Genomic DNA, 115,343 nt, shown 5'->3' on the forward strand with positions numbered 1-115,343 from the left:
GCAGGATGTACGACCTGCTGGGCTGCATGCCCACCATCCCGGGCGCCATCGGGGCGTTCCGCCGGCAGGCGGTGCTGGAGGCCGGCGGGATGAGCGAGGACACGCTGGCCGAGGACACCGACATCACCATCGCGCTCCACCGGGCGGGCTGGCGTGTCGTCTACGCCGAGCACGCCCGGGCCTGGACCGAGGCACCCGCCTCGCTGGGGCAGTTGTGGCGTCAGCGCTACCGCTGGAGCTACGGCACCATGCAGGCGCTGTGGAAGCACCGCCGCTCCGTCACCGACCGGGGGCCCTCCGGGCGCTTCGGCCGGGTCGGCATGCCACTGGTCGTCCTCTTCCAGATCGTCACCCCGGTGTTCGCGCCGCTCATCGACGTCTTCACCCTCTACGCGATGATCTTCGTGGACTTCAAGGCGTCACTGCTCGCCTGGCTGGCGATCCTGGCCGTGCAGCTGCTCTGTGCGGCGTACGCCTTCCGGCTCGACCGGGAGAAGTACCGGTATCTGCTGATGATGCCTCTCCAGCAGCTCGCCTACCGGCAGTTGATGTACCTCGTGCTGATCCACTCCTGCGTCACGGCGGCGACCGGCGGCCGACTGCGCTGGCAGAAGCTGAAACGCACCGGTGAGGTGGGCACGCCCCACGTGGGTGCCTCGTAGTGGCGGGGACGCACCGCAGGACGGCGGCCGCGCCGTCCCGCGCGGCTGCGGCAGGGACCGGCCGGGACCGTTCCTTCGATGTGCTGCGGGCCGTGGCGCTGGTCCGGGTGGTGACGTACCACACCTTCGAGTGGCCGTGGCTGGGGTACGTCTTCCCTTCCATGGGCGTGATGTTCGCGCTCGCCGGGTCGCTCATGGCCCGCTCGCTGAAGCGGCCCGCGGCGGGGGTGCTCCGCGGCAGGCTGCGGCGGCTGCTGATCCCGGTGTGGCTGTTCGGCCTGGTGCTCGGGGTGGCGATGCTGCTGCACGGCTGGGTGCCGGGGCCGGACGTGCTGCTCTGGGTGCTGCCGGTCGGTGATCCGCCCGGCAACGCGTGGGGCGAGCAGGCCTGGGCGGTGCTCTGGTATCTGCGCGCGTATCTGTGGTTCGTGCTGGTCTCGCCGCTGCTGCTGCGTCTCTTCCGGCTCGCCCCGCTGCCCGTGCTCGTCCTCTCGCTGGTGCCCGTCGTGGTGCTGGAGACGGTGAACGGGGTGCCGGACGGCCGGGTGGGGAGCGCGCTGAGCGACGCCTCGGTGTTCCTGTTCTGCTGGCTGCTGGGGTTCGCGCACCGCGACGGTGTGCTCGACCGGCTGCGCGCCCCGGGCACGGTGGGGTTCGCGGTGCCGCTGATGGCCGCCGGCGCCTGGTGGGCCGCGGGGCACCCGGCGGAGGGGTCGTACGACCTGGACGACATCCCGCTCGCCCAGGCGCTGTGGTCGGCGGGGTTCGTGCTGCTCCTGCTGCGCTTCCGGCCCCGCTTCGACGGACTCGTACGTCACCGGATGGCCGACCGGGCCGTCACGGTGTTCAACGCCCGTGCGGTGACGGTCTACCTCTGGCACGAGATGGCGCTGATGGCCGCGGTGCCTCTGATCGACCTCATGTGGGAGGTTCCGGCGCTGGAGCGGCATCTGCCGCTGGACAGTCTCTGGTGGCAGTTCGGTGTCGCCTGGGTGCTGATCGCCGTGGCCGTGGTGTGCTTCGGCTGGGTCGAGGACGTCGCGGCGAGACGGAAGCCCCGGCTGCTGCCGTGAAGGCCCGGGGGTGTGCGGCGTCGACGTCCGTACACCCCCGCCGAACTGACGTTTCGTCAGTCCTCGTGGCCCAGCTGGAGGTCGCGTTCGGTGCGACCGCCTCCGGGGAGCTGGAGCACGGTGGCGACCGGCGGATAGCCGGCGGCGATCACGGTGTACTCGCCGGTCGACAGGTCCACGAACCGGAAGGCCCCGTCGGAGCCGGTGGTGAGGGTGTCGACCACGTTGCCCGCCGCGTCCAGCAGCGTGACCCTGGCGTCCTCGACGGCCCGCCCGCCGGGGGCGCGTACGACGCCGCGCAGCACGGCACCGCCCGCCAGCTCGATGTCCTGCCGGGTCTCCCGGGCGGCCTGCACGCTGACCGGGAGGGCGGCGGGGCGGAAGGCGGGGGCGCTGGCCGCGAGGGTGTATTCACCGGCGACCAGTTCGCTGATGACGTAGGCGCCTTCGCGTCCCGTGCGGGTGGTCGCGACGACCTCGCCCCGTACGTCGGTGAGCGTGACCGCCGCGTCGCGGACGGGGGCGCCGTCGGGTGTGAGGACCGCTCCGGCGAGCCGCCCCGCCCCGCCGAGGACCACGTCCAGGTCCACCGGCCGGTCGCTGACGGTGACGCTGACGGCCTGCGGCTGGTGTCCGCCCGCCGCGGCGATCAGCACATAGGCACCGGCCGCGGGGGCGCTCAGCGCGTACTGTCCGTCGTCGCCGCTCGCGCCCCGTCCGACCTGCCGTCCCTGGCCGTCGATGAGGGTGAGCGCGGCCCGCCCCACGGTCGTGCCGTCGGGGTGCTGGACACGTCCGCACACCGGGAGCCCGGGGAGCGGGCCGGGCTGCGGGGGGCCGGGGTCGGTGCGGGCGGCGGGGATCGTGGAGTGCGCCGCGGCCGGGTCGGGGGCCGTCTGCGGGGTGTGATGGGACACCAGCGGTTTCTCCTTGAGGAAGAAGGCGAGGAAGAGGCCGAGCAGAAGCACCGGCACCAGGTAGAGGAAGATCCGCGGCATCGCGTCGGCGTACGCCTGGATGTAGGCGTCGCGCAGCGCGGGCTCCATCGTGTGGACCAGCTGCGGGGTGATCGACTCGGCGTCGGGCAGGTCGGCGCCGGAGGGCAGCCGCACCCCGAGCGCGTCCGCGAGCCGTCCCGCGAAGAGGGTGCCGAAGATCGCGGCGCCGACGCTGCCGCCGATCTGCCGGAAGTAGTTGTGGGCGCTGGTGGCGGTGCCGAGGTCGGAGGGGCGTACGGAGTTCTGCACGGCCAGCACCAGGACGGACATGACGAGGCCGATGCCGATGCCGAGGACGGCCTGCCAGATGCCGTACTCCAGCGGCGAGGTGTCCGTGTCGAGGAGGGAGAGCAGCCACATGCCGACGGTCGACACGGCTCCGCCGATCAGCGGGTAGACGCGGTAGCGGCCGGTGCGGGAGACCAGCTGCCCGGAGATGACGGAGGCGATGACGATGCCGCCCATCATCGGGAGCATCAGGAGCCCCGACTCGGTGGCGGACACGCCCTCGACCATCTGGAGGTAGGTCGGCAGATAGCTGGCGGCCCCGAAGAGCGCGACGCCGACGACCGCGCCGACCAGGGAGGTGACGTTGAAGACCGAGTCGCGGAACAGCCGCAGCGGGATGACGGGTTCGGCGGCGCGGTGCTCGACGACGAGGAAGAGCAGGGTCGTTCCGGCGGCCCCGGCGGCGAGCCCCAGGATGGTCCGCGAGCCCCAGGCGTACTCGGTGCCGCCCCAGCTGGTGAGCAGCACCAGGCAGGTCGAGGCGGCGGCCAGCAGCAGGGCACCCAGCACGTCGAGTCGGGGGCGGACGGTCGGCTTGGGCAGCTTCAGTACGAGCGCGATGACGGCGAGGGTGACGAGGCCGAACGGCACGTTGATGTAGAAGCACCAGCGCCAGGAGGCGTGGTCGGTGAAGAAGCCGCCGAGGAGGGGGCCGGCCACGGAGGCGAGGCCGAAGACCGCCCCGATGAGGCCCATGTAGCGGCCCCGCTCCCTGGACGGGACGATGTCGGCGATGATCGCCTGGACGCCGATCATGAGTCCGCCGCCGCCGATGCCCTGGACGGCGCGGAAGGCGATGAGTTCGTCCATGGTGCGCGACCAGCCCGCCAGGGCGGAGCCGATCACGAAGACGACGATCGCGAACTGGAAGACGCCCTTACGGCCGAAGAGGTCGCCGAGCTTCCCGTAGATCGGCAGGCCGATCGTGGAGGCGAGGAGATAGGCGGTGACCGCCCAGGACATCTTGTCCAGGCCGTGCAGCTCGCCGACGATCTTCGGCAGTGCGGTGGCGACGATCATCTGGTCGAGCGCCGCGAGCAGCAGGGTGAGCATCAGCCCGAGGAAGACCAGCCGGATCCGGCGGGGGCTGATCTCGTCCGGAGGGGCGGGCGGCCCGGCGGCGGACGGTGGAGGGGGCGGCTCGGACTTCACCGCGACACCGGGCTCCACCCAGGTCCCGGGCACCCCGTACTCCGTGCCTCCCGGCTCGTCCTCCACCAGAGTGATCCCACCCACCACGTGACGCTCCCCTCGTCGCAGCTGCGCCGCCCATTTCTCGCATCAGGCGGCAAGGCGGGGCAAACGCGACCGGGCGCACGAAGGGCGCACTCAGAGGGCTTATGCGCCGGTGGGAGGCGTTACGGCGCACAACCGGCCACCCCGGAAAACCACTCGTTCCGGTGAGGCCGGCCGTGACGCCAACAGCTGGTGGAGCGGGGTTACTTCTCGACCTCGGTGGCGAGGTTCTGCAGCAGTTCGTCGTAGATCCGGCCGAGCCCCTTGGGCGCGAACGTCCTCTCGAAGAATCCGCCGATGCCGCCGGCGCCGTCCCACACGGTGGTGACGACGGCCTTGGACCTGCCCTCACCGGCCGGGGTGACGGTCCAGGTGGTGACCATCGAGGAGTTCCGGTCCTTCTCGATCAGCTGGCCGTCGGTGGGCTCGGTGACCTCCAGCAGGCAGTCGCGGACCCGCTTGCTCGTCGCCTGGAGCTTCCAGTGGACGAGGGTGCCTTCGCCGTCTCCGCCCTCGCGTACCTCGTACTCGCTGAAGTGCCCGGTCAGCACCTTGCCCCGGACCTCCTTGTAGTCGGCCAGCGCATCGAACACCGTCTCTGCGTCCGCCGCGATGATCCGCTCTGTCGTGGCCTCGACCTGCGCCATGCCTGCTCCTCCACCACTCGGTTGTACGGGGTGCTGTGAGCCAACCACCTCGGGTACGGCCCTTCAAAATCGGGGCCCGCGGTCCGCCGCGCACGATCAAGGGAACACATGTTCTATTCTCTGCGGAGTGCTACCAAGGAGGCGTTCATGCGCTGGGACAATCTGGCAGAGAACACCACAAAGGCGGGTAACGGTGCGCTCTTCGCCGCGGACGCGGTGACGACGCGCACCTTCGACACCCCGGAATTCCGGGGCATCACCTTCCATGAGATCCGGGCCCGCTCGATCGTGAACCGGGTGCCCGGGGCCTCCCGCATGCCGTTCGAATGGACCGTGAACCCGTACCGCGGCTGCACCCACGCCTGTGTGTACTGCTTCGCCCGCAAGACCCACAGCTATCTGGACCTGGACACCGGCCTCGGTTTCGACTCCCAGATCGTCGTGAAGGTCAACGCCGCCGAGCTGCTGGGCCGCCATCTGGCCTCGCGCCAGTGGCACGGCCAGCACATCGCGATGGGCACGAACGTCGACTGCTACCAGCGGGCGGAAGGCCGCTACCGTCTGATGCCCGGCATCATCGCGGCCCTGCGCGACCACGCGAACCCGTTCTCCATCCTCACGAAGGGCACGCTGATCCTGCGCGATCTCGACCTGCTGCGGCAGGCCGCCGAGGTCACCGAGGTCGGTGTCTCCGTCTCGGTCGGCTTCACCGACCCCGAGCTGTGGCGCACGGTCGAGCCGGGCACCCCCTCTCCCGAGCGCCGCCTCGACGTGGTCCGCGCCATGACGGACAACGGGATCGGCTGCGGTGTGCTGATGGCCCCGGTCATCCCCTTCCTCGGCGACCACCCCGACCAGCTGCGCGCCACGGTCCGCGCCATCGCCGCCGCCGGGGCGACCTCGGTGACCCCGCTCGTCCTGCACCTGAGGCCCGGCGCCCGCGAGTGGTTCATGCAGTGGGTCGCGCAGCACCATCCGCACCTGGTGCGCCGGTACGAGCGGATGTACGCGGACGGGGCGTACGCACCGACCTGGTACCAGCGCTCCATCACCCGCCGGGTCCACGAGCTGGCGGCCGAGTTCGGCATCGGCCCGGCCGACCGGGGCGGCGCCCGCCGCATCGACCGCGGGACCGAGCCGGCCCCGGCGGACGGCCACGCGCCCGGCCCCACCCAGCTGACCCTGCTCTGACCGCACCGGTCTCCCTGCCCGAACGGGTCAACTCTCGGCGCCGGGTGTCCTGCCCTGCCCCGATCCGGGAAGCATGCGGCGGGGCTGTGCCACCCACAGCCGCGTTCCCCGACCCGGGAGGCCCTATGACGAAACGTGCAGGAATTCTGGTCGCCGTCGGCGCCACGGTCGCCGGACTGGTGACCGCCGCGCCGTCCACCGCGTCCACCCCGTCCGCCCCGTCCGCCGGGGCGGGTCCGGCCGCCCAGGCCGCCGCAGCGCCGCTCAAGTGGACCGGCTGCGGGACGAAGTCGTATCCGGCCCTGCAGTGCTCGACCGTCCGCGCGCCGCTCGACCATGACAACCCGTCGGGTCAGCAGGTCACCCTCGCCCTGTCCCGGATCCCGCACACGGCGAAGACCTCGCAGGGCCCCCTGCTGGTCAACCCCGGCGGCCCCGGCGGCAGCGGGCTCTCCATGGCGGGCTTCGTGGCCGCCTCGCTGCCCGCGAAACTCGCCGCGCAGTACGACGTGATCGGCTTCGACCCGCGCGGGGTCGGGAAGAGCACCCCTGCCCTGGACTGCGTACCGAAGTACTTCGAGCCCGTACGCCCCGACACCGTGCCGGACTCCTACGAGGCGGATAGGACCGCGCGGAACCGGGCCGCCTCCTTCGCCACCGCCTGCGGCGAGAAGCACGGTGACCTGCTGCCGTACATGGACACCGTCAGCGCCGCGAAGGACCTCGACGTCATCCGCCGGGCCCTCGCCGCCCCGCAGATCAACTACTTCGGTTACTCCTACGGCACCTACCTGGGCGCGGTCTACGCCAAGCTGTTCCCCGAGCGCGTGCGCCGCCTGGTGCTGGACTCGGTCGTCGACCCGGACGGCGTCTGGTACGAGGACAACCTCGGCCAGGACCACGCGTTCGACGCCCGCCACAAGGCCTTCGCCGCGTGGGTCGCGAAGAACGACGCCACGTACAAGCTGGGCAAGGACCCGGCCGGCGTCGAGGCCGCGTGGTACCGGATGCGCGACGCGGTGAAGGAGCACCCCGCGGCGGGCAAGGTCGGTCCGGCCGAGCTGGAGGACACCTTCCTGCCGGGCGGTTACTACGACGGCTACTGGCCGCGTCTGGCCGAGACGTTCGCGGCGTACGTGAACGACGGCGACCAGGAGGCCCTCGCGACCGCGTACGAGGACTTCGCCGCCGTCGACAGCAGCGGCGACAACGGGTATTCCGTCTACGCCGCCGTGCAGTGCCGCGACGCGGGCTGGCCGCGGACCTGGAGCACCTGGCGCAACGACACCTGGCAGGCGCACCGCAAGTCGCCCTTCATGGCGTGGAACAACACCTGGTACAACGCCCCGTGCGCCACCTGGCCGGTGGAGCCGCTGGAGCCCGTGCGGGTCGACAACGACGCCATCCCGCCCGCGCTGATCTTCCAGGCCACCGACGACGCGGCCACGCCCTACGAGGGCGGTGTGACCATGAGCCGCGGGCTCAAGGGCTCGGGCCTCGTGGTCGAGCAGGGCGGCGGCAACCACGGCATCACCCTGAGCGGCAACGACTGCCTGGACGCCCACCTGGTGGACTACCTCACCGACGGCACCCTCCCGAAGCGCGGCGGCAGCGGCGCGGACGCGGTCTGCGACGCCCTGCCGGAACCGAAACCCGCACCCGCCACGAAGGCGGGCGCGAACATGAAGGGCAGGACACTGCACGGCCTGCTCGGCTTCCGCGGCTGATCTCCGGCCCATCTCCGGCTGAGAAATGCCGGGCCCGCACGCCGGGGGCGTACGCCAGGATGGACCGCGTGACCCCACGCCCCACCCCCGCGTACGCCCCCGGCGTGCGCATACGCGCGATGACCCTCGACGACTGCGCCGCCGTCGGGGAGATCCGGGTGCGCGGCTGGCAGCGCGCGTACGCCGGGATGATCCCACAGGCGTATCTGGACGCGATGGACACCGGCCGTGACGCCGAGCGCCGGCGCGCGTACCTCACGGCGGAGGGCGGCCCGGTGAACCTGGTGGCCGAGACCCCGGACACCACGCTGACCGGCTGGGCCTGTTACGGCCCCTGCCGCGACGGAAGCGCCCGGCCGGGGAGCGCGGAGCTGTACGCGCTCTACGCGCACCCCGACCACCTCGGCACGGGCACCGGACGCGCACTGCTGACCGAGGTGACCGCGCGGGCGCGGGCTGACGGATTCGCCGGGATGGCGCTCTGGGTGCTGAAGGAGAACACGCGGGCCCGGCGCTTCTACGAGCGGGCCGGCTTCCGGCCGGACGGGCCGGAGGAGACCTTCGAGGCCGGCGGCGCCATGATCCCCGAACTCCGGTACGTACGCCCGCTCACCCCGCCGGCGATGTCGCCTGACATCCAGCCGTGACGCACCGTTGACAGTCCGTCGCCCACAGCGAACCATGCGTAGCGGGGGATCACCGCAGCTGACTCGACCCGTGGGGGGCACATGTCAGAGGGGCTGTACGGATGGCTTGTTACCGCTGTCGCCGAATTCGGCAGGGCGTCCAAGATCAAACTGTTCGGTGGGGGCGGCCCGGAAGCATCGATACGCGGCCCGCTCGAGGCCCTGCTCAAGGCTGTCGGTGAGCGGCATCAGCAGCACGAAGTCAGCTGGCACGACGAGTACTCGCTCCCGGACCTCGGCGTCCGGCCCGACTACGCCGTACGGGCGGGCGGTGAGCTGACGGGCTATATCGAGCTCAAGCGGGCCGGTCTGTCCGTGGATCCCAATACGTTCAACAAGGCGAACAAAGAGCAGTGGGAGAAGCTGCGGAACCTCCCCAACGTGCTCTACTCCAACGGCACCGAGTGGCGGCTGTTCCGCGACGGACAACAGCTCGGCGAGACGGTCTGGTTCAACGGTGCGCTGAAGAGTGCGGGCAAGGCACTCTCCCCAGCCGACCCGGCCGCCTTCGACGCACTGCTCAAGGTCTTCCTCAACTGGAAGCCTCCCGCAATCTCCAACGTATCGCGGCTCGTTCAGCACATCGCCCCTCTGTGCAGGCTGCTGCGGTCGGCCGTACTGGAACAGTTGGCAGCCGAGCGCAGGTCCTCCGCCGCCGACGACGACCTCCGCTCCAGGCCGTTCACCGGCCTCAAGAACGAGTGGCGCAGACGGTTGTTCCCCTCCGCCGACGACGCCACGTTTGCGGACGGCTACGCACAGGCCGTGACCTTCGCACTCCTGCTCGCGCGCTCCGAGGGCCTCCTGGTGGAGGATGCAGGTCTCCATGACATCGGTCGGCGCCTCGACGCCGATCACGCCCTGATGGGCAGGGCATTACAACTGCTCACGGACAACGTCAACGACCGCTTCCGGGTGACGCTCGAACTGCTCCAGCGCACGATCACGGGCGTGGACTGGCCTGCCATCCGGGCCGGCAACCGGGATGCCTACCTCCACCTGTACGAGCACTTCCTCACGGTCTACGACCCCGCCCTGCGCCAGAAGAGCGGCTCCTACTACACCCCCCACCAGGTCGTGGAGGAGATGGTCCGGCTCACCGAGGACGTACTGCGCACCCGCCTGGGTCGGCCGACCGGCTTCGGTGAGGACGACGTACGCATCGTGGACCCTGCCATGGGGACGGGCACGTATCTCCACACGATCATCGAGCGGGTGGCGGAGCAGGCCGCCGACCGCTACGGCCCCGCGATGGCCCCCGACGCCATCGCCCGCCTCGCCACGCGTCTCTACGGTTTCGAGCTGCAGATGGGCCCCTACGCCGTGGCCGAGCTCCGCGCTTCGGACCTGCTGAAGCGTCACCGCGCGCCGGTGCCGGAAGACGGGCTCAACCTCTATGTCACCGACACCCTCGACAACCCTTTCGTCGATGAGGAATACCTGTACTCACACGACGCGTTGTCCGCGTCCCGGCGGCGGGCCAATCGCATCAAGGCGAACACCCCGGTGACCGTCGTGATCGGAAATCCGCCGTACGACGACAAGGCAGAGAGCCGTGGCGGCTGGGTCGAGAAGCGAAGCGGCAGCCAGGAGCCGCCGCTTCTCGATGATTTCCGGCTGCCCGGGAACGGCCGGTATGAGCACGTACTCAAAAACATGTACGTCTATTTCTGGCGCTGGGCCGCCTGGAAGGTGTTCGACGCCCATGACGCCGACCGGCACGGAGTCGTCTGCTTCATCAGCCCGTCCGGCTGGACGACTGGCCCCGGCGGACGCGGGATGCGGGAATACCTGCGCCGGACGTGCGACGAGGGCTGGGTCATCAACCTCTCTCCGGAGGGACAGCGCGCGGATGTCGCCACACGAGTGTTTCCAGGTGTGGCGCAGCCGCTGGCCATCTGCATCTTCGTCCGCAAGGCGACGGTTGAAGGTGGCGAGCGCCGCACGGCACGCGTGCATTACCGCTCAGTGGCGGGCAGACGCGACGGGAAATTCCGGCAGTTACGCACCATCGAGCTGGATGACAAGGGCTGGAGGGACACGCATGCCGATGGGGTGCGGCCCTTCACCCCCTCGACCCAGTCGGGATGGGAGGAGTTCCCGGCACTGGACAGCGTGTTTCAGTGGGGCAGCCCTGGCGTCAAATCGAACCGGTCCTGGGTCAGCAGCCCATCGCCGGAAACCCTGCGGCGGCGGTGGGTACGCCTCGTACGCGAGACGGACTCACAGAGCAAGGCAGAACTCTTCAAGTCCACCCGCGACCGCACGTTGAACGACAAGAAGGAGCCACTCCCAGGCCAGACGCACCAGTCACGCGCAATCGAGCACGAAACCAAGCTGCAACCGCAGTTGGTCCGCACGGCGCTGCGCAGCTTCGACAGACAGTGGCTCATCTCGGACAACCGCGTTCTTGACTACCCGCGCCCCGACCTCTGGGCCGCGCTTCAACCCGACCAGCTCTTCCTCAACCAGCAGTCGTCGCACGAGATCGATTCGGGCCCGGCCATCGTGGCCACCCATCTCCTGCCTGACACGCACCACTTCAACGGCCGTGGCGGCCGCGTTCTGCCTGTCCTCCACCCCGACGGCTCCCCCAACGTCACAGACGGCCTCCTCACCTACATGACCCACGCGATGGGTGGGAAGCCGGTGACAGTGATGGACCTCGCCGCGTACACCGTCGCTGTGACCGGCCACAGCGCATTCACCGAACGCTTCGCCGAAGACCTGCTCACCCCCGGAGTACGTCTACCGCTGACCCGTGATCCGGAATTGTGGCGCAGAGCCACGGCGGTCGGCAGAGAGCTTCTCTGGGCCTCGACCTACGGGGAGCGCTGTGCCGCCCCCGATGCGGGCCGGCCCTCCGGAGCGATCGAGTTCCCCTCCGGGGATGAACGGCAGGTTCGCTACCTCACCCATATCGGCAGCAGCGTTCCGGAGCGCATGAGCTACGAGGCCGAGGCGCAGACCCTGCGCGTGGGCGACGGCACCTTCGCGCCTGTGCCTGAAGCGGTCTGGGCCTATCACGTCGGCGGCATGAGGGTCGTGAACAAGTGGTTCGGCTACCGCAAGGCGAAGCCCACCAGCAAGCGGACGAGTCCACTGGACGACATCCACGTCGAGAGCTGGCCGCCGGAGTGGACCAAGGAACTGATCGAACTGCTCTCCGTGCTCCGCCGCCTCACCGATCTCGGCCCCGCACAGTCCGAACTCCTGACGGACATCCTCGCCGGCCCCGTGGCCACTCACGCCGAGCTGACGGCGGCCGGAGTTCTGCTCGCCTCGGAGACCGGCCGAAAGCCGCGCTACCGTCCGGTGGACGGACTGTTCGCGGCAGACGTTCTCACATGACGGCGAGGGGTCAGGCCGGGCGCTGTACGGCGCCGCTCAGGGCCTCGTCGAAGGTAACGGACCCCTGGGCGAGCAGTCGGACGGCCAGTGCGAGGTGCGGTGCCGTCGTCTCGTGTGCCTCGGCAAGCCGGACCACCTCGCTGAGTCGCCGTTCCGACGACTCGCACAGGCGCCGGTAGTGAACGGCAGCCCCGAGAGCGGTGGCGGCTAGCCGGCCGTCTCGTCGCTCGATCAACTTCAGCCAGTTCAGCAGCGGCTCATCACGCTGGACCTGCCCGGCATCGATCCCTCGCGCGACGGCAGCTTCCGCATCGGCCGTGCCGCTGCCCGGATCGCGTTGGGGAGTGGTGACCAGCTCCGCGAGCAGCCCCCACTGCGCATCGGTGAGGTCTACATGGGGTAGAGGGGCGGAAATTTGCATGCCCACATGCCTAGCACATGGTCTAGATGCCTCGCTCTGTGCCGGGTTTTCACAGAGGATTGTCCGCGGCACGGGCGTAAAGTGGCCCAGTTCACACATAGCGCCGTAGCCCGAGAATCCGGCTGTCGGACCAGCCCTGCGAATCAGGCCCACCCGTCCCCGCCGATCGATTACCGTATCCATGCGGACATACGGACAATCCGCCTGATCAGGCCGCTACGGCGCTCCACGGATCGGCCGACTGCAAGGACCAAGGACCAGGGACCGACGTGCACACGACTCCCCTCAGCCCCGAGGACCCCGCGGAGCTCGGCGGCTTCGAGCTGCTCGGTCGGATCGGTCACGGAGGTATGGGGCAGGTCTTCCTCGGCGAATCGCAGGGCGGCGAGCCGGCGGCCGTGAAAGTGATCAAGCCGACCGTGGTGGACTCCGAGTCGCGGCAGCGTTTCGCGCAGGAGATCGAGATCCTCAAGACGGTCTGGGGTCCGCGCATCGCAGCCTTCCTCGGCGCGGATCCCGAGGCGGAGCAGCCCTGGCTGGCGACCGAGTACGTGGACGGTCCGGATCTCGGCAAGCACGTCACGACGCACGGCCCCCTGCCGTCCCTCCTCGTCGCCTCACTCGGTGCGACGCTCGCCGAGGCGCTGGCCTCCGTGCACACCCAGGGGCTGCTGCACCGCGACCTCAAGCCGGCGAACATCCTGCTCGGCCCCAACGGCCCCAAGGTCATCGACTTCGGACTCGCCGTCTTCGCCGAGTCGAACGTGTCGCTCACCGCGCCCAACCAGGTGGTCGGCACCCCTGTCTGCATGGCCCCGGAGCAGGCGGCCGGTGTCAAGCCGCTCACCGGCGCGGTCGACGTGTACGCACTCGGTGCCCTGCTCCTGTACGCGGCGACCGAGCACTACCCGTACCAGGGGGCGACCCCGTTCATGGTCTTCCACAAGACGACCGACCCGAACACCCTCCCCGACCTCACCGGTCTCCCCGCCGAGCTCACCCCGCTGCTCACGGCGATGCTCGCCCAGGACCCCACGGAGCGACCGGCACTTGCCGAGGTGGTCAGCCGCTGCCGGGCGGTCATCGAGGCGCAGGGCATGAAGGTCGCGCAGGCCCGCCGCAAGTTGACCGCGTACACGGCGAGCACCGCACCCCAGAACATCGTCCCCGAGCCCCTGCCCACGCCCACCGTGCCGCCGACGGTGCCTTTCGCGGACCTGCACACGATCACGGCTGCCGAGCCCGCACCGCAGCCGCCGGAGCCCACGGTGGAATCGCCCACTGCCACCGTGCAGGAACCCCAGCCACAGCCGGTGGCCCCGGCCCCGAGCACACGCCGCCGCGCGCCCGCTCCCCGCACTCTGCGCCACTCCGCTCAGGCCCGCCGGACCGCCGAGCAGCTTCGCAAGGCCTATGCCGCGAAGACCCCGTTCTGACCGACGGACGCGGGGAGCACCGCACCCTGGCACCACAGCCACACCACCATCACCATCCAGGAGGCCGCGGGTGACCGCCGACCAGAGCACCACCACCACGTCGAGCGACAAGGACGCCCAGTACCCGCCGGGCGCCCAGATCCTCGTACGCGACGAGGTGTGGCTCGTGCGGACCACCACTCGCACCGAGCATGACGGCGCCCGGATCGAGGCCGTGGGCGCCTCGGAGTTCGTACGCGACCGGGAGGCGGTCTTCTTCACCGAGCTGGACCGTGTCGAGCTGATCGACCCGCGTGAGACCGAGCTCGTCCGCGACGACTCTCCGAACTTCCGCCGCTCGCGCCTCTTCCTGGAAGCGGTACTCCGCAAGACGGCGCTGCCCCAGTCGGAGCGCGGTCTGGCGTTGGCTGACCAGTTCCTGATGGACGCGCTCCCCTATCAGCAGCGCCCGGCCGAGCTTGCCCTCTCCGGCCGCAACCTGCGTCCCCGCCTCCTGATCGCGGATGTCGTCGGTCTCGGAAAGACGCTGGAAATCGGGCTGACCCTCGCGGAGTTGATCCGCCGGGGCCGCGGTGAGCGCATTCTCGTCGTAACCCCGCAGCACGTCCTCGAACAGTTCCAGCACGAGCTGTGGACCCGGTTCGCGATTCCGCTGATCCGCCTTGACTCGGTGGGCATCGAGCGCATCCAGCGTGAGATCCCGGCCGGCCGGAACCCGTTCACGTATTTCAAGCGCGTGATCGTCTCCGTCGACACCCTGAAGAACACCGACCAGTACAAGCACCACCTGGAGCGGATCAACTGGGACGCGGTCGTCATCGACGAATCGCACAACCTCATCAACAAGGGCTCCCTGCGCAACCAGCTCGCCCAGATCCTCGCCCCGCGCACCGACGCCCTGATCCTGGCCTCCGCGACCCCGCACAACGGCAACGCCCGCTCGTTCGCGGAGCTGATCTCCCTCCTCGACCCGGCAGCGATCCGGGACCCGGAGAACTACCGCGCCGACGACATCAAGCACCTGTTCATCCGGCGTACGAAGGTCAGCCCCGAGGTCCGCGACCAGATGAAGGGCCAGTGGGCGGACCGCGGCCCTTCACAGTCCGTCCGCTGCTCCGCCACCCCGGCGGAGGAGAAGATCTTCGAGGAGCTGGCCGAGGCCTGGCTCCCGGCGGACGGCCGCCCGTCGGTGAGCGATGTTCCCCTCTTCCCCTACACGCTCCTCAAGTCGTTTCTCTCCTCGCACGCGGCGTTGAAGGCGACCGTCGCCGCGCGCATCAAGACGTTGGAGAAGAAGAACGCCCCCCAAGGCACGGCGGCCGAGATGGCGGCGCTGTATCGACTCCAAGAACTCGCGGCCGGGATGACGGAGGCCGACTCGGCGAAGTTCGCCGCACTCGTCGATCAGTTGAAGGCTGTCGGGGTCGGCCCGAAGTCGGACGCGCGCGTCGTCGTCTTCTCCGAGCGTGTGCAGACCCTGGAGTGGCTGCGCACCGTCGTACCGGCAGCGCTCGGCTTCCGTACCGGCAAGACCGCCGAAGCAGCCGCCCGCGTCATGCACGGCGGGCTCTCCGACGAGCAGCAGATGCAGTGCGTGGAGGACTTCGGTCTCGCCGACACCCCCGTACGCATGCTGTTCACCGGTGACGTGGCCTCCGAGGGTGTCAACCTGCACCGCCAGTGCCACCAGCTCATCCACTACGACGTGCCGTGGTCGCTGATCCGTATCGAGCAGCGCAACGGCCGTATCGACCGCTACGGGCAGGCACACCAGCCACAGTTCCGCGCACTGATCCTCACCAGTGAGGTGGAGGGCGCGAAGGACGACACCCTCGTCGCCGAGCGCCTGCTGGACCGTGAGGACGAGGCCCATCGGGCCCTGGGCACGGCCGAGGCGGTGTCCGGGCTCTACCGGGCGGAGGCCGAGGAGAAGTCCCTCATCCAGGACCTGCTGCGCGGCCGCACGGTCGACGAGTCGCTGGCCGCCCACAACGCCTCCTCGGCCGACGACGACGCGGGCATGGACGACTTCCTGGCGGACTTCTTCGGTTCGGTGGGGGACGCGGCTCACGCGGAGTCGGACGGTTCGGATCCCGCGCAGGCCGGGCACGGCGGCGGAAGCGTGCCGCAGGCGCGCGTCCCCCGGCTGTTCACCTCCACCCGCGAGTTCTTCGACGAGGCGCTGCGCGAGGTGTTCCCCGACGCACAGGACCGACTGGATCTGTCCATGGACCAGGAGTCGGGCCTGATCTCGTTCCGGCCGCCCGCCGACCTCGTCCACCGCATGAAGGCGCTCCCGCTGGACTACGTGCGCGAGCAGCGTCTGCGCGAACGCCTCCTGGTGACGCTCAACCGCCGCCTGGCCGAGCACTCCCTCCAGCGGGCCCGGGAGTCCTCGACGTCGAGCTGGCCGGAGATCTCGCTGCTCACGGAGCTGCACCCGGTGGTGGAGTGGCTGACCGACAAGGTCCTGGTACGCCTCAACCGCCAGGAGGCGCCGGTCGTCACGGCGGCGGTCGACCGGGCGACGTACCTCGTCCAGGGCATCTACTCCAACGCGCTCGGCCGACCGACCGTCGTCAAGTGGATGGCGGTCACCGGTGACGGCGCGGTCGACGACGACATGGTGGCCGTCCTGCAGCGCGCCGGAGTGGGCCCGTCGATGGCCAACCCGATGCAGGCGCACGACACCGCACGTTTGCGCGAGGCGGTCCCGGACGTCCTGCACGCCGCGGAGGCGTTCCTGGAGGAGCACCGCGAAGCCTGGGACGAGCCGCTGCGCAAGCCCATCGAGGAGTACAAACTGCGGCTGGGTGAGTGGAAGCAGCCGACCCTCGCGGAGGGCGGCGCGTCACTCGCGGGCGACCACGCGAAGGAGCGACTCGCCTCGCTGGCCGACTCGCTCCTCACCACCGGCCGCCCGATGCTGCGAGTCCTGGCCGTCCTGGCACCGACGGCGTCATGAACCCCGCCGCCGCACCGGCCTCCGCACGCCGGTCATCGCCCCTTCTTCCCTCCGCCTCCCGTTCCCGCGAAGGTTCTGACTCATGACGTACGACTCCTTGATGAACCGCGGTGAGTACTTCTCCGCGCACTATCTGGCCGAAGTACTGCCCAAGGACCTCAAGTCCGGGCTGCTCGCGGAGTGGAAGCAGCGCGAGGACGAGGCGGCGGACGCGCTGAAGGCCGCCGCAGAGGAGTCCGGCGCCGAGGCGGAGCCGGCCCCCGATGCGCTGCCGGTCACTCCCCGAGCGGGGTTGCGCGCCCTGCGCCGCCCGTACTTCCGGGCCCGTTCGTACTTCGCCCTCGGCGGGGAGCACGCGACCACGGAGTCTTCGGCGGTCCCCTCGGTGAGTGACGACGACACCGTCACGTACGCGTCCCCGGAGTGGCGGGAGCGCGTACGCGCGCTGAACGCGGACGTCCTGCGCGCGCTCGGTTTCGACGCCAAGCCGCGCACGATCACCGTGGAGCGGGCGGAGCAGTCGTACGAGGTGCGGGTCGCCCACTACGAGAAGGACCTCGTCGCCCTGGACTGCGGCTGGGCCGCAGAACCGGACGCCGCCCTCGACCCGAACGGTCCCGGCCGTCTGCTGGAACAGCTGGCCCTGGACGGCCAGCACCGGGTGACGACCGGCTCCAAGCTCGCCTCGTTCCTCTTCGCCTGCGAGGACGCCCCTCGCTATGTCCTGCTGCTGGTCGGCGGTGTCGTCGTCCTCGCGGACCGTGCCGCTTGGGGCGAGGGCCGGTACCTGGCGCTGTCCCTGGACGCCGCCCTGGAGCGCAACGACACCAAGGCCGGTGGCGAGCTCGACACCGTGGCGGCCCTGTTCGGCGCCGACTCGCTCCGTACGCCGGAGGAGGGCGGCGAGAACCCGCTCGCCGGACTCGTCGACAAGTCGACGAAACATGCGGTCGGCGTGTCCAGCGAACTCCGCGACGGCCTGCGGATCAGCGTCGAGCTCATCGCCAACGAGGTCCTGGAGCGCCTGCGCGAGCAGGGCGTCCGCCCGGAGGACGTCAAGGAACTCCCGGAGCTGGGCCGCCAGCTGACCCGCGAGTCGTTGCGCTTCCTCTACCGCATCCTGTTCCTGCTGTACGCGGAGGCCCGCCCCGAGCTCGGCATCCTGCCCTCCGACTACCCCGAGTACCAGCAGGGCTACGGCCTGGCCCGCCTCGGCGACCTGGTAGCGGAACAGGACCTGGTGGACGAGAAGTCCCGCCGCGGCTTCTATCTGTACGAGTCCCTTGACCTGCTCTTCCGCAAGGTCCAGGAGGGCTACCGCCCGCGCCGCACCCACGGGGCACCTTCGTCCCCTGCGGCGAAGGCGTCCGAGGACCTCGGTCTGCGCTTCGAGCCCCTGCACTCCAAGCTGTTCGAGCAGGAGTCCATCAAGCTGATCGGCGCACGCGCCGTCCCCGACCCCCGCCACGACGCGGACGAGCCCGGCTCGGAACGCTTCCTGGACACCCGCCTGCGCAACGCCACCCTGTACCGCGTGCTGCGCCTGCTGATGCTCACGCGCGGAAAGCGCAAGGAACGCGGCGGCTTCATCTCGTACGCCCAGCTCGGCATCAACCAACTCGGCGCGGTCTACGAGGGCCTGATGTCGTACAGCGGCTTCGTCGCCGGCGAGGAACTGTACGAGGTCGCGAAGAACGGCGACCCGAAGGACGGCTCCTGGCTGGTCCCGTCCTCGCGGGCCGACGAGTACGCCGACTCGGTGTACGTACGGGAGCGCGACGAGTACACCGGCGAGGAGCGGCGGATCCGCCACGCCCCGGGCTCGTTCGTCTACCGCCTCTCCGGCCGCGACCGCCAGACCTCGGCCTCGTACTACACCCCGGAGTCCCTGACCAAGGTCACCGTCCAGCTGGCGCTCCAGCACCGCCTGGACCAGGACGACACGGTGACTGAAGCCCGGGAGATGCTGGACTGGAAGATCTGTGAGCCGGCGCTGGGCTCGGGGGCGTTCCTCAACGAGGCGATCAACCAGGTGGCGGCGGAGTATCTGCGGCGCCGTCAGGACGAGTTGGGCGTCGCGATCGATACGGAGAAGTACGCCCAGGAGCTCCAGAAGGCGAAGGCGTACATCGCCCTGCACAACTCCTACGGCGTCGACCTCAACGAGACGGCCGTGGAGCTGGCCGAGGTGTCGCTGTGGCTGAACACGATGCACCCCGGCATGGAGGCCCCGTGGTTCGGCCTGCACCTGCGGCGCGGCAACTCGCTGATCGGCGGACGGCGTGAGGTGTACGGCCCGGAACGCCTGAAGAAGGGCGGCTGGCTGGGCACCACCCCGGAACGCTTCCCACTGGCGGACGCGGTGACCGGTGCGGAGCTCCCGGAGGGGGCGGTGCACCACTTCCTGCTCCCGGCGAAGGAGTGGGGCGCGGTCGCGGCCGAGAAGGAGGCCAAAGCGCTGGCGCCCGAGGCGGCGAAGACGCTGGGCGCGTGGCGGAAGGCGATCACGAAGTCCCCGAGCGCGAAGCAGACGGCACGGTTGCAGGGGCTGGCGCGGCGGGCGGAGTACCTGTGGGGCCTGGTGGTGCGCCGCCTGGAGATCTCGGAGCGGGACATCTCGCGCCGGATCGACGTGTGGGGTGCGGAGGAGGGCTGGCTGCGGTCGCCCGAGGTCGCGGTGCAGAGAGAAAAGGTGCTGGCGGACCTGGAGGCGGTCGACACCCCGTACTGGCGGCTGAAGACGCTGATGGACACGTGGTGCGCGCTGTGGTTCTGGCCGGTGCAGGAGGCTGCGCTGCTGGACGGCTCGGCCGAGCAGTACGCACGGCCGGCCGAGGTCGCGGGCGTGACGGCGGACCACGAGTCCGGTGTGCTCATGTCCTGGGAGACGGACGACCTGTTCGGCGAAACGACGGACTCGCGTGAGCTGACGCGAGAGTCGGTGGAGCGCCGACGAGGTACGGGCCGCCGGAAGGAGCAGATCCGGGAGCAGCGGCGACCGGTGATCCCCCTGGCGGCGCTGGAGGACTGGCTGGACTTCGCGGAGTCGCTGCTGGGCACGCAGGAGGTTCCGTCGGACTCGCTGGTGGCATCGTTCGCGACGCTGGACGAGCTGGAACCGTACGAGGACGCACTGCCCGAGCTGATGGGAATGGATCGGGCGCACTGGCTGGAGAACCGATTCCTGTGGGTGGCGGTTGCGGCGGATGTTGCGGCGCGGCAGGGGTTCTTCCACTGGGAGCTGGAGTACGCGCAGGTGTTTGCGCGGGGTGGGTACGACTTGCAGGTGGGGAATCCGCCTTGGGTTAGGCCGCGGTGGCAGGAGGATCTGGTTCTGGCGGAGCTGGAACCGTGGTTCGCGCTGACCGAAAAGCCTAGCGTGACGGATTGGAGATCACGAAAGGGAGATACGCTCAAGGAAACAACGAGGGCACGCCACTATTTCCTGGAAGAGCTGTCTTCCAACATTGGAACCCTATCGGTTCTGAGCAATTCCACGATGTATCCCTTGCTCACTGGAACCCAACCAGACCTGTACCGAGCCTTCATGTGTCAAGCGTGGTCGAACCTACACTCCACAGGGATGGCTGGACTCATTCACCCGGACTCACATTTCGCAGGGATCAAGGAGAAAACTCTCCGAGGGGCGACCTACAGACACCTACGCCTTCATGCACATTTCATCAATGCAAAACTGCTATTCGATATTCACGATCGCATTGAATATGGAATCCACGTGTACGGCGCAGGGCGAGCACCAAACTTCATACACGCAAGCTGGCTCTTCACAGCCGAGACTCTCAGCGGGTCCCTCTCACACAATAGCTCCGGCCCGACCCCTGGCATGAAATATAACCAGAATTGGGACATTCGCTCGCACGGGGCGCGGCTGATCCATGTAGACGAACAGCAGTTGGCGCAGTGGAATAAGCTTTCAGGCGAAGACGGCGTCCCCGACTTGGAGGCCGCGCTCCTGTACCCCGTTACTACCGACGAGCAAGGAGCCATTGCGGCACTGTCTGCCGTGGCGGAACGTGTCATACGCCATAAACCGGCCATCAGTCCCGGCTATCACGAAAAGAAGGCCAAGGAAGATGGCCTGATCAGATGGGACACAAACCAGCCGACCACCCTGGATCAGGTAATTCTACAGGGCCCTCATTTCGCAGTCGCAACTCCATTCAACAAGCAACCCAATATCCCATGCCGCCACAACCAGGACTATTCACCCTGGGACCATCGGACCATCGCTGCCGACGTCGTACCCCACACGAATTACGTACGCGCAAGCGACCTCGTTCGATACCAGGACGCGCAAGACATGTGGAATGGCCGTCGACACACAGAGTATTATCGATTGGCTTGGCGAATCATGATTCCGCTCGCCAACGAACGAAGCTTGTTCGCTGCACTTATCCCTCCGGGGCCATCACATATTCACGGCGTGCACTCAATGGTGCTCCCGAGTAATCTCCTCACGGTCCTAAATTCTGGGTTTTGGGCGGCCCTCCCGCTGGATTACCTACTTCGCATCACGGGCCGCGCCAATCTGATGACTGGCGAGGCGCTCAAGATGCCTGCGCCTACCTCCAACCACCCGCTCGCCGCCCCCCTGCTCCTCCGCACTCTCCGCCTCAACTGCCTCACCGATGCATACACCCCCCTCTGGGAAGAGCTGTACCACCCCACCTGGCCCGGCTACGAAGACTGGGCCAACCCGGTGTGGCCCAACCTCGCCCCCCTGGCGACTCCCCTCACGTCTACCTGGCAGTACGACACCCCCCTCCGCACCGAATACGAACGCCGCGCCGCCCTCGTAGAGCTCGACGCGCTCGTCTCCGTCTGGCTCGGCATCACCGCCGATCAGCTAGTCGCGATCTATAAGTCCCGCTACCCCGTCCTCTCCGACTACGAGTCCGAGATGTACTTCGACGCCCGCGGCCGCAAAATCGCCCGCAACCACAACACCCACGGTCACGGCCAGACCAAGCAGGACTACCTCGACCTCCTCGACCACCTGGCCTCCCCCGCCACCACCCCACCCCCCGCCGGCTACACCGCCCCCTTCTACAAGGCCGACCGTGAAACCGAAATGCGCGCCGCTCACGCGCACTTCCAGGCCCGCCTGGATGCCGAGATCGCCGCAGGCCGCTGGTCCCCGCCCGAGCCGGCCCTCACCCCGGAAAGCGCGCCCGTGCCGGAATGACAGGACCGCTGCCCCACTCACCCGATAGGTTCGCGACCATGCCCGGCCGTCTGCTCGAACTCCACGTGGAGAACTTCCGCAGTCTCCGTGACGTGACCGTCCCCCTCGGCCCCCTCACCGTCCTGGTGGGGCCGAACGGGGTCGGCAAGTCCAACCTGCTGAAGGTCTTCGACCTGCTCTCGGACATCATCCGCACCGACCTCCAGCCCGCCCTGGACGCACGCGGCGGCTTCGACGAGGTCGCGTTCTGGGGTGGTCCCAAGCCACCCACGTCCATGACAATTCGGCTCAAGGCAACCTGGACGACGCACGCGAGCGTCAACGCACCCGACGAGTACGAGCTCACCGTCCGCCGCCGCAAGCTCCGCAGCAGCGAAGACGCCTACAGCCTGTCCCGCATCGAGAGCTTCCAGTTCAAGCGCACCCAGGGTCGCGGCCGACGCATCACCGTCTCCGGCGAGGAGGCCAAGGTCGTCGACAAGCGGGCCGGGAAGGAGTCCGACAGCGGGAGCTTCGGCATCCAGCGGCTGAGCAGTGGGCTGTCCACCCTGCCGCGCCTGGCCAGTTCGGACGGCGGCGAAGAGGTCTCCAAGGTCGCCCAGCAGCTCTCCACGTTCCGGGTGTTCGACGTCGACGTACCGGCCGCGCGGCTCCCTGCCCGCCTCCGCCGCAGCCGCTTCTTTGATCTCTCACCCGACGCCGACAACCTCGCGGAGTTCCTCTACTACCTCAGCTCCACCGAGGAGACCTGGCAGGACCTGGTAGCCGACGCCCGGACCGTGCTGCCCCAGCTCGACGACATCGAGTTCGCCAGGCTCGGCGGCTCGGCCGACCAGGTGACCGTCATCCTCCGCGAACGGGGCTTGCGCCGGCCCACCCCGCTCGCCGACGCCTCGTACGGAACCGTCCGCCTGCTCGGGCTCCTCGCCATGCTCTACGACCCGGACCCGCCGGCCCTCACCTGCGTCGAGGAGATCGACCACGGCCTGCACCCCCAGGCCCTGGAACTGATCGTGGAACGACTCCGCGAGGCCTCCACCCGCAGCCAGTTCCTCGTCGCCACCCACTCTCCCGCCCTGGTGGACCGGCTGGAGCCAGAGGAGTTCATCGTCTGTGACCGCGACGAGGACGGGGCCTCGATCATCCCGGCCCTCACCACGGACGAGGTGCACGACATCGTCGAGGAGTCCGGTGACCAACCACTCGGCGAGCTGTGGTTCTCCGGGGTGCTCGGAGGCGACCTCACCGGCGGTGAACTGTGAGCCGTGGAGCACCGTTCATCCCCCGCCAGGGCCGAGGCGTCATCGTGCTCGCGGGCGAGGATGCCAACGACTGCGACATCCTGGCGTCGATCATCCGCCAGCACCACCCGAACCTGGGCACGGCGAAGCTCGTGCGCATCAACGACCAGGTGCGCCTGAAGAAGAAGACCGGGCGCGAACTCGCCACCGCAGTGAGCACACTGGTCGGGAAAGCCAAGGGCAAGGCGCTCCAGCAGCGCGGCCCGCTGGTCGGTCTGGCCGTCCACGAAGACTTGGACGGCTACACGGACAACCGCTACCGCACCGTACGCAAGACACTGTCCGAGGAGCTCTCGCGCCAGAGCCCTTGCGATGCGGCACTCGCCTTGGCGGCCTGGGAGTCGGAGGCGTGGTTACTCCTCTTCCCTGGAGCGTTTCCGCACGTCCGCCCGCGCTGGAAGGTGCCGGCCCAGCTATGTGGAAACGACACGGGGATGCTCAAGGACCCGAAGGAGGCCTTGAAGACCAAGCTCGGCGCGCCCACCTTCCGCGAGAGCGACGGGGCGTTGATCGCAAAGGCCGCTTATGAGCGGGGGTTGCTCGCCAGGCCTCAGGGCAAGAACCGCTCGTACGACGACTTCGTGGCCGAACTGACCGCGTGGGGCTGAGGGGCCGGGCGGGCCGAGGCGCCGCCCGGCCGTCTCACACCTCGCGGGCGAACTTGATGAACGCGGTCCAGGCCTTCGGAGCGAGGGCAAGGCCGGGGCGCGCGACGTTCTTCGAGTCGCGGACATGCACAGCGTTCGGGCAGTCTGCTACCTCAACGCACTCGCCGCCCTCCTCGCTGCTGTAGCTCGACTTGTGCCAGGCCATGGCGACCTCGATGCATTCGCCACCCCCACCGCTGCTGTAACTGCTCTTGAACCAGACCAGTTCAGAGTTGAGGCTCATGTCTCTCCCAGCAACTTCTCGACGAAGGACAGCGACTCACGGGGAGTGAGCGCCTGAGACCGAAGGATCGCGTAACGCGCTTCAAGCTCTCGAACCTTCGGGTTCCCCGTGTACAAGCGACTGTCGTCCTGCACCTCGGTATAGGCAATCCTCCGCTCTTCAGCTGTGTCGATCAAGTTGAACGGCCCGCCCATTGCACCGTGATCCTCACGATCCACTGGCATCACTTGAACCTCCACGTTGCGCTTCCTACCAACAAGCAGGATCTGCTCCAACTGACCTCGCAGCACTGACTGGCCGCCAGACGGCCTGCGGAGTACAGGCTCCTCGATGATGAAGCTGAGTAGTGGAACTGGACGCCGGGAGAAGATCTCGTGGCGTGCCAAACGCGCACCGACGCGCTGCTCAATCACCTCATCGTCGAGCAACGGACGCTGCATCCGGAAGATCGCCCGCGCGTACTCCTCAGTCTGCAACAGCCCTGGTACTACCTGGTTCGCGTACACGTGCAGCTCCACAGCCCCTGCCTCCAGCCGCGCCGCATCGCGAAAGAACGACGGATACCGCGCCCGAGCCACCTCCGCCTTCATCGCAACCAGCAGCCCGCCCGCCCCCAGCACCTCGTCCGCCCGGTCGATCATCTCCGGCTTCGGGATGCGCCGCCCCAGCTCCACCGAGGCGATCTGGGCCTCGCCGTACCCCAGCAGCGACCCCAACTCGGCCCGTGTGAGGCCCTTCCGCTCTCGCAGCAGCCTCAGCTGCGCCCCGAAGCACCGCAGGAATCCCACGGCTCCGTCGTCCCGTTCCGTCTCCGCCATCGCTCACCCCGCCACGTACACCGCGCACATTCTGTCGACCCCAAAACTACGCACAGCAACCACAACCCGTACCCGAATCCGTCCCGCTCCCCCGAACGAGCGCTCTGCATCACCCACCCACCCGGCGACCGACCTGTCAGCCGTGTACGCAAGCCCCAGCGGCCCGTACAACCGGCCCCCGTACAAGCGTTGCTGCTGGTGAACGGGGTGTCGCTCGCGCCAACCTCACTCCCATGACTTCCTCCCCCACCGCCTCGCACAAGACCGCGCCACCGCACACCGGCCACGCATTCGTCATGCGCTTCACGTCCACCCCGCGCGGTGCCCGCCTCGCGCGGCTCCTCGTAGGTGAACGGCTGGACGTGTGGGGCATCCCCTACCGTTCCCCCGCCCACGAGGCGCTCTCGCTCATCACCGGTGAGCTCTGCGCCAACGCCGTGCAGCACGGCCACGTCCCCGGACGCGACTTCCGCGTACGCCTCACCCTGACAGCGGAGGTAATCCGCATCGAGGTGACCGACACCCGCACCGAACGCCAACCCGCCGACACCCGTCGGCCCACCACCCCACCCCCGGACTCCGAGACCGGCCGCGGACTCCTCCTCGTCGAGCATCTGGCCGCCCGATGGGGTGTCACGCCACGCTTCGGCGCACCCGGCAAGACCATCTGGGCCGAGCTGTGAAGGAGCCACCTGGAGCTCGATCGGGCGTTCGTGCGACCGCTGGCTCGCCCTGCCCATATCTCCGTACCAGGTTCCGAGTCCGCCCGCTTTGTACGCAGGGCGTTCGCACGTGCGCGGATCACGTAGGTTAACTGCGTTCAGGGGGAGTTGGGTCGGTGGGCCTCGGGGCAGGCAAGAGGCCAGTGATCATCAGCGTGTCCGTGCCGGTTGATCACATGAGGGTTCTTGCCGTTCCTGTCGGGCGTCAGCCGTCTGCGGCTGTGGACGTACAAGGGGGAGACGATGATTGACTACCGCAAGGCACCAGCCGTTCCGGTGTGGACACTCGCGACGGGTGACGTCCGGGTGCCCGCAGTGGCTGGAGACGGGCCGATGACGGCTGAGCGCCTGGGCGAACTGCGGAGTGTGCTGGCCGCCCTGGCCGACGAGCCGATCGCCACGCTTGAGGTGCATCCGCTGCCCGCCGACCTCGACCGCAGCCGAGGCATCCCGCTCGATGCCGTGAGTCCCCTGGCACAGCACCTGTCGCAACTCGTCACGCAGACAGCGCGGAACTCCTCCGCTGCGGCCACGGCCACCGCCGCCGGCGAGAACCTGTACACCATGGTGGTTCCGGCGAAGGTCGCCGCCCAGCTCGGTCAGGGCACACTTCGCCCGATGATGTCGAAGGCGGTGGCCGGTGGCATCCGCGGCCCGCTCGTGGACCCCATGGGCCGCATCGCCTCCGGCGTGACGTTCGTGCCGGTCGGCAAGGCGGCAGCGGCGGGCGCGGCCGGTGGGGCCGGCGCGACGGCCGGTGTCGCGGCCGCCGGCAGCGCGGCGCTCACCGTGGCCGCGCCGCTCGTGCTCATGGCCGTGGCGGTGGGGGTGAGCGCGCATGCCGACCGGCAGCGCAAGCAGGCCATCGAGCACATCACAGAGCTGCTGGAGCAACTGCACGAAGAGAAGCTCGATGACGAGCACAGCGAACTCGACGGCTGCCGCGATGCCATCGACAAAGCAACCGCCATCCTGCTCGACCAGGGCAAGCTCGGCGTCTCGCTGGGACTGGACTCGGCGGTGCATGCCATCAACACGGCGCTGGGCAGGGCTGATCGCCGCCTTGCCCGGTGGCGGAGCACACTCGACAAGCTGCCCGACGGTGAGGCCGTCGAGATAGCCGCGCTGACCAAGTCGTTCCCCGGCATCGATGACCAGGGAGGCACCTTCCGCGCCCACCTCGAACTCGCCGCTCTCGCCCTCGCGCTGAAGCGGCGGGTCATCGTCCTGCAAGCCGTCGAGCATGCCCAGAACGACCCCGCCAACCTGTTCGAGAGCTTCACCCGCGCACTCAGGCGCGACCAGCAGCGCCTCGACGAGCTTGAGTCCGGCATCGCCGGTGTCCTGGTGAGTCTGTCGGCGCTGGAGCTGGCCCGCCCGAATGGTCTGCGGCCCGTCTTCACGCCTGGTGAAGTCGATCGACTGATGCGCGCGACACACCGGATTCACCAGCTCGGCGATGGCATCACGGTCAACAGCCGCGCGACAGACGTGGCGATCGAGATCGCCCGCGACAAGGACGGCTCGGTGGTCGTGTTCCCCGCGCTGCCCGTGGGTGCCTAGCGTGCCTTCGGCATCAGGGCTCCGGGGTCGGGGGTGTCAAGGTCGTGCCGGTGGAGGGGACAGGCCGTGCTGATCGCGTCTGTCAGGTACCCGGCACAGTGTTCGGGTTGCGGCTCGGAGCTGGAGTGCGTCGGTGTTCAGGCGTTGGTCGGGCAGAGCCTTGAATGGGACATCAGCCACCACTGCTCCGGCTGCGGTGACGCTTTGTACGAGTGCGGGCCAGGAGAAAGCTCCGTGCCGGACGACCTGCGCCGGCGGCTTCTGGCCGAGCACGGCGAGGCACGACTCATGCTCAGTGATCCTCTCGCCAGTTCGGTCGCTGTGATGAAGGTTCTTCGCGCCGAACTCGGCGAAGATCTGGCACGGACGAAGAGGACGCTCCAGCAGATCCGGGCCGGCATGTTCGCAGGGACGATGCCCGAGATGGCTCTCTTCGCCCACCGGCTGCGTGCCGCTGGTGTCGAGGCTGAGGTCGAGTGTCCGCAGCAGCCTGACGATGCCCCAGCCGGTGATCCTGCGGCTGGGCTCGAGGTCCGAACGGCCCGTCGCCCTTGACGGCTCGGGCTGGTGGCTGACGTACGCGCAGGCGGTCTTCGTCTGAGCATGTGTTCAGGCATGTCACCACGCCGCTGCGACGACGGCTGACGTCCGACGTAGGGTCGCCCGCATGTGGGCGGAAGTGGATCTGATCGACTGGGCAGCACTGAGGCACAACTATGGGTCCGCAGAGGACGTGCCCGGGCTGTTGCGCCGGTGCGCGGGGCCGAATCCGGAAGATGCGGAGCGCGCTGCGGACGACCTCCTCAATCACCTCCTCCACCAGGGTGGCTGGATATGCTCCGCAGCCCCGGCCGCGCTGCCGTTTCTGCTGCGCCTGGCCGCGACGCCGGACGTGCCGAGCCGTCGCGCGCTGCTTGAGCTTGTGTCAAGGCTGGCGTTCGAGGCCGCGCGGGTCGCCGAGAAGTGGGTGGATCCCGGCTGGCCATCGGCATGGGAGCGCGCCTTGCCTGAGGTTCTCGTCCTGCTCGACGCCCCCGATCCGGAGATACGGCGAGCCGCAGCCGATGTGATCGGCTCCGGCCGGAGTCCCGGTGAGCTCACTCTGCCTGCGTTGCTACGGCGCTGGCGGGCGGAGGACGATCCGGCGACGCACCTTGACCTGGTCCTCGCACTCGGCCATGCGGTGCTCCAGGAGCCGACCGGCGAGCATGGCCCCGGGGTCCGTACCTTGCTCCGCGGGCTGCTCGATGCCCCGGAGGCGCAGATACGCCTGGCAGCGGTGCACGCCATCGCCCCGGCCGACCCGGCCCTTCCGGTGCAACAACTGGGCCTGTTGCTCGAAGCGGTACGGGATCCGAGCGTCGAATTGTGGCAGCACACCAGCGCGGTGGAGACCGGTGTGCAGGGTGTCCACCACTGGACGGCTGCGCTGCTCACCGGTCCGTCTCCCTCGTTCGTACTCGGCCTGCTGGATGACCACCCCGATGTCGAGCAGCGGATCGGCGCCCTGGCGCGTGCGGGCGGGCTGCTGGCCCAGTGGCGCTCACCTGCCACCGCGGTCCTTCCACGCCTCGTAGCACGGCTGGACGACCCCGCAGCCGAGGTCCGTTTCCGGGCAGCCGAGTTGCTGGCCTGCCTGGGTCCGGCGGCCTCGGCTCACGCAGATGAGGTTGCCGCGCTGATCGGCGACACCGAAGCCCGAACCACCCGTAAACGGGAGACCGTCGCCGAGGCGGCCCTGTGGGCGCTCGCCCGGATGAACGACGCCCGCTGCTTGCCGGGCCTGATCGATGCGGCGGCTCACACGCGATCCGGTTTCGCTTCGAATTCTGCTCACTACCCGTCCGCCGACTGGCATCACGCAGTCCTCCCCGCGCTCCATGAGGTCGTCGGCCACCTTCCCGACCATGCCGGACTGCTCCTTCCTATGATCTGCGACCGGCTCGTTCCGGCTACGGACGACCACGTACTCAGCTCGTACTGCCAGGTGCTCGCTGACTGGGGCCCCGCTGCAGAGGGAGCGGTTCCGCACCTGCTCGGCCTGCTGGAGAACGACAAGGACCAGATCTGGACATCGGCAGCGAAAGCGCTGGCCGGGATCGGCAGTGCCGGCAACGAGGCGCTTGAACCTCTCTTGGCCCGGTCGGCCGCCGGCGGGGCACACGCGGAACTCGCGGCCTGGGCCTACTGGAAGGTCGGTGGCGAGCCCGGCCCTGCCCTGGACGCACTCGGACGGCCCGTCGCTGAGAGCGGCTTCCCACGCCCTTCCCTGCAGATGCTCGCCGCCCTGGGCACACACGCCGCCCACCACGAGGACCGGCTCCGGACCATGACCTCCGATCCCGAACCCTGGACCCGTGTCGAAGCAGCACACGCGCTGTGGGCGGTGACCGGTGACACCGAAAGCTCCGTACCGGCTCTGATGACTGCCATACGAGGGTTGGCCGAGGGCACATGGCTACCGGTCATGCTCCCCGCAGTGCGCTACCTGGCCCGAATCGGCCGCGCCGCCCGGCCCGCCGCCGAGCTCCTGCGTGGTGTGCCGACCCTTGATCAGCGGCTGCGCAGCAGCGGCGGGTGGCGGGGCTTCGTCCAGGACGAATCCATGAGGAGCGCCCTCCGCGAGCTGCTCGCCGCGTGCGACTGACACGCCAGAGATCGGGTTCAGGACGCGACTGACGCCACGACAGAACGTGACCTTCGCGGACGGGCTCTACCCATGAGGGTGAGTAAGGAATGCGTCGGGGGCATCTCAGTGTGCAACGCGAAGAGCATGAACGGCTGTTACGCGCACCATGTCTGACCCGCTGCGCACCCTCCCGATCAAGCCCGCCGGTGCTGGCGTGCGCTGCCTGCCCTGCATGAGGTGGGCCTCGCACCGCATCAGCAGCGATAGCCGTTCGGAACGTGGAGAAGGGCCACGAAGATCCAGACCATGACCGCAGCCCCGGCCGTGCCACCAAGGAGGGCAACCGCGAGGTTCCAACGGCCTACGCAGCCGATGAGCGCACCCCACCATGCCGCCGCAACGATCGCGAGCAGAGCCCCGTAGAAGATCAACGCAAGGCCGTTGGCCGCGCCGTTCACTCCGACGTCGCATGCCCGCCAGGCAGCCGAGAGAAGCACAGCCCCGATCACGCCCGTGGCCAGGCCGCCTACGGGGGCGGCCACACAGCCCCACTGCCCGCACGTCACTTCCGGGTCCTGACCTGCGGAACGTTTTCGCCGTTGCGCTGCGCTTGCTCCATCTGATCCATCGCGTCGTTGATTCCTTGCCGGAGCTGTTCCTCAGTCAGGTCGTCACCGTACTTCTCGTAGAGGTCGATCCCCACCCGCATCGTGATCTGATCGCCTTGGTCGTCGTCTCCCGTGAGCACCGTTTCTCCGAGGGAGGCGCCCTGGATCAGGGTGTCCGTGTCGAAGCCGGCGGCCCGGCCGACGTACCCGTAGTGAATGTTGGAGTAGATGTCGTAGAAGACTTCGCGGTTCGTTCCAGGCTGCTTGAAGTAGTAGTCGTCGATCGTCTGGAGGTCGTACCGCTGCTGGAGCTGGGGTTTGTGGTCCCAGTCCTGGCCCGGGGCCACCTTCGCACCCCACATCACCATCGCCGCATTGATGTCGGATCCGTAATTCCGCCCGAACTCATACCATTCCGGCTCATCAAGCAGGGTTTTTATGTTGCCGACGGTGTCCGACTTCGCGTTTCGCTTCATCTCCTCGAAGATCCACTTCTCCACGTCGGTGAACTTCTGCTCGCTGCGCTCCTGCCCTGTCGCGGGAATGACGGGCGTGGCGTTGGCGTTGAAGCCCCCGACCGTGCCATCAAGCAGGTTCCCGTCCACAACCACGGCTTCGAGCGCTTGTTTGACGGCCTTGTCGAATTCGTCCACGGCGCGTACCGCTGCAACGATGTGTGAGGTCCAGGACTCCTCCACTCCCTTCAGGTCCGGGTCGTGACGCAGGGCATGTTCCTGCGTCGGATCCTGAAGGCGTGTGAAGTCGAAGGCGGCGCGTCCTGCTGCCGAGACCGCCATGCCGGCGGCCACCGCGTCGTCCCGGGCCGATACGACCTTCTTTTTCAGGTCCACGAAACCGGAGTGCGCGTCTCTGAGGATCTTGGCGACCGACTTTGCCTCGGTTTGCGCCGACTTGTACTCGCGTCGGGTCGTCGCGAACTTCGTGTGCGCCGCTTCCACGCTGAGCCCATGCCAGTTCTGTCCCAGCGTGATCTTCTGGACAGTCTCTCCATAACGCTTCTCGACCTTCGCAAGGTCGGCTGCCATGGTTTCCCATTTCTCGGCTGCCGTCGTCAGAACAGTGAGATCGGCCGTCATGACTTCCTGATACGTCAGCACGGACTGATCCCCCCTACAGCTCGTCAAGACTGGATCTGACACCCCGGAGTTCGCTGCCCGTGCCGAGATCGTTCTGGAAGAACAGGCCCGAGGTGTTGCGTAGAGAAGCCTTTTCCGCGGAGAGTCGCCCCATCAGCACTCTGACCTGCTGGTCCCAGGTCCCCACGACCTTCTTCAGGCCGGAGGCAGTCTCCCAGCCGTCAAGTGTCCTGGCCGCGGTGTTGGTGCTCTCCTTCGCGCCATCTGAGACTTTCTTGGTGTCCGGCTCCAACTCGGTCTCGATGTCGTTCGCCGCCGCATTCTTCTCCGCGGGTGACGAGCCGAACAGACCCCCACCACTCGGAGCCAACGGGCCGGCCGGCGTACCGCCCTCGCCGCTCTCATCCCACGCCACGATCAGCCCCCTCCCTGAACCCCGCTCGGATCATATGCAGAACGACCGATGCCCCGCGGTCCACTTGGCTGAACTCTCCGGCCCGGCATTTGGGTCCCTGTCGATCATGATCGGCCGAGCCGTGGCGGGTGGACAGGTGGCGGCTTCGACGGATTCCAGCGCTGCGCAGCCAACTGTCGGCAGCCGGGGATACGGTTGTCAGTGATCGTCGGCTGTCGCCGACCGCCCGTCCCTCGCCGGGCATGTACACGAAAGGCGCCGTCGTGAAACCCACCCTGGCCGCCGCACAGTTGCGCGGCAGTCTGACCCAGTACCTCACGACGACGTACGCGCTGGCCGACGAGGACACCAGGCTGGCGCTGGAGCGGTTTCTCGGCGACCCGGAGTCCGGGATCTTCCGCGGGCCCTACCTGCGTATCCGTACGCCGTTCCACACAGCGGACGACGGGTGGCAGTCGGCGCTCGAGTGGGACCCGGGGTTTCCGCCGTACCGGCATCAGGCCAAGGCCTGGGGGCGGCTGAGCACACTGCGCGGGGCGGCCGAGCCCACCCTCGTGACGACGGGGACGGGGTCGGGCAAGACCGAGTCGTTCCTGGTGCCCGTGCTGGATCACTGCCGGCGGCAGAAAGCGTCGGGGCGCCAGGGTGTGAAGGCGGTCCTGCTGTATCCGATGAACGCCCTGGCGACCGACCAGGCGGGGCGTATCGGTGAGTATCTGGCGCAGCCGGAGCTGGCCCAAGTAACGGCCGGGCTGTACATCGGGGACAGGCCGGACACCGATTTCCGGCGGGTGATGACACGGCGCGAGGAGATGCGCAGGACGCCGCCGGATGTGCTGGTCACCAACTACAAGATGCTGGATCTGCTGCTGCAGCGGGCCGAGGACAGGGCGCTATGGGAGGGCGCGGACCTGACGTACGTGGTCCTGGACGAGTTCCATACGTACGACGGGGCGCAGGGCACGGACGTGGCGATGCTGCTGCGCCGGCTCGGGGCGACGGTCGGGGCCTCGCGGGCGGGTCGTCCGCTGGGCGACATCTGTCCGGTGGCGACGTCGGCGACGCTCGGTGAGGGCACCGGTGGGCTCGGCGGGATTCTCGAGGTGGCCGAGCAGGTCTTCGGCGTGCCCTTCGGGACGGATTCGATCATTGGTGAGGAGCGTCTGACAGCCGACCAGTTCGTCGGTGACGTGAATTACGAACTGCCGGATCCGCCGACGCCGAAGGAGGTGATCGAGGCGTCCGGCGGCCCGGGGATCGAGTCCCGGCCGGACCGTCTCGATCTCGACGAGTTGGCGTATCTGCTGCTGAACAGGCGCGCACTCGATCCCTTCAAGCTCGGGCGCATGCTCAAGCAGCACGATTTCACGCATGCGGTGCTCGCCCTGTTGAACGGGGAGCCGCTGGACGAGTGGGGCCTGCGCGACCGTATGGCTCGCTTCGGTTACTCCTGGGCGCGTACGGCCCGGGAGAATCCCCGCCTGGCCCTGGAGGCGTTGTCCCGGTTCGTGGCGCTGCTGTCCGCGGCGCGGGACCCCGCGTCGGACGAACGGCGGCCCCGCCCGTTGCTGCACATCGAGGCGCACCTGTGGGTGCGGCCGGTGAGCCGGGTGCTGCGCGGGGTCGGTGCCGCGCCCGAGTTCCGGTGGTACGAGGACGAGCGGACGGCTGCCAGAAAGGCGGCGCTGGGCGCCGCGCCGCAGGAGGAGGCGGAAGGCCGGGACAGCGCGGAGTGGCCCGCCGGCGACTCCCGCCGGGCCACTCCGCTGCCCGGCTCTGACACAGTGCGCCGCCCGGCACAGACCCAGCTCCCCGCCGTCTACTGCCGGCACTGCGGGCGGTCGGGGTGGGCGGCCATCTCTCCGGAGTCCGACCCGCAGCAGCTCGTCACCGCCGCGGACAAGATCTGGCGGGCCGGTGTCGGCCGGGACAAACGGCGTATCCGGTACTTCATCGCGGCCACAGCGGCCGAGGCGACGGAGGCGCTCGACGCCCTGGCGGGGTCGGCCCCCGCGTCGGGTGGCACGGATCCTCTGTCCGTCGTCGTGCTCGACGGCGCCGGAGGCACGTACCGGATGCCGGTCCCGGGCGATGCGGAGGAGTTGCAGGACGCCTGGTTCACCCTCGCCGTCCTGGACAAGAAGACGGCGGACGGTGCGGCGAAGGACGACCGCTGTCCGGCCTGTGCGATGGACAACGGCATCCGCTTCCTGGGTACGGCGCTGGCAGCGCTCGCCTCTGCGACGGTGACGCAGTTGTTCACAGGTGGTGACATCGCCCTGCTGCCGGAGGAGCGCAAGACGCTGCTCTTCAACGACTCGACGCAGGACGCCGCACACCGTGCGGGGTACGTGGCCAATGCCTCGTACAAGTTCTCTCTGCGCTCGCTGCTCGCGCACAATCTGGACGAGTCCGGGGCGCCGCTCGCACTGAACGACCTGATCGGCAATGTGCTGGACTCGGTCGACGATCCCGGGGCCCTGGCCGCTGTCGTGCCGCCGGACCTGCACGACGAGGCCGGTGTGGACCGCCTGCTGTCCGGCCGGGGCACCGGCGACGCGCGGACGTGGAAGCTGATCGGGGAGCGTCTGGCGTTCGCGACCGTGATGGAGTTCGGACTGCGGTCCCGGATGGGCCGGACGATGGAGCTGACGCGGACAGCGGCCGCCGAGGTCACGATGCCCGACCCCGCCCGGGTGGCGGCGCTGGCCCGCGATCTGCATCTGACTCTGCCCGGCCAGCTGGTGATGAGTCAGGGGTTGCCTACGACGGACAGGTATCTCGCCTTTGTCCGAGGCCTGTTGGAGCGGATCCGGACGCGCGGCGGGATTCGGCACCGCTGGCTCGACACGTGGATCAGGGAAGCCGGCGTCAATCAGTATCTGATCTCCGGGCAGCGTGCGGAGGGCATGCCCGCGTTCCCCGAGGGGTATGTGGCCCCGCCGCGTTTCCTGCTGGACAGCACGAAGGAACGCAGCAAGTTCGACACCGTTACCGGCCGGGGCGCCTGGTACCAGGACTGGACACGGCGCTGTCTGTCGCTGGACGCGGCCGGGGCGAGCGAGTACCTGCGTCGGCTGCTCCCGCTCCTGGCGGAGGAGGGGCTGCTGTCGGTGAAGGTGGCGGCCGACCGTGTCACCCGGGTGTACGGGCTGCAGCCGGGGCACATCGAAGTGCGGCTGCTCGACGACTCCGTGGTCAACAAGGCGTTCGTCGGCTGCGACGCGTGCGGCTGGCAGCAGGTCGTACCGCCCGAGCGGCGCACCCGCTGGTACGGGCACCCGTGCCCGCGCTACCGGTGCAAGGGCTTTCTGACTCCCCCGCAGTACGGCATGTCGTCCACAGGCTCCGGCTCCGGCGGTTTCGGCGGAAAGCTGGAACGCGACTACCAGGGTGACTACTACCGGCGCCTGTATCTCACCGGCGGCACCTACCGGGTCGTGACCGCCGAACACACCGGCATGCTGACCCGCCCCGAACGTGAGCGGGTCGAGCGGACGTTCCGCGAGGGTACGCATTACACCGATCCGAATGTGCTGTCCTGCACGCCGACGCTGGAGCTCGGCATCGACATCGGCGACCTCTCCGCCGTGCTGCTCGGCTCGCTGCCGGGCGGCCCGGCGAACTACGTACAGCGAGCCGGACGGGCCGGGCGCAGGACCGGCAACGCCCTGGTGGTTGCCTTCGGCGGACGTCGGGCCCGTGACCTGTACTACCTCGACGATCCGCGCGAGATGATCGCGGGAGACATCGTGCCTCCCGGGTGCTATCTGTCGGCCGTCGAGATCCTGCGCCGCCAGTACACGGCGCACCTCCTGGACCTCGCGGCCCGTGGCGCCCTGGTGACGGCGGACGGCGAGCAGCTGCAGCCGGTGCCCCGGCTCGCCTCGGCCCTGTTCGGGGCGACGGGGTGGTGTCAGGACCTTCAGGACGCGGCCCTCACCGAGGGGCCGCGCCGGGTGGAGGAGTTCCTGGACCTCTTCCCGACGGGCGAGAACGAGGACAGCGGGGTGTCGGAACACGCGGCCGGGGAGCTGCGTGCCTACGCGACCGGCGGCATCGTCCGTGCGCTGCAGGAAGCCGAGGCGGACTGGACCGGCAGGCGCGAGGAACTGCGGCGGCGTATCGCGGCGATCGACGTGGCCGTGGACGGGCTCCTCGCCGACGACCGCGAGCAGGGTCCTGAGCGGAGGGAGTTGCTCGCAGAGCGCCGGTCGACCGGCGATCTGCTGCGCAACCTCAGCCGGACGAGCGCGCACGGTGTGCTGGTGGAGCTGGGGCTACTGCCCAACTACAGCCTGGCCGACACGGTGACGACCCTGGAAGGCACGCTCTACTGGAAGGAGACCGCCGATCCCGTGGAGGGGGGTGCCGATGCCGCTCCGATCAGCACCTATCGCAGTGAGGTCCGTGACTACGAGCGCTCGCGCAAGCTCGCCCTGACCGAGCTCGCCCCGGGCAACAGCTTCTACGTCAACGGCTACAAGCACGTGGTGCGTGCCCTGGACATCGGCAGCCCGGAGCGGCGCGCCTGGGTGGTATGGCGGTTGTGCCCCGCCTGTGGCTACACACGGACCAAGGACGCCCAGACGGACACGTCCGCCTGTCCACGCTGCGCTTCGCGCGAGATCGCGGACGCGGGGTGCGTGAGCTACGTACTGGAGCCGAAGCGGGTCATGGCACGCGACAAGCGTGACGACGCCCGGGTACGCGACGACCGGGACGAGCGGGAGCGCAGGCGGTACTCGGTGCTGAAGACCGTCGACATCGACCCGGCCCACCTCGCCCCCGGATCCTGGCGCCATGACACCGCTGTGTTCGGCGCGGACTTCACGCGGCGTGCGGTGGTCCGGACGCTGAATCTGGGCCTGGACCGTCAGGACGGCAGCTCGACGGTGTCGATGGCAGGGGAGGACGTGCGGCTCAACCCGTTCTACGTGTGCACGAGTTGTGGTGGTGCCACGTCCGAGGGCCAGCCGGTCGTCGACCAGGCTCAGCACGCGCTGAGCGAGTCTCTGAGCCGGTCCACCCGGGCCAGTGCCCATCACCAGCTCTGGTGCCCGCGCCGTCGACAGCGTGGTGCCGCCGAGGAGCAGGGCACGGGCGAGGATGTACCGCTGCTGCTCGCCCATGAGCTGATCACGGAGGCCGTACGCATTCTGCTGCCGGTCTCCGTGGCGCGCGCGAAGGAGCGGCTCGCGTCGTTCACTGCAGCACTGTTCGCGGGCATCGCAGCCCGTTACGGGGGCGATCCCGACCACATCGACATCGCTGCGGCCTCGATGCCGGACAGCGGGGACGGGCTGGGCGCCGAGTACCCGAGGCGCTTCCTCGTCATCCACGACCGCTTGCCCGGGGGCACGGGCTACCTGCACCGTCTTGCGTCCGCGGACGGGTTCCGGGAGGTGCTGCTCAAGGCGCGCGAGGTGATCGAGAACTGCGGCTGCCGCGAGAAGGGCCTCGACGGCTGCCACCGCTGCCTGCTGCGGCGCGTTCCGCCGGGCGACTACGACAAGGTGAGCCGCCAGGAAGTACGGCAGATGCTCGACGAGTTGCTGGGAGCCGACGGCGAGGGTTGGAGCACTTCGCCCGTCGTGACGACACAGCACATTCCGATGGAGCAGCAGGCCGAGAGCGACCTGGAGGTCGTCTTCATAGACACGCTGCGCACGTGGGCGTCGCTGCCCTGCAGCCGTGCGAGTGGTGACGCGTACACCACTCCAGCGGGTACGCACGCCCTCGACCTTCGGCTGACAGGGGCCGATGGCAAGACGTTCAGCTGGCGGGTCTCCCAGCAGCGGGTGCTGGACGGCACCCGCCCGGACGTCCTGTTCGAGCGGCTCGACGCGCCGGGCCCCCGGGTCGCGCTCTACCTCGACGGTTACGCGTTCCATGCCGGCCGGAAGTACAACCGGATGGCGGACGACGCCGCGAAGCGGACCCGGCTGCGAGCGGACGGCATACGGGTCTTCCAGCTGACGTACGCGGACGTGAAGGAGTGGCAGCGCCGGGTCCTGGACACCGGATATGCGGGAGCCGGTCCCGCTTCCCCGGTCTGGCGTCCGTACGGTGACTCGGGGCAGGCGAAGGCCCGTGGCTACTACGCGAGTGTGCGCAAGGGGCTGCCCGGCGAGCTCTCCGAGACCGTATGGGTGAATCCTTCGGACATGCTCCTCGCGTACCTGCGCGACCCTTCGGCCGATCGGTGGTCGTGGCGGGCGGAGGCGGCGGTCGCTGGGCTGCTGGGAGCCGGGGCACGGGGCGGGCCGGTGGACTCGGTCGGAGACGAGATCGTCCGGACGTTGAAGGGTGCGGATCCGGTGACCGGGCCCGGTGGGCGGGTCCAGGTGTACGCGGCCGTGGACGCCTCGCAGTGCAGGCTGGTGTTCGCAGTGGACAGTCGCAACCGCCCACCCTCGTGGACGGCCCTGACCGTCATCGATGACGCGGACGGCGTCTTCGCCGACGAGGAGTCACACAAACGGCGTTGGCGTGGCTGGCTGTACTGGAGCAATCTGCTGCAGTTCCTGGAGCACGGAGGAGGCGACAGCCTTCAGCTGACGGCCGGGCAGTTGGGCGACTTCGCGCCCGAGGCACTGGCGGTCACGGGCGGGGCAGGGCTCCTCTCGACGATGCTCTCCTTGGAGGCGATGGTCGTTCCGGCTCCGCCGACCGCGCCGGCCGAGACCGTCATCGTTCCTGCCATGCCTGCCGCCCCTGCTGCACCCGGCCGGGACCCGGGCTGGCATCAGGTCATCGAGCATCTCGACCCGGACGAGGCGGGGCTCCAGGACCTCGTCCTACGCCTCGCTGCGGTATCCGGCATCCCCGTGCCGGCCGACGGACACGAGCTGGACGACCGTGGCTGGATGGCCGAGTTGGCCTGGGTGGATGCGCGCATCGGTGTCGTCCTCTCTCCGCATCCCGCCGCCGGAGACGATCGCGACCCCGAGAGCGAGGACCGGGACCGGGCCTTCACCGACGCCGGCTGGGAGGTGCGTCCGGCGACTGCCTGGACGGCCGACGAGATCGCACAGCGGCTCGGCGTACAACCATCAGACGGTGACACATGTCGTGACCAGCAGAACGACCGCTTCATGAAGGACGGGGAAGACCAGTCGTGACCAATCAGAGTGTGACCCTGCGCCTGCTCGACAAGGCGGACAGGGAGATCCTCAAGCTTCCCCGCTCGGTCAAGGGCGCGATCTACGACTTCCAGCACAAGTTCAAGAACAACCCGGGCTCCACCGGCCTGCAGCTCAAGCAGCTCAAGGGTCACGAGAAGCTGTGGTCGGCGCGCGTCAACGACGAGTACAGGGCGTTGCTGCTGCGCCTGGCCGATGAGGACTGGCTGATCGTCTCGGTCAAGCACCGTAGGGACGTCTACGAGCACCTCGACCGGCTCGCGTACTCGGTCAACCGCATCACCGGTGGTATCGAATACGTCGACCTTCAGGTCGTGGAGGAGAGCCTGCTGGCGGCGCAGGCCGCGAGCACTCCCCAGGCAGCAGCCACCACCCCCGAGCCGGCCCCCCGTGCGGAACCCTCACCCGGGCAAGCGGCCTCCCCGGCGCACGTGCCGTTGTTCGTTGCCTGGACCGAGCAGCAGCTCTCGGACCTCGGTGTAGCCGGGCCTCTGATCCCGGTCATTCAGGCGCTCACCACCGAGGACCAGCTGCTGGGGCTCGTCGACTACGCGCCGCAGCTGACCGGTGAGGTCCTGCTCGCGCTCTACGACAAGAAATCGTTCGACGAAGTCCTCGAACAGGTCACCGCGCCTGTCGCCACGCCCGAGGCGGTCGACACCGATGACTTCCAGGCCGCCGTCGAGCGCCCCGCGACCATCGTCACGACAACCGACGAGGCGCTCCGCGAGGCTCTGGAGGGCGAGGACTTCGGTCGTTGGAAGGTCTTCCTCCACCCCACCCAGGCCAAGCTCGTGAACCGCGACTACAACGGTCCCGCACGCGTCGGAGGCGGCCCCGGCACCGGCAAGACCATCGTGGCTCTGCACCGGGTGAAGCACCTGGTCGAACAACTCCCGCCGGGCCGGGACAAGCCCATTCTGCTCACGACGTTCAACAAGAATCTGGCTGCCGACCTCCGGTCCCGTCTTCTGGCGCTCGGCGGGGAAGCGCTCCTCGGCCGCGTCGAGATCAGCCATGTCGACCAGCTGGCCCTGCGGATCGTGCGCGAGGCCGAGCCCGGCAGCCGCAAGCAGACCATCGACGACAACCAGGCCGTACGCGAATGGCGTTCGCTGCTCGAAGAACTGGACGAGTCCGGCTGGGACGCGGAGTTCCTGCAGGACGAGTGGTCACAGGTCATCCTCGGGCAGGCCGTCGCCTCCCGTACGGAATACTTCCGTGCCCGCAGGGCCGGGCGTGGCCGCACGCTCACCCGGGCCGAGCGTGCTGACGTCTGGCAACTCGCCGAGCGCTTCACACAGCGCCTCGACCGCCTGGGCCGGCAGACCTGGGACCAGGTGTCCGAGCGCGCGGCACGGCTGGAGATGCAACGCGAGCAGCGCATTCTGGCGATCGACCAGCAGCGGGAGGAGGCCGGCGGACTCGACAACATTCACCTGCAGGCAGGCTCCGGCGGATGGCTCCGCTACCGCTACCGGCACATCGTGGTCGACGAGGCTCAGGACCTGCGGCCCGCGCACTGGAAGATGCTGCGTGCGATGACCGCACACAGCCGCAACGACCTCTTCCTGGTCGGCGACACCCATCAGCGCATCTACAAGAACCAGGTGACGCTCGGCAGTCTGGGCATCAACATCCGTGGACGTGCCTCGAAGCTGAGCCTGAGCTACCGCACGACCCGGCAGATCCTGCGCTCGGCGCTCGACGTGCTCAGCCAGGAGAAGTACGACGACCTCGACGGCAACGAGGAGACCCTGGCCGGATACAGGTCGGTCCTCAGTGGCGGGGAGCCGGACCTGCACGGCTGCACCGACTGGGAGGCCGAGCGGGAGGCCATCGCCATGCTGATCGACGGCTGGGACGACATCCCACACGAGCAGATCGCGATCTGCGTGCCCACGAACCAGATGGCGAGCGAAACCGCGACCACTCTGGCGGAGCATGGAATCCGAGCCCTGGAGATCGGTCCCGACGGTCCACGCGGCGACGACGGCGTGCATATCGGCACGATGTTCCGCTTCAAGGGTCTCGAGTACCAGCGCATGATCGTGGCCGGCGTCAGTGACGGGCTGATCCCAAGGGACGACGTGAACCGGAGGCGTACCACCGATCCGGTGCGCCACCGGCGCGAGGTCCAGCAGGCACGCTCGCTGCTGTTCGTCGCCACCACGCGGGCCCGCGACAGCCTGGACATCTTCTGGCACGGCACACCGAGCCCCTTCCTCGCGCCGCTGGTGACGGCCGGACGGTGATCCGGTTGCCGGTCGGCTGCGCTCTCCTCGGACGCCGCGTCACCCCGCCCCCAGCCGGCTGAGCGCCTCCGCCGCCGCGCCGCCGAGCCGGGGGTGCGGCAGGGCGGCCTCCAGGACCGGGCGGGCGGTGGTGTCGCCCAGGGTCCCCAGGCCCTCGACGCAGGCGAGGGCGACGCGCCAGTGCGGCTCCTCGGGGGTCAGCAGCCGGTGCAGGGTGCTGACCAGGGCCGGTACCGATTCGGGGGCCCGCAGTGCGGTCAGCAGGCGGACCGGGTGCAGGGCGTAGGCCGTGCGCAGGGTGTTGGTGGCCAGCGCTGCGGCGGCCCGGGGGGTCCGGGGGTCGCCGAGGAGCAGCAGGGCGTGCGCGGCGGAGACGCAGCGCTCGGGGTCACGGTGGTTCAGGAGCAGCACCAGCGCCTCGAAGGCGCGGCGGTCTCCGCGGCAGCCGAGCCGGAACGCCGCGATCTCCCGGGCCCAGAGCGGGCGTTCGCGTTCGACGAGGACGACGGCCAGCTCCTCGTCGTCCTCGGTGGCGAGCAGCCGTTGGAAGACGTCCGGGTCAGCGGCCTCGTGCGCGAGCCGGTCGGTCAGCGAGCGGAACTCCTCATCCATGACGGTGAGTTTATCGATGCACACGTATAGTGTTCGGCGAACTGTGTGCCAGCGCACAAGCTTCCAGGGCTGGCGCGCTCGTTACTCGCCGGTTAAGCTCAGGTGAGCGGGACACACTCCCCGCCGGCTCCGGTGGCCTGGTGACGCAGCCACCCGGAGTGCTTGTCGGTTCGGCAGTTCGTGAGACGTGGCTCCGGGACAGAGCCCCGTCACCTTTCCCCCCGGTGTGCCCCGAGCGGCCGGGACCGTGCACCACGACACGCGTTTGCTCCGCACGCCGAGCGCCGGCCGATTCCGGCCCCCCGCGCCGCCGTGCTCCTCACAGTCGTCACTCACCCTGGAGTCCCGTGATGGACACCCCGCTCACCACCATTGCCGTCGTCGGCCTCGGCACCATGGGCACCGGCATCGCCGAGGTCCTGGCCCGTGCGGGCCGTGAGGTCGTCGGTATCGACATCAGTGAGGCCGCCGCCCGGCAGGCCGTCGCCTCCCTGGAGGCCTCCACCGCCCGCTCCGTGGCCCGTGAGCGCATCACGGAGCAGGAGCGGCGTGACATCCTCGCCCGGTTCCGTACGTTCTCCGACCTCCAGGCCGCCGCGGACGCCGAGCTGGTGATCGAGGTCGTGCCGGAGACGTACGAGATCAAGCAGCAGGTCTTCCGCGAGCTGGACGCGGTGGTCTCCCCCACCGCGATCCTCGCGACGGGCACGAACGCCCTGTCCGTGACCCGGCTGGCCGCCGAGTCGCAGCGGCCCGAGCGCGTCCTGGGCCTGCACTTCTTCAACCCGGCGCCCGCCATGAAGCTCGTCGAGGTGGTCTCCTCCGTGCTGACCGCCCCGCCCGCCGTGGAGAGTGTCACCCGGCTCGCCCGTGAGCTGGGCAAGGAGCCGGTCGCGGTCGGCGACCGTCCCGGCTTCGTCGCGGACGGCCTGCTCTTCGGCTATCTCAACCAGGCCGCGGCGATGTACGAGGCGAACTACGCCTCCCGCGAGGACATCGACGCCGCCATGAAGCTGGGCTGCGGCCTGCCGATGGGCCCCCTGGCGCTGCTCGACCTGATCGGCATCGACACGGCCCGCACGGTCCTGGAGGCCATGTACACGGCGTCCCACGACCGGCTGCACGCACCGGCGCCGGTGCTCGGCCAGCTCAGCGAGGCCGGTCTGACCGGCCGCAAGGCGGGCCGCGGCTTCTACACGTACGACGCCCCCGGCGGCCAGACGGTGGTCCCGGACGCCCTGACACCGGCGGAGAGCGCGGGCGCGGTGACCGGGCGCACGGTCTCGTCGGTGGGCGTGGCCGGGTCGGGGACCATGGCCTCGGGCATCGCGGAGGTCTTCGCGAAGGCCGGGTACGCCGTGGTGCTCGCCGCGCGCAGCCAGGAGAAGGCGGACACGGCCAAGGCGCGGATCGCCAAGTCCTTGGGCCGTTCGGTCGCCAAGAGGCGGCTCACCGAGGAGGCGCGGGACGAGACCCTCGCCCGTATCACCCCGGCGGGCTCGCTGGACTCCTTCGCCGACGTGGATCTCGCCGTGGAGGCGGTCGCCGAGGACCTGGAGGTCAAGCGGCAGCTCTTCCAGACGCTGGACAAGGTCTGCAAGCCGGGCGCGGTGCTCGCCACCACGACCTCGTCGCTGCCGGTCGTGGCGGTCGCCCGGGTGACCTCGCGCCCCGAGGACGTCATCGGGATGCACTTCTTCAACCCGGCGCCCGCGATGAAGCTCGTCGAGGTGGTCCGCACGGTGCTGACGGCCGACGACGTCCACGCCACGGTCCGCGAGGTCTGCGTGAAGGTGCGCAAGCACCCGGTCGACTGCGGTGACCGGGCCGGGTTCATCGTGAACGCGCTGCTGTTCCCCTACCTCAACAACGCGATCAAGATGGTCGAGGAGCACTACGCGACGCTCGACGACATCGACGCGGCGATGAAGCTGGGCGGCGGCTACCCCATGGGGCCCTTCGAGCTCCTGGACGTCGTCGGCCTGGACGTCTCGCTCGCCATCGAGAAGGTTCTGCACAGCGAGTTCCGCGACCCGGGCCTGGCCCCGGCGCCGCTGCTGGAGCATCTGGTGGCCGCGGGCTGCCTCGGCCGCAAGACGGGTCGTGGCTTCCGCGAATATGCCCGCCGCTGAGCCGGGAGCCGGGTGGGGCAGGTGGGGCGGGCTGCTGGGACCCTCCGGCGACCCGCCCCCACAGGCGCACCCGTCCGCGCCGATGGGTTACGTTCACCTCATGTCCCAACCCGCCAAGTCCCCTCGTTCCTCCGCCTCGACGGACGCCCCGGAGAGTGCCGCCGGCACCCGCGCCGCCGCCCAACGGCTCAAGATGCGCCGCGAACTGGCCGCCGCGGCCATGGAACTGTTCGCCACGAAGGGGTACGAGGCGACGACGGTCGACGAGATCGCGGGGGCTGCCGGGGTCGCCCGGCGCACCTTCTTCCGCCACTTCCGCTCCAAGGAAGAGGCCATCTTCCCGGACCACGACGACACCCTCGTCAGGGCCGAGGCCGTCCTCAATGCCGCACCGGCGCACGAGCACCCGCTCGACACCGTGTGCCGTGGCATCAAGGAGGTCATGAAGATGTACGCGGCGAAGCCGGCGGTCTCCGTGGCGCGCTACCAGCTGACCCGTGAGGTGCCCACCCTGCGCGAGGCCGAGATCGCCTCGGTGGCCCGCTACGAGCGGCTTTTCACGCGCTATCTGCTGGGCCACTTCGACGAGCGCGACCACCAGGTGGGCAATGACGACCCGCTGCTCGCCGAGGTCGCGGCGTCCGCCGTGGTGACCGCGCACAACCATGTGCTGCGGCGCTGGCTGCGCGCGGACGGGCAGGGCGACGTGGAGTCGCAGCTCGACCACGCGTTCGCGATCGTGCGGGAGACCTTCGGCACCGGGATCGGTGCGGGACGGACCGCCGGGGGCGAGGCCGGGAAGGCCCCCGCGGCCTCGGTCTCCAGGGAGGGCGAGGTGCTGGTCACCGTGGCCCGCACCGACGCGCCGCTCGACGAGATCATGCGGACGATCCAGCAGGCGCTGAAGGAGCACTGAGCCCGGCCCCTGAGCCCCGGCGGGGCTCTCAGCCCTCGGCGGGCTGCACGGGGGCTCCCGCGTACCAGGGCGGGGCCGCGGCGCCCTCGCTCCACGCGGTGAGCTCGTCCGGGCCGACACACACGATGCCGCACTGCTCGGCGTACTCGAGAGCCGGTTCGGTGAATTCGCCGGTGCTGACGACGAGGGCCACCTCGGCCTCGTGCACCGCGTAGCAGGTGCCGCCGAAGCGCTGGAGATCCTGCGAGCCGACCTTGTTGTCGCACGTGTACCGCTTGCACTGCACAACCAGCCGGCGGCCGTCCGGGGTGGTGGCCAGCACGTCCGCGCCCAGGTCACCGGCGCCTCCGACGACTTCGGCGTCGAGGCAGCCGTCCCGCCGGCAGAGGGCGGCCACGGCCTCCTCGAAGGCGTACGGGTCCATCGCCGCGTAGTCGACGGGCGGCGATAGAGGAGCGGGGAGCGGGGCGGTTTCGGCCTCCGGGAGCTCCTCCAGGGCGGCGTCCACCACCTCGTACGCGGTCTCGACGGCCGCAGCGGCCGCCCTGGCCGCCGCCCTGCGGCTGCGGCGCATGCGCAGGAGTGCCCAGACCCCGGCCACCAGCAGGACGACCGAGGCCACGGCGGCCACCGGGTGCTGTTCCGCGCTCTTCAGCGCCGTACGCAGCGCGAGTCCGCCGCCTCCGATCAGGAGCGCGAGGAACGCGAAGCCGAACGCCGTCCGCCGCAGGTCGAATCCGGGCCTGCGGCCCTTCCTGACACCTCTGCGCGTCTGTATCCCCATCGCGTGCCCCACCCCTTGTCCACTGCCGCCACATCAAGATCACTTCCATCTGCCCCGCGCCCGCCGGTTGACGCACGGGCCGGAAAAACCCGGTGGTCAGGCCGGGCGGAAGGTGCTCGTATGCGCGGATGGAACCTGACGAGATGCTGGCCCTCTTCGATCACGAGATGCGTGAACACGCCCGCCCCGACGGCCCCGGGGTACGGGTCGAGCGCGAGCCCGACGTCGTCCGCCAGGTCGGCTCGGCGGACGACTGGAACGGTGTCGTCTGGACGGCCCCGGACCTCGACGCCGTACGGGCGGAGGCGGCGATCGCGGCGCAGGTGGAGCACTACACCGGCCTCGGGCACGCCGAGTTCGAGTGGAAGGTGTACTCCCACGACCGGCCCGCCGACCTGGGCGGAAGGCTCCTGGCTGCGGGCTTCGCGGCGGAACCGCCGGAGACACTGTTCGTCGCCCCGGCCGCCGGCCTGACGGCCGGGGCGGAGCTCCCCGAGGGCGTACGGCTGCGGAACGTGACCGACGCGGCGGGGGTGGAGCTGATGGTCAGGGCCCATGAGCTGGCCTTCGGCGCCGACGGCTCACGACTGCGCCACCAGGCCCTGGCGCGCCTCGCGGACGCCCCGGAGACGTTCGTCGCGGTGGTCGCTCTGGCGGACGGCGAGCCGGTCAGCGGGGCCCGGATGGAGCTCCACCCCGGCACCGGCTTCGCGGGCCTCTGGGGCGGCGGCACGGCGGCCGGATGGCGCGGCAGGGGTGTCTACCGCGCCCTGATCGCCCACCGGGCCCGTATCGCCGCCGAGCGGGGCTACCGCTTCCTCCAGGTCGACGCGACGGATCAGTCGGCCCCGATCCTGCGGCGGCTCGGCTTCACGGCCCTGGGCACGACGACGCCGTACGTGTACCGCACCGCGCCGTAGCACGCACAAAAGAGGGAGCAACGGGTCATACCACCCATGATGTTGCTCATGCGTGCCTACGAGATGACAACTGAGAGAAATTGTTGGCACTGGGTGCCTTGCCAGCTGTCACGCAGTGCCATACGTTGAAGGCGTCCGGGCGGCCGGCGTGCAGAGATCACTCGTACGCCGGCTGTCCCCGCAGACCACGTGTCCGCGCGCCCGGGCGCCTGCGTCACAGGCAACCCCTTCTGCTCCACCGAGCAGGCCAAGAGCACCACCCGCCGAACCGACGGCACACCTCCACACCGCACCGCTCCCCTGACCACAGGGGTCCTCCGAGCGTTTCCCTCGACGCCGGAGACCCGATCTGCCGGAGGCATCACCGTGAAGGAAATCCTGGACGCGATCCAATCGCAGGACAGCACGGCCGCGGACTTCGCTGCCCTGTCCATCCCCGAGTCGTACCGCGCGGTGACCGTGCACAAGGACGAGGCCGAGATGTTCGCCGGTCTCGACACGCGCGACAAGGACCCCCGCAAGTCACTGCACCTGGACGAGGTGCCCGTTCCCGAACTCGGGCCCGGCGAGGCGCTCGTGGCCGTCATGGCCAGCTCGGTGAACTACAACTCCGTCTGGACCTCCATCTTCGAGCCGGTGTCGACCTTCGGCTTCCTGGAGCGCTACGGCCGGCTCAGCGAGCTCACCAAGCGCCACGACCTGCCGTACCACGTCATCGGATCCGACCTGGCGGGCGTCGTGCTGCGCACCGGTCCCGGCGTGAACGCCTGGAACCCGGGCGACGAGGTCGTCGCGCACTGCCTCTCGGTCGAGCTGGAGTCCTCCGACGGCCACAACGACACGATGCTCGACCCCGAGCAGCGCATCTGGGGCTTCGAGACCAACTTCGGCGGCCTGGCGGAGATCGCACTCGTCAAGTCCAACCAGCTGATGCCGAAGCCCAAGCACCTCAGCTGGGAGGAGGCGGCGGCCCCGGGCCTGGTCAACTCCACCGCGTACCGCCAGCTCGTCTCGCGCAACGGCGCCGGCATGAAGCAGGGCGACAACGTGCTGATCTGGGGCGCGAGCGGCGGACTCGGCTCCTACGCCACCCAGTTCGCGCTGGCCGGCGGCGCCAACCCGATCTGTGTCGTCTCCAGCCCGGAGAAGGCCGAGATCTGCCGGTCCATGGGCGCGAACGCGGTCATCGACCGTAACGCCGAGGGCTACAAGTTCTGGAAGGACGAGCGCACCCAGGACCCCAAGGAGTGGAAGCGCTTCGGCAAGCGGATCCGCGAGTTCACCGGCGGCGAGGACATCGACATCGTCTTCGAGCACCCCGGCCGCGAGACCTTCGGCGCCTCGGTCTACGTCACCCGCAAGGGCGGCACGATCACCACCTGCGCCTCCACCTCGGGCTACATGCACGAGTACGACAACCGCTACCTGTGGATGTCGCTCAAGCGGATCATCGGCTCCCACTTCGCCAACTACCGCGAGGCGTGGGAGGCCAACCGCCTGATCGCCAAGGGCAAGATCCACCCGACGCTCTCCAAGGTCTACTCCCTGGAGGACACCGGCCAGGCCGCGCACGACGTGCACCGCAACCTGCACCAGGGCAAGGTCGGCATCCTCGCGCTGGCACCCCGCGAGGGCCTGGGCGTGCGCGACACCGAGCTCCGCGAGCAGCACATCGACGCCATCAACCGCTTCCGCAACGTCTGAGGTCCACCATGACCGAACGTCAGAAGGACCGGCCGTGGCTCATGCGGACGTACGCCGGTCACTCGACCGCCGAGGCGTCCAACGAGCTGTACCGGCGCAACCTCGCCAAGGGCCAGACGGGCCTCTCGGTCGCCTTCGATCTGCCGACGCAGACCGGCTACGACCCGGACCACGTCCTGGCCCGCGGCGAGGTGGGCAGGGTCGGCGTGCCCGTCTCGCACCTCGGTGACATGCGGCGGCTGTTCCAGGACATCCCCCTGGAGCAGATGAACACCTCCATGACGATCAACGCGACCGCCATGTGGCTGCTGGCGCTCTACCAGGTGGTCGCGGAGGAGCAGGGCGCGGACCCCGACAAGCTCCAGGGCACGACGCAGAACGACATCGTCAAGGAGTACCTGTCACGGGGGACGCACGTCTTCCCGCCGGTCCCGTCGCTGCGGCTGACGACGGACATGATCACGTACACGGTCAACCGGATCCCGAAGTGGAACCCGATCAACATCTGCAGCTACCACCTGCAGGAGGCGGGGGCCACTCCGGTCCAGGAGATCGCGTACGCCATGTCGACGGCCATCGCGGTGCTCGACGCCGTGCGCGACTCGGGCCAGGTGCCCGAGGAGAAGTTCGGCGATGTCGTCGCCCGCATCTCGTTCTTCGTGAACGCGGGGGTCCGCTTCATCGAGGAGATGTGCAAGATGCGCGCCTTCGGCCGCATCTGGGACCGGGTGACGCGCGAGCGGTACGGCATCGAGAACCCCAAGCAGCGCCGCTTCCGCTACGGCGTGCAGGTCAACTCGCTGGGGCTCACCGAGGCGCAGCCGGAGAACAACGTCCAGCGCATCGTGCTGGAGATGCTGGCGGTCACCCTCTCCAAGGACGCCCGCGCCCGCGCCGTGCAGCTGCCGGCCTGGAACGAGGCCCTGGGGCTGCCCCGCCCGTGGGACCAGCAGTGGTCGCTGCGCATCCAGCAGGTGCTCGCGCACGAGAGCGACCTGCTGGAGTACGAGGACATCTTCGCCGGTTCGCATGTCATCGAGGCCAAGGTCGACGAACTGGTCACGGAGTCGCTGGCCGAGATCGACCGGATCCAGCAGATGGGCGGCGCGATGGCCGCCGTGGAGTCCGGCTACCTCAAGTCGGAGCTCGTCTCCTCGCACGCCGCACGGCGGGCGCGGATCGAGGGCGGTGAGGAGAAGATCGTCGGCGTCAACATCTACGAGACGACCGAGCCCAACCCGCTGACCGCCGACCTCGACGCCGCGATCATGACGGTGGACCCCGAGAACGAGGCGCGGGTCGTCGCCGCGCTGCACGAGTGGCGCGACAACCGCGACGAGGCCCGCGCCACCGAGTCCCTGACGGCCCTGAAGAAGGCCGCGGCGGGCACCGCGAACATGATGGAGGCGACCGTCGAGTGCGCACGGGCGGGCGTCACCACCGGTGAGTGGGCGTGGGCCCTGCGCGATGTGTTCGGCGAGTTCCGGGCGCCGACGGGCGTCTCGTCCGCACCGGTGGCCGTCGCCGCCGAGGCGGGGACCCCGCTCGCGCTGGTCCGCGAGAAGGTCTCCCGCACCGCCGCGGACCTGGGCATCGGACGGCTGCGCCTGCTGGTCGGCAAGCCCGGTCTCGACGGGCATTCCAACGGGGCCGAGCAGATCGCCGTACGGGCCAGGGACGCCGGCTTCGAGGTGGTCTACCAGGGCATCAGGCTGACGCCCGAGCAGATCACCGACGCGGCGCTGGCCGAGGACGTGCACTGCGTCGGTCTGTCCATCCTGTCCGGCTCGCACGCCGAGCTGGTGCCGGACGTGCTGCACCGGCTGCGGGAGGCCGGTGCGCCGGACATCCCCGTGATCGCCGGCGGCATCATCCCCCCGGCCGACGCGCACGCCCTCATCGAGGCCGGCGTCGCCGCCGTCTTCACCCCGAAGGACTTCGGCATCACCGAGATCATCGGCCGTATCGTCGACGAGATCCGGAAAGCGAACAAGCTCGACCCTCTGGAGGTCCCCGCATGACCACGCCCTCGTCCCCTGTGAACCGGCTGCGCCCGCGACGCTCCTGTCTGGCAGTGCCCGGCTCGAACCCGCGGTTCCTGGAGAAGGCCCAGGGCCTCCCGGCCGACCAGGTCTTCCTGGACCTGGAGGACGCCTGCGCGCCGCTCGCCAAGGAAGGCGCCCGGCACCACATCGTCGACGCGCTCAACAACGGCGACTGGACGGGCAAGACCCGGGTGGTGCGGGTCAACGACTGGACGACCCACTGGACGTACCGCGACGTCATCACGGTCGTCGAGGGCGCGGGCCCGAACCTCGACTGCATCATGCTGCCGAAGGTCCAGGACGCCCAGCAGGTCGTCGCGCTGGACCTGCTGCTGACCCAGATCGAGAAGACGATGGGCTTCGAGGTCGGCCGGATCGGCATCGAGGCGCAGATCGAGAACGCCAAGGGTCTGGTGAACATCGACGACATCGCCGCCGCCTCGCCGCGCCTGGAGACGCTGATCTTCGGCCCGGCCGACTTCATGGCCTCGATCAACATGAAGACGCTGGTCGTCGGCCAGCAGCCGCCCGGCTACCCGGCGGACGCGTACCACTACATCCTCATGCGCATCCTGATGGCGGCCCGTACGCACGACCTCCAGGCCATCGACGGCCCGTTCCTCCAGATCCGTGACGTGGACGCGTACCGCGAGGTCGCGGGCCGTGCGGCGGCGCTGGGCTTCGACGGCAAGTGGGTGCTGCACCCCGGTCAGGTCGACGCGGCGAACGAGGTGTTCTCGCCCTCGCAGGAGGACTACGACCACGCCGAGCTCATCCTCGACGCCTACGACTGGTGCACCTCCGAGGAGGGCGGCAAGAAGGGCTCGGCGATGCTCGGCGACGAGATGATCGACGAGGCCAGCCGCAAGATGGCTCTGGTCATCGCGGGCAAGGGCCGCGCCGCCGGCATGCAGCGCACCTCCAAGTTCGAAGCTCCGGAGGCCTGATATGCAGTTCGGACGCACCTATGAGGAGTTCGAGGTCGGTGCTGTCTACAAGCACTGGCCCGGGAAGACGGTCACGGAATACGACGACCACCTCTTCTGCCTGCTGACCATGAATCATCACCCGCTGCACATGGACAGCAATTACGCCGAGAAGACGACCGATTTCGGGAAGAACGTCGTCGTCGGCAACTACATCTACTCGCTGCTGCTCGGCATGTCGGTGCCGGACGTCTCCGGAAAGGCCATCGCCAATCTGGAGGTGGAATCGCTGAAGCACGTGGCACCGACCTTCCACGGCGACACGGTCTACGGCGAGACGACCGTGCTCGACAAGACGCCGTCGAGGTCCAAGAACGACCGCGGCATCGTGTACGTGGAGACGAAGGGCTACAAGCAGGACGGAACGCTGGTCTGCGTGTTCCGCCGCAAGGTGATGGTCCCCACCGCGACGTACATCAAGGAGCGCGGCGGGGAGCAGCCCGGCCGCCCGGAGATCGATCAGCCGACGAGCAAGAACGTGGAGAAGTAGCCATGAGCCGACTCGCACAGACCGCCGGTCTGACGGATGTCCAGCAGGAAATTCTCTCCACGGTGCGGGATTTCGTGGACAAGGAGATCATTCCTGTCGCGACCCAGCTGGAGCACCGCGACGAATATCCGACGGACATCGTCGAAGGGCTCAAGGAACTCGGCCTGTTCGGGCTGATGATCCCGGAGGAGTACGGCGGTCTGGGCGAGTCGCTCCTGACGTACGCGCTGTGCGTGGAGGAGATCGCCCGCGGCTGGATGAGTGTGTCGGGCATCATCAACACGCACTTCATCGTGGCCTACATGCTCAAGCAGCACGGCACGCAGGAGCAGAAGGACACCTTCCTGCCGCGGATGGCGCTGGGTGAGGTCCGGGGCGCGTTCTCGATGTCCGAGCCGGCACTGGGCTCCGATGTCTCCGCCATCTCGTCCAAGGGCGTCAAGGACGGCGAGGAGTACGTCCTGGACGGCCAGAAGATGTGGCTGACGAACGGCGGGACCTCCACGCTGGTCGCCGTGCTGTGCCGGAGTGACGAAGGCCACCCCGAGGGGACCGCCCCGCACAAGTCGATGACCACGTTCCTGGTCGAGAAGGAGCCCGGCTTCGGCGAGGTCCGTCCCGGTCTCACCATCCCCGGGAAGATCGACAAGATGGGCTACAAGGGCGTCGACACGACCGAGCTCATCATGGACGGACTACGCATTCCGGCCAATCGTGTGCTCGGCGGCACGACAGGCCGAGGTTTTTACCAAATGATGGACGGCGTCGAGGTCGGCCGGGTCAATGTCGCCGCGCGTGGCTGTGGCGTCGCACAACGTGCGTTCGAACTGGGCGTTTCGTACGCCCAGCAGCGCGAGACCTTCGGAAAGCCGATCGCCCAGCACCAGGCGATCCAGTTCAAACTGGCCGAAATGGCCACCAAGGTCGAAGCCGCTCATGCGATGATGGTGAATGCGGCACGCAAAAAGGACTCCGGGGAGCGGAACGACCTGGAGGCAGGGATGGCGAAGTACCTCGCCTCCGAGTACTGCAAGGAAGTCGTCGAGGACGCCTTCCGTATCCACGGCGGTTACGGCTTCTCCAAGGAGTACGAGATCGAGCGCCTCTACCGTGAGGCCCCGATGCTGCTGATCGGTGAAGGTACCGCCGAGATCCAGAAAATGATCATCGGTCGCCGGCTGCTCGAGGAGTACCGGTTCCAGGGCTGATATGTCCCTTACGAGGTGATTTGGTGGCGAAGAACATCACACCCGGTCAACCCCGTCGGGAGCCTTTCAGCTGTCCGACTCGGCTGCTGGCTTGCCCAGTTGCCGCTCGCACCCGATAGCATCGCCGGAAAGCCGCCGTCCCCCCGTTGCCAGCGCGGCATCATCCGCTACGAAGGTCATCCATGCCCGACAGCCAAATCTCTGCATCCCGCGGCGGGGTCCGCCTTGCGCGCGGAGCATCGCCGTGGCTCCTCCCGACCGTCGCCACCGCGGCCCTCAGCCTCGCCCGGTCCCGCAAGTCCGGGCGCTGGGCGGCCGTGGCCGTGCCCACCACCGCGCTCGCGGCGGGCATGCTGTGGTTCTTCCGCGACCCCGAGCGCGAGATCACCCAGGGCCGCGTCATCTCGCCGGCCGACGGCGTGGTGCAGAGCATCATGCCGTGGAAGGACGGGCGCACCCGCGTCGCGATCTTCATGAGCCCGCTGAACGTTCACGTCAACCGGGCTCCGCTGGCCGGCACCGTGACCTCCGTGGAGCACATCCCGGGTGGGTTCGTCCCGGCGTTCAACAAGGAGAGCGAGAACAACGAGCGCGTTGTCTGGCACTTCGACACCGAGCTCGGCGACATCGAGATGGTGCAGATCGCGGGAGCGGTCGCCCGTCGCATCGTCCCCTACATCCCGCAGGGCACGAAGGTGGAGCAGGGCGAACGCATCGGTCTGATCCGCTTCGGCTCGCGCGTGGACATCTACCTTCCGGAAGGTGTCGACGTCGCGGTCGAGGTCGGCCAGGCCACGACCGCGGGGGTGACTCGAATTGACCGTGATTGATCCTGATACCCAGGCGAGCTGGGTGCCCGAGGCGGAGGAGCAGGACGACGCCGAGGACATGCCGCTCTCGATGCGGCTGTCGATAGCGGACACGCTCACGCTCGGTAACGCCACGTGCGGTTTCATGGCGGTGTACTTCACCACCACGGGGATCCTCATCCCGCACCTCACGGGCAGCGACGAGTCGGGCATGGCCAGGCACTCCGCGGCGACCGCGGTGATCCTCATGCTCATGGCGGCCGTCTTCGACCTGTTCGACGGGCTCGTGGCGCGCAAGCTGCGCTCCTCCCCGATGGGCGCGGAGCTGGACAACCTCTCCGACCTGATCAGCTTCGGCCTCGCCCCGGCCTACTTCGTACTGGTGTACGGAATGGTCGCGGACGACGCACACCAGCGGGTGTCGGCGCTCGCGGCGATCGTGGTGCTGCTGGCGGTGGTGCTCAGGCTTGCGCGGTTCTCGTGCGTGACCTTGAAGGACGGCATGTTCCAGGGCATGCCGAGCCCCTTCGGAGCGCTCACGGTCGTCTCGATCGTGCTGCTGGAGCTGCCCTTCGTGCCGACGCTGCTCGCGATCATCGGAGTGGCGTGGCTGATGGTCAGCCGGGTCGAGTACCCGAAGCCGCGGGGTGTCCTCGCGGTGGCGATGCTCAGCTGGATCGTGGCCGCGATGGGTCTCCTCGCCGCCTGGGCGTTCGACGCCCCCGGCGGCCAGCTGCTCCTCCAGACCGGCTGCGCGCTCCAGGTCGTCCTGGGGGCGGTGATCCCGCTCTTCGCCACGGCACGGCGGGTGAACGCCTTCCGCGACAACCGGCGCGAGGCACGGGCGGCGCAGCTCCCGTAAGCACGCGGAACACCGTACGACGAGGGCTCGGATGCTCCCCGGCATCCGGGCCCTCTCGCATGCGGTGGCCGGGCCGCCCGCGGCGGGCGACGAGTCCGTGCGCTCCGGATCCGGCAGCGGGTGCGCGGCCGCGTCTCACAGGGGACGCTGGAGAGCATGCAGGACCACGCAGCCTCTGTCGCCGCCACGGGTTCGGGCACGGAGCTGCTCGGCAGTGCCCTGACGCACGTCGTGCAGGAGACCGGCGCGTCGGTGGCAATGCTGTACCTGCTCCCCCGGGACGACACCACCCTGCACCTGGCGGTGCTCTCCGGGGTTCCCGGCCAGCTGGCCGCGCCGTGGACCCGGGTGCCGCTGTCCGCCCCGATCCCGGTGGCCGACGCCGTACGCCTGCGGTGCCTGATCTGGCTCGGCAGCCAGGAGGAGCTGGCCCGCCGGTACCCGCGCCCCGCGCTCGTCCTGCCGTACCAGTTCGCCCTGGGGGCCGCGCCCATCCGTACGGGGGCCACCGACCGGGGCGGGCTCGTGCTGCTGTGGCCGGGCTCCCACTCCCCTGAGCTGACGCCTGAGGAGCGGGAGGCCGTCGTCAGGGGCTGCCACGGCATCGGCATGCTCCTCCAGCAGGCCGAGAGCAGCGGCTACCCGATCCTGTCCGGCGCCCAGCCGCACGTGCTGCCCCCTCCGGAGCCGCCCACCCCGGGCCCCGCCGAGGCCAGGGTCATCGCGGAGTTCGTACGGCGGCTGCCCGGCGGGAGCTGCGCGCTGTCGATCGAGGGGAGGGTCGTCTTCCTCGACGACGCCGCCGCGGACCTCCTGGGGACACGGGCCGAGGACATCCGGGGCACCCTGCCCTGGGAGTCGCTGCCCTGGCTGGACAACCCGGCTGTCGAGGACCACTACCGGGCCGCCGTCATCGGCCGTCAGCGGACGTCCTTCACCGTGCTGCGGCCGCCGGACCGGTGGCTGTCCTTCCACCTGTTCCCGAGCTCCACCGGCATCAGTGTCCGGATCGTGCCCACCGCGCGGCCCGGCCCCCAGGACGTCCCTGCGCCCTCGCTGCCCAACGACTCCGTGGCACCCAGCCGGGCCACCGCGCTGTACCACCTGATGCACCTGGCGGCGATGCTCACCGAGGCCGTCGGGACCCAGGACGTGATCGCCCTGGCGGGCGACCAGCTGATGCCGGCCTTCCGTATCCAGACCCTCGTCCTGATGACCTCCGTGGAGGGACGGCTGCGCATCGACGGCCGCCGCGGGACCCATCCCGCGCTCATGGACCGCTTCGACGGCGCCCCCCTGACCTCGCCCACACCCGCCGCGCACGTGCTGATGACGGGCATCCCCGACTTCTACTCCACCTTCTCCGAGCTGGAGCGCGCCTACCCCGCGGCGGGCCTGCGCAACGCGGTGGAAGCCTGCGCCTTCCTCCCGCTGATCGTGTCGGGGCGTCCGGTGGGCTCGCTGGTCCTCGCCTACGACCGGCCGCACCCCTTCGAGCCCGAGGAACGCGCCCTGCTGACCTCGATCGCGGGGCTGCTCGCCCAGGCCCTGGACCGCGCCCGCCTCTACGACAGCAAGGACCGGCTGGCGCACAGCCTGCAGGCCCACCTGCTGCCCCACAGCCTGCCCAGGATCCCCGGCCTGGACGTGGCGGCCCGCTACCTCCCCTCCACCCGGGGCATGGGCATCGGCGGGGACTTCTACGACCTGATCCGGCTCGACGACACGACGGCCGCCGCGGCCATCGGCGACGTACAGGGCCACAACGAGAACGCCGCCGCCCTGATGGGGCAGGTCCGCACCGCCGTGCATGCCTCGGCGGGCGCGCCGCCCGACGAGGTCCTGGCGCGTACCAACCGCCTGCTCACCGATCTCGACCCGGGCCTCTTCACCAGCTGCCTCTACATCCATCTCGACCTCGCCCGGCACACCGCCTGCCTCGCCACCGCCGGGCATCCGGCACCGCTGATGCGGCAGCCGGACGGGCAGACCGACGTCCTCAAACTGCCGCCCGGCCTCCTCCTCGGCATCGACCCCGCGTCCCGCTACCCGACGGCCGAGGTGCCGCTGCCGCCGGGTGCGGCGCTCGCCCTGTACACCGACGGGCTGGTGGAGGCCCCGGGCGTGGACTTCGACGACGCGGCCGCCGAGCTGGCCGCGCACTTCGCGCTCGCGCTGGACCAGGACATGGAGTCCGTCGCCGGTGCGCTGGTGCGGTACGCGAAGCGGGCCACGCCCGGCACCGACGACATCGCGCTGCTGCTGATCAACGCGCTGCTGACGGACGGCTGACGACGCGGGCCGGGGAGCGTGGAGAGCCCTGGGGTGCCGAGGCGGTGGGGTGTCATCGGCACCCCAGGGCGGTCAGGGGGCGGTCCTCGGACGGCCAGGGGTGGCCCGGGGCGGGTTCAGCCGCCGTAGAGGTCGTTCAGGCTGATGCCGGTGGTGCTGCCCGCGCCGCCGAGCCGGACCTCGTGGTCGAGACCGACGAACTTCCCGCCGGACTGCCAGAGAGCGGGCTTGAGCACGGCGTACTTGGCCTCGTCCCAGGTCGCCCAGTCGTAGCCCAGCAGGCCGCCGGTGTCACCGGAGTTGGGGTTCAGGCACCAGAAGGTGTGGTGGATGCCGTTCTCCACCATCAGATCGCGCAGGGCGGTCATCCACTTCTCGTTGGGGCCGCCGTCGAGGTGGCCGCCCCATTCCCCGACGAAGAGCGGCGCGGTGCCGTCCTTGTGCAGGTAGAGCCAGTTGGGGTCCCAGACGTCGCGCTCCAGCGTGGTGCGGTCCCACTCCCCCTCGAACCAGGGCTGCTGGTACACCAGCGGTCCGTAGTCGTGCGGGGAGTAGACGAGCTGGTCCTGCTGCGCGCCGAGGTCGACCGGGTGGTCCTTCGCCCCGCGCAGGTTCCCGCCCCACCACATGCCGTGGTAGTCGGCCGCCGAGGTGGAGGACCAGTCCGTCCCGTCCTTGGGGTAGATCTCGACGCCCTCGCACATGACCAGGACGTGCGGGTTGACGGCGAGGATGCGCTTCCCCGCGGTCTCACAGGTGTACTTGAAGTTGTCCTGGTCGGTGGAGCCGTCCCACTTGGCCCGGGGGCTGTCGGACTGCTTGCCGTGGGGCTCGTTCTTGACGTCCATCGCCACCAGGGTGTCGTTCGCCCGGTAGCGGGCGGTCACCCACTCCCAGGCGGAGTAGAACTGCTCGGTGGTGATCGTGCCCTTCCACCACACGGGGTGGATGTGGCCGGAGTTGTCGGCCTCCGCGCTGTGGACGTCGAGCATCACCTTGATGCCGTACTTCTCGGCCACCCCCAGGAAGGCGTCGAAGACCCCCAGGGTCGTCAGGCCCTCCAGCTCCGGGTTGGCCCAGGTGTTGACCGCGCTGGAGGGCGCCGCCTGGCCGTTCTTCCACTCCAGAAGCAGCTGGGTGGAGATCGGCACCCGGACGATGTTGATGCCGCGCTCCGCCATCTGCCGGGTGACCGTGTCCAGGTTGGCGGACCACAGGCCGTGGAAGACCCGCTCGGTCGCGTTGAAGCCGAACCAGTTGGCGCCGGTGAGCCAGACCCGCTCGCCCTGCTCGTCGACGATCCGGTTGCCCTCGGTGTGCAGCCAGTCCGTGCTGGCGCCGGCGGCGGGTGCCACCGCGTCCCGCGCTCCCACGGCCTGTGCGGAGCCCGTGCCGGACAGCGTCATCAGGAGGGCGGTCGCGGTGACGGCGGCGGCCGTCGCCCTGGCCAGCCGTTTTCTCATCCGTGGCTTCATCCGTTGTCGCCTTTCATGGGGGTGAGGCGGGCAGCGAAGGTGGGAGCGCTCCCATACCGTTGGTCACATGAAGCCAGCGCGGCGGATCGCCTGTCAATGGGCATGACAAGCTTCACTTCTTGAAGGCGTATGCCCCGTGGAGGCGCTCAGCATTCCCGCAGCTGAGTCATTAATTTGAGCGATGAAGACGAAATCTTGCGCAGCACCGTGGACTTCTTTACGGCAGTGCTCCTAGCCTGTGGGACGTCCGAAGAGCCCCTCGAGCCGCAAGGACGACCCACACGTGACCCCACCACTCGCTGGACCACGTCTGCTCAGACGCTCCCTGTCCGCCTCCCTCTCCCTCGCACTCGTCGCCGCGGGCACCGCGGCGGCGGTGGTGCTGGCCGGTGCTCCGCCCGCGCAGGCCGCGGCGGTCCCCGCGCCGTCGCCGGTCGGGATATCCGGCCGGGGCGCCACCGTCCCGTTCAAGGAACAGGAAGCCGAGTACGCCGCCACCAACGGCACCCTGATCGGCCCCGACCGCCTGTACGGCGCGCTGCCCTCCGAGGCGTCGGGCCGGCAGGCGGTGACCCTCGACGCCGTCGGTGAGTACGTCGAGTTCACGCTCACCGCCCCGGCGAACGCCATGACCTTCCGCTACTCGCTGCCGGACAACGCGGCCGGGACGGGCCGGGACGCCTCTCTCGACCTGCGGGTCGGCGGCACCTCGCTCAAGAGCGTGCCGGTGACCTCGAAGTACGGCTGGTACTACGGGGGTTACCCCTTCAACAACAACCCGGGCGACACCGACCCGCACCACTTCTACGACGAGACCCGCACCCTGTTCGGGTCGACCCTGGCGGCCGGTACGAAGGTCAGGCTCCAGGTCACCTCCACCGCCGGCTCACCGTCGTTCACCATCGACCTGGCCGACTTCGAGCAGGTCGGCGCCCCGGTCGGCAAGCCGTCCGGCGCGCTGGACGTGGTGGGTGACTTCGGTGCCGACCCGACCGGCGCCGCCGACTCCACCGCGAAGATCCAGGCCGCGGTCGACGCCGGCCGCACCCAGGGCAAGGAGGTGTACATCCCGCAGGGCACGTTCAAGGTGCAGGACCACATCGTCGTCGACAAGGTGACCCTGCGCGGCGCCGGGCCCTGGTACAGCGTGCTGACCGGGCGCCACCCCACGGACCGCAGCAAGGCGGTCGGCGTGTACGGGAAGTACGCGGCGCAGGGCGGCAGCAGCAACGTCACGCTCAAGGACTTCGCCATCATCGGCGACATCCGTGAGCGGGTGGACAACGACCAGGTCAACGCCATCGGCGGGGCCATGTCCCACTCGGTCGTCGACAACGTCTGGATGCAGCACACCAAGTGCGGTGCCTGGATGGACGGCCCGATGGACGACTTCACCATCAGGAACAGCCGCATCCTGGACCAGACGGCCGACGGGGTGAACTTCCACTACGGCGTCACCAACTCCACGGTGACCAACACCTTCGTCCGTAACACCGGCGACGACGGTCTGGCCATGTGGGCGGAGAACGTCCCGAACGTCAAGAACGCGTTCACCTTCAACACGGTGATCCTGCCGATCCTCGCCAACAACATCGTCACCTACGGCGGCAAGGACATCACGATCTCCGACAACGTCATGTCGGACACCGTCACCAACGGCGGCGGGCTGCACATCGCCAACCGCTATCCGGGCGTCAACTCCGGTCAGGGCACGGCTGTCTCCGGAACGCACACCGCAGCCCGCAACACCCTGATCCGTACCGGGAACAACGACTTCAACTGGCGCTTCGGCGTCGGCGCGATCTGGTTCAGCGGGCTCAACGAACCGATCAGCGGCGCCACCATCAACATCACCGACAGCGAGATCCTGGACAGCTCCTACGCCGCGATCCATCTGATCGAGGGCGCGACCAACGGGCTGCACTTCGAGAACATCAAGATCGACGGCGCCGGTACGTACGCGCTGCAGATCCAGGCCCCGGGCACGGCCTCGTTCGAGAAGGTCGTCGCCACCCACATCGCCCAGTCCAACCCGATCCACAACTGCGTGGGCAGCGGCTTCCAGATCACCCGGGGCGCGGGCAACTCCGGCTGGTACGCGGACCCGCCCGCCTGCACGGGGGTCTGGCCCGACCCGGTGTGGACCAACGGCGGGGTCCCCGGAGGCGGCGGGCCCACCGGACCGACCGACCCGACCGATCCCACGGACCCGACGGACCCGACGGACCCGCCCGAGGAGACGGGCAACCTCGCCCGGGGCAGGACCGTCACCGAGACGAGCCACGCCGACGTGTACGGCGCCGGCAACGTGGTGGACGGCAACGCGAGCAGCTACTGGGAGAGCCGTAACAACGCCTTCCCGCAGTCCGTCACCGTGGACCTGGGTGCCGCGAAGGCGGTGAAGCGGCTGGTGCTGAAGCTCCCTCCGGCCGCCGCCTGGGCGACCCGGACGCAGACGGTCGGCGTGACGGGCAGTACCGACAACTCCGCGTACAGCACGCTGAAGGCGCCGGCGGGCTACACCTTCAACCCGTCGAGCGGCAACACGGCGACGGTGACGCTGACGGGGACACCGGTCCGCTACCTGCGGCTGACGTTCACCGCGAACACCGGCTGGCCCGCGGGCCAGTTGTCCGAGCTGGAGGCCTACACCAGCTGACCGCGCGCATGACGACGGGCCCGGCCCCCACGGCCGGGCCCGTCGCTGTGCGGGGAGGGTCAGGGCTTGAGCGTGAAGGACTCGGCGGCCGGGGCCACTTCGGCCGGGCGGACCACCTTGAGGCCGCCCGGGGTCTTGGCGTCCGGCTTCATGACGACGGTCTGCCGGGTGGACGGCGCGGCCGGGTCGGTGAAGTCGTGCGCGATCCCGAAGTCGGCGCCGAAGTCCTTGATGGTGAGCAGGGCCTTGTCGACACCCTCACGGGTGAGGTCCTTGGACGCGCAGGCCTTCTTCAGCGCCTCGCCGAACACGGACGCCGCGTTGTACCCGGCGATGACGCCGTTGTCGAGGCCGTCCTTGGGGTACTGCGCCGCGTACGCCTCGGCGAGCTTCGCCGGGCCTTCCGCCGCGTCACCGATAGGCAGGGTGGAGGCGCCGATGTAATAGTCCTTCTGCAGGGCCGCGCCCGCCTGGGTCGCCAGGAGCTGCGGGGCGTACGCCGAGTTGTTGCCGACGACCGGGACCTTGAAGCCGGTGGCCGCGGCGACGCCGACCAGGGAGGCCGCCTGGCGCGGTCCCGCGCTGATGACGACCGCCTTCACGCCGGCCTGCTTGAGCGCGGAGACCTGGGCGGTCATGTCGTTGTCGGTCGGCTTGATCTTCTGCTCGACGACGGTGAGGCCCGCCTCCTTCGCCGCGTGCTTGGAGCCGGCCAGGGCGTTCTCGCCGTAGTCGCCCTCGAAGTAGACGTGACCGATCTTGTCGCCCTTGGCGATGCGCTTCCCGTCGAGCAGGAAGTCGATCAGGTTGATCGTCTCGACGTCGTACGTGGCCCCGATGACGCGTACGTACTTGGATCCGACCAGGTTCGCCGACCATGCCTGGGGCAGGACGATGCCCTTGTCCTGGCCGTCGATGCGCGACTCGACGGCGGAGACGAACGGGGAGCCGATGAACTGGGTGAAGCCGAGCACGTCCGGTTCGAGCTCGGTGTAGGCGCCGATCGCCTTCTGCGGGTCGTATCCGTGGTCGCGGACGGCCAGTTCGATCTGCCGGTCGCAGATGCCGCCGGCCTTGTTGGTCTCCTTCACCCAGAGCTGCTGGGCCTGGGTGACGCTCTTGCCGAGCGAGGCGTACACCCCGGTCATGTCGGTCAGCGCGCCGAGGGTGATCTTCGAGTCGGTGACGCCCTCCCCGGTCTTCACGCCGTTCTTGTCCGCGGCGCCGTCGTCCGACGACTTCGCCTTCTCGCTGCATCCCGCGAGGGTGAGGGTGAGAGCCGCGACGACGGCTCCGACAACACGTAGCTTCATTTCTTCTTCTCCCCTGGATTCTTCAGACGTGCAAGGCCGCCGGGCAGGAACAGGACGACCGCGACGACCGCGGCGCCGTACAGATAGCGGGACGCCTCGCCCGGTGCGATGCCGCCCGTGCCGGGGGCGGACACCAGGGGGAGGGAGTCGCTGTAGTGGGTGAGCACCTGCGGGAGCAGCGAGACGAACGCGGCGCCGATGACGGCTCCCGCGACGCTGCCGAGCCCGCCGATGACGATCATGGCGAGGTATTCGAGGGACAGGATCATGCCGAAGTACTCGGGCACGGTCCGCTGGAAGACCAGTGCGAGCAGGACGCCCGCGAGGCCCGCGTACATCGAGGACAGGACGAAGACACCGGCCCGGTACCTGGCGACCGGCACGCCCATCACACCGGCTGCGATCCGGTGGTCCCGGATGGCGTTGAGTGCCCGGCCGGGCCTGCCGCGCAGCACCCCGCGGGCGAAGAGCCCGCCGGCCAGCAGGGCCGCCAGCCCCAGGTACCAGAGCTTCTCGGACGACTGGAAGGGCACGGCGGCGACGACCACTTCGGCGTCGTCGAAGGTGAGGCCGAAGAGGGAGAGGGGCGGCACCGGGCGGCCGTTGAAGCCGCCGGTGAGCGAGTCCGCGTTGAACAGCACGTGCTGGCCGATGAAGATCAGCGCGAGCGTGGCGATGCCGAGGTAGGCGCCGCTCAGCCGCCCCGCGATGGGGCTGAAGAGTCCGCCGGCCGCGCCCGCCAGGAGGACGGCGAGGACGGCCGCGAGCCAGGTGGGCAGGCCGAGGCCGGTGAGGGCGTGGCCGTTCTCCGTACCGCTCTCCCCCGCCAGGATGCAGTAGCCGTACGCGCCGACCGCGAGGAAGAAGGCGTGGCCCATGGAGAGCTGGCCGGTGGAGCCGGTGAGGAGGTTGAGCCCGATGGCCCCGATCGCGGCGGCCATGGCGAAGAGTCCGGCCTGGAGCCAGAACCGGTCCAGGTAGAACGGGAAGAGGAGGAGCAGCACCGAGCCGGTGAGCCAGAGGTAGGGGGCGGGCCGGCGCAGCCGGTCGGTGAACGGCGTTGCGGTGGCGGGTGCGGCCGCCGGGGCGTCCTTGACGGCTTCAGACACGGGACAGCTCCTTCGTACCGAAGAGGCCCGCCGGCCGGACGAGCAGGACGACCACCATCACCAGGTACGGGGCGAGGTCGCCGATGCCGCGTCCGAGGAAGGAGAGGTCGCTCTGGTAGCCGGTGGCGAGTGACTCGGTGACTCCGACGACGAGTCCCCCGACGAGTGCCCCGGTCGTCGAGTCGAGGCCGCCGAGGATCGCGGCGGGGAACGCCTTGAGCGCGGCGAGCGAGGTGGCGCGTTCCAGGCCGGGGGTCGGGAACACGGTGAGGAAGAGCGCGGCGACGGCGGCGAGGGCTCCGGCGACCGCCCAGGCGGAGAGGGAGACCCGGCCGAGCCGGATGCCCATGAGCGCGGCGGTCTGCGGGTTCTCGGCGGCGGCCCGCATGGAGACGCCCCACGAGGTGAAGCGGAAGGCGAGCAGGAACACCGTGATGAGCAGTCCCGCGACGAGGAACGCCGCGATGCGGGTCTCGGCGAGGGTGACGCCCCCGATGGTGACGACGTCGTCGCCCCAGGGGTCGCCGAGCGAGAGCACGTCCGTGCCCATGCGGCGGGTGAGTTCGGTGGTGAGGAGGATGTCGACGCCGATGGTGACGATGGCCAGGACGCTCTGGTCGCTGCCCCGGTAGCGGCGCATCACGAAGAACTCGACCGCCGAGCCGACGACGGCGGCGCCCGCGATCCCGACGGCGAGCGCGGGCCAGAACCCGATGTCGTCGTGGAGCACGGCGGTGACGTAACCGCCGGCCAGGAGCAGCGAGGCGTGGGCGAAGTTGACGACCTCGGTCGCCTTGAAGATGACGACGAAGCCCAGGGCGATCAGTGCGTAGACCGAGCCGATGGACAGGCCGCCGAGGAGGAGTTCGATGAAGGTGGTCATTCCTGTGCCCCCAGGTAGGCCTGCACGACGGCCGGGTCGTTCTGCACCTCGGCGGGCGTGCCACCCGCGATCCTGCGTCCGAAGTCGAGTACGGTCACGGCGTCCGCGAGCCGCATCACCACCCCCATGTCGTGTTCGACCATGACGATCGAGATGCCGAGGCTGTCGCGCACTCCGGCGACGACGGCGGCGGTGCGCCGGCGCTCCTCGGCGGTCATCCCGGCGATGGGTTCGTCCAGGAGGAGGACCTCGGGTTCCATGCAGAGGGCGCGGCCGAGCTCGACGAGCTTCTGCTTCCCGTACGGGAGGGCGCCTGCGGGGAAGTCGAGTTCCTTGTCCAGTCCGATGAACTCGGCTATCTCCCTGACGCGTTCGAGGTGCCGCCGTGCCTCGCGGGTCGCGGAGGGCAGCCTGAGGCCGGAGGCGACGAATCCGGCGCGGGTGAGCCGGTGCCGTCCGAGCATGAGGCTCTCGGCGACGGTGGCGTGCGGGGGCAGGGCCAGGTTCTGGAAGGTGCGGGCGACGCCGAGGCCGGCGATGGTGTGCGGGGCGAGGCCGGTGAGTTCGGTGGCTCCCAGGTGCACGCTGCCCGAGGTGGCGCGGTAGACACCGGAGAGCACGTTGAACGTGGTGGACTTCCCCGCGCCGTTGGGCCCGATGACGGCGTGCACGCTGCCCGGCTCGACGGTGAAGGAGACCGCGTCGAGGGCGGTGAGTCCGGCGAAGCGCACGGTCACGTCGCGCACGGTGAGCGGGGCCGGGGCGGCCGTCACGCGGACCACCTGCTCAGGGTACGGGTGACGCCTTCGGCCCGGGCCGCGTCCTCGGCGGCCGTCTCGTCGACGACCCCGAGGTAGCGGCGGCGTACCTCGTCGGATGCGGCGAGTTCACCGGCCGGGCCGTCCAGGGCGACCTCGCCGACGTCCAGGACGTACGCCGTGGAGGCGAGCCGCAGCGCGATGGCCGCGTTCTGCTCGACGAGCATGACGGAGGTGCCGCCCGCGTTGATCTCCTGGACGGTCTCGGCGATCCTGGCCGCCATCAGCGGGGCGAGTCCGAGGGACGGCTCGTCGAGCAGCAGCAGGCGGGGCGCGGCCATCAGGGCCCGGCCCATCGCCAGCATCTGCTGCTCACCGCCGGACAGCAGTCCGGCGCGCTGGTGCGCGCGGTCGGCGAGCACGGGGAACAGTTCGTGTACGCGCCGGAGGGCCGCGGCCGCTGCCTTGCGCCCGCCGCGTGCCCCGAGTGCGCCCGCCCGCAGATTGTCCGCCACGGTCATCCGGGCGAACACCTGCCGCCCTTCCGGCACCTGGATCACTCCCGCCGCCACCACCTGGGCGGGACGGAGCCCCTCCAGGGGGCGGCCGTCGAAGCGGATGGTGCCCGTGCCCGTGCCGCGGTGGAAGCCGAGGGTCCGCGACACGGCCCGCAGCAGCGTGGTCTTGCCGGCGCCGTTGCCGCCGAGTACCGCGGTGATCGCGCCGGCCGGCACGTCGACGGAGACGTCGCGCAGTGCCCGTACCGGGCCGTAGCCCACGGACAGTTCGCGGATCTCGAGCGTTGCCATGCGTCCTCCTCCTTCCGACTGGTCGTCGTGGTGCCACAGACCAGCAGCGGGCACGGCGTGCGTCCACGGCCCCGGGCGCAATCGCTGCGGGTGACCAGTCTTCGAACGGCCCGGTTGTGCAGGTGCACAGAGGCGGGTGATCCGAGGTCGCCGCCCGTACGGCCGGTGGCATCCTCACCGGCCATGAGCGGGTCGGCTGCGGAACACGGCGAGGACATGCGGCGGCACGGTGACGGAGGGGGCCGGGCGCTGCTCGACGCCCTGCTGGAGGGCCGGTCGGACCCGGGGCTCGCGGCGCGCGCGGCGGGCGCTCTCGGTCTGCCGGAGCGGGGACGTTACGTGGTGGCGGCGCTGGCGGCGGGCGGATGCGGGCCCGCGGCCGGGGCGCTGGAGGCGGACGGTCTGCGGTTCCTGCGACGGGGCCGGGGGGACCGGGAGGTCCTCGTCGTCGCTCTGGGTGACCGGGATCCGGCGGTGCTCGCGGCGCTGCTGGCGCGGTGGTGCCGGGGCCCGGGCGGGATCGGACCGGTGGCCGACGGCCTGGCGGGGCTGGGGACCGCCCGCCGGCTGGCCGAGGTGGCGCAGCTGACCTGTCCGCCCGGCACCTCGGAGGTCGTACGACTGGAGGAGCGGCTGCCCGCGGCGCTGGTGGTGAGCCAGCCCCAGCTGTCGGCGCGGCTGGTCGAGGACGTCCTGGGACCGCTGCTGGCGGCGGCCCCGGCGGACCGGGCGTTGCTGCTGCGGACGTTCGAGGCGTGGCTGGAGTGCGGGGGGTCGGCGGGCCGGGCGGCGGGGCGGCTGTACTGCCACCGCAACACCGTGCTCAACCGGTTGCGGCGGCTGGAGCGGCTGACCTCGCGGTCGCTGACGCGGCCGCGCGAACTGATCGAGATGATGCTGGCACTGGACGCGTTCCGGCTGACGGCGCAGCGGCCTTGAGACGGTGCGCGTTCCGGCTGACGGTGCAGCGGCCTTGAGGGCGGTGCACGTTCCGGCTGACGCTTCGGCCGTGAGGACGGTGCGCGTTCCGGCTGACGGTGCAGCCGTGCGGGGTGCACGTTCAGACTGACGCCGCAGCCGTGAGGGGGCGCCGGGCGCGCCGGCGCCCCCTCATGACGGTGCGTCAGGACAGGAAGTCGCGGGCGATCGCCTCGGCCGCGCGTTCCAGCAGGGGTCCGGCCTGCGCCATGCAGACCGCGGGGTCCGGCTCCAGGTCCGTCAGGGCGTAGGCCCGGCTGATGCCCGAACCGGCCAGTGCCTCCGGCGGCAGGGCGAGACGCCCGCACACGGCGACGGTCCTCACCCCGGCGGCGCGTGCCGCGGCGGCGACACCCGCAGGGGCCTTGCCGTGCAGGGTCTGCTCGTCGAGCGAGCCCTCACCGGTGACGACGAGGGTGGCCCGGGCCAGGGCGGGCGCGAAGCCGAGGACGTCCAGCATGACGTCGATGCCGGGGCGGAAGCGCGCGCCCAGCGCGACCAGCGCGCCGTACCCGATGCCGCCGGCGGCGCCCGCCCCGGGCAGCTCGGCGGTCTCGGGTCCCAGTACGGACGCGTAGTGGGCGAGTGCCGCGTCGAGGACCGCGATGTCGTCCTCGGTGGCGCCCTTCTGCCGCCCATAGACCTCGGGGGCGCCCTTCGGGCCGGTCAGCGGGTTGTCCACGTCGCTGGCCAGGATCAGGTCGACGTCCGCGAGCCGGGGGTCGAGGCCCGACAGGTCGGCCTCGGCCAGCCCCGCGAGCGCGGCGCCTCCGGGGCCGAGGGGCTTGCCGTCACCGTCCAGGAAGCGCGCGCCGAGCGCGGCGAGCATGCCCGCGCCGCCGTCGTTCGTGGCACTGCCGCCGACGCCGAACACGATCGTCCGGGCGCCCGCGTCGAGCGCCGCCGCGAGCAGTTCCCCGGAGCCGTACGTGGTCGCCGTGAGCGGGGCGAACTCCCCTGCGGGCAGGTGCTGGAGGCCCGAGGCCTCGGCCATCTCGACCACGGCGGTGGTGTCCCGCACCGCGTACGCCGCCGTGACCGGGTCGCCCAGCGGTCCGGTCACCCGCGCCTCGCGGCGCTCGAATCCGGCGGCCACCGCCGCCGCGACCGTGCCGTCGCCGCCGTCCGCGACGGGCAGGGTCTCGACCCGTACCCCGGGGACGACGCGCCGCAGCCCGGCCGTCACCCGCTCCGCGACCTGTACGGCCGTGAGCGAGCCCTTGAACTTGTCCGCCGCCACGAGCACGTGGGCGGTCTCCATCGCTGCTCCGTCCGTCACCTTGCATCCCTTTGCTTTCGAACAGGCAGTCGCGCCGCCCCGACCCTATCCGGACCACCCCTGATCTGCCCATGGCTGTCCGAAACCGCGTGACCGGGCCCTACGCTGCCTCCGTGACCACCTCTGACTACGCCACCTACATCGCCGGCCTCCCCCGTGTCCTCGCCGGGGCCGCCACCCTCTTCCGGGACGGGCGGGGACGGGTCCTGCTCGTCGAGCCGAACTACCGGGAGGGCTGGGCGCTGCCCGGCGGCACCGTCGAGTCGGACGAGGGGGAGACTCCGCGCCAGGGCGCGCGCCGGGAGACGGCGGAGGAGATCGGCCTCGACCTCGCTCCCGGCCGGCTCCTCGCGGTCGACTGGGTGCGCGGCGTGGGCCGGCCGCCGATCGTCGCCTATCTCTACGACGGCGGGGTGCTGGCGCAGGAGCAGTTCGACGCGATCCGGATCCAGGACGACGAGCTCCTCTCCTGGCGGCTGGTGGACCGCGCCGACCTCGCCGCGTATCTGCCGGACCGGCTCGCACAGCGGGTCGGGGCGGCGCTGGAGGTGCTGGACTCCGGCGCGGGCGCCGCCGAGCTGGAGGACGGTGCTCCGGTCACGGGGTGACCGGGTGCGCGGGTGACAGGGGTGGACAGGTGACACCGATGCGCGGGGTGAGACGGGTGCGCAGGTGCGCGGGCCTGCCGTAATGCCGTCGCGGACCCGGGGGTGCCGTCCGTAGGCTCGGGGCCATGACTCTCGTCGCGATCCTCAGCGGCGCCGGCGTCTCCACGGACTCCGGCATCCCCGACTACCGCGGTCCGCAGGGCCTCTGGCGCACGGACCCGGAGGCGGAGAAGCTCGTCACGTACGACTTCTACATGGCGGATCCGGAGATCCGTCGCCGCTCCTGGCAGATGCGCCGCGAGAGTGCCGCGTGGAACGCCGAGCCGAACGCCGCCCATCGGGCGGTGGCCGCGCTGGAGCAATCCGGCACCCCGGTCCGGGTGATCACACAGAACGTCGACGGACTGCACCAGCTGGCGGGGCTGTCCGCCCGCAAGGTCCTCGAACTCCACGGCACGGCGCGCGAGGTGGTCTGCACCCGGTGCCACGCCCGGTCGGCCATGGCGGACGCGCTGGCCCGGGTCGACGCGGGCGAGCCCGACCCGCCGTGCACGGTCTGCGGCGGGATCCTGAAGTCGGCGACGGTGATGTTCGGCGAGCGCCTGGATCCGCAGGTGCTGGCCGACGCGATGGCGATCACCAAGGCCTGCCAGGTGTTCGTCGCGGTGGGCACGACGCTCCAGGTGCAGCCCGCGGCCTCGCTGGCGGGGATCGCGGTGGAGCACGGGGCCTCACTGATCGTGGTGAACGCCGAGCCGACCCCGTACGACGAGCTGGCCGAGGAGACGATCCGCGAGCCCATCGGGACGGCGCTGCCCGCGCTGCTGGAACGGCTGTCCGCGGACCGGGGGTGAGGTGCGCTCCGGCGGACCGTCAGGCGTGGCCGGTGCCGTAGAAGCGCACATGGTCGACCGTCATCGACGCGGGGGACGGGGTCGAGGCGTCGGGAGGACCCGGCCAGTCGCCCCCGACGGCGACGTTCAGCAACAGATGCATGTCCTGTTCGAAGACCCAGTCACGCGGGGAGGGCAGCTCCGCCGGGGTCAGCACGAAGTACGGCTCCCCGTCGACGGACCAGGTGATACGGCGCGGTTGTTTGTCGACGGCGTAGGTGTGGAAGCCCTCCGAGGCGTCGGCCGCGAGGGTGGTGGAGGCGCCGATGCCGTTCTCGTTGAAGTACGTCGGCCCGTGCGCGGTGCCGTACACCGTGCGCGGTTCCCCGCCGACCACCTCGCAGATGTCGATCTCTCCCTGTCCGGGCCACTCGACCCCGTTGTCGCCCAGCATCCAGATCGCCGGCAGCAGTCCGGTGCCGACGGGCAGCTTCGCGCGGACCTCCACGCGTCCGTGCGTGAGCGCCACCTTGCCCCCGGTGGTCAGCCGGGCCGACGTCCAGGTGCAGAACTCCTGCGTGTAACAGGGCAGGTCGGACCCCGCGGGGGCGGGCCTCGCCGAGATCACGAGGTGGCCGGCGCCGTCGAGGGCGGAGTTGGCCGCGTCGTCCGTGTAGTACTGCAGCTCGTTGTTGCCCCAGCCCTCGGCGTCCCGGTTCCCGGTCTCGGTCGTCCAGGCCCCTTCCGGGGGCCGGGTGCCCGCGGCCCCGTCGAATTCGGCCTGCCAGAACGGCTCGTCCCCGGCCGTGGGAGGACCGGCGGGCCCGGGCGCGGATCCGCATCCGCCCAGCAGTCCGCCGAGCGCCAGCACGAGTGCCACACGGGTCCACCGGTGCGCCGCCCGGCCCCCGCCGCGTGCCCGGTCCTTCACGCCCCCGCACCGTCCAGCCCGGCGCGGATCCGGCGGGAGGGGCTGAAGGTGTAGAGGTCCAGGATCTCCGGCGGGTCCGCGAGGCCCGGGCCGCCCTCCCCCGCCCAGGTGGCGATGTCGGCGACGGCGTGCGGATCGTTGACCAGGCCGAGCCAGACCGGGCGGCCCCCGGCGCGGCGGCCCTCGGCCGACGGCTGTACGACGATGACGTTGCCCTGCTCGCAGGCGTCCAGGCACTCCACCGCGCGCACGGTGGCGGACCCGTCGAGGGACCGGCGCAGCTCGGCGAGCTGGCCCGCGTGGTCGACGCCCGGGATCTTCGGGGTGCCGCAGCAGCAGCCACGGCAGACGCTCACCGTGGGCCGGGACGGCCCCGTCCCGGCAGCGGCCTTGCGCGGTCGGTGGCTCATGCGGGGGCACTCCTGGGGGCGTCGTCGCTGATCACCGTAGGACTGTACCGAGCCGCTCGCCCGCCGATCGGGTGAGGTAGTGTGGATGGCTGCGAAGGGGAGTAGCCCCGCAAACCGGTCGTCGACACACTGGAACCTCCGGGTTCCCGGTGGCCGGGCCCGTAGATCCTTACGGGCGGGCGAGACCTTCGGTCAGGTATGACACGCCCGCGTCCTGCGGGTGCTGCGGTCATGCCGGGCCGAGTGGTCCTCCGAAAAAGCCCGAGCGGCACTTCGCGGAAGACCCGGGGCCCGGCTCTCACAGAAAGCCACCCGGAATGCATCTCGACCCCCTGGCGATCATCACCGCCTTCGGGCTGATCTTCCTCGCGGAGCTCCCCGACAAGACGATGTTCGCCTCGCTGGCCATGGGCACCCGCATGCGCCCGCTCTACGTCTGGTTCGGTACGTCCTCCGCGTTCATCGTGCACGTCGCCATCGCGGTCGGGGCGGGCGGGCTGCTCGGTCTGCTGCCCGACTGGATCGTCAAGGTGGTCTCGGCCTCCCTCTTCGCCTTCGGCGCGTTCATGCTGCTGCGCGGCGGCGGCGGGGACGACGACGAGGACGAGGAGATCAAGACCGTCACCGGCTTCTGGCCGGTCTACACGACCGCCTTCATGGCGGTGTTCATCAGCGAGTGGGGTGACCTGACCCAGATCACCACCGCGAACCTCGCCGCGAGCAACGGAGCCTGGTCCACGGCCATCGGGTCGGCCATCGCCCTGATGTCGGTGTCCGCGCTGGCGCTGCTGGCGGGGCGGTTCATCGCCAAGCGGGTGCCGCTGAAGACGGTGCAGCGCATCGGCGGTCTGTGCATGCTCGGTCTCGCGATCTGGACGGTGACCGAGATCTTCGTCTGATCCCCCCGCTTCTCCCCCGTCACGCCGTACCGGCTCTCAGAACAACGCCGGTACGGCGTCGTGCGTCCCCCGCTCGAAGGAGAGCAGCCGCTGCTTGCGCTCCAGCCCGCCGCCGTAGCCGGTGAGACCGCCGGAGGCCCCGATGACGCGGTGGCAGGGGACGATGATGCCGATCGGGTTCTTGCCGTTGGCGAGGCCCACCGCGCGGGAGGCGCCGGGCTTGCCCAGGAGCTCGGCCAGTTCGCCGTAGGAGCGGGTCTCGCCGTACGGGATGCGCCGGAGCTCGGCCCAGACGCTGCGTTGGAAGGGCGTGCCGTGCAGATGCAGCGGCAGGTCGAACTCCGTGAGCTCGCCGGCGAAGTAGGCGTCCAGCTGGCGGAGTGCCTCCGTGAAGGGCCCGGGGTCCGGGGTGCCGAAGGTCTCCTCCGGCGGGCGGTGCCGCTGCGCGGTCATGTAGAGGCCGGCCAGGACGCCGTCGGTGGCGACCAGGGTGAGGGGCCCGTACGGGCTGTCGGCGACCGTGTGCAGCCGGGCGGGGGCGGGTGAGGCGGTCATGGTGCGTCCTTCGGGGTGCGTCGGGTCGGACGGAGGTGGTCTCGGGCGGGCAGGTGGTCTCGGACCAGGCAGGTGGTCTCGGACCAGGCAGGTGGTTTCGGACCGGCAGGTGGTCTCAGACCGGCAGGTGGTTGATGGGGTGGTCGTCGACCGTCCAGAGGTACTGCACGGCGTACGCGCGCCAGGGGCGCCACCGTGCGGCGCGGGTGGTGAGCGCCGCGGGGGTCGCGGGCAGGCCGAGGTGCCCGGCCGCTCTGCGGATCCCGAGATCGGTGGGGAGGAAGGCGTCCGGGTCGCCGAGGGCGCGCATGGCGATGACCTCGACGGTCCAGGGGCCGAAGCCCGGCAGTGCGGCCAGTTCCGCGCGGGCCCTCTCCCAGTCGGCGCCCTCGTCCAGGCTCAGGGACCCGTCGGCGAGCGCGGCCACCAGGGTGGTGAGCGTGGTGCGGCGGCTGCGCGGCAGGGCGAGGGTCGCGGGGTCGAGCCCGGCCAGTGCCTCGGGGCCCGGGAAGAGATGGGTCAGGCCGCCTTCGGGGTCCTCGACCGGAGTCCCGTGGGCGGCGGCCAGGCGGGCCGCGTGGGTGCGGGCGGCGGCCGTGGAGACCTGCTGGCCGAGGACCGCGCGTACGGCGAATTCCGCGGCGTCGACCGTACGCGGCACCCGGCGCCCCGGGGCGGCGTCGACCAGCGGGGCGAGCAGCGGGTCCGCGCGCAGCTGGTCGTCGACGGCGACCGGGTCGGCGTCCAGGTCGAGGAGTCTGCGGCAGCGGCTGATGGCCTGGGTGAGGTCGCGCGGGTCGGTGAGGGAGAGCCGGCAGTCGATGTGGCCCGCCCGCGGGGACAGCGCCACGATGCCGTGGCCGTGCGGGAGGGCGAGCGTGCGGCGGTAGGCGCCGTCGCGCCACTCCTCGACTCCGGGGACGGCGGTCGCGGCGAGGTGCCCGAAGAGATTGCTCGGGTTGAGCGGGGCGCGGTACGGGAGCCGGAGCGCGATGACGCCCGGGGGTGCCGGTGTGCGGGCCCCGCGTTCCGCCCGGGCGCGCAGCTCGCCCGGGGTGAGCGCGTAGACCTCGCGGACGGTGTCGTTGAACGTACGGATCGATGAGAACCCGGCCGCGAACGCGACCTCGGCCATGGGAAGTGCGGTCGTCTCGATGAGCACCCGGGCGGTCCGGGCGCGCTGGGACCTGGCCAGCGCCAGCGGTCCGGCGCCGAGCTCGGCGAGGAGCTGGCGCTCGACCTGCCGCGCGGAGTATCCGAGCCGGGCGGCGAGCCCCGGTACGCCTTCCCGGTCGACGACGCCGTCCTGGATGAGGCGCATGGCCCGGGCGACGGAGTCCGCGCGGGCGTTCCACTCCGGGGAGCCGGGGCTGGTGTCGGGCCGGCACCGTTTGCAGGCCCGGAAACCGGCCTGCTGACAGGCGGCGGCGCTCGGGTAGAAGGTCATGTTCCGGACCTTCGGCGGCACGACCGGGCAGCTGGGGCGGCAGTAGATCCGGGTGGTCAGGACCGCGGTGAAGAACCAGCCGTCGAAGCGGGCGTCCTTCGACTGTACGGCCCGTACGCAGCGCTCGGTGTCGGTGTGCATGCCCCCAGCATCGGGCACGCGGGGGCCGGAAGGCTGGCGGAAATCCGACATCGACCTCGTGCGGAGAACCCGGTGCCACCATCCGTTCGCCGTTCATGTGAATGAACACGAATCACGTACACATGTATTGACGCGGTCACGACAGGTGCCTACGGTCGCAGAAAGCGCTTGCTCCCCCCTCATCATGGTGTCCGCCGCACGGCTCGTTCATACATCCGAACTCCCGGGCAGGACGGACATCGCACCGATCTGGAGAGAACGATGCAGAAGAAGAAGCCCTTACTCGCGTGCGTCGCCCTGCTCACCGGCTCGCTCCTCACCCTGTCCGGCACCATGGCCCAGGCCACCTCCGCCCCCGAGACCGCCGGCACCCGCGCCGTCGGTCTCCTGGCCGCCGACGCGCTGTACGTGGCGCCGGACGGCGGCGACGACGCGGCCGGCACGGAGTCGGACCCGACGACGCTCGCCTCGGCGATCGGCCGCGTCACCCCGGGCGGGACGATCTACCTGCGCGGCGGGACGTACGCGTACTCCGAGACGGTCACCATCCCGCCGGGCAACGACGGCACGTCGGGCGCGCGCACGACGCTCGCCGCCTACCCGGACGAGACCCCGGTCCTGAACTTCTCGGCCATGAGCGAGGACCCGGCGAACCGCGGGCTCGCCGTGAACGGCGCGTACTGGCACATCGACGGCATCGTCGTCGAGCACGCCGGGGACAACGGGATCTTCGTCGGCGGCAGCCACAACGTCATCGAGCACGTCATCACGCGCTTCAACCACGACTCGGGGCTCCAGATCTCGCGGATCGCCTCCGACACCCCCGACGACGAGTGGCCCGCCGACAACCTCATCCTGAGCTCGGAGTCCCACGACAACGCCGACTCCGACGGCGAGGACGCCGACGGCTTCGCCTCGAAGCTCACCTCGGGCCCCGGGAACGTCTTCCGCTACACCGTGTCCCACAACAACATCGACGACGGCTGGGACCTCTACACCAAGTCGGAGACGGGTCCCATCGGCCCGGTGACCATCGAGGACTCCCTCTCCTACGACAACGGGACCCTGTCCGACGGGACCGTGAACTCCGACGGCGACCGCAACGGCTACAAGCTGGGCGGCGACGACATCGAGGTCGACCACGTCGTACGGCGCAACATCGCCTACAACAACGGGCACCACGGGTTCACGTACAACAGCAACCCGGGCTCCATGAGCGTGTCGGGCAACGTCAGCATCGACAACGCCGAGCGCAACTTCTCCTTCGACAAGGGCACTTCGGTGTTCCGCGACAACGTGTCCTGCCGCAGCGGTGACGGTTCCAACGACAAGACGGTGGGCGACGCGGACAGCTCCAACCAGTTCTGGACCGGCTCGAACGGTTCGTCCTGCTCCGCCTACACCGGCGCGATGGACTGGTCGTTCGCCGCGGACGGCTCCCTCGTCGTGACCTTCGGCGGCGAGAAGGTGACGCCGTAGCACCGCGCTTCGTACTCACCGTGGAGGGGCACACCGGCACGGGCCCGGTGTGCCCCTCCACGGTGAGGTTTCGGTCACCTTGACGCAATGAAACATCCCGGAAACGCGACGGCGCCCTCCGCGAAACGCGCGACCGGGACCCTCTCCGGGCCGGACCCCGCGCCGCCCCGAGGAGGGACCCCTCTTGACCCCCGTGACCCTGGCCTCGGCAGGCCTCGACACCGGAGACACAGCCTGGCTGCTCGCCTCCACCGCTCTCGTCCTGCTGATGACGCCGGGCCTTGCCCTGTTCTACGGCGGCATGGTCCGTACGAAGAGCGTCCTCAACATGCTGATGATGAGCTTCGTGTCGATCGCCCTGGTCACGGTCGTGTGGCTGATGGCCGGCTACTCACTGGCCTTCGGCGACGACACGTTCGCCGGGCTCATCGGCGGCCTCGGCCACGTGGGCATGGTCGGCATCGGCCCCGACGACCTCACCGGCAGCGTGCCCACCCTCCTGTTCACCACGTTCCAGCTGACCTTCGCGATCCTCACCGCGGCACTGGTCAGCGGGGCGATCGCCGACCGGATGAAATTCGCGGCGTGGCTGGCCTTCGTACCGCTGTGGACCCTGCTCGTATACGTTCCCGTCGCGCACTGGGTATGGGGGCCCGGCGGGTGGATCGCGGACTCCCTCGGTGCCCTGGACTTCGCCGGCGGCCTGGTCGTGGAGATCACCTGCGGGGCGTCGGGTCTCGCCCTGGCCCTGGTCATCGGGCCGCGTATCGGCTTCAAGAAGGACGCGATGCGGCCGCACAACCTGCCGATGGTGATGCTCGGCGCCGGCCTGCTCTGGTTCGGCTGGCTCGGCTTCAACGGCGGCTCGGCGCTGGGCGCCGACGGGCTGGCGGCCGCCTCGGTCCTCAACACCCTGGTCGCCGGATGCACCGGCCTGCTGGGCTGGCTCTTCGTGGAGCAGCGGCGCGACGGTCACCCGACCACCTTCGGCGCGGCCTCGGGTGTGGTCGCGGGCCTGGTCGCGATCACACCCGCGTGCGGAACGGTCGGCGTGCCGGGGGCCACCGTCGTCGGACTCGCGGCGGGTGTCGTCTGCTCGTACGCCGTCGCGTGGAAGTTCCGCTTCGACTACGACGACTCCCTCGACGTCGTCGGTGTGCACTTCGTGGGAGGCGTCGTCGGGACGCTGCTCATCGGGCTGTTCGCGACGGCCACGATGACGGGCGGTGCGGAGGGTCTGCTGTACGGCGGCGGGGTCGGCCAGCTGGCCCGGCAGGCGGTCGCGGTGGTCGCCGTGTCGGCGTACACCTTCCTGATGACGTACGGGATCGGCCGGGCGATCGACCGGCTGATGGGGGTGCGGGCCTCCGAGGAGGAGGAACTCACGGGCCTGGACCAGACAGTTCACGCGGAGAGCGCCTACGATCACGGCGGCCTGGGTCATGCCGCCACGCAGCCCCCGGGCCACTGAGCACCCCTCGCCTCTCCCAAGGACAGGAGCACCGCCCCATGAAGCTCATCACCGCGGTCGTGAAGCCGCACCGCCTCGACGAGGTCAAGACCGCTCTGCAGGACCTCGGCGTGAACGGGATGACCGTCACGGAGGCCAGCGGGTACGGGCGCCAGCACGGCCACACCGAGGTCTACCGGGGTGCCGAGTACAGGGTGGATCTGGTCCCCAAGATCCGTATAGAGGTGCTCGTCGAGGACGCCGACGCGGAGCCGGTCCTGGACGCGGTGGTCCGCGCCGCCCGCACCGGAAAGATCGGCGACGGCAAGGTGTGGGCGGTGCCCGTGGAGACGGCGGTACGGGTCCGCACGGGCGAGCGGGGGCCTGCGGCGCTCTAGGGGGCCGGCGGGTCAGCGCTTCACGGGCGACAGCCCGGGAGGCCGCGCGCTCCACGGCTGACCGCCGGTGGACCGCTCCGGGGCATCCCCCGGGTGCTGCCGCCCGGATCGGATACCGTCCTGCCATGACGACTGCCATGACCAGGACGGTCGATGACGTGAACGTCGGGAGCCTGCTGCGGGGCTGGCGCAAGCTGCGGGGGGTCACCCAGCTCGAACTGGCGCTGAGGGCCGACAGTTCGGCACGCCACATCAGTTTCATCGAGACCGGCCGGTCCACGCCGAGCCGTTCCATGGTGCTGCATCTCGCCGAGCAGCTCGCCGTCCCCGTACGCGACCGCAACGCGCTCCTCATGGCCGCGGGTTACGCCCCCTCCTATCCGGAGACCTCGCTGACCGCGCCGGCGATGACCACGCTCCGGGCCGGTCTCGATCAGCTGCTGACCGCCTACGAGCCCTTCCCCGCCCTGGTGATGGACGGGATGTACGACGTGGTGAGCGCGAACAAGGGCGTGCTGATGCTGCTCGACGGGGTGGCTCCCCACCTGCTGGAGCCGCCCTTGAACGCCATGCGCCTGACACTGCACCCGCAGGGCCTGGCCCCTCGGATCCGCAATCTGGGCGAGTGGCGTGCCCACCTGCTGGAGCGGATGGACCGGCAGGCCACGCTGCGCTCCGCGGACGCGCTGCGCGGCCTGTACGAGGAGGTCGCCGCCTATCCCGCGCCGCCCGGCAGCACCCGCACGGGGCCGGACGGGCAGGGCCCGGCCGCTCACCCGTACGCGCTGCCGCTCCGGATCGAGGCGGGCGGCCGGGTGCTGTCGTTCATCTCGACCGCCACGACGTTCAACACCCCGATGGATGTGACCGTCTCCGAGCTGGCGGTCGAGACGTTCCTGCCCGCCGACCCGGAGACGGCTGCCGCCCTCCGGGTCATGGGCTGACGGGTGATCACGCCCCGGGCAGGCGGTCCAGGAAGCCCGCGACATGGGCGATCCGGCCGTCCTCGGCGAGGGTGATCACGTCGAAGCCGGCGGCGGGGGCGGACCCGTCGGCGGTGGAGACCAGGTCCCAGGTGAACCGCACCAGGTCGTGGTGCGCGTCCGGCGTGCCGGTGAGCTGGAACGTGAATCCGGGGAACTGCTGGTGGGCGCCGGTGACGGCCGCCGCGATCCCCTCGTGGCCCCTGGCCTCGCCCAGCGGGTCGGTGTAGGTGCCGTCCTCGGTGAACGCCGAGGCGACCGCCTTGGCCAGGTCCTCGGGGGTGGCGGCGTTCCAGGCGGCGAAGTAGCGCTCGACTGCGTCCTCGTGGATGGTCACGGCGGTGTCCTCTCGTCGGTGCCGGCGCACCCGGGCGGTGCGTCCGCGGCAGGACCGGTCGTTCCCCGCCCTGCGTACCGACAGCCTGGCGCAGCCGTCCGGGAGGGTCGATTACCGCTGAGGTAAAGCGCGCACCCGGGCCCGGAGGGTCAGCCGGTCGTGGCGTCCGGGTCCAGGGCGTACAGGCGCGGCAGGTTCACCACGATGGCCTCCTGGGTGCTGCGGGCGATGACGACCACGGCCTCCTCGGTGGGGTCCGGGTTCTCCTCGCGGTGCGGCACGAACGGCGGGACGAAGATGTAGTCGCCGGGCGAGGTGCGCAGCCGTACCTCTTCCGGCTCCTCCCCCGAGTCGTCCAGGAAGACGAACTCCGGGTGTCCGCTGACCACATGGATGGCGGTCTCGGACTCGCCGTGGTGGTGGTCGGAGGAGGAGGTCGCGGGAGCCACGTGGGTCTGGCCCATCCAGAGCTTCTCGGAACCCACCGTCTTCCCGCTGACGGCGCTGAACCGGCGCATGCCGCCGGTCTGCGCCGTGTCCCCGTCGAGTGCGTCGGCGCGGATGTGGTGCAGACGGGTGCGCAGGGGTGCCGCCGCGCGGCCCTCGGCTTCGTGGAGATGCGGGTGGAAGCCTTCTCCGGGGGTCGTCAACGGCTCGCTCATGGCAGGGACGTTAGGTCGGCGCCGAAAAGGATGTCAAGAGGTGTCCATTCCGCTTCACCTGCGGCAATGTTCCCGCAACACGAGGCGCGACGCCGGAGGGGATCGGCCGGAAGAGCCTCGCCCGCGGCCCGTCGCCGGGGCATGATGTGGGCATGCATATCTCCGCGAAGGCGGACTACGCCACGCGCGCCCTTCTGGAGCTCGCGAGTGATCCCGGCCGTCCGCTCTCCTGCGAGGCCATCGCCTCCTCGCAGGAGATTCCGTTCAGGTTCCTGAAATCCGTGGTGGGCGAGCTGCGCCGGGCCGGTCTGGTGCGCAGCCAGCGCGGCTGCGAAGGCGGCTACTGGCTCGGCAGACCCGCCGACGAGATCGCCCTGCTCGACGTCGTACGCGCCGTGGACGGTGAGCTGATCACCCTGCGGGGCCAGCCGCTGACCGGGCTCGACTACCCCGGCCCCGCAGTGGGCCTGCCCGGGGTGTGGAGGAGGGTCGAGTCGGACGCCGCGGCGGTTCTCGGGGCGCTGACCCTGTCGGCGCTGCTGCCCGCCGGGGCGCGCGAACAGCCCTCCGCGATCGGTGCCGCGTGACCGGCGCCCCGGACGCCCCGCCGGTCGAGGTGGTGGAGTACACCGACCCGATGTGCCCCTGGGCCTGGGGGTCGGAGCCCGCCTTCCGCAGGCTGCGGACCGCGCTGGCCGGCCGGGTCCGCTGGCGGCGCGCGTACGCGATCCTCTTCGACGCCGAGGACGACCCGGCGCCCGATCCGGCGGCCGAGACCGCGTACTACGCCGGTTACGTCGAGCGGATCACCTCGCACACCCGCGCGCCACGGGCTGCCCGGCTGAGCCGTGTCGCGGCCAGCTCCTGGCCGTCGTCGCTGGTGGCCGTGGCTGCCGAGGCGCAGGGCGCCGATGTCGCCGAGCGGGTGCTGCGGCGGCTTCGGGAGTCGGTCTTCGTGCGGGGCGAGCCGGCGGACACCCTGGAGGCCGCGGTGGCCGCCGCGCGCGGAGTCCCGGGCCTGGACGAGGACCGGCTGAGGTCCGACGCGGGCTCGCCCGGCGCCCTGGAGCGGGTGCGGGCCGACCGTGCGGAGGCGCGGCGGCCGGTCCCCGAAGTCCTGTCCGTACGCAGCGGATCGCCGCACCCCGGCGCGGCGAAGGAGACCCTCGACGGCGGGTACCGCTATGCGCTGCCGACGCTCCTGCTGCGCGCCGGGCCGGCGTACCGCGCGGTCCCCGGCTGGCGGCCGTACGAGACGTACGCGGCGGCCGTCGAGGAGCTGCGGCCGGGACTGCTGGGCGTCTCGGCGCCGCTCTCCCCGTCCGAGGCGCTGGAGCGCCACGGGAGCCTGACCGAACCGGAGCGCCCTCTGCTGGCGGAGGGGGTGTGGCCGCCGCCCGGTGCGGTCCGGCGGGAGACGGGGAACGGCCCTCTGTGGCTGCATCCTGACGAGGCGTCAGCGCGTCCCACGGCCGGCTGAGTCCCTCCCGTACCGCTCTGAGCTGCGGTTGAGCCCCGTCCCGCTGAATGAGACACCAATGGGTGTCCATTGACAGCCGAGGACGCCTGCCGCCAGGATGAGCCCATGCTCACGACGCACCCCGGTGTGGTGTGCCGCTACGTGGACCTGCGGCGCACCTCCAGCGCGCTCTGTCGCTGACCGCTCACCACCCTCGCTCCACAGGCGCCGCCTGACCTCCGTCGGCAGTACCGGCCGCCCTTCGGCCGGCTGATCCGCGCCTGTGCCCCGCGCCGGCTCCCCGCCTTCCGTCGCGCCCGTTCGTCGCATCCCCGTACGGGGCCGTGAGTTCCTCGACGCCCCCACCGGACCCGCCCCTGCCCTGCCGTGCGCCGACGCCTCGACGACGCATGCCCGCATACGCGACGACGGTTCGTGCGAGTGCCGCGCTCCCCTCCTCACGCTCCCCCGCCTCCTCCTGCCCTTTTCCGGGCCGGACCCCATCAGAGAGAACGAGATGTCCGCACGCCTCACGATCCGCCGCCGACCGGACGCCCGGTCGGCTCGACAGGCGGGCGGCCTGAGGGTCGCTGCCCTCGGGACCGCCTTCGTCGCCCTGCTCGTGCCGGCTCTGAGCGCTTGCGGCGGCAGCGCGTCGTCGTCGGCCGGCAGCGCCACCCTGAAGTGGGCCTCCTCCTACTTCCCGAGCCACTGGGATCCGGTGGTCTCCGGCAGCGGTGCCCAGTTCCGTGAACTCGCCCTCGTCTACAGCTCGTTGACCCGCACCGACGAGGAGGGAAAGGCCGTCCCGGATCTCGCCGAGAGCTGGGAGTACAACGCGAAGGGTGACGGGATCACCTTCCATGTGCGCCCCGGGCTGAAGTTCAGCGACGGGGAGCCGGTCGACGGCGCGGCCGTGAAGTCCGCGATCGAGCGGGCGCAGAAGCAGAAGAACTCCGCGCTCTTCGGCGACCTGACGTCGATCGGGTCGGTGAAGGCCTCCGGTCTCGACGTCACGCTCGACCTCACCCAGGTCGACTACCAGATACCGCAGCTGCTCGGCGAGCGCGTCCTGCAGATCGCCAGCCCCAAGGCCGCCGCGAACCCGGCGAAGCTGGACCAGAACCCCGTCGGTGCCGGGCCGTTCGTCATCGACCAGCTGATCCCGGGGACCAAGGCGGTCCTGCGGAAGAACCCCGACTACTGGGACGCGAAGAACATCCACATCGACGACGTCGAGCTGGTTTCCGCCCCCGACGCCTCCACCGTCGTCTCCGGGCTCCAGACCGGGGTCTACAACTTCGCCGACCTCGACCCGAGCCAGGCCTCCGCCGCGGAGAAGGCGGGCCTGGACGTGTTCTCCCAGCCCGGCTTCAACGCCTCCAACATCAGCCTGAACGTCAACAAGGCGCCGTTCGACGACGACAGGGTCGTCGACGCCCTCCGGTACGCGGTCAACCGCAAGGAGTTCGTGGACAAGCTGACGTTCGGTCATGGCGAGTCCACGGACCAGCCCTTCCCCAAGGGCTATGTGGCGTACGACGCGAAGTCGGAGAACGCCTACCCCTACGACCCGGCGAAGTCGAAGAAGCTCCTGGCCGAGGCCGGTCACCGGCCCGGCGACCTCAAGCTGAACCTGGTCATCCCGGCGGAGGACCCGCAGGCGGAGATCGTCCAGTCGCAGCTGGCGGCCGTGGGCATCAAGGTCACCATCAAGATCGACAAGAACTGGGCCACGCCGTTCTTCGCCAAGGACCTGGCCTTCTCGCTGTACTCGACGACGGGCCGCGACTCGGCGGTGCAGACGCTCACCGCCCACTTCGGCCCGAACGGCCCGCTGAACCTGAGCACCCCGTACGAGCCGGACGGCTTCAAGGAGGCCGTCGCCAAGGTCCGTCAGACGCCTCTGGACGCACCCGACTACGCGCAGGTGCTCCAGGCCGCGACGCGTGCGGGTCTGGAGAGCAAGGCGCTGATCTTCACCTTCTCCTCGCCCAACCTCTTCGCCAAGAGCAAGACCCTCTCCGACCTGCCGAAGAACCCCGCCCACATCGACTGGACCGGCGTGAAGATCGCCGGCTCCTGACCCGTCCATCCACTGCAGAGAGGGGGCAGACCCATGACGACGACCACGCCGGAGGCCACTCCTGACCGGCGCCGCAGGGTCGCCACGGCCAGGGCGCGGCATGCGGCGGGGCGGGTGGCGGCCGCCCTGGGCCGCTCGGTCGCGATCTTCGTACCGGTGTTCCTGGTGGCGACCTTCGTGACGTTCGCCCTGCGTTCCATGAGCGGCCTCAGCCCGGCGCGTATCCAGCTGGGTGAGGAGGCGACCCCGGAGGCGATCCGGCGCATCGAGGCCGAGTGGGGGCTCGACCAGCCGTTCCTGACCCAGTACTGGAACTGGTTCACGGATGTCCTGCACGGGCAGCTCGGCACCAGCTGGGTCAACGGGGCCGACATCTCCACGCTGATCGGCCTCGGCCTGGGGGTGAGCCTCTCCGTCGCGGTCTTCGCCCTGGTCATCGGTGTGGTCGTCGGCTTCCTCCTCGGCACGGTGGCGGCGCTGCGGCGCACCACCCTCGTCGACCGGGCGATCACGGGGTTCGTCACCGTGATCTCGGTGATGCCGGCCTTCGTCGTCGGCATCGTGCTGGTGGCCGTCCTCGCGGTGGGGCTCGGTCTGTTCCCGTCGGCCGGCTACATCCCGGCCGAGCAGGGCGTGGGCCCCTGGCTGGCCCACATCACGCTGCCCGCGCTCGCGCTGAGCTTCGACGTCATCGCCGACGTCGCCCGCCAGTTGCGGGCCGGCCTCGTCGCGGCGTACGGCGAGAACTACGTGACGGGGGCGGTGGTCCGGGGCCTGAGCCCACGGCGGATCTTCTTCGCCCATGTCCTGCGCAACGGCCTCGGGCCGGCCCTCGCCACGATGGGCCAGAAGTTCCCGGCGCTGGTCGGTGCCTCCGTGGTCACGGAGTGGATCTTCGGTCTCCAGGGCTTCGGGCGGTTCGCCAACGACTCGGCCCAGGCCGGCGACGTACCGGCGGTGCAGGGCGTGCTCGTGGTGTCGATCGTGCTGGTCGTCTCCTTCAACCTGATCATCAACCTGGTGCTGGCGCGTGTGATGCCGGCATCCCAGCGGGGGGTATGACGATGGTGCGCCGCGTCCTCTCACTCACATCCGGCCGGATCGCCGTGGTCATCCTCGTGCTGGTCGCGCTGCTCGCCCTCTGCGGTCCGTGGCTCGCCCCGCAGGATCCCCTGGCGACCAGCGACAACACCCTCGCGTCGGCCTCGGGCGCTCACTGGCTGGGGACGGACTACCTGGGCCGTGACGTGTTCAGCCGGCTCCTGGACGGTTCGCGGATCAGCGTGCTCGGTTCGCTGGAGGTCGCGCTGATGGCTCTCGTCGTCGGTGCGGTCCCCGGGATCCTGTCGGTCTACTCGGGCCGGGCCTTCGAGTGGCTGACCCTCCGGCTGGCCGACACCCTGGTCGCCCTGCCGTTCCTGCTGTTCGCCATCGCCGTGATCGCGCTCCTCGGCAACGGCATCACGCAGGCCATGCTCGTCACGGGCGCACTGGTCTCCCCGCTCTTCTACCGGGTGTCCCGGGCCGCCACGCTGGCCGTGGCCCGCTCGCCGTACGTGGAGGCCGCGATCGTCTCCGGGGCCTCGGTCGGCTGGATCGTACGCCGCCATGTCTGGGTCAAGGTGCTGCCACCGATCGCGGTGGCGCTCGCGCAGACCATCGGCGTGGGCTTCGTCATCGTCTCCAGCCTGACCTTCCTCGGGATCGGCGTACAGCCTCCGGCTCCCACCTGGGGCGGGCTGCTCGCCTCCGACCTGGGCTACCTCAGCCACCAGCCCTGGGCCCCGGTGGCGCCCGCCCTGCTGATCATGGTCACCGTCTGGGCGTGCAACCTGCTCGCCGACGCCATCCGCGACGTCTCCGGTGAGGCGGGCCGCGCGCTGGTCGACCGGCGCAGGGCCCGGTCCCGTACGAGCACGTCCGCCCCCGTCCCCGTGGGAGGTTCACGATGAGGACCCTGTCCCGGAACACCGCCGCCGGCAGCGCCCCCCAGCACGCTCCGGCCGCCCCCGCCGCTCCCCCGGTCATCGCCGTACGCGACGTACGCATCAGCGACCGGGTCACCGACCGGGAGATCGTGCACGGCGTCGGCTTCGAGCTCACCCCGGGCAAGGCGGTCGGCATCGTCGGCGAGTCCGGCAGCGGCAAGACGCTCACCTGCCGGGCGGTGCTCGGCATCCTGCCCCCGCACTTCGAGGTCTCCGGCGGATCCGTCGAGATCGACGGCACCGACATCGCGACGCTGACGCCCCGGCAGTGGACCGCCCTGCGCGGCACCACGGTCGGCGCCGTCTTCCAGGACCCGGCCTCCTACCTCAACCCGTCGATCCGGGTCGGTGCCCAGATCGCCGAGGTCATCCGGGTCAAGAAGGGCGTGAAGCGGCGCGAGGCGCGCCGGCAAGCACTGGAACTCCTCCGCGCGGTACGGCTGCGGGACCCGGAGCTGGTCTACGGCCAGTACACCTACGAGCTGTCGGGGGGCATGCTCCAGCGCGTCCTGATCGCGGCGGCGATCGCCGTCGAGCCCCGGGCCCTCATCGCCGACGAGGCCACCACCGCCCTCGACGTCACGGTCCAGGCCGAGATCCTCGACCTGCTGGCCGAACTGCGCGAGCGCACCGGCCTGGCGCTCGTCGTCGTCTCCCACGACCTGGCCGTCGTCGCCCAGTTGTGCGACGAGGTGCTGGTGATGCGGCAGGGCGAGGTGGTGGAGCAGGGCCCGACGCACTCGGTGCTGCACGACCCGCAGCACGCGTACACCCGGCTGCTCATGGCCGAGCACGAGCAGTACGGCCTCGACAAGTTCCTCACCCCGAAGGAGGCGTCATGACCACCGCGTCGCCCGAAGCGAGGCCCGCCGGCAAGGAGGCCGGGGCTCCGGCCCCGGTGCTGGCCGTCGAGGGCCTGGAGGTCCGTTACGGCCGGGGCCGCCGGGGCCGGAGCGCGCTGCGGGACGTCTCGCTGAGCGTGGCGCCCGGGGAGACCGTGGGCGTCATCGGCGAGACGGGCTCGGGGAAGTCCACGCTGGCCCGCGCCGTGCTCGGCCTCGTACGCGCGTCGGCCGGCTCGATCCGGGTCGGTGGCGAGGAGGTCACCGGGTACGGCAACCGCCGGTGGCGCGCCCTGCGCCGCCGGGGCATCGTCCAGTACGTCTTCCAGGACCCGCTGCGCAGCCTCGACCCGGACCTCACCATCGAGGACTCCCTGATCGAACCCCTCCTCATCCAGGGCGTGGAGCGCACGGAGGCGGTGGACCGGGCCCGGGCGTTCCTGGACCGGGTCCACCTCTCCGCGGAGCTGCTCGGGCGGCTGCCGGGCGAGCTCTCGGGCGGCCAGCGCCAGCGCGTCGCCGTGGCCCGCGCCCTGGTCACGGAGCCCGCCCTGGTCATCCTCGACGAGCCGGTCAGCGCCCTGGACTCCGCCAACCGCGTCCAGGTCCTGGAGATCCTCAAGGAGCTCCGCGCCGCCGGGACGTCCCTCGTCTTCATCTCGCACGACCTCGGCTCCATCGCCGGGACCGCCGACCGCATCGCCGTGCTCTACCGGGGGGAGCTCGTCGAGGTGGGCGCCGCCCGTGACGTCATCAACCACCCGCGGCACGTGTACACGCGCCTGCTCGTCGGTTCCGCGCCGACGCTGCACGCGCGGACCGCCGACCGCTCCGAGCGGGAGGCCCTGCGCGCCCGGCTGGCCGGCTGACGGCCCGGCGCCCGCCCGTCCCCCCCGCACCACTGAGAGGAACACCCATGTCCCGCAGGATCCATCTCGCACTGCACCCTTACGGCGTCGGCGGCCCCGGCCAGCACGGCCTCTGGAAGGACCCGCTCGTCGCGAAGAACGCCAGCATCGACGTCAACTACTACATCGAGCAGGCCAAGGCCGCCGAACACGCCCTCTTCGACGCGCTGTTCGTCGTCGACAGCCAGTTCATCAACTCGACCTACCCGTCGCACTACCTGAACCGGCTGGAGCCGCTGACCCTGCTCTCCGCCGTCGCCACCCACACCAAGCACCTCGGTCTGGTCGGCACGGCGAGCTCCACGTACAACTCGCCGTTCAACCTGGCCCGCCGGTTCGCCTCCCTCGACCACATCAGCGCAGGGCGCGCCGGGTGGAACGTGGTGACCAGCTTCGACACCGGTACGTCGAGGAACTACGGGCTCGACGAACACCTCGACTACACCACCCGCTACGGCCGTGCCCTGGAGTCCGTCCAGGTCGCCCAGGGGCTGTGGGACTCCTACGAGGACGACGCCTTCCCGGCCGACGTGGAGCGGGGTGTCTTCCTCGACCCGTCCAGGCTGCACGCGCTGGACCACGCCGGGGAGCACTTCAAGGTCGCCGGGCCGCTGAACATCTCGCGCTCGCCGCAGGGGCAGCCGGTCATCTTCCAGGCCGGGGTCTCCGAGGAGGGCCGCGACCTCGCCGCGCGCGTCGCCGAGGGGATCTACGCACCGGGCGGCACGCTGGAGTCGGCGCAGGAGTACTACGCGGACATCAAGAAGCGCACCGCCGCCTACGGGCGCGACCCCGAGCACATCAAGGTCTTCATCCACGGCGGCCCGATCGTCGGCGCCACCGACGAGGAGGCGCGTCGCCGGGAGCGGGAGATCTTCGAGGAGGACAACGACTTCGCGAGCAACCTCGCGCTGCTGGGCCGGTCCTTCGGCGCGTACGACTTCAGCGTGCACGACCTGGACGCACCGTTCCCGGACGTCGCCCACCTCGCCGAGAAGGGCGGCCGCACGGGCGCCGGGAAGATCATCGAGCGCGCGACGGCCGAGGGCCTGACGCTGCGTCAAGTAGCCGAATCCGTCAACGCGTTCCGGCGCTCCCCGTTCGTCGGGGCGCCGGAGACCGTCGCCGACACCATCGAGAAGTGGTACGACGCCGGCACCCTGGACGGCATCAACCTGGCCTTCCGGAACAACGACGACCTCGGCCGCTTCGTCGACGGCGTGGTGCCGCTCCTCCAGAAGCGCGGCCTGTTCCGGACCGAGTACGAGGCCGACACCCTGCGCGGCAACCTCGGGCTGCCCGTCCCGGAGAACCGCCACACCGTCGCGCGCCGGTCCGTGAACGACTGATGCGGGCCACGAACCCCTCCACCGGCCCCCACCCGCACCCGCGTTCGCATCCGTATACGCAGGAGTCCTGAGATGACCGAGTACACCGACTTCCACGCCCCCGAGGGCCTCCGCACCCGAGGCACCGTCCTCGTGGTGCCCGGCCGGGGCGAGACCCGGGCGACCTACACCCGGCTCGGCAGGCGGCTGGCCGCCGACGCCTACCGCGTCCGCGTCGTCGGCGCCCCCGATCTCGACGCGGACGGCCTGAGCGGCGCGCTGACCCGCTTCGGCGACCGGCTCGCGGCCGCCGCCGAGGACGCGGCCGGTGGCGAGGACGGGCTCGTCCGGCCCCTGGTCCTGGTGGGGGCGGACACCGGTGCCGCCGCCGTCGCCGCCCTCCTCGGCCGGAAGGACGCGCCGTCGGCCGTGCTGCCGGACGCCGTCGTCCTCGCGGGGATCCCCGGCACCGCCGCCGGCCCCGTCGGCGACTGGGAGGACGAGCTCGACGTGCGTACCGCCTGCCCCGCCCACCGGGGCACGCTCACCGGGGACACCGGGATCCGGCGCGGCGCGCTCGACGAGGCGGTGCCGGAGGCGCTGCTCACGGCGGCGTACGGCGGTGACATCGACGTCCCGGTGCTGCTCCTGACCGGCGACGCCGATCCGCTCGCGGACCGGGAGGCACTCGTCCGTACGGCGAAGTCGCTGCCGCGTGCCCGGCTCTCGGTGGTGCGGGACGCGCACCACGACGTCCTCAACGACATGCAGCACCGCTCGGTGGCCGCGGAGGTCGTCACCTTCCTGGAGACCCTGCGCAACGAGCTGGTGCCGGTCGTCACGGTCGATTCGAGCGCCTGGTGACCACCGCCCCTCCCGACGCCTCCGGTATGTCCACCCCGTAGAGAAAGGTCCCCCATGGCAACCATCCTGTCCGTCTCCGGCAGTCCCTCCGCCACCTCCCGCACCGCCCGGCTCCTGCGCCATCTGGACGACCGGCTCCGGCAGCAGGGCCACGACGTGACGCCGCTGGACGTACGCACCCTGCCCGCGGAGGCGCTGCTCGGCGCCGACTTCCGGCACCCGGCCGTCGTCGAGGCCACCGCCCTGTTCGAGGCGGCCGACGGCGTGGTCATAGGCACCCCGGTCTACAAGGCCGCCTACTCGGGGCTGCTGAAGACGCTGCTGGACCTGCTCCCGCAGTTCGCGCTGACCGGCAAGACCGTGCTTCCGCTGGCCACCGGGGGCAGCACGGCCCATGTGCTGGCGATCGACTACGCGCTGCGCCCGGTGCTCAGCTCGATGGGCGCGGCGCACATCGTCCCGGGCTGGTTCACGCTCGACAAGGACATCACCGCGGGCGAGGACGGCACCCTGACCGTCGCACCCGGGACGGCCGAGGCGCTCGCCCAGGTGACCGACGCCTTCTCCCGGGCGCTCGGCGGACGTACGGCGGTGCTGGCGGCCGCGGGCTGAACGGCTCCGCCGGTCACCGCGCCGTCAGACGCCGCCACACCGCCTTGGCCGCGTGGTGTCCCGACATGCCGTGCACGCCCGGGCCGGGCGGGGTGGCCGACGAGCAGAGGAAGACCGCCGGGTGCGTGGTGGCGTAGGGCACGCGGGCGAGCTTGGGGCGGAGCACCGTCTGGAGGCCGGTGAACGCGCCGGTGGCGATGTCCCCGCCGACGTAGTTGGCGTTGCGCCGGGCGAGGGTGGGCGGTCCGGCGACCGCGCGGGCCAGGACGAGGTCGCGGAACCCGGGCGCGAACCGCTCCAGTTGGCGCTCGATGATGTCGGTGGCGTCGCCCTCCCAGCCGGACGGGACATGCCCGTACACCCAGAAGACATGGCGTCCCTCGGGGGCGCGGGTCGGGTCGACGAGGCTGGGCTGCGCGGTGATCAGGAAGGGGACGCTCGGGGGGCGGCCGGCCACGGCGGCGCGCAGGGCCGCGTCGATCTCGGCGGCGGAGGGGCCGACATGGACGGTGCCGGCGCGCCGGGCGTCCTCGGACGTCCAGGGGACGGGGCCCGAGAGCGCGTAATCGATCTTGAAGCAGGAGGGGCCGTACCGGTAGTGGTCGTAGGCGCTGCCGAGTCCCGCGATCCTGGCGAGCGCGGTCGGCGAGGTGTCGAAGACGTACGCCCGTGCGGGTGGCAGTTCGTCCAGGCGCCTGACCTCGACGCCCGTGCGGATGGTGCCGCCCTGTTCCCGCAGGAAGGCCGCGAGGGCGTCGGAGATGGCCTGCGAGCCGCCGCGCGGCACCGGCCAGCCGTTCTCGTGCGCCGCGAGCGCGAAGAGCAGGGCGATCCCGCCGGTCGCGATGCCGCTGGCGGGGGCGATGGCGTGCCCGGCGAGGCCCGCGATCAGCCCGCGCGCCTTCTCCCCCCGGAAGCGGCGGGAGAGCAGCGTGGCCGGCTGGGCCGCGTCGAGCCCGAAGCGCGCCCAGCGGTACGGATCCTTGGGCAGGCCGTCCCAGGGGGTGCGCAGGAAGTCCTGGGCCAGGGTGTCCCAGTGGCCGGTGTACGGGGCGACCAGCCGGCGGTAGGCTCCGGCGTCCTCCGAGCCCAGCGACATGGCGGTCTCGCCGACGGACGCGGTGAGCACCGCGGCCGATCCGTCCGGGAAGGGGTGGGCCAGCGAGAGGGGGGCCTGAAGCCATTCGAGGCCGTGCCGGGCGAGCGGCATGGCCTGGAACGCCGGGGATCCGATGCCCAGGGGGTGCACGGCGGAGCAGGGGTCGTGGTGGAAGCCGGGAAGGGTCAGCTCCTCGGTGCGGGCACCGCCCCCGACGGTGTCCCCCGCCTCGAACACCTCTACGGCGAATCCTCGGCGCGCGAGCTCGACGGCGGCTGTCAGCCCGTTCGGGCCCGCCCCCACGACGACGGCATCCAGCATCGATGGCACCTTCGGACTCCTTCGTCAGCCGATGGCCAGGGCACCCAGGATATTCATGTACGCCGACAACGGGCCCCCGGGTAGCCTCCCGCTCGATGACACCCGCACACGCACCCTCCCCCTCCGTCGCCGCGATGGCCTCCCGGCTCGCCCGGCTGCCCGGCATCGAGGCCGTCGCCCTGGGCGGCAGCCGGGCCCGCGGCACCCACCGCCCCGATTCCGACTGGGATCTGGGCGTCTACTACCGGGGCGCCCCCGACCTGGACGCGCTGACCGCACTGGCGTCCGACGTCCAGGGGGCGCCGGCCGAGGTGGCGGGGCCCGGCGGGTGGGGCCCCTGGGTGAACGGCGGTGCGTGGCTGACGGTGGACGGCGTCGCGGTCGACTGGATCCTGCGCGATCTGGACCGGGTGGAGTCGGTGTGGTCGGACTGCCGTGAGGGCCGTTACGAGGTGGGGATCCAGCCCGGCCACCCACTGGGCTTCTGGTCCCCCTGTTACGTGGGTGAGGTCGCCCTCGGCCGGGTGCTGGAGGACCCGCGCGGCGACCTGGCGTCCCTTCAGGAAGCGGTACGCGCCTACCCCGAGCCGCTGCGCCGGGCGCTGACCGGTGCGGTGTGGGAGGCGGACTTCTCCGTTGCCTCCGCCCGTAAGTCCGCCCCGTCGGGGGACACGCTCCATGTGTCCCTCTGCCTGGCGAGGGCCTTCGGGGTGCTGGCGCAGGCGCTGCACGCCCACCACCGTGTCTGGTGCCTGAACGAAAAGGGGGCGCTCGCCTCCGCCGCCGCTCTGCCGGGCACCCCCGCGGACTTCGGGGCCCGAATCTCGAAGGCCCTGCGGGGCCTGGACGCGGCCGCCGTGGAGACCGCTGCGGAGGTCGTACGGGACGTCCGGGCGGTGCTGGACCGCGGGGCGCCGGCGGACGGCCAGGACGGGGTACACCCGGACGGGTGAACGGCCGGAATGCGTGGTGGGTGCAACCGTTCGGCGGCCGGAAGCGTCTGCCCTACAGGTAAGTGATGTGCCGGAGACGGCATTCACAGCACGCCACGACGAGGGAACTTCTATGACTCACACTCTTCCCGGCCGCCGTCTTTCGCGCGCCGCGGTCGGTGTACTGGCCGCCGCCACGCTGACCGGGCTCGCCTCCCTGCCCGCGGTCGCGGTGGCGGCGGAGCCGGACCTCGGGATCGGGCAGCTGGCGCCGATCACGGGTGCGCAGCCGGGCAGCGGCGTCGACGTGCCGTTCTCGGTGCTGAACAAGGGCACCGAGGAGGTCGGGAAGGTGTGGGTGTCCTACACCGTCACCTCGGGCCTGGCCGCGGCGGACTCGTACGGGAACTGCATGTACTCGACCGAGTCGTCCGCCGACGAGGAACCGGAGAAGGCCGTCGCGGTGTGCGCCGTCGACCAGCCGCTGAAGCCCGGGGTCCTCTATGTGCCGGAGCAGCCGATCGGCCTGAAGGCGCAGGACAGCGCGCTGTACGACAAGGTCCGCGTGAGCGTCGACTCGACGGAGCCCGGACCGTCCGACAACGGCGGGTCCGACCCCGTGCCCGGCACGGGCGGTCCGCTGAAGCTGGTCGAGAAGGGCCCGGCGACGGATGCCGACCGGGCGAGCCACGGCGAGGCGTCCAGCTCCGCGGACGTGACCGCCGTCAACACGGCCGACTTCGCGCTGACCGGCGCCCGGCTGAAGGGCGAGGTCGGCGACAAGGTCACCGCGTCGGTGAAGTTCGTCAACGACGGCCCGGCGTGGGTCTACCGCGAGCTGGGTCAGGGCGCCGCGACCGTCGACGTCCGGATACCGCCGGGAACGTCGGTCGTGAAGGCGCACGACTTCTGCAGCCCGGTCACCAAGACCCACTACACCTGCGGGACCTCGCAGTCGTGGGTGAACCCGGGGCGTGGCGAGACGTACCCGTTCGTCCTGCGGATCGACAAGGCCGTCGAGGGTGCGACCGGGAAGGTCTCCTTCACCGGGGCGGACAGGCCGTTCGACAAGAACGCCGCCAACGACACCGCCGACCTCGTCGTCGACGCCGGTGCGGGCACGACGGGCGGCTCCTCGACCGGGGGTTCGACGTCCGGCGGCGCCTCGACCGGGGGCTCCACGACGGGCGGTTCCTCGACGGCCGGTTCCACCACCGGGGGTTCCGCGTCCGGCGGCTCCACCACCGGCGGCGGCGCGGCCCCTCAGACGGCGACGGGCGGCAACCTGGCGGCGACCGGCTCCAGCTCCTCCCTCCCCCTGGTGGGCGCCTCGGCGGCGGCCCTGGTCGCGGGCGGCGGGATCTTCTACGCGGTCCGGAGGCGCGCGGCAGCCGTCAAGTAGAGAACGTACGAAGCGAGTTGTGGCCGGTACGGGACATCCGTACCGGCCACAGCCGTTCGTCGCCTCAGCCCTCGCCGCCGGCCCTCAGCGCCTCAAGGATCCTCCCGGCCGTGGCCTCGTCCCTGGCCGCGGTGAACGGCAGATCGTTTCCGCCGGTGATGCGGTACGGGGCTCCGGAGAGCGTCGACTGGGCGCCGCCCGCCTCGGTGACCAGGAGCAGCCCCGCCGCATGGTCCCAGGCGAACTCCCAGTTGAAGGCGACGGCGTCGGAGGCGCCGCAGGCGACGGCCAGGTATTCCAGGCCCGCCGATCCGCACGCGCGGGCGTCGATGCCGTCGGTCCGCAGTCCGAGCAGGGCGCGCTTCTGTGCGTCGGAGGTGTAGTCGGGGTGCGACATGGCCACCTTGAGGACGGCGCCGGGCGCGGGCGAACCGCTGTGCACCGTGGTGCCGTTGAGCGTGGCGCCCCGGCCGCGCACGGCGACGGCCAGTTCGTCCAGGACGGGGGCGTACGTCCACGAGGCGTACACCTCGCCGTGCAGCGCGAGGGCCACCAGGGTGCAGAAGCCGGGTTCGCCGTGGACGAACTGCCGGGTGCCGTCCACCGGGTCGACGATCCACACGGGGGCGTCGCCGCCGAGCGCGTCGTAGACGGCGGGGTCGGCGTGGACGGCCTCCTCGCCGACGACCACCGAACCGGGCAGCAGCCGGGTCAGGGCGTCGGTGAGGTACTCCTCGGCCAGCCGGTCCGCGGCGGTGACCAGGTCGTGCGGGCCGCTCTTCTCGACGATCTCGTGGGCGGCCAGCTGCCGGTAGCGCGGCAGGATCTCGGCGGCGGCCGCCGCGCGCACCACGGCTTCCACCTCGGCCAGCTGTCCGGCTTCCCCGGCGGTCCCGTACACGAAGTCATCGATCATGACTCCAGCTAAGCACGGTCCGCCGGGGGCCTTCCGGGCAGGAGGGGAGGAGGTCAGCGGCCGACCGCGTACCCCTGCATCCCGCGCGGATTGGCGGCGGCGGACAGGACGCCGGTCTCCGGGTCCCTGGCGACGGCGCACATCCGGCCCTCGGACCATGGGTCGCCGACGGTCACGTCGTGGCCCCGGCGCCGCAGTTCCTCGACGACCTCCGGGTCCATGCCCTCCTCGACGGTGACGCTGCCCGGGCGCATCCCGCGCGGGAAGAAGGAGCCGGGGAAGCTGTCGTTGTGCCAGTTCGGGGCGTCGATGGCGCCCTGGAGGTCGAGACCGCCGCGGACCCGGGCGCGCAGCGCCACGGCGAGGAAGAAGTGCAGCTGCCACTGGTCCTGCTGGTCGCCGCCGGGGGTGCCGAACGCCATGACGGGCACGCCGTCGCGCAGGGCGAGGGACGGCGTCAGGGTGGTGCGCGGGCGCCGTCCGGGGGTCAGGGTGTTCGGCAGGCCCTCGTCGAGCCAGGCCATCTGGAGCCGGGTGCCGAGCGGGAAGCCCAGCTCGGGCACGACCGGGTTGGACTGGAGCCAGCCGCCGCTGGGCGTCGCGGCGACCATGTTGCCCCAGCGGTCGACGATGTCGAGGTGGCAGGTGTCGCCGCGGGTCGAGCCGTCCTTGGCGACGGACGGCTCGCCCACGCGGTCGGCGGTGACCGTCGGCTCGCCCGCGCCCTCCTTGGCGACCGTGGGCTCCCCGGCGCCGGCCACCGGGATGCCCATCGCGTCGAAGCCGGACTCCCCGGCGGCGACGGCGTGGGCGTGCGCGCTGAGGACCGGGGTGCGGCCCCCGGGGCTGCCGGGGCGCAGCTCCAGGGAGGCGGTGTCCTCGATCAGGGCGCGGCGCTCGTCGTTGTACGCGTCGGAGAGCAGCGTGCCGAGCGGGACGTCGGTGGCGTCGCCGTACCAGGCCTCGCGGTCGGCCATCGCGAGCTTGCAGCCCTCGACGAGCAGGTGGACGTAGTCGGCGGAGCCGTAGGCGGGGAGCTCGGGCGGGAGGAGGGCGAGCTGCTGGAGGAAGGCGGGGCCCTGGCTCCAGCCCCCCGCCTTGGCCAGCGTCCAGCCGTTCCAGTCGTACGTGGCGGGCGCCTCGTACGTGGCGGACCAGCCCGCCAGGTCGGCGGCGGTGAGGGTGCCGGTGTGGCGGGTCCCGCTGGTGTCCATGGTGGGCACGGCGGCCTGGCGGACCAGTGCCTCGGCGATGAAGCCGGTGCTCCAGACGGCGCGGGCGGCCTCTATCTGGGCGACGCGGTCCTCGCCGCCCTTCTCCTCGGCCTCGGCGACGAGGCGGCGCCAGGTGGCGGCGAGGGCCGGGTTGCGGAACAGCTTGCCGGGCTCGGGGGCCTTGCCGCCGGGCAGGTAGACCTCGGCGGAGGTCGGCCACTCGGTCTCGAAGAGCTCGCGGACGGTCTCCACGGTCTGGCCGACGCGCTCGACGGGGGCGTGGCCGTCCTCGGCGTATCCGATGGCGTAGCGCAGGACCTCGGCGAGGGTCTTCGTGCCGTGGTCGCGCAGCAGCAGCATCCAGGCGTCGAAGGCGCCGGGTACGGCGGCGGCGAGCGGGCCGGTGCCGGGGACCAGGTCGAGGCCGAGCGAGCGGTAGTGCGCGGCGGAGGCGCCTGCGGGGGCGGGGCCCTGGCCGCACAGCACCCGCACCTCGCCGTCCTTGGGCGCGAGGATCATCGGGACCTCGCCGGCCGGGCCGTTGAGGTGCGGCTCGACGACGTGCAGGACGAAGCCGGCGGCGACGGCCGCGTCGTAGGCGTTGCCGCCGTCCTCCAGGACGGCCATCGCGGACTGCGAGGCGAGCCAGTGGGTGGAGGACACCATGCCGAAGGTGCCCTGGAGGGTGGGGCGGGTGGTGAACACGGGTGTGGCTCCTTGCTGCGGCGTGCGGAAGTTCTGTGGTGCCTTGCGGATCGTACGTACGGGGCACGGGCCCCGGACAGGGCAGGTCAGACGGCGGCGGCGTCCGGGGCGGTGCCGTCGTCGGTCACGAGGTGGCAGGAGACCTGCCGGCCGCCGGGGATCTCGCGCAGGGCGGGGATCTCGGTGCGGCACCGGTCGACGGCGAGCGGGCAGCGGGTGTGGAAGCGGCAGCCGGGCGGAGGGTCGAGGGGGCTGGGGAGTTCGCCGTGCAGCACGATGCGTTCGCGGGAGCGCTGGGCGACCGGGTCGGGGACCGGGGCGGCGGAGAGCAGGGCCTGGGTGTAGGGGTGCTTGGGGGCGGCGAACAGCTCGGCCGTCGGGGCCTGTTCGACGATCTGCCCGAGGTACATCACGGCGATCCGGTCGGCGAGGAACTCTACGGCGGCCAGGTCGTGGGTGATGAACAGGCAGCCGAAGCCCCGGTCGCGCTGGAGGTCGGCCAGCAGGTTGAGCACGGACGCCTGGACGGAGACGTCGAGCGCCGAGGTGGGTTCGTCGGCGACGACCAGGTCGGGGTCGCAGGACAGGGCGCGGGCGATCGAGATGCGCTGGCGCTGCCCGCCGGACAGCTCATGGGGGTGCCGGTCGGCGTGCTCGGGGCGCAGCCCGACCTGGCCGAGCAGCTGCTCGACCCGTTCCCGTACGGCCGCTCCACGGGCGCGGCGGTGCAGCCGGATGGGCTCGGCGATGATCTGGCCGACGGTCATGCGCGGGTCCAGCGAGGACGAGGGGTCCTGGAAGACCAGGTGGAAGTCCTTGCGCAGGGGGCGCAGCGCGCGGCGGGAGAGGTGGCTGACGTCGGTGCCGTTGATGTGGACGGTGCCGGCGGTGGGTTCGTCGAGGCGTACGGCGCACCGGCCGACGGTCGACTTGCCGCTGCCGGACTCCCCGACGAGGCCCACGACTTCGCCGCGGCCGATGGTGATCGAGACCCCGTCGACGGCCCGGACGGTTCCGCCGCCGGAGGCGCCGAAGTGGCGTTCCATGCCGCTGATCTCCAGCACCGGTGGCAGCGTGGTGTCGGCGTCCCGCGGTGCGGGGACGGTCTGTGCGGTGGTCACTTTCCGGCCTCCTGGGCTGCGGCGCTGGTTCCGGGACCGGTCCCGGTGTCGGTGCCGCTGCCGGTCCCGCCGTCGGCATCGGCTTGCGTCTCGGCGTCTGTTTGCGCCTCGGCATCTGCTTGCGTCTCGGCGTACGGGTGCCAGCAGGCGGCCCGGTGCGAGGCGTCCGCTCCTGCCTCCCGCTCCACGGCGCGGAGGCCGGGGCGGCTGCCCGTGCAGGTGTCGTCGGCACGGGAGCAGCGGGGTGCGAACGTACAGGCGTCGGGCTGGCTGTCCAGGCTGGGTACCAGGCCCGGGATCTCGGGCAGCCGTCGCTTGCCCTCGCCGCCGGGCCGGAGCACGGCGCCGAGCAGTCCGCGGGTGTACGGGTGCCGGCCGGCGGCGAACAGGTCGTGCACCGGGGCCTGTTCGACGGCGCGCCCGGCGTACATCACGAGCACCCGGTCGGCCGCGTCGGCGACGACCCCGAGGTCGTGGGTGACCAGGACGATGGCGGTGCCGAGGCGTTCGCGCAGGGACTGGAGGACTTCGAGGATGCCGGCCTGCACGGTGACGTCCAGGGCGGTCGTCGGCTCGTCTGCGATGAGGACGGCCGGGTCGCAGGCCACCGCGATGGCGATCATGACGCGCTGGCGCATGCCTCCGGAGAGCTGGTGCGGGTACTCGTCGATCCGGCGGGCGGGCGCCGGGATCCCGACGAGTTCGAGGAGCTCCACGGCGCGGGCCTTGGCCTCCTTACGGCTGAGCCCCTGGTGCCTGCGCAGCACCTCGCCGATCTGCCGGCCGATGGTGAGGACCGGGTTCAGCGAGGTCATCGGCTCCTGGAAGATCATCGCGATGTCCTTGCCGCGGACCTTCTGGAGTTCCTTCTCCGGCGCGCCGACCAGCTCGCGTCCGCCGAGCCTGATCGAGCCGCCGATCCGGGCGGTCGGCGGGAGCAGGCCCATCGCCGCCATTGAGGTGACGGACTTCCCGCAGCCCGACTCCCCCACCACGGCGAGGACCTCGCCGGGGGCCACGTCGTAGGAGACGCCGTCGACCGCGTGCACGGTGCGGGTGTCGGAGTGGAAGGAGACCGACAGGTCGCGCACGCTCAGCGCGGGTTCGGCCGGCGTCTTCCGTACGGGTTCGAGGACGGTCTCGGTCATCGGGTGGCTCCTCGGGGGTCCAGGACGTCGCGCAGGCCGTCGCCGAGCAGGTTGAAGGCCAGCGTCGCCGCGACGATCGCGAGGCCGGGGAAGACGGCGAGCCAGGGGGCGGGCGCCAGGAAGGACTGGGCGCCGGAGAGCATCACGCCGAGCGAGGGGGCGGGCGGCTGGACGCCGAGGCCGAGGAAGCTCAGCAGCGCCTCGCCGATGATCGCGGCGGGGATGCCCACGGTCGCCTGGACGATGAGGGCGGAGGTGGCGTTGGGGAGGATGTGCCGGAAGAGGACGGTGCCGTCGCCGCCCCCGTTGGCCACGGCCGCGGCGACGTAGTCGACGTGCTTGAGCCGCAGGGTCTCGGCGCGGGTGATCCGGATGACGGCGGGGATCTGCGAGATGCCGATGGCGATGGTCGCGTTGGTGAGCGACGGGCCGAGGATCGCGGCGAGCCCGACGGCGAGCACCAGGAAGGGGAACGCCAGCATGGTGTCGGTGAGCCGGGACACCGCGGTGTCCGCGAACCGGCCGTAGTACCCGGCGAGCAGCCCCAGCGGTACGCCGACGAGGAAGGCCAGCACCACGGCGACGAGCCCGACCTGCATGGACGCGCGGGCGCCGTGGACGATGCGGGAGAGCTGGTCGCGCCCGAGGTCGTCCGTGCCCAGCCAGTGCGCGGCACTCGGCTCGGCCAGTACGTTGCCGAAGTCGGGCTGCGACGGGTCGTACGGGGCGATGAGCGGCGCGAACAGGGCGGTCAGGACGAAGACGGCGGCGATGATCCCGCCGGTGAGGGCGAGCTTGTTCCTGCGCAGGGCGCGGAGCTTGCCGCCGCCGGCCCTCCGCTTGCTCGCCCGGGGCGGTGTGGGGAGCGCTGTGGTCGCGGTGGTCACCGGGCACCTCCGAGCCGGATGCGCGGGTCGATGACCGAATAGACCACGTCGACCAGCAGGTTGATGAGGATGTACGCGGCGGAGGTGCAGAGCACCACGGCCTGGAGAGTCGCGTAGTCGCGGGTGAAGACGGCGTCGATGGTGAGCTTGCCGAAGCCGGGGAGGACGAAGATCTGCTCGGTGACCACGGCGCCGGAGATCAGGTGCCCCAGCTGGAGTCCGAGCACGGTCACGACGGTGACCAGCGAGTTGCGCAGCGCGTGCCCGCCGACGACGGAGCCCCTGGACAGGCCCTTGGCGCGGGCGGTGCGCACGTAGTCGGCGGAGAGCGAGTCGAGCATCGCGGCCCGGGTCTGCCGCATCACGACGGCGGCGAGACCGGAGCCGAGCACGATCGCGGGCAGCACCATCCGGCGCAGGTTGTCGACGGGATCGGTGCCGAAGGGTACGTAACCGGAGGCGGCGAACACCGGGACGGCGATGGCGAATCCGAGGACGAGCACGATGCCGAGCCAGAAGGTCGGGATGGAGAGGCCGATCAGCGCGATGGCGTTGGCGAGCCACTCCTCCGGCTTCCCGCGCCGCACGGCGGCGACCACTCCGGCGCCGATGCCGACGACGATCGCCAGGAGCAGGGAGAGCGCGGCCAGCTCCAGCGTGACGGGCAGGGCCTGGCCGATCGCGTCGGCGACGGGGAGCCCCGTACGGGAGGAGGTGCCGAGGTCGCCGGTCAGGGCGTGCCCGATGAACCGCCCGTACTGGACGACGACGTTGTCATTCAGGCCGTAGCTCTCACGGATGGCGGCGAGCGCCTCGGGGCTGCGTTCCTCCCCGGCCAGCGCGAGCGCCGGGTCGCCGGGCAGCGCCCGGATGCCGGCGAAGACGACGACGCTGACGAGGAAGAGGGTGATGAGGGACTGACGCAGGCGCGTCAGCAGGTACTTCGTCATCGGGTGTACCCCGCATTCTTGACCCGGACCAGTCCGTCGCCGTAGACGTGGATGCCCGCGACGTCCTTGCCGGCGACGACGTAGTTCTTCTGCCGGTAGAGGTAGATCAGGGCGTGGGCGTCCTGGACGCGCCGGGTGAGCTCGTCGTAGATCTCGGTGCGCCGGGCGGGGTCCGCGACGCTGCGGCCCTCGGCGATCAGCTTGTCGATCTCCGGGTCCCCGAGGCCGTAGGCGTTCATCGCGCCCGCGGTCTTCAGGAAGTTGGAGACGTTGCCGTCCGGGTCGAGCCGGCCGGACCAGCCGCTGGTGAAGACGTCGTAGTTGCCGGCGTCGGTCTCGGCGAGCATGGTGGCGTACTCGGTGGGCCGCAGCGACAGTTCGAAGCCCGCCTCCTTGACCATGGCCTGGAGCACCTGTCCGACGCGCCCCTGCTCCGGGGTGGTGGACGTCTTCAGCTCGATCTTCACCGGGGTCTTCACCCCGGCCTCCTTCAGCAGTTCCTTCGCCCGGTCGACGTCGCGCCGGGGGCAGTCCTCCGGTGCGACGCCCGGGGCGATGGCGGACTGCGGGGAGATGGGGCCGCAGGCCGGCTCGTACATGCCCTGGAAGACGACCTTGTTGAGCAGGTCGCGGTCGATGGCCAGCTCGAAGGCCTCGCGGACGCGGACGTCCCGGCCGACGGGGGTGTCGATCTTCCCGGGCTTCTGCCCGAGCCCCTTGACGTTGCCGACGTTGAGGCCGATGCCCTGGTAGCCGAGCGAGGGCGAGTTGAAGAGCTGGAGCTTCGGCTCGGTCAGTGCGCTCTGTACGTCGACGGGGGCCATCTGGTCGCCGACCTGGAGGTCGCCGGAGCGCAGGTTGGCGAGCCTGACGTTGCCGTCGGGTATCGGCTTGTAGACCACACCGTCCAGGTGGACGTGGTCCGCGTCGTAGTAGTTCGGGTCCTTCTCCAGCACGATCCGGTCGCCGCCGGTGCGCTCGACGAAGCGGAAGGGGCCGACGCAGGAGGGGTGGTTGGTGAAGTTCTTGCCGTACTTCTTCAGTGCGGCCGGTGACATCACCATCCCGGCCCGGTCGGCGAGCACGCCGGTCAGCGGGACGTACGGGTGGTCGAGCGTCAGCCGGACCGTGAGCGGTCCGGTGGCCTTCGCCTCGGTGACCGGGGCCAGCTCGGTGGAGCGCGCGGATCCGGGGAGATCGCGGTGGCGCAGCAGCGAGGTGACGACCGCCGGGGCGTCCAGCCGGGTCCCGTCGCTGAACTTCAGCCCGGGGCGCAGCCGCACGGTGACCGTGCGGCCGTCGGCCGAGGTGGTGGGGAGCGACGCGGCGAGCTGCGGCACGAAGGTGCCGTCCTCGTCGATGTCGTAGAGCTTCTCGCACATGCCCGCGAAGACCGTGCGGCCCACGAGGGTCTGGGCCAGGGTGGGGTCCAGTTTGTCGGGGTCGGAGTTGAGGGCGACGGTGAGTGTCCCGCCGTCGCGTACGGACCGGTCATCGGTCATGCGCACACCACCGACTTCGGTCGCCGAGGACTGCAAAGACGCGCAGCCCGAGGTGAGGGACACCAACGCAACCGCCACCAGGGCAACCGCTTTTCGGCGCACGGGGGCCTACCTCCCGCCAGGGGTGATCAAGGAATATCGCAGACCGTATTTCGCATACAGTCCGCAAAGCAAGGCCTCGGCTCACATGACGGACAGCTTTTACCTGACGATCGGATAACGGAGCGGCGGAGGCCGGGCGGCCGGCACCGGGACTGCCGCCCCACAGCGGGGCATGCGGCTTCGGCGGGCCCGTCACCGGGACCCGCACACCGCCTCGCGGCCGTATACCAAAGCGGAGCCGAGCGCTCCTGGTCTCACGGAGCCCTGAAGTACTCCGGGAAGCGGGGACCCGTCCACGGCTTGCGGCCCCACGCGAGGACCCGCCCCCTGGCCATGGCGCCCCACGGTGAGCAGCGGCCGAGGGCCATCAGCAGGAAGGTGACCGGCTCTATGGAGATCGTGCAGTCCGGGCGCTCCGGAAGGTCGTGGCCGACGGTCGCCGTACCGTCGGTGAACGTCACCCCGAACCGGCCGCCGCCCCACAGCCGGACGACGTAGCGGGCGTTCAGCCCTGCCGTGGCCGCCGCATCGGTCACCCGGGGCATGGCCTCGACCATGAACGGGAGCGTCAGCGCGACCCGGGTGCGGTCGACCATGTGCGGACGCCTCAGCGCCCGGGCCAGGTCGTAGCCGTGGCCCAGCATGTGCGTCAGGAGGTACGAGCCGAGAACCACCCGGTTCATCGGGCCCATCGGCGTCATCAGTGTCTCGTCCGCGGGGTGCCCGGCCACCGCGTCCAGGTAGGCGTCGGCCTGCGTCACGATCATCGCGGCCAGCGGTTCCGCCCGCCGTTCGCCGAAAGCGGCGAGGGCCTGCTCGTTGGCCTCGGCGATGCCCTGCGGAGTGCCGTCGCCGTACGGGTGGGACCGCCCTGCCGCCACCTCGGCCATCAGCGCGTTGGCCTGGGCGAGGTGCGCGGCCACCTCTCCCACCGTCCACACCAGCCCCGGCACGGGCGCGCCGGTGTCAGGAGCGCCGCGCAGCAGCTCCGCGATCTGCCCGGCCGTCGCACGGATCGCGTCGGCAAGCCCCTCGGGCAGGGACCCGGGGCCCGTGTCCCGGACGTACCGCCCCTGATCCGCCGCTGAGTCCATGCCGCTGCCGCTCCCCTGAACGCCGGGCGTGCCGCCCGCTCCCACCACCTGTGCCGATGGCCTGCGGGTACACAAGAGCAGTCCGTACGACCTCCCGGCAAGGGGCCGGTGGCCGTTCGTCACGGGCGAGCATTAGAGTCCGATACGACGTGTGTGCACGTTTGTCCGGATGTCGGGGCACCAGGCTCCCGGTCCACGCCGTGCACGGGAAGGGAACGCGGCCGTGCATGGCGAATACAAGGTCCCCGGCGGCAAGCTCGTCACCGTCGATCTGACCGTCGAAGGAGGCGCCCTGCGCGACGTGCGCGTCGCCGGGGACTTCTTCCTGGAGCCCGACGAGGCGATCCTCTCGATCGACGGGGCGCTCGAAGGCGCGCCCGCGACGACGGACACCGCGGGTCTCGCGGCGCGGATCACGGCGGCGCTGCCGGAGTCGGCCGTCCTGCTCGGCCTCACCGCGGAAGGCGTCGGCATCGCCGTACGCCGCGCTCTGGCGCACGCGACCGAGTGGAGCGACTACGACTGGCAGCTGGTGCACTCGGAGCCGCAGGCCCCGGCCCTGCACATGGCGCTGGACGAGGTCCTCACCGCCGAGGTGGCCGCGGGGCGACGGGCCCCGACCCTGCGGGTCTGGGAGTGGGCCTCCCCCGCGGTCGTCATCGGCAGCTTCCAGTCCCTGCGGAACGAGGTGGACCCGGTGGGGGCGGCGCGGCACGGAATGACCGTGGTGCGCCGTATCTCCGGGGGCGGGGCCATGTTCGTCGAGCCCATGAGCACGATCACCTACTCGCTGTCCGTGCCGGAGTCGCTGGTGTCGGGCCTCTCCTTCGCCGACAGTTACGCCTACCTCGACGACTGGGTGCTGGGCGCACTGGGCGACATGGGCATCAAGGCCTGGTACCAGCCGCTCAACGACATCGCCACCGACGCGGGCAAGATCGCCGGTGCCGCCCAGAAGCGGATGGTCGGCCCCGACGGCGGCCCCGGGGCGGTCCTGCACCACGTGACCATGTCGTACGACATCGACGCCGGGAAGATGCTGGAGGTCCTGCGGATCGGCAAGGAGAAGATGTCCGACAAGGGCACCAGGAGCGCCAAGAAGCGCGTCGACCCGCTCCGCCGCCAGACCGGCCTCGCCCGCGAGCAGGTGATCGAGAACATGATCGCCTCCTTCCGCGGCCGCTACGGGCTGAGCACCGGCGGGGTCACCACGGAGGAGCTGGCCCGGGCGCAGGAGCTGGTGCAGACGAAGTTCGCCACCGAGGAGTGGACCGCGCGCGTGCCGTAGGCGCCGGCCGCCCGGGGCCGCACACACGACCGCCCCGGCGGGCGGGACGCCTGCCGGGGCGGTCGTGTGCGCGGTGTGCGGCCGGGGGTCAGCCCAGGGTCGCGATGGCCTTGTTGAAGGTGGCCGACGGACGCATCACGGCCTCCGCCTTCGCGGGGTCGGGCTGGTAGTAGCCGCCGATGTCGGCCGGCTTGCCCTGGACGGCGGCGAGCTCGCCGATGATGGTCTGCTCCTGCTCGGACAGCGTCTTGGCGAGCGGTCCGAACGCCTCGGCGAGCGCGGCGTCGTCGGTCTGCCGCGCCAGCTCCTGGGCCCAGTAGAGCGCCAGGTAGAAGTGGCTGCCGCGGTTGTCGATGCCGCCGATCTTACGGCTCGGGGACTTGTCCTCGTTGAGGAAGGTTCCCGTCGCCCGGTCCAGGGTGTCCGCGAGCACCTTGGCGCGCGCGTTGTCCGTGGTGGTGGCCAGGTGCTCGAAGCTGACGGCGAGGGCGAGGAACTCACCCAGGCTGTCCCAGCGCAGGTAGTCCTCCTTGACCAGCTGCTGGACGTGCTTCGGCGCGGAGCCGCCGGCGCCCGTCTCGAACAGTCCGCCGCCGTTCATGAGCGGGACGACGGAGAGCATCTTCGCGCTGGTGCCCAGCTCGAGGATGGGGAACAGGTCGGTGAGGTAGTCACGCAGCACGTTGCCGGTGACCGAGATGGTGTCCTCGCCGCGGCGGATGCGCTCCAGGGAGAAGGCGGTGGCCTCCTCCGGCGTCCGGATGGAGATGTCCAGGCCGTCGGTGTCGTGCTCGGCCAGGTAGGTCTTGACCTTGGCGATGAGGTTGGCGTCGTGCGCGCGGCCCTCGTCGAGCCAGAACACGGCCGGGTTGCCGGTCGCGCGGGCGCGGGTGACGGCGAGCTTGACCCAGTCCTGGATCGGCAGGTCCTTGGTCTGGCACATCCGGAAGATGTCACCGGCGCCGACGGCCTGCTCCAGCACGACGTCGCCCTTGGTGTCGACGACCCGCACGGTGCCCGTGGTGGGGACCTCGAAGGTCTTGTCGTGGCTGCCGTACTCCTCGGCCTTCTGCGCCATCAGACCGACGTTGGGTACGGAACCCATGGTCGACGGGTCGAAGGCGCCGTTGGCGCGGCAGTCGTCGATGACGACCTGGTAGACACCGGCGTAGCTGCTGTCCGGGAGGACGGCGATGGTGTCGGCCTCGTTGCCGTCCGGGCCCCACATGTGGCCGGACGTACGGATCATGGCCGGCATGGACGCGTCGACGATGACGTCGCTCGGCACGTGCAGGTTGGTGATGCCCTTGTCGGAGTCGACCATCGCCAGAGCCGGGCCCTCGGCGAGCTCGGCCTCGAAGGACGCCTTGATCTCGGCGCCGGCGTCCACGGAGTCGAGGCCCTTGAGGATGCCGCCGAGGCCGTCGTTCGGGGTGAGGCCGGCCGCCGCGAGCGCGTCGCCGTACTTGGCGAAGGTGTTCGGGAAGAAGGCGCGGACCACGTGGCCGAAGATGATCGGGTCGGAGACCTTCATCATCGTGGCCTTCAGGTGGACGGAGAACAGCACGTCCTCGGCCTTGGCGCGCGCGACCTGGGCGGTGAAGAACTCACGCAGCGCGGCGACGCGCATGACGGCGGCGTCCACGACCTCACCGGCGAGAACCGGGACGGACTCGCGCAGCACCGTGGTGGTGCCGTCGTCGCCCGCGAGCTCGATGCGCAGCGAGCCGGCCTCGGAGATCACGACGGACTTCTCGGTCGAGCGGAAGTCGTCGACGCCCATGGTGGCGACGTTCGTCTTCGAGTCGGCGCTCCAGGCGCCCATGCGGTGCGGGTGGGCCTTGGCGTAGTTCTTGACCGACGCGGGGGCACGGCGGTCGGAGTTGCCCTCACGCAGGACGGGGTTCACCGCGCTGCCCTTGACCTTGTCGTACCGCGCGCGGACGTCCTTGTCCTCGTCCGTCCGCGGGTCGTCCGGGTAGTCGGGAAGCGCGTAGCCCTGCTCCTGGAGCTCTGCGATCGCGGCCTTCAGCTGCGGGATCGAGGCCGAGATGTTGGGCAGCTTGATGATGTTCGCGCCGGGAGTCCTGGCCAGCTCGCCGAGCTCGGCGAGCGCGTCATCGATACGCTGATCGGCCTTGAGACGCTCCGGGAAGCCGGCGATGATCCGCCCCGCCAGGGAGATGTCGCGGCGCTCCACCGTGACACCCGCGGTCGAGGCGTACGCCTCGATGACGGGCAGGAACGAGTACGTCGCCAGGGCAGGGGCCTCGTCGGTGTGCGTATAGATGATGGTCGAGTCAGTCACCGGGTGCTCCGCTCCACGTCTGCAACATTGCTTGACATCAAGATATCTCGTGACCGGTCCCCTCTCCACAGTGGCCCGCGCCCATTCCACCGGAACCGGTCACTCCTGTGCGGCGGGCCCTGTCACTCCTGTGCGGCGGTACCGGTCACGGGGCCCGGTCGTGCCGGACGGGCGGGCGGTGCTCGTACCAGCGCAGGTCGGCCTCCAGCTGGGCGGCGAGCGAGATGAGCCGGGTCTCGCTGCGGGAGGGGCCGAGGAGCTGGGCGCCCAGCGGCAGGCCGTCGTGGGTGAATCCGGCCGGGACGTTCACGCCGGGCCAGCCGAGGACGTTCCAGGGCCAGGCGTAGGGGCAGGCCGAGGTCATCGCGAGGTCGGTGCGCCAGGCGCTGAGCCGGTCGAACGCCCCGACGCGTGGGGGCGGGGCGGCGGTGGTCGGCGTGAGCAGTACGTCGTACCCGTGGCCGCTCCCTCCCCGCGCCGCCTCGAAGAAGGCGCCGATCCTGGCGTGCTGGCGCACCTCGCGCGCACGGGCGGCCCGCACGATCCGGCCGCCGAGCCGGGTCCCGGTGCGCAGGGCGCTGCGGGTGCGGGGGTCCAGGAGCGCGGGCTCGGGGTGCAGGGCCGCGAGCTCGGCGATGCCGGCGGTGGCCCGGGGGACGAAGGAGAGGCCGATCAGCCCGTAGCGGGGGCGGGCCTCCTCGACGTCGTGGCCCAGCCGCGCGAGGGTCTCGGCGAGGGCGGCGACGGCGCGCAGGACCTCCGGGTGGGGCGCGTTCCGGGTGAGGGTGAGCGGGGGCCGCAGCGAGACGCCGATGCGCAGCCGGCCCGGGTCGCGGCGGGCGGCCGCCGACGCGTCCACGGCGGGCGGGCGGTGGTGGTCCCGGGGGTGCGCTCCCGCGGCGGCGTCCAGGAGGAGGGCGGCGTCCGCGACGGTACGGGCGAGGGGGCCGTTGACGGTGAGGCCCTGGAAGGCGTCGCTGTGGGGGTGGACGGAGATCCGGCCGCGCTGCGGCTTGATGCCGACGAGGTGGGTCCAGGCGGCGGGGATACGGATGGAGCCCGCGCCGTCCGAGCCCAGTGCGGCGGGGACCAGCCCGGCGGCGACGGCCGCCGCGGAGCCTCCGGACGAACCGCCGGGCGTGTGCTCGGTGTTCCACGGGTTACGGGTGATGCCGAAGGCGGGCCCCTCGGTGAAGGCCCACTGGCCCAGCTCGCAGGAGTTGGTCTTGCCGACGATGACGGCCCCGGCGGCCCGGAGCCTGCGTACGGCCTCGCTGTCGGCGGTGGCGGGCGGGAGTGCGCCGTCGCAGCCGAAGTAGGTGGGCATGCCGGCGACGTCGGTGTCGTCCTTGACGGCGACCGGCACCCCGAGCAGCGGAAGCCGCTTTCCCGCCGCGAGCCGCCGGTCGGCCTCGGCGGCCTCGGCGAGCGCGGCCTCCGTGCGCAGCTGACGGAAGGCGTTGAGGGTGGGCCGGCTCGCCTCGATACGGGCGAGCGCCGCCGCGACCAGGCCGGCCGAGGTCGCCCCGCCCTCGGCCAGCTCCCGGGCGCAGTCGACGAGTCCGGGCTGTACGGGCGGCTCCACCGGCCTGGCCGGCCCGGTCCGCTCCGTGGGGTCTGCTGAGGACATCGCCACCGCCTCCTCGCGTCCGCCGGGACCTCGGCCCCGGGGTCCGCCCGGAGTCCGCCCGCGCGGTCTACTGGAGAGTAACGAGGGCGCAGGGCCCGCTCAAGCACGCCGCACACGGTTCGGAACCCGTCTCCCCCTGGGGACCTGCGGGAGGCGGGCGCGTCCGGCACCCCGACCCTCACGCCGCCGCGCCGCCGCATCCGGCCGCACGACGGCGTCCGGCCGGCCCACGGCGGCGCCGGGCCCCACGGGCGCACCCCCGTCGCCACGGGCTCACGCGTCGCTACGGCCTCATCCGTTGCTACGGGCGCACGTGGATCTCGCCGATGCCCGTGCCGAGGCCGGCACAGTGGGCGGTCGACTGCCCGGACTCGCCGGGCCGCAGCGTGACGTGCTCACCGTCCACGTCGGGCGACCAGCCGCAGACCAGGTGGACCCAGAAGGTCTGCGTGGCCGAGCCGTTGTTCCTGCAGAGCGCGTACCCCGTGTAGTCGTCGATCGCGTGCTTGCCGGTGTCGCAGGACAGCCCCGGCGGAATGGCCGCGGGTGCGGCGGCCACCGCTGCGGTGACGGGCACGGCGAGTGCGACGGCCAGCCCCGTGACGGCCGCACCCCGGGCCAGCGTGCGGACGGCGTTCCCCTTGAACAGCTTCTTCATGTCTCCCCTTGATTCCGGTCGGCGCTTCCGCCGAGTGCCGGTGATCTTCAGGGCAGTGCTCCCCCACGTTCCATAGCCGAAAACAGCGCCGAACCTCACCCTCTGTACACCCGCTCGGCGGGGCCCGCAACCGCGCGCGGGCGTACGCTCACCGGATGGGGTGAATCGCGCATGCGTAGCCCTGACCAGGGATGTTCCCGAGAGGGCGACCATGACGGGACGGCGCATCGCCACACGTTCGGGCGCGTGCCGCCGGTGCGGGTCGGCCGTACACGATTGGAGCCCGAGACCATGAACGACGCCGCCGGGGACACCCGGTCCGCCCGCGACCCCTATCCCGCGTACGCGGCCATGCGCTCCCGGTGCCCCGTGCAGGCCGTGGCCTCAGGATCCAGCGGACGCCACAGCTATCTGGTCACCGGATACGCGGAGGCCCGGCAGGCCCTCAACGATCCCCGTCTCTCCAAGGACACCGCCGCCTTCTTCGCCGGTAAGAACACGAAACGCGACCTGCACCCCGCCGTCGCGCACACCATGCTGGCCGCCGATCCGCCCCGGCACACGCGGCTGCGCAAGCTGGTCACCGGTACGTTCACGAGCGGCGCGGTCGCCGGCCTCCGCCCCTTCATCACCCGGCTGACCGGCGAACTGCTGGACCGCTGGGCGGCCGAGGGCCCGGTCGACCTCGTGGCCGACCTGGCCGTCCCTCTCCCGGTCATGGTGATCTGCGAGCTGCTGGGGGTTCCCGAGGCCGACCGGCAGCAGGTCCAGCTCTGGTCGGCGGACCTGTTCGCCGCCGGACAGCCCGAGCGCGGCGACGCCGCCTCGCACGCCGTCGCCGACTACATGTCGGGCCTCATCGCCTCGAAGCGCCTGCGTCCGGGCGGCTCGCTCCTGGACCGCCTCATCGCCACGCGCGACGGCGAGGACCGGCTCACCGAGGAGGAGCTGGTCTCCCTGGCCGTGCTGCTGCTCGTCGCGGGCCACGAGACGACCACCCACTTCCTCGGCAACGCCGCCCTGGCTCTGCTGGAGCGCCCGGCCGACCTGGAACGCCTCCGCGACGATCCGGAGGCCGTCCCGGAGGCACTGGACGAGCTGCTCCGCTTCGACACCCCGGTTGCCACCTCCACCTTCCGGTTCACCACCGAGGCCATCACCCTCGGCGCGACCGAGATCCCCGCAGGCGTCCCCGTCCTGGTCGCCCTCGGAGCCGCCAACCGCGACCCGGACCGTTTCCCGGCGCCGGACCGGCTCGACCTGGACCGGGACGCGGCCGGCCACCTCAGCTTCGGCCACGGCATCCACCGCTGCGTCGGCGCTCCGCTCGCACGGCTCGAAGCCGAGATCGCCCTGCGCGCGGTACTGACCCGCTTCCCCGGCATCCGGCTCGCCGGGCCCGCGGACCAGCTGGAATGGCGCCGTACACGCCTCGTCCGGGGGCTGGTCGCTCTGCCCGTTCTGATCTGAGGCCGGGCGCGGAGCCGCCCCGGCGCCGGTGAACTCAGGATGCCTGCGGTTGCCGGATGCCCTCCAGGAGCAGACCGATCAGACGACGCGGGTCGTAGCGGGGGTCCTCGTCGGACGCGATGCAGAGGTTGCCGATGCCGCGCATGAGTTCGTAGGGCTGGATCCCGGTGCGGACCTCCCCCGCCTCCACCGCCGCGTCGAGCAGCTCCCCCGCCACCGGCAGCAGGCGATCGAGGAAGAACGTGTGCAGCGCGCTGAAGCCGCTGCTCTCGGGCTGCACCGAATGCGCCAGTCCGTGCTTGGTGACCAGGAAGTCGACGAAGAGGTCGATCCACCCACGCAGCGCCGACAGCGGCGAGTCGGCGTCCGCGAGCAGCCGCGGTCCCGCCTCGGCGCACTCCTCGACCTGGTGGCGGAAGACGGCGACAACGAGGTCCGCCCGCGTCGGGAAGTGACGGTAGACGGTCCCCATGCCGACGCCCGCCCTGGCCGCGATCTCACGGACCGGCGCATCGACGCCCGACTCCACGAACACCTCCCCGGCAGCGGCAAGCAGCTTCTCCCGGCTGCGGACCGCATCGGCCCGCGTGCTCCGGGCCGCTTCCGATCGGGGCTCACCCGTACTGGTCACCACACTGTCCTTCCGTACGCCGCCGATTCGGAGCGTCGTTCCGTTTGCAATACGGAGCGGCGCTCCGTATTGTGAAATGGAGCAAGGTTCCGCTTCGGTCCCAGCTTAGCCGACCCGGACCCCCTGACTGCTTTCATGCCGCGTACCGGTCGGTGTGCGGCACATCTCCGAAGGGAGCATGCGCCATGCCTGAGTGGACTTCCGTAGCCGACACCTACCTGCACCCCTCCGCCCCGCCCGTGATATCGGTCAGCCCCCTCACGCTGACCGTGCCCGGACGCCCCCTGGACCTCGAGGTCCGCGTCTCCGCACCGCTGACCGGGACCGACCTGCCGGTCATCCTCCTGTCGCACGGCCATGGCGGGGCGTACGGCCTTTCCTCGCTCGACGGCTACCTCCCCCTCGCCAAGGTCTGGGCGGCCCGCGGCTTCGTCGTGATCCAGCCCAACCACCTCAGCGCCCCCAGGCTGAGCCACCAGGTCGCCGAAGTGCCCGGAGCTCCCCTCTTCTGGCGCTCGCGCGCGGAGGACATGAGCCACATCATCGACCGGCTCGACGAGATCGAGCAGGCCGTGCCGCAGCTCGCCGGGCGCATCGACCGCGGCAAGGTCGCGGTGGCCGGGCACTCGCTGGGCGGCTTCACCGCCGAGCTCCTCCTCGGCGCCCGGATCACCGACCTCGACACGGACGAAGAGGTGAACCTCCTCGAACCGCGGATCACGCAGGGCGTGCTGATCGGCGCGACCGGCAGGGGCGGCGACGCCTTCGACGGGTTCGCGGCCGACCGGGTGCCGGTGTTCCGCACCATGAACCTCACCACGATGACCACGCCCGCGCTTGTCATCGCCGGCGACAAGGACGACTCCCAGCACTGGACGACCATGGGGCCGGACTGGCACGCCGACCCGTACCACCTCGCCCCCGGGCCCAAGACCCTGCTGACCGTCTTCAACGGTGAGCACCTCTTCGGCGGGATCCAGGGCCACGACAGCGTCGAGACCACGGACGAGAGTCCCGACCGGGTCGCCGCGGTCGCCGAGCTGGCCGCGGCCTACCTGCGCACCGCGTTCGACTCCGACAACCCCGCCTGGCGGACGGCGCAGGACGCACTCACCACAGGACCCGACGCCTTCGGCCGCGTCGAATCCAAGTAGCACCACGACACACACAACACCCATCACATCAGGAAGGCCAGCCACATGACACACCGACAGCACCCCATCGGATCAGGATTCACCGCCGCGTCGACGGCCGACGACGTTCTCGCCGGCACCGACCTGACCGGCAAGAACGTCATCATCACGGGCGGCCACGCCGGCATCGGCCTGGAGGCAACGCGCGCGCTGACCAAGGCCGGTGCATCCGTCACGGTGGGCGCCCGCACCCCTGACCGCGCCCGCGCGGCACTGGCCGAGTCCGGCCTCGACGGCGTCGAGGTCAGCCGGCTGGACCTGATCGACCCGGCGTCGGTCGACGCCTTCACGGGCCGCTGGCGGGCCTCCGGGCGCCCCCTGCACATCCTGCTCAACTCCGCGGGCGCACCGGCTCCCGCAGAGCTCGAACAGGACCCCCGGGGCTACGAAGTGCAGTTCGCGACCAACCATCTGGGCCACTTCCAGCTCACCCTCGGTCTGCTGCCCGCCCTGCGCGCCGCCGACGGCGCCCGCGTCGTCAACGTCACCTCCGGCGCCCAGCGGTTCGGCGACATCCACTGGGACGACCCGCATTTCGCGGACGGCGGCTACAACCCCGGCGCGGCCTACGCGCAGTCGAAGGTCGCCAACGTGCTCTTCGCCGTCGAGCTGGACCGGCGCTGGGCCGAGGACCGGATCCGCGGATACGCGACGCACCCGGGCGTCATCGTCGGTACCGCCCTGAACAGTGCGGCGGGCCCGGACGCGCTGCGCGCCCAAGGTCTGATCGACGAGGACGGGCAGCCGATCATCGACCCCGAGGCGGGCAAGAAGACCCCGCAACAGGGCGCCGCCACCCTCGTGTTCGGTGCCGCCAGCCCTCTCCTGGCCGAGATCGGCGGCGTCTACCTGAAGGACAGCGACATCTCACCGCTCGACGACGAGGCCAAGCCCGTCACTCCGGGCAGCATTCCGGCCGACGTGGCGTCGCACTCCATCGATCCGCAGTCCGCCCAGCGCCTCTGGGAACTGAGCGTCCGACTGCTCACGCACTGAGCCCGCCCTCCGGCCTCCGTGCGGCTGGTTCAGGACTTCGTATCCACCGGCCAGGGCACTCATCGCCGGCTCATCGGCCGGATGTCGACCACTGTGTCGATCACTGTAAGGAAAACCATGCACCTTCTTGTCACCGGAGCCACCGGATGGATCGGCTCCGCCCTCGTCCCCAACTCATCGCCGCAGGCCATCGGGTCACCGCGACGACCCGATCCGACACCGCCGCGGACACGGTGCGAGCACTCGGTGCCGAGCCCGTCCGGGGAGACCTCGAGGACCCCGGATCGCTGCGCCGTGCCGCTGAGGCCAGCGGCGGGGTGATCCACCTCGCCTACCGCCACGACGTCGCGTTCACCACGGACCCGGCGGGTGCGGCCGAGACGGAATACCGGGCCGTGAAAGCGATGGGTGAGGCCCTGACCGGGACCCAGCGGCCTTTCGTCATGGCCGTCGGCCTCGCAGGTCTCCCCGAGGGGCAGGTAGCAACAGAAACCGACCGAGCAGTCGCACACGGGCCTGCGGGCAGGCGCATCGAGGCGGTCGATCATGTCCTCGGTCTCGCCGAGCACGGCGTACGAGCTTCCGTCGTCCGGCTTCCCCCGACGGTCCACGGCACCGGCGACACCGGGTTCGTTCCCCAGCTCGTCACGCTCGCCCGCCGAACCGGGCAGTCGGCCTACGTGGGCGCGGGGGACAACCGCTGGCCCGCCGTGCACCGCGAGGACGCCGCGGCTCTCTTCCGGCTCGCAGCCGAACAGGCGACCGCCGGCACGGTCCTGCACGGAGTCGCCGAAGAAGGCGTGGCCTTCCGCGACATCGCCGAAGGGATCGCAACCGCCCTCGGCGTCCCCACGAGGTCACTCGACGCGGACGCGGCGTCCGGCCACTTCGGCGGGTTCGCACGACTCACCGGCGGGGACTTCCCCGCCTCCAGCACGCTCACGCGTGAGCGCTTCGGCTGGGCCCCGTCCGGGCCGGGCCTGCTCGCCGAGCTCGCCGCCGGTGACTACCCGTCCTGACACACCGCCGGAGCGCTCACGGCCTGGTCCGTGTGCGCAGCACCAGCGCACCGGCGAGCGCGAGCGCGCCCGATCCGGCCAGCGCGAGCGTGCCCCGGGAGCTGATCACGCGGTAGGAGCCGATGGCCATCACGGAACGCCGTGCCTGGATGGACAGCGCGCTTCCAGAGCTCTGGATGGACCCCAGCGACACCAGGGACAGGGCGGAGCCGATCGAGCCGACGGACAGCGAAGAGCCGATGGACCCGATGGACAGGGCGCTGCCCACCGACCCGATGGACAGCACGGAGCCCACGGAACCGATCGACAGGAAGGAGTCCTTCGACCACAAGGACAGCGAGGAACCTCGGACCGGGCGGGAGGAAATATGCGGCATGGGGGTCATTATGCTGCGGGAGGGCCGGGGACGTGGGCCGTGACGACAACCTCGCGGCTATCTCGCCGGTGACAAGCCGTGAGGGCCCCCCTCCGCGGGCAGCACCTCCTCGACGGGTCCGCGTCGCACACAGCGCCCGGCGTCGAACAGCACGGCCTCCGTGGTCAGCGCACGCACCGCGGGCAGGTCGTGGCTGACGAACAGCAGGGCGGTCCCGGCGGGGGCGAGCAGCCGGGGCAGCGCGTCCAGGACCCGCCGGCGGGAGACGGTGTCCAGCGCCGAGGTCACCTCGTCGCACACCAGGAGTGCCGGCTGCGCCGTCAGGGCCCGGACCAGCGCACAGCGCTGGAGCTGGCCGCCGGAGAGCCGGCCCGGAGTCCGGTGCAGAAGGGCCTCGTCGAGTCCCAGCGCACCGGCGGCCTCCATCGCCTCCGCCGTGGCCTCCGCTTCCGGAAGACCGCGCAACAGCCGTGCCGTGTACGCCAGTTGCCCCAGCACGGGGCGGTGGTCCTCAAAGGACTCGGCGCTGCTCTGGTGCACGTACTGGACGACGCGGCGCAGTTCGGCCGTGCGCCGGTCGACGCGTCGCGGAAGTGGCCGGCCCTCGAACCGTACGTCGCCACGGGTGGGCGTCGTCAGCCCGGCCAGGACCCTCGCGAAGGTCGTCTTGCCCGAGCCGGAGGGGCCCAGCAACGCGGTCCTGCTGCCGGGCGGGAACTCCAGCGACACCGGCCCGGCGAGCGGATCGCCCGACCGGCGGCGCACGACGACACCCGTGGCAGCGACCCCACCGCCCCCGGGAGCGAG

The 115,343-nt window shown here is 70.8% G+C and carries 92 protein-coding genes (1 of these 92 running past the window's edge); 54 read left to right on the plus strand and 38 right to left on the minus strand.

Annotation, left to right across the window (positions count from 1 at the left end):
- The coding region (locus JKV81_RS32700) for a glycosyltransferase family 2 protein (protein WP_202079247.1) at window positions 1-662 on the plus strand (662 nt) is incomplete at its 5' end.
- Window positions 662-1,735 (plus strand): acyltransferase family protein, encoded by a 1,074-nt coding sequence (locus JKV81_RS32705; RefSeq protein WP_202079249.1) that lies wholly within the window; start codon window positions 662-664, stop codon window positions 1,733-1,735. The genes JKV81_RS32700 and JKV81_RS32705, both read left to right, overlap by 1 nt.
- Before the next feature lie 56 nt (window positions 1,736-1,791).
- Here JKV81_RS32705 and JKV81_RS32710 read toward each other — a convergent pair whose 3' ends face one another.
- Entirely contained in the window at window positions 1,792-4,260 is a 2,469-nt protein-coding gene (locus JKV81_RS32710; protein WP_202079251.1) for an MFS transporter, read from the minus strand.
- 200 nt (window positions 4,261-4,460) lie between these two features.
- Window positions 4,461-4,904 carry an SRPBCC family protein gene (locus JKV81_RS32715; protein WP_124275686.1) on the minus strand — a complete coding sequence of 148 codons (444 nt, stop codon included), beginning with the start codon at window positions 4,902-4,904 and terminating at the stop codon, window positions 4,461-4,463.
- Between the two features lie 147 nt (window positions 4,905-5,051).
- On the opposite strand from JKV81_RS32715, the gene JKV81_RS32720 reads away from it, so the two are divergent.
- The 4 genes from JKV81_RS32720 to JKV81_RS32735 all read left to right on the plus strand — a co-directional run bounded on the left by JKV81_RS32720 (window position 5,052) and on the right by JKV81_RS32735 (window position 11,859).
- Window positions 5,052-6,095, plus strand: coding sequence for an Rv2578c family radical SAM protein (locus JKV81_RS32720; RefSeq protein WP_129266440.1), 1,044 nt, complete (start codon window positions 5,052-5,054; stop codon window positions 6,093-6,095).
- A 125-nt stretch (window positions 6,096-6,220) separates the two neighbouring features.
- Window positions 6,221-7,822 carry an alpha/beta hydrolase gene (locus JKV81_RS32725; protein ID WP_202079253.1) on the plus strand — a complete coding sequence of 534 codons (1,602 nt, stop codon included), beginning with the start codon at window positions 6,221-6,223 and terminating at the stop codon, window positions 7,820-7,822.
- A 59-nt stretch (window positions 7,823-7,881) separates the two neighbouring features.
- The gene (locus tag JKV81_RS32730; RefSeq protein ID WP_202079255.1) at window positions 7,882-8,469 is read left to right on the plus strand and encodes a GNAT family N-acetyltransferase; all 588 of its coding nucleotides are present in this window, start codon (window positions 7,882-7,884) and stop codon (window positions 8,467-8,469) included.
- A gap of 81 nt (window positions 8,470-8,550) precedes the next feature.
- The gene (locus JKV81_RS32735) at window positions 8,551-11,859 is read left to right on the plus strand and encodes a type ISP restriction/modification enzyme (protein ID WP_202079257.1); all 3,309 of its coding nucleotides are present in this window, start codon (window positions 8,551-8,553) and stop codon (window positions 11,857-11,859) included.
- 10 nt (window positions 11,860-11,869) lie between these two features.
- Here the strand turns inward: JKV81_RS32735 and JKV81_RS32740 are convergent, their stop codons facing one another.
- Entirely contained in the window at window positions 11,870-12,280 is a 411-nt protein-coding gene (locus JKV81_RS32740; protein WP_202079258.1) for a hypothetical protein, read from the minus strand.
- Between the two features lie 269 nt (window positions 12,281-12,549).
- On the opposite strand from JKV81_RS32740, the gene JKV81_RS32745 reads away from it, so the two are divergent.
- From JKV81_RS32745 to JKV81_RS32765, 5 genes are all read left to right on the plus strand, one after another.
- Window positions 12,550-13,716 carry a serine/threonine-protein kinase gene (locus JKV81_RS32745; RefSeq protein ID WP_129266436.1) on the plus strand — a complete coding sequence of 389 codons (1,167 nt, stop codon included), beginning with the start codon at window positions 12,550-12,552 and terminating at the stop codon, window positions 13,714-13,716.
- Between the two features lie 70 nt (window positions 13,717-13,786).
- Window positions 13,787-16,681 (plus strand): DEAD/DEAH box helicase, encoded by a 2,895-nt coding sequence (locus tag JKV81_RS32750; RefSeq protein ID WP_307820651.1) that lies wholly within the window; start codon window positions 13,787-13,789, stop codon window positions 16,679-16,681.
- An 82-nt stretch (window positions 16,682-16,763) separates the two neighbouring features.
- Window positions 16,764-21,887, plus strand: coding sequence for a class I SAM-dependent DNA methyltransferase (locus JKV81_RS32755; protein WP_202079262.1), 5,124 nt, complete (start codon window positions 16,764-16,766; stop codon window positions 21,885-21,887).
- 38 nt (window positions 21,888-21,925) lie between these two features.
- Complete coding sequence (locus JKV81_RS32760; RefSeq protein ID WP_202079264.1) at window positions 21,926-23,149, plus strand: AAA family ATPase; 1,224 nt, start codon at window positions 21,926-21,928, stop codon at window positions 23,147-23,149.
- A gap of 44 nt (window positions 23,150-23,193) precedes the next feature.
- Window positions 23,194-23,796 carry a hypothetical protein gene (locus JKV81_RS32765; RefSeq protein ID WP_202079266.1) on the plus strand — a complete coding sequence of 201 codons (603 nt, stop codon included), beginning with the start codon at window positions 23,194-23,196 and terminating at the stop codon, window positions 23,794-23,796.
- A gap of 34 nt (window positions 23,797-23,830) precedes the next feature.
- On the opposite strand, the gene JKV81_RS32770 is transcribed toward JKV81_RS32765, so the two are convergent.
- Together JKV81_RS32770 and JKV81_RS32775 are read right to left on the minus strand one after the other, a co-directional pair.
- Window positions 23,831-24,079, minus strand: coding sequence for a DUF397 domain-containing protein (locus JKV81_RS32770; RefSeq protein WP_202079268.1), 249 nt, complete (start codon window positions 24,077-24,079; stop codon window positions 23,831-23,833).
- A complete protein-coding gene (locus tag JKV81_RS32775) occupies window positions 24,076-24,897 on the minus strand; it encodes a helix-turn-helix domain-containing protein (protein WP_202079270.1) in 822 nt (273 codons plus the stop codon). The genes JKV81_RS32770 and JKV81_RS32775 overlap by 4 nt, the downstream gene beginning before the upstream one ends.
- Before the next feature lie 233 nt (window positions 24,898-25,130).
- Between JKV81_RS32775 and JKV81_RS32780 the strand changes: the two genes are divergently transcribed.
- From JKV81_RS32780 to JKV81_RS32795, 4 genes are all read left to right on the plus strand, one after another.
- Window positions 25,131-25,580, plus strand: a complete 450-nt coding sequence (locus JKV81_RS32780) for an ATP-binding protein (protein ID WP_236058375.1) — start codon at window positions 25,131-25,133, stop codon at window positions 25,578-25,580.
- A gap of 282 nt (window positions 25,581-25,862) precedes the next feature.
- A complete protein-coding gene (locus tag JKV81_RS32785; protein ID WP_202079353.1) occupies window positions 25,863-27,182 on the plus strand; it encodes a hypothetical protein in 1,320 nt (439 codons plus the stop codon).
- A 234-nt stretch (window positions 27,183-27,416) separates the two neighbouring features.
- Window positions 27,417-27,737, plus strand: coding sequence for a hypothetical protein (locus JKV81_RS32790; protein ID WP_202079272.1), 321 nt, complete (start codon window positions 27,417-27,419; stop codon window positions 27,735-27,737).
- Window positions 27,738-27,849: 112 nt separating this feature from the next.
- Complete coding sequence (locus JKV81_RS32795; protein WP_202079274.1) at window positions 27,850-29,829, plus strand: hypothetical protein; 1,980 nt, start codon at window positions 27,850-27,852, stop codon at window positions 29,827-29,829.
- Window positions 29,830-30,065: 236 nt separating this feature from the next.
- On the opposite strand, the gene JKV81_RS32800 is transcribed toward JKV81_RS32795, so the two are convergent.
- Genes JKV81_RS32800 through JKV81_RS32810 form a run of 3 tightly spaced genes read right to left on the minus strand, consistent with a single transcriptional unit; the run spans window position 30,066 to window position 31,931 of the window.
- Window positions 30,066-30,353 carry a hypothetical protein gene (locus JKV81_RS32800; RefSeq protein ID WP_241748566.1) on the minus strand — a complete coding sequence of 96 codons (288 nt, stop codon included), beginning with the start codon at window positions 30,351-30,353 and terminating at the stop codon, window positions 30,066-30,068.
- A 20-nt stretch (window positions 30,354-30,373) separates the two neighbouring features.
- Complete coding sequence (locus tag JKV81_RS32805; protein ID WP_202079276.1) at window positions 30,374-31,537, minus strand: polymorphic toxin type 44 domain-containing protein; 1,164 nt, start codon at window positions 31,535-31,537, stop codon at window positions 30,374-30,376.
- 13 nt (window positions 31,538-31,550) lie between these two features.
- Window positions 31,551-31,931: a hypothetical protein gene (locus JKV81_RS32810; RefSeq protein ID WP_129266426.1), complete on the minus strand. Its 381-nt coding sequence runs from the start codon at window positions 31,929-31,931 to the stop codon at window positions 31,551-31,553.
- Window positions 31,932-32,194: 263 nt separating this feature from the next.
- Here JKV81_RS32810 and JKV81_RS32815 point away from each other — a divergent pair, with 263 nt between their 5' ends.
- Both JKV81_RS32815 and JKV81_RS32820 read left to right on the plus strand, forming a co-directional pair.
- Complete coding sequence (locus tag JKV81_RS32815) at window positions 32,195-39,055, plus strand: DEAD/DEAH box helicase (RefSeq protein WP_202079278.1); 6,861 nt, start codon at window positions 32,195-32,197, stop codon at window positions 39,053-39,055.
- Window positions 39,052-41,331, plus strand: coding sequence for a UvrD-helicase domain-containing protein (locus JKV81_RS32820; protein ID WP_202079280.1), 2,280 nt, complete (start codon window positions 39,052-39,054; stop codon window positions 41,329-41,331). The genes JKV81_RS32815 and JKV81_RS32820 overlap by 4 nt, the downstream gene beginning before the upstream one ends.
- A gap of 39 nt (window positions 41,332-41,370) precedes the next feature.
- On the opposite strand, the gene JKV81_RS32825 is transcribed toward JKV81_RS32820, so the two are convergent.
- Window positions 41,371-41,943, minus strand: a complete 573-nt coding sequence (locus tag JKV81_RS32825) for an adenylosuccinate lyase (RefSeq protein WP_236058377.1) — start codon at window positions 41,941-41,943, stop codon at window positions 41,371-41,373.
- Between the two features lie 350 nt (window positions 41,944-42,293).
- Between JKV81_RS32825 and JKV81_RS32830 the strand changes: the two genes are divergently transcribed.
- Window positions 42,294-44,075 (plus strand): 3-hydroxyacyl-CoA dehydrogenase family protein, encoded by a 1,782-nt coding sequence (locus JKV81_RS32830; protein WP_202079282.1) that lies wholly within the window; start codon window positions 42,294-42,296, stop codon window positions 44,073-44,075.
- 100 nt (window positions 44,076-44,175) lie between these two features.
- Window positions 44,176-44,991, plus strand: coding sequence for a TetR family transcriptional regulator (locus JKV81_RS32835; RefSeq protein WP_124275681.1), 816 nt, complete (start codon window positions 44,176-44,178; stop codon window positions 44,989-44,991).
- 28 nt (window positions 44,992-45,019) lie between these two features.
- Here the strand turns inward: JKV81_RS32835 and JKV81_RS32840 are convergent, their stop codons facing one another.
- Entirely contained in the window at window positions 45,020-45,775 is a 756-nt protein-coding gene (locus tag JKV81_RS32840; protein WP_202079284.1) for a restriction endonuclease, read from the minus strand.
- Window positions 45,776-45,903: 128 nt separating this feature from the next.
- Here JKV81_RS32840 and JKV81_RS32845 point away from each other — a divergent pair, with 128 nt between their 5' ends.
- The 9 genes from JKV81_RS32845 to JKV81_RS32885 all read left to right on the plus strand — a co-directional run bounded on the left by JKV81_RS32845 (window position 45,904) and on the right by JKV81_RS32885 (window position 57,091).
- Window positions 45,904-46,695 carry a GNAT family N-acetyltransferase gene (locus JKV81_RS32845; protein ID WP_202079286.1) on the plus strand — a complete coding sequence of 264 codons (792 nt, stop codon included), beginning with the start codon at window positions 45,904-45,906 and terminating at the stop codon, window positions 46,693-46,695.
- 366 nt (window positions 46,696-47,061) lie between these two features.
- Window positions 47,062-48,399, plus strand: coding sequence for a crotonyl-CoA carboxylase/reductase (gene ccrA, locus JKV81_RS32850; RefSeq protein ID WP_164992733.1), 1,338 nt, complete (start codon window positions 47,062-47,064; stop codon window positions 48,397-48,399).
- 8 nt (window positions 48,400-48,407) lie between these two features.
- Entirely contained in the window at window positions 48,408-50,420 is a 2,013-nt protein-coding gene (locus tag JKV81_RS32855; RefSeq protein ID WP_099175234.1) for an ethylmalonyl-CoA mutase, read from the plus strand.
- A complete protein-coding gene (locus tag JKV81_RS32860; protein ID WP_129266418.1) occupies window positions 50,417-51,391 on the plus strand; it encodes an HpcH/HpaI aldolase/citrate lyase family protein in 975 nt (324 codons plus the stop codon). The genes JKV81_RS32855 and JKV81_RS32860 overlap by 4 nt, the downstream gene beginning before the upstream one ends.
- A 1-nt stretch (window position 51,392) precedes the next feature.
- Window positions 51,393-51,920 (plus strand): MaoC family dehydratase, encoded by a 528-nt coding sequence (locus JKV81_RS32865; protein ID WP_124275675.1) that lies wholly within the window; start codon window positions 51,393-51,395, stop codon window positions 51,918-51,920.
- Between the two features lie 2 nt (window positions 51,921-51,922).
- Window positions 51,923-53,128 carry an acyl-CoA dehydrogenase family protein gene (locus JKV81_RS32870; RefSeq protein ID WP_202079288.1) on the plus strand — a complete coding sequence of 402 codons (1,206 nt, stop codon included), beginning with the start codon at window positions 51,923-51,925 and terminating at the stop codon, window positions 53,126-53,128.
- Between the two features lie 182 nt (window positions 53,129-53,310).
- Complete coding sequence (locus tag JKV81_RS32875) at window positions 53,311-53,958, plus strand: phosphatidylserine decarboxylase (protein ID WP_099175230.1); 648 nt, start codon at window positions 53,311-53,313, stop codon at window positions 53,956-53,958.
- A gap of 22 nt (window positions 53,959-53,980) precedes the next feature.
- The gene (gene pssA, locus JKV81_RS32880) at window positions 53,981-54,799 is read left to right on the plus strand and encodes a CDP-diacylglycerol--serine O-phosphatidyltransferase (protein ID WP_187281897.1); all 819 of its coding nucleotides are present in this window, start codon (window positions 53,981-53,983) and stop codon (window positions 54,797-54,799) included.
- A 156-nt stretch (window positions 54,800-54,955) separates the two neighbouring features.
- Window positions 54,956-57,091: a SpoIIE family protein phosphatase gene (locus tag JKV81_RS32885; protein WP_202079290.1), complete on the plus strand. Its 2,136-nt coding sequence runs from the start codon at window positions 54,956-54,958 to the stop codon at window positions 57,089-57,091.
- Between the two features lie 116 nt (window positions 57,092-57,207).
- Here JKV81_RS32885 and JKV81_RS32890 read toward each other — a convergent pair whose 3' ends face one another.
- A complete protein-coding gene (locus JKV81_RS32890; protein WP_236058379.1) occupies window positions 57,208-58,554 on the minus strand; it encodes a glycoside hydrolase family 5 protein in 1,347 nt (448 codons plus the stop codon).
- A 295-nt stretch (window positions 58,555-58,849) separates the two neighbouring features.
- Here JKV81_RS32890 and JKV81_RS32895 point away from each other — a divergent pair, with 295 nt between their 5' ends.
- Window positions 58,850-61,225 (plus strand): galactose-binding domain-containing protein, encoded by a 2,376-nt coding sequence (locus JKV81_RS32895; RefSeq protein WP_202079293.1) that lies wholly within the window; start codon window positions 58,850-58,852, stop codon window positions 61,223-61,225.
- Between the two features lie 59 nt (window positions 61,226-61,284).
- On the opposite strand, the gene JKV81_RS32900 is transcribed toward JKV81_RS32895, so the two are convergent.
- From JKV81_RS32900 to JKV81_RS32920, 5 genes are read right to left on the minus strand one after another with little or no spacing between them, the layout of a single operon-like run.
- Entirely contained in the window at window positions 61,285-62,538 is a 1,254-nt protein-coding gene (locus tag JKV81_RS32900) for an ABC transporter substrate-binding protein (protein ID WP_099175225.1), read from the minus strand.
- Complete coding sequence (locus JKV81_RS32905) at window positions 62,535-63,647, minus strand: branched-chain amino acid ABC transporter permease (protein ID WP_129266412.1); 1,113 nt, start codon at window positions 63,645-63,647, stop codon at window positions 62,535-62,537. The genes JKV81_RS32900 and JKV81_RS32905 overlap by 4 nt, the downstream gene beginning before the upstream one ends.
- Complete coding sequence (locus JKV81_RS32910) at window positions 63,640-64,530, minus strand: branched-chain amino acid ABC transporter permease (protein ID WP_124275668.1); 891 nt, start codon at window positions 64,528-64,530, stop codon at window positions 63,640-63,642. The genes JKV81_RS32905 and JKV81_RS32910 overlap by 8 nt, the downstream gene beginning before the upstream one ends.
- Entirely contained in the window at window positions 64,527-65,312 is a 786-nt protein-coding gene (locus JKV81_RS32915) for an ABC transporter ATP-binding protein (protein ID WP_129266411.1), read from the minus strand. Before JKV81_RS32915 ends, JKV81_RS32910 begins: the two co-directional genes overlap by 4 nt.
- Complete coding sequence (locus JKV81_RS32920) at window positions 65,300-66,097, minus strand: ABC transporter ATP-binding protein (RefSeq protein ID WP_099175221.1); 798 nt, start codon at window positions 66,095-66,097, stop codon at window positions 65,300-65,302. The genes JKV81_RS32915 and JKV81_RS32920 overlap by 13 nt, the downstream gene beginning before the upstream one ends.
- 183 nt (window positions 66,098-66,280) lie before the next feature.
- Between JKV81_RS32920 and JKV81_RS32925 the strand changes: the two genes are divergently transcribed.
- Window positions 66,281-67,036 carry a helix-turn-helix domain-containing protein gene (locus JKV81_RS32925; RefSeq protein WP_236058381.1) on the plus strand — a complete coding sequence of 252 codons (756 nt, stop codon included), beginning with the start codon at window positions 66,281-66,283 and terminating at the stop codon, window positions 67,034-67,036.
- Between the two features lie 184 nt (window positions 67,037-67,220).
- Here JKV81_RS32925 and JKV81_RS32930 read toward each other — a convergent pair whose 3' ends face one another.
- On the minus strand, window positions 67,221-68,336 hold the full coding sequence (locus JKV81_RS32930) for a glycerate kinase (protein WP_202079295.1): 1,116 nt from the start codon (window positions 68,334-68,336) through the stop codon (window positions 67,221-67,223).
- A gap of 131 nt (window positions 68,337-68,467) precedes the next feature.
- On the opposite strand from JKV81_RS32930, the gene JKV81_RS32935 reads away from it, so the two are divergent.
- Both JKV81_RS32935 and JKV81_RS32940 read left to right on the plus strand, forming a co-directional pair.
- The gene (locus JKV81_RS32935) at window positions 68,468-68,962 is read left to right on the plus strand and encodes an NUDIX domain-containing protein (protein ID WP_129266409.1); all 495 of its coding nucleotides are present in this window, start codon (window positions 68,468-68,470) and stop codon (window positions 68,960-68,962) included.
- A gap of 125 nt (window positions 68,963-69,087) precedes the next feature.
- On the plus strand, window positions 69,088-69,816 hold the full coding sequence (locus JKV81_RS32940) for an SIR2 family NAD-dependent protein deacylase (protein WP_124275665.1): 729 nt from the start codon (window positions 69,088-69,090) through the stop codon (window positions 69,814-69,816).
- 19 nt (window positions 69,817-69,835) lie between these two features.
- Here JKV81_RS32940 and JKV81_RS32945 read toward each other — a convergent pair whose 3' ends face one another.
- Both JKV81_RS32945 and JKV81_RS32950 read right to left on the minus strand, forming a co-directional pair.
- The gene (locus tag JKV81_RS32945; protein ID WP_129266407.1) at window positions 69,836-70,726 is read right to left on the minus strand and encodes a glycoside hydrolase family 16 protein; all 891 of its coding nucleotides are present in this window, start codon (window positions 70,724-70,726) and stop codon (window positions 69,836-69,838) included.
- Window positions 70,723-71,136, minus strand: coding sequence for a (2Fe-2S) ferredoxin domain-containing protein (locus JKV81_RS32950; RefSeq protein WP_129266406.1), 414 nt, complete (start codon window positions 71,134-71,136; stop codon window positions 70,723-70,725). Before JKV81_RS32950 ends, JKV81_RS32945 begins: the two co-directional genes overlap by 4 nt.
- A 317-nt stretch (window positions 71,137-71,453) precedes the next feature.
- Here JKV81_RS32950 and JKV81_RS32955 point away from each other — a divergent pair, with 317 nt between their 5' ends.
- Window positions 71,454-72,035: a TMEM165/GDT1 family protein gene (locus JKV81_RS32955; RefSeq protein WP_099175216.1), complete on the plus strand. Its 582-nt coding sequence runs from the start codon at window positions 71,454-71,456 to the stop codon at window positions 72,033-72,035.
- A 36-nt stretch (window positions 72,036-72,071) separates the two neighbouring features.
- Here the strand turns inward: JKV81_RS32955 and JKV81_RS32960 are convergent, their stop codons facing one another.
- Window positions 72,072-72,590: a methylated-DNA--[protein]-cysteine S-methyltransferase gene (locus JKV81_RS32960; protein ID WP_202079297.1), complete on the minus strand. Its 519-nt coding sequence runs from the start codon at window positions 72,588-72,590 to the stop codon at window positions 72,072-72,074.
- A 115-nt stretch (window positions 72,591-72,705) separates the two neighbouring features.
- Window positions 72,706-74,178, minus strand: a complete 1,473-nt coding sequence (locus tag JKV81_RS32965) for an AlkA N-terminal domain-containing protein (protein ID WP_202079300.1) — start codon at window positions 74,176-74,178, stop codon at window positions 72,706-72,708.
- Window positions 74,179-74,439: 261 nt separating this feature from the next.
- Here JKV81_RS32965 and JKV81_RS32970 point away from each other — a divergent pair, with 261 nt between their 5' ends.
- From JKV81_RS32970 to JKV81_RS32985, 4 genes are all read left to right on the plus strand, one after another.
- Window positions 74,440-75,657, plus strand: coding sequence for a right-handed parallel beta-helix repeat-containing protein (locus JKV81_RS32970; protein ID WP_202079302.1), 1,218 nt, complete (start codon window positions 74,440-74,442; stop codon window positions 75,655-75,657).
- Between the two features lie 184 nt (window positions 75,658-75,841).
- Entirely contained in the window at window positions 75,842-77,128 is a 1,287-nt protein-coding gene (locus JKV81_RS32975) for an ammonium transporter (protein WP_202079304.1), read from the plus strand.
- Window positions 77,129-77,166: 38 nt separating this feature from the next.
- Window positions 77,167-77,505, plus strand: a complete 339-nt coding sequence (locus JKV81_RS32980; RefSeq protein ID WP_129266400.1) for a P-II family nitrogen regulator — start codon at window positions 77,167-77,169, stop codon at window positions 77,503-77,505.
- A 137-nt stretch (window positions 77,506-77,642) separates the two neighbouring features.
- Window positions 77,643-78,449 (plus strand): helix-turn-helix domain-containing protein, encoded by an 807-nt coding sequence (locus JKV81_RS32985; protein ID WP_202079357.1) that lies wholly within the window; start codon window positions 77,643-77,645, stop codon window positions 78,447-78,449.
- A gap of 7 nt (window positions 78,450-78,456) precedes the next feature.
- Here JKV81_RS32985 and JKV81_RS32990 read toward each other — a convergent pair whose 3' ends face one another.
- Together JKV81_RS32990 and JKV81_RS32995 are read right to left on the minus strand one after the other, a co-directional pair.
- On the minus strand, window positions 78,457-78,825 hold the full coding sequence (locus JKV81_RS32990) for a nuclear transport factor 2 family protein (RefSeq protein ID WP_202079306.1): 369 nt from the start codon (window positions 78,823-78,825) through the stop codon (window positions 78,457-78,459).
- A 149-nt stretch (window positions 78,826-78,974) separates the two neighbouring features.
- Window positions 78,975-79,487 carry a cupin domain-containing protein gene (locus JKV81_RS32995; protein WP_129266398.1) on the minus strand — a complete coding sequence of 171 codons (513 nt, stop codon included), beginning with the start codon at window positions 79,485-79,487 and terminating at the stop codon, window positions 78,975-78,977.
- Window positions 79,488-79,639: 152 nt separating this feature from the next.
- Between JKV81_RS32995 and JKV81_RS33000 the strand changes: the two genes are divergently transcribed.
- The 10 genes from JKV81_RS33000 (at window position 79,640) to ssuE (ending at window position 89,574) form a co-directional block, all read left to right on the plus strand.
- Window positions 79,640-80,074, plus strand: coding sequence for an RrF2 family transcriptional regulator (locus JKV81_RS33000; RefSeq protein WP_099175209.1), 435 nt, complete (start codon window positions 79,640-79,642; stop codon window positions 80,072-80,074).
- 50 nt (window positions 80,075-80,124) lie between these two features.
- Complete coding sequence (locus JKV81_RS33005; RefSeq protein ID WP_236058414.1) at window positions 80,125-80,967, plus strand: DsbA family oxidoreductase; 843 nt, start codon at window positions 80,125-80,127, stop codon at window positions 80,965-80,967.
- A gap of 496 nt (window positions 80,968-81,463) precedes the next feature.
- Window positions 81,464-83,032, plus strand: coding sequence for an ABC transporter substrate-binding protein (locus tag JKV81_RS33010; protein ID WP_202079310.1), 1,569 nt, complete (start codon window positions 81,464-81,466; stop codon window positions 83,030-83,032).
- Window positions 83,033-83,065: 33 nt separating this feature from the next.
- Complete coding sequence (locus JKV81_RS33015) at window positions 83,066-84,094, plus strand: ABC transporter permease (protein ID WP_129266395.1); 1,029 nt, start codon at window positions 83,066-83,068, stop codon at window positions 84,092-84,094.
- Window positions 84,095-84,096: 2 nt separating this feature from the next.
- The gene (locus tag JKV81_RS33020) at window positions 84,097-84,984 is read left to right on the plus strand and encodes an ABC transporter permease (protein ID WP_129266394.1); all 888 of its coding nucleotides are present in this window, start codon (window positions 84,097-84,099) and stop codon (window positions 84,982-84,984) included.
- Window positions 84,981-85,862: an ABC transporter ATP-binding protein gene (locus tag JKV81_RS33025; protein WP_129266393.1), complete on the plus strand. Its 882-nt coding sequence runs from the start codon at window positions 84,981-84,983 to the stop codon at window positions 85,860-85,862. Before JKV81_RS33020 ends, JKV81_RS33025 begins: the two co-directional genes overlap by 4 nt.
- A complete protein-coding gene (locus JKV81_RS33030; RefSeq protein ID WP_129266392.1) occupies window positions 85,859-86,731 on the plus strand; it encodes an ABC transporter ATP-binding protein in 873 nt (290 codons plus the stop codon). Before JKV81_RS33025 ends, JKV81_RS33030 begins: the two co-directional genes overlap by 4 nt.
- A 47-nt stretch (window positions 86,732-86,778) precedes the next feature.
- A complete protein-coding gene (locus JKV81_RS33035; protein WP_202079312.1) occupies window positions 86,779-88,119 on the plus strand; it encodes an NtaA/DmoA family FMN-dependent monooxygenase in 1,341 nt (446 codons plus the stop codon).
- A gap of 72 nt (window positions 88,120-88,191) precedes the next feature.
- The gene (locus JKV81_RS33040) at window positions 88,192-88,962 is read left to right on the plus strand and encodes an alpha/beta hydrolase (protein ID WP_202079314.1); all 771 of its coding nucleotides are present in this window, start codon (window positions 88,192-88,194) and stop codon (window positions 88,960-88,962) included.
- A gap of 54 nt (window positions 88,963-89,016) precedes the next feature.
- On the plus strand, window positions 89,017-89,574 hold the full coding sequence (gene ssuE, locus JKV81_RS33045; RefSeq protein WP_129266389.1) for an NADPH-dependent FMN reductase: 558 nt from the start codon (window positions 89,017-89,019) through the stop codon (window positions 89,572-89,574).
- Window positions 89,575-89,587: 13 nt separating this feature from the next.
- On the opposite strand, the gene JKV81_RS33050 is transcribed toward ssuE, so the two are convergent.
- Window positions 89,588-91,003: a phytoene desaturase family protein gene (locus JKV81_RS33050; protein WP_202079316.1), complete on the minus strand. Its 1,416-nt coding sequence runs from the start codon at window positions 91,001-91,003 to the stop codon at window positions 89,588-89,590.
- An 86-nt stretch (window positions 91,004-91,089) separates the two neighbouring features.
- Here JKV81_RS33050 and JKV81_RS33055 point away from each other — a divergent pair, with 86 nt between their 5' ends.
- Window positions 91,090-91,947, plus strand: coding sequence for a nucleotidyltransferase domain-containing protein (locus tag JKV81_RS33055; protein WP_202079318.1), 858 nt, complete (start codon window positions 91,090-91,092; stop codon window positions 91,945-91,947).
- Between the two features lie 112 nt (window positions 91,948-92,059).
- The gene (locus tag JKV81_RS33060) at window positions 92,060-93,328 is read left to right on the plus strand and encodes an LAETG motif-containing sortase-dependent surface protein (protein ID WP_202079320.1); all 1,269 of its coding nucleotides are present in this window, start codon (window positions 92,060-92,062) and stop codon (window positions 93,326-93,328) included.
- A gap of 64 nt (window positions 93,329-93,392) precedes the next feature.
- Here JKV81_RS33060 and JKV81_RS33065 read toward each other — a convergent pair whose 3' ends face one another.
- From JKV81_RS33065 to JKV81_RS33100, 8 genes are all read right to left on the minus strand, one after another.
- The gene (locus JKV81_RS33065; RefSeq protein WP_202079322.1) at window positions 93,393-94,244 is read right to left on the minus strand and encodes an inositol monophosphatase family protein; all 852 of its coding nucleotides are present in this window, start codon (window positions 94,242-94,244) and stop codon (window positions 93,393-93,395) included.
- A gap of 53 nt (window positions 94,245-94,297) precedes the next feature.
- Window positions 94,298-96,163: a gamma-glutamyltransferase family protein gene (locus tag JKV81_RS33070; RefSeq protein WP_129266385.1), complete on the minus strand. Its 1,866-nt coding sequence runs from the start codon at window positions 96,161-96,163 to the stop codon at window positions 94,298-94,300.
- 86 nt (window positions 96,164-96,249) lie between these two features.
- Window positions 96,250-97,209 (minus strand): ABC transporter ATP-binding protein, encoded by a 960-nt coding sequence (locus JKV81_RS33075; RefSeq protein WP_129267185.1) that lies wholly within the window; start codon window positions 97,207-97,209, stop codon window positions 96,250-96,252.
- A gap of 71 nt (window positions 97,210-97,280) precedes the next feature.
- The gene (locus tag JKV81_RS33080; RefSeq protein WP_202079324.1) at window positions 97,281-98,432 is read right to left on the minus strand and encodes an ABC transporter ATP-binding protein; all 1,152 of its coding nucleotides are present in this window, start codon (window positions 98,430-98,432) and stop codon (window positions 97,281-97,283) included.
- On the minus strand, window positions 98,429-99,241 hold the full coding sequence (locus JKV81_RS33085) for an ABC transporter permease (RefSeq protein WP_202472122.1): 813 nt from the start codon (window positions 99,239-99,241) through the stop codon (window positions 98,429-98,431). The genes JKV81_RS33080 and JKV81_RS33085 overlap by 4 nt, the downstream gene beginning before the upstream one ends.
- 74 nt (window positions 99,242-99,315) lie before the next feature.
- Complete coding sequence (locus JKV81_RS33090; RefSeq protein ID WP_202079326.1) at window positions 99,316-100,269, minus strand: ABC transporter permease; 954 nt, start codon at window positions 100,267-100,269, stop codon at window positions 99,316-99,318.
- Window positions 100,266-101,771: an ABC transporter substrate-binding protein gene (locus tag JKV81_RS33095; RefSeq protein ID WP_202079328.1), complete on the minus strand. Its 1,506-nt coding sequence runs from the start codon at window positions 101,769-101,771 to the stop codon at window positions 100,266-100,268. Before JKV81_RS33095 ends, JKV81_RS33090 begins: the two co-directional genes overlap by 4 nt.
- Before the next feature lie 356 nt (window positions 101,772-102,127).
- The gene (locus JKV81_RS33100; RefSeq protein ID WP_202079330.1) at window positions 102,128-102,967 is read right to left on the minus strand and encodes a maleylpyruvate isomerase family mycothiol-dependent enzyme; all 840 of its coding nucleotides are present in this window, start codon (window positions 102,965-102,967) and stop codon (window positions 102,128-102,130) included.
- Window positions 102,968-103,190: 223 nt separating this feature from the next.
- On the opposite strand from JKV81_RS33100, the gene lplAB reads away from it, so the two are divergent.
- On the plus strand, window positions 103,191-104,255 hold the full coding sequence (gene lplAB, locus JKV81_RS33105; protein WP_202079332.1) for a lipoate-protein ligase LplAB: 1,065 nt from the start codon (window positions 103,191-103,193) through the stop codon (window positions 104,253-104,255).
- A gap of 88 nt (window positions 104,256-104,343) precedes the next feature.
- Here the strand turns inward: lplAB and JKV81_RS33110 are convergent, their stop codons facing one another.
- The 3 genes from JKV81_RS33110 to JKV81_RS33120 form a co-directional block, all read right to left on the minus strand.
- Window positions 104,344-106,563 (minus strand): NADP-dependent isocitrate dehydrogenase, encoded by a 2,220-nt coding sequence (locus JKV81_RS33110; RefSeq protein ID WP_124275638.1) that lies wholly within the window; start codon window positions 106,561-106,563, stop codon window positions 104,344-104,346.
- A 145-nt stretch (window positions 106,564-106,708) separates the two neighbouring features.
- Complete coding sequence (locus JKV81_RS33115) at window positions 106,709-108,193, minus strand: amidase (RefSeq protein WP_202079334.1); 1,485 nt, start codon at window positions 108,191-108,193, stop codon at window positions 106,709-106,711.
- A gap of 301 nt (window positions 108,194-108,494) precedes the next feature.
- Window positions 108,495-108,851: a hypothetical protein gene (locus JKV81_RS33120; RefSeq protein ID WP_124275636.1), complete on the minus strand. Its 357-nt coding sequence runs from the start codon at window positions 108,849-108,851 to the stop codon at window positions 108,495-108,497.
- Window positions 108,852-109,142: 291 nt separating this feature from the next.
- Between JKV81_RS33120 and JKV81_RS33125 the strand changes: the two genes are divergently transcribed.
- Complete coding sequence (locus JKV81_RS33125; protein ID WP_202079336.1) at window positions 109,143-110,321, plus strand: cytochrome P450 family protein; 1,179 nt, start codon at window positions 109,143-109,145, stop codon at window positions 110,319-110,321.
- A 34-nt stretch (window positions 110,322-110,355) separates the two neighbouring features.
- On the opposite strand, the gene JKV81_RS33130 is transcribed toward JKV81_RS33125, so the two are convergent.
- Window positions 110,356-110,955 (minus strand): TetR/AcrR family transcriptional regulator, encoded by a 600-nt coding sequence (locus JKV81_RS33130; protein ID WP_372444272.1) that lies wholly within the window; start codon window positions 110,953-110,955, stop codon window positions 110,356-110,358.
- Window positions 110,956-111,137: 182 nt separating this feature from the next.
- On the opposite strand from JKV81_RS33130, the gene JKV81_RS33135 reads away from it, so the two are divergent.
- The 3 genes from JKV81_RS33135 (at window position 111,138) to JKV81_RS33145 (ending at window position 114,160) form a co-directional block, all read left to right on the plus strand.
- Window positions 111,138-112,106 (plus strand): alpha/beta hydrolase family protein, encoded by a 969-nt coding sequence (locus tag JKV81_RS33135; RefSeq protein ID WP_202079340.1) that lies wholly within the window; start codon window positions 111,138-111,140, stop codon window positions 112,104-112,106.
- A 45-nt stretch (window positions 112,107-112,151) separates the two neighbouring features.
- Window positions 112,152-113,141, plus strand: a complete 990-nt coding sequence (locus JKV81_RS33140; protein WP_202079342.1) for an SDR family NAD(P)-dependent oxidoreductase — start codon at window positions 112,152-112,154, stop codon at window positions 113,139-113,141.
- Window positions 113,142-113,287: 146 nt separating this feature from the next.
- Window positions 113,288-114,160, plus strand: coding sequence for an NAD-dependent epimerase/dehydratase family protein (locus JKV81_RS33145; protein ID WP_307820653.1), 873 nt, complete (start codon window positions 113,288-113,290; stop codon window positions 114,158-114,160).
- A 16-nt stretch (window positions 114,161-114,176) separates the two neighbouring features.
- Here JKV81_RS33145 and JKV81_RS33150 read toward each other — a convergent pair whose 3' ends face one another.
- Both JKV81_RS33150 and JKV81_RS33155 read right to left on the minus strand, forming a co-directional pair.
- Window positions 114,177-114,536: a hypothetical protein gene (locus JKV81_RS33150; protein WP_124275632.1), complete on the minus strand. Its 360-nt coding sequence runs from the start codon at window positions 114,534-114,536 to the stop codon at window positions 114,177-114,179.
- 57 nt (window positions 114,537-114,593) lie between these two features.
- On the minus strand, window positions 114,594-115,343 hold the end of the coding sequence (locus tag JKV81_RS33155; protein WP_202079344.1) for an ABC transporter ATP-binding protein. 843 nt of this gene lie beyond the right edge of the window; only the last 750 of its 1,593 coding nucleotides appear in the window; its start codon lies beyond the right edge, outside the window — the gene reads right to left on this strand; it ends in the stop codon at window positions 114,594-114,596.

It is taken from the genome of Streptomyces silvae, from assembly GCF_016745505.1.
Lineage (GTDB): Bacteria > Actinomycetota > Actinomycetes > Streptomycetales > Streptomycetaceae > Streptomyces > Streptomyces silvae.

Bases quoted from the DNA above. Each gene is read 5' to 3' on its own strand.
- JKV81_RS33095 (WP_202079328.1), bottom strand. From the start codon at position 101,771: ATGACCGATGACCGGTCCGTACGCGACGGCGGGACACTCACCGTCGCC.
- JKV81_RS33055 (WP_202079318.1), top strand. From the start codon at position 91,090: ATGACACCCGCACACGCACCCTCCCCCTCCGTCGCCGCGATGGCCTCC.
- JKV81_RS32720 (WP_129266440.1), top strand. From the start codon at position 5,052: ATGCGCTGGGACAATCTGGCAGAGAACACCACAAAGGCGGGTAACGGT.
- JKV81_RS32770 (WP_202079268.1), bottom strand. From the start codon at position 24,079: ATGAGCCTCAACTCTGAACTGGTCTGGTTCAAGAGCAGTTACAGCAGC.
- JKV81_RS32940 (WP_124275665.1), top strand. From the start codon at position 69,088: ATGACTCTCGTCGCGATCCTCAGCGGCGCCGGCGTCTCCACGGACTCC.
- JKV81_RS33065 (WP_202079322.1), bottom strand. From the start codon at position 94,244: ATGATCGATGACTTCGTGTACGGGACCGCCGGGGAAGCCGGACAGCTG.
- JKV81_RS32950 (WP_129266406.1), bottom strand. From the start codon at position 71,136: ATGAGCCACCGACCGCGCAAGGCCGCTGCCGGGACGGGGCCGTCCCGG.
- JKV81_RS32795 (WP_202079274.1), top strand. From the start codon at position 27,850: ATGTGGGCGGAAGTGGATCTGATCGACTGGGCAGCACTGAGGCACAAC.
- JKV81_RS33125 (WP_202079336.1), top strand. From the start codon at position 109,143: ATGAACGACGCCGCCGGGGACACCCGGTCCGCCCGCGACCCCTATCCC.
- JKV81_RS32780 (WP_236058375.1), top strand. From the start codon at position 25,131: ATGACTTCCTCCCCCACCGCCTCGCACAAGACCGCGCCACCGCACACC.
- JKV81_RS33135 (WP_202079340.1), top strand. From the start codon at position 111,138: ATGCCTGAGTGGACTTCCGTAGCCGACACCTACCTGCACCCCTCCGCC.
- JKV81_RS33140 (WP_202079342.1), top strand. From the start codon at position 112,152: ATGACACACCGACAGCACCCCATCGGATCAGGATTCACCGCCGCGTCG.
- JKV81_RS33100 (WP_202079330.1), bottom strand. From the start codon at position 102,967: ATGGACTCAGCGGCGGATCAGGGGCGGTACGTCCGGGACACGGGCCCC.
- JKV81_RS33020 (WP_129266394.1), top strand. From the start codon at position 84,097: ATGGTGCGCCGCGTCCTCTCACTCACATCCGGCCGGATCGCCGTGGTC.
- JKV81_RS32785 (WP_202079353.1), top strand. From the start codon at position 25,863: ATGATTGACTACCGCAAGGCACCAGCCGTTCCGGTGTGGACACTCGCG.
- JKV81_RS32885 (WP_202079290.1), top strand. From the start codon at position 54,956: ATGCAGGACCACGCAGCCTCTGTCGCCGCCACGGGTTCGGGCACGGAG.
- JKV81_RS32995 (WP_129266398.1), bottom strand. From the start codon at position 79,487: ATGAGCGAGCCGTTGACGACCCCCGGAGAAGGCTTCCACCCGCATCTC.
- JKV81_RS33025 (WP_129266393.1), top strand. From the start codon at position 84,981: ATGAGGACCCTGTCCCGGAACACCGCCGCCGGCAGCGCCCCCCAGCAC.
- JKV81_RS33005 (WP_236058414.1), top strand. From the start codon at position 80,125: ATGTGCCCCTGGGCCTGGGGGTCGGAGCCCGCCTTCCGCAGGCTGCGG.
- JKV81_RS32775 (WP_202079270.1), bottom strand. From the start codon at position 24,897: ATGGCGGAGACGGAACGGGACGACGGAGCCGTGGGATTCCTGCGGTGC.
- JKV81_RS32725 (WP_202079253.1), top strand. From the start codon at position 6,221: ATGACGAAACGTGCAGGAATTCTGGTCGCCGTCGGCGCCACGGTCGCC.
- JKV81_RS32970 (WP_202079302.1), top strand. From the start codon at position 74,440: ATGCAGAAGAAGAAGCCCTTACTCGCGTGCGTCGCCCTGCTCACCGGC.
- JKV81_RS32860 (WP_129266418.1), top strand. From the start codon at position 50,417: ATGACCACGCCCTCGTCCCCTGTGAACCGGCTGCGCCCGCGACGCTCC.
- JKV81_RS32890 (WP_236058379.1), bottom strand. From the start codon at position 58,554: ATGAGAAAACGGCTGGCCAGGGCGACGGCCGCCGCCGTCACCGCGACC.
- JKV81_RS32845 (WP_202079286.1), top strand. From the start codon at position 45,904: ATGGAACCTGACGAGATGCTGGCCCTCTTCGATCACGAGATGCGTGAA.
- JKV81_RS33060 (WP_202079320.1), top strand. From the start codon at position 92,060: ATGACTCACACTCTTCCCGGCCGCCGTCTTTCGCGCGCCGCGGTCGGT.
- JKV81_RS33015 (WP_129266395.1), top strand. From the start codon at position 83,066: ATGACGACGACCACGCCGGAGGCCACTCCTGACCGGCGCCGCAGGGTC.
- JKV81_RS33075 (WP_129267185.1), bottom strand. From the start codon at position 97,209: ATGGAACGCCACTTCGGCGCCTCCGGCGGCGGAACCGTCCGGGCCGTC.
- JKV81_RS33145 (WP_307820653.1), top strand. From the start codon at position 113,288: ATGGATCGGCTCCGCCCTCGTCCCCAACTCATCGCCGCAGGCCATCGG.
- JKV81_RS32930 (WP_202079295.1), bottom strand. From the start codon at position 68,336: ATGGAGACCGCCCACGTGCTCGTGGCGGCGGACAAGTTCAAGGGCTCG.
- JKV81_RS32835 (WP_124275681.1), top strand. From the start codon at position 44,176: ATGTCCCAACCCGCCAAGTCCCCTCGTTCCTCCGCCTCGACGGACGCC.
- JKV81_RS32900 (WP_099175225.1), bottom strand. From the start codon at position 62,538: ATGAAGCTACGTGTTGTCGGAGCCGTCGTCGCGGCTCTCACCCTCACC.
- JKV81_RS33090 (WP_202079326.1), bottom strand. From the start codon at position 100,269: ATGACGAAGTACCTGCTGACGCGCCTGCGTCAGTCCCTCATCACCCTC.
- JKV81_RS33000 (WP_099175209.1), top strand. From the start codon at position 79,640: ATGCATATCTCCGCGAAGGCGGACTACGCCACGCGCGCCCTTCTGGAG.
- JKV81_RS32960 (WP_202079297.1), bottom strand. From the start codon at position 72,590: ATGACCGCCTCACCCGCCCCCGCCCGGCTGCACACGGTCGCCGACAGC.
- JKV81_RS33115 (WP_202079334.1), bottom strand. From the start codon at position 108,193: ATGTCCTCAGCAGACCCCACGGAGCGGACCGGGCCGGCCAGGCCGGTG.
- JKV81_RS32730 (WP_202079255.1), top strand. From the start codon at position 7,882: ATGGACCGCGTGACCCCACGCCCCACCCCCGCGTACGCCCCCGGCGTG.
- JKV81_RS33030 (WP_129266392.1), top strand. From the start codon at position 85,859: ATGACCACCGCGTCGCCCGAAGCGAGGCCCGCCGGCAAGGAGGCCGGG.
- ssuE (WP_129266389.1), top strand. From the start codon at position 89,017: ATGGCAACCATCCTGTCCGTCTCCGGCAGTCCCTCCGCCACCTCCCGC.
- JKV81_RS33080 (WP_202079324.1), bottom strand. From the start codon at position 98,432: ATGACCGAGACCGTCCTCGAACCCGTACGGAAGACGCCGGCCGAACCC.
- JKV81_RS32735 (WP_202079257.1), top strand. From the start codon at position 8,551: ATGTCAGAGGGGCTGTACGGATGGCTTGTTACCGCTGTCGCCGAATTC.
- JKV81_RS33035 (WP_202079312.1), top strand. From the start codon at position 86,779: ATGTCCCGCAGGATCCATCTCGCACTGCACCCTTACGGCGTCGGCGGC.
- JKV81_RS33120 (WP_124275636.1), bottom strand. From the start codon at position 108,851: ATGAAGAAGCTGTTCAAGGGGAACGCCGTCCGCACGCTGGCCCGGGGT.
- JKV81_RS32980 (WP_129266400.1), top strand. From the start codon at position 77,167: ATGAAGCTCATCACCGCGGTCGTGAAGCCGCACCGCCTCGACGAGGTC.
- JKV81_RS32925 (WP_236058381.1), top strand. From the start codon at position 66,281: ATGAGCGGGTCGGCTGCGGAACACGGCGAGGACATGCGGCGGCACGGT.
- JKV81_RS32865 (WP_124275675.1), top strand. From the start codon at position 51,393: ATGCAGTTCGGACGCACCTATGAGGAGTTCGAGGTCGGTGCTGTCTAC.
- JKV81_RS32910 (WP_124275668.1), bottom strand. From the start codon at position 64,530: ATGACCACCTTCATCGAACTCCTCCTCGGCGGCCTGTCCATCGGCTCG.
- JKV81_RS32825 (WP_236058377.1), bottom strand. From the start codon at position 41,943: ATGGATGAGGAGTTCCGCTCGCTGACCGACCGGCTCGCGCACGAGGCC.
- JKV81_RS32870 (WP_202079288.1), top strand. From the start codon at position 51,923: ATGAGCCGACTCGCACAGACCGCCGGTCTGACGGATGTCCAGCAGGAA.
- JKV81_RS32985 (WP_202079357.1), top strand. From the start codon at position 77,643: ATGACCAGGACGGTCGATGACGTGAACGTCGGGAGCCTGCTGCGGGGC.
- JKV81_RS32760 (WP_202079264.1), top strand. From the start codon at position 21,926: ATGCCCGGCCGTCTGCTCGAACTCCACGTGGAGAACTTCCGCAGTCTC.
- JKV81_RS32755 (WP_202079262.1), top strand. From the start codon at position 16,764: ATGACGTACGACTCCTTGATGAACCGCGGTGAGTACTTCTCCGCGCAC.
- JKV81_RS32920 (WP_099175221.1), bottom strand. From the start codon at position 66,097: ATGGCAACGCTCGAGATCCGCGAACTGTCCGTGGGCTACGGCCCGGTA.
- JKV81_RS33150 (WP_124275632.1), bottom strand. From the start codon at position 114,536: ATGCCGCATATTTCCTCCCGCCCGGTCCGAGGTTCCTCGCTGTCCTTG.
- JKV81_RS32840 (WP_202079284.1), bottom strand. From the start codon at position 45,775: ATGGGGATACAGACGCGCAGAGGTGTCAGGAAGGGCCGCAGGCCCGGA.
- JKV81_RS32855 (WP_099175234.1), top strand. From the start codon at position 48,408: ATGACCGAACGTCAGAAGGACCGGCCGTGGCTCATGCGGACGTACGCC.
- JKV81_RS33010 (WP_202079310.1), top strand. From the start codon at position 81,464: ATGTCCGCACGCCTCACGATCCGCCGCCGACCGGACGCCCGGTCGGCT.
- JKV81_RS32715 (WP_124275686.1), bottom strand. From the start codon at position 4,904: ATGGCGCAGGTCGAGGCCACGACAGAGCGGATCATCGCGGCGGACGCA.
- JKV81_RS32740 (WP_202079258.1), bottom strand. From the start codon at position 12,280: ATGCAAATTTCCGCCCCTCTACCCCATGTAGACCTCACCGATGCGCAG.
- JKV81_RS32830 (WP_202079282.1), top strand. From the start codon at position 42,294: ATGGACACCCCGCTCACCACCATTGCCGTCGTCGGCCTCGGCACCATG.
- JKV81_RS33040 (WP_202079314.1), top strand. From the start codon at position 88,192: ATGACCGAGTACACCGACTTCCACGCCCCCGAGGGCCTCCGCACCCGA.
- JKV81_RS32965 (WP_202079300.1), bottom strand. From the start codon at position 74,178: ATGCACACCGACACCGAGCGCTGCGTACGGGCCGTACAGTCGAAGGAC.
- JKV81_RS32875 (WP_099175230.1), top strand. From the start codon at position 53,311: ATGCCCGACAGCCAAATCTCTGCATCCCGCGGCGGGGTCCGCCTTGCG.
- JKV81_RS32955 (WP_099175216.1), top strand. From the start codon at position 71,454: ATGCATCTCGACCCCCTGGCGATCATCACCGCCTTCGGGCTGATCTTC.